The 113486-nt window shown below is 67.0% G+C and carries 104 protein-coding genes and 6 tRNA genes (2 of these 110 running past the window's edge); 56 read left to right on the top strand and 54 right to left on the bottom strand.

Features of this window, described 5'->3' with window-relative positions; genetic code table 11:
• Positions 1-865, bottom strand: partial view of a phosphoribosylformylglycinamidine cyclo-ligase gene (gene purM / locus ACW178_RS12335; RefSeq protein ID WP_152950614.1) — the 5' portion only. Its footprint begins 173 nt before the window's first position; 865 of the gene's 1038 nt are visible here — the first part of the coding sequence; it begins with the start codon at positions 863-865; its stop codon lies beyond the left edge, outside the window.
• 79 nt (positions 866-944) lie between these two features.
• Between purM and rnd the strand changes: the two genes are divergently transcribed.
• Complete coding sequence (gene rnd, locus ACW178_RS12330; RefSeq protein WP_152950613.1) at positions 945-2096, top strand: ribonuclease D; 1152 nt, start codon at positions 945-947, stop codon at positions 2094-2096.
• A 29-nt stretch (positions 2097-2125) separates the two neighbouring features.
• Here rnd and ACW178_RS12325 read toward each other — a convergent pair whose 3' ends face one another.
• From ACW178_RS12325 to ACW178_RS12310, 4 genes are all read right to left on the bottom strand, one after another.
• A complete protein-coding gene (locus tag ACW178_RS12325) occupies positions 2126-3634 on the bottom strand; it encodes a Ppx/GppA phosphatase family protein (protein ID WP_191558664.1) in 1509 nt (502 codons plus the stop codon).
• Positions 3634-5850 (bottom strand): RNA degradosome polyphosphate kinase, encoded by a 2217-nt coding sequence (locus tag ACW178_RS12320; RefSeq protein ID WP_492024614.1) that lies wholly within the window; start codon positions 5848-5850, stop codon positions 3634-3636. Before ACW178_RS12320 ends, ACW178_RS12325 begins: the two co-directional genes overlap by 1 nt.
• A gap of 88 nt (positions 5851-5938) precedes the next feature.
• On the bottom strand, positions 5939-6619 hold the full coding sequence (locus ACW178_RS12315; RefSeq protein ID WP_191558666.1) for a P-loop NTPase family protein: 681 nt from the start codon (positions 6617-6619) through the stop codon (positions 5939-5941).
• Between the two features lie 86 nt (positions 6620-6705).
• Positions 6706-6993, bottom strand: coding sequence for a YciI family protein (locus ACW178_RS12310; protein ID WP_152950610.1), 288 nt, complete (start codon positions 6991-6993; stop codon positions 6706-6708).
• Between the two features lie 160 nt (positions 6994-7153).
• Between ACW178_RS12310 and aspS the strand changes: the two genes are divergently transcribed.
• Positions 7154-8986, top strand: coding sequence for an aspartate--tRNA ligase (aspS, locus tag ACW178_RS12305; RefSeq protein ID WP_492024613.1), 1833 nt, complete (start codon positions 7154-7156; stop codon positions 8984-8986).
• A gap of 74 nt (positions 8987-9060) precedes the next feature.
• On the opposite strand, the gene ACW178_RS12300 is transcribed toward aspS, so the two are convergent.
• The 3 genes from ACW178_RS12300 to ACW178_RS12290 all read right to left on the bottom strand — a co-directional run bounded on the left by ACW178_RS12300 (position 9061) and on the right by ACW178_RS12290 (position 13241).
• Positions 9061-9954 (bottom strand): pentapeptide repeat-containing protein, encoded by an 894-nt coding sequence (locus ACW178_RS12300; protein ID WP_191558667.1) that lies wholly within the window; start codon positions 9952-9954, stop codon positions 9061-9063.
• A gap of 81 nt (positions 9955-10035) precedes the next feature.
• A complete protein-coding gene (locus tag ACW178_RS12295) occupies positions 10036-10530 on the bottom strand; it encodes a pentapeptide repeat-containing protein (RefSeq protein WP_152950607.1) in 495 nt (164 codons plus the stop codon).
• Positions 10531-10586: 56 nt separating this feature from the next.
• Positions 10587-13241, bottom strand: a complete 2655-nt coding sequence (locus tag ACW178_RS12290; protein WP_492024612.1) for a TSCPD domain-containing protein — start codon at positions 13239-13241, stop codon at positions 10587-10589.
• Positions 13242-13546: 305 nt separating this feature from the next.
• On the opposite strand from ACW178_RS12290, the gene ACW178_RS12285 reads away from it, so the two are divergent.
• From ACW178_RS12285 to ACW178_RS12255, 7 genes are all read left to right on the top strand, one after another.
• Positions 13547-14632, top strand: coding sequence for a LacI family DNA-binding transcriptional regulator (locus ACW178_RS12285; protein ID WP_197273308.1), 1086 nt, complete (start codon positions 13547-13549; stop codon positions 14630-14632).
• Between the two features lie 28 nt (positions 14633-14660).
• Positions 14661-17708: a TonB-dependent receptor gene (locus ACW178_RS12280; RefSeq protein WP_492024611.1), complete on the top strand. Its 3048-nt coding sequence runs from the start codon at positions 14661-14663 to the stop codon at positions 17706-17708.
• A gap of 74 nt (positions 17709-17782) precedes the next feature.
• Entirely contained in the window at positions 17783-19252 is a 1470-nt protein-coding gene (locus ACW178_RS12275; RefSeq protein WP_492024610.1) for a glucoamylase family protein, read from the top strand.
• Positions 19249-20517 (top strand): sugar ABC transporter substrate-binding protein, encoded by a 1269-nt coding sequence (locus ACW178_RS12270; protein ID WP_054766121.1) that lies wholly within the window; start codon positions 19249-19251, stop codon positions 20515-20517. The genes ACW178_RS12275 and ACW178_RS12270 overlap by 4 nt, the downstream gene beginning before the upstream one ends.
• Entirely contained in the window at positions 20514-21446 is a 933-nt protein-coding gene (locus ACW178_RS12265; RefSeq protein ID WP_287104477.1) for a carbohydrate ABC transporter permease, read from the top strand. Before ACW178_RS12270 ends, ACW178_RS12265 begins: the two co-directional genes overlap by 4 nt.
• Complete coding sequence (locus ACW178_RS12260) at positions 21443-22258, top strand: carbohydrate ABC transporter permease (protein ID WP_287104476.1); 816 nt, start codon at positions 21443-21445, stop codon at positions 22256-22258. The genes ACW178_RS12265 and ACW178_RS12260 overlap by 4 nt, the downstream gene beginning before the upstream one ends.
• Before the next feature lie 152 nt (positions 22259-22410).
• On the top strand, positions 22411-25626 hold the full coding sequence (locus tag ACW178_RS12255) for a discoidin domain-containing protein (RefSeq protein WP_492024609.1): 3216 nt from the start codon (positions 22411-22413) through the stop codon (positions 25624-25626).
• A 165-nt stretch (positions 25627-25791) separates the two neighbouring features.
• On the opposite strand, the gene topA is transcribed toward ACW178_RS12255, so the two are convergent.
• The 3 genes from topA to plsY all read right to left on the bottom strand — a co-directional run bounded on the left by topA (position 25792) and on the right by plsY (position 30263).
• On the bottom strand, positions 25792-28419 hold the full coding sequence (gene topA / locus ACW178_RS12250) for a type I DNA topoisomerase (protein WP_492024608.1): 2628 nt from the start codon (positions 28417-28419) through the stop codon (positions 25792-25794).
• A 138-nt stretch (positions 28420-28557) separates the two neighbouring features.
• On the bottom strand, positions 28558-29628 hold the full coding sequence (gene dprA, locus ACW178_RS12245; RefSeq protein WP_182713506.1) for a DNA-processing protein DprA: 1071 nt from the start codon (positions 29626-29628) through the stop codon (positions 28558-28560).
• On the bottom strand, positions 29625-30263 hold the full coding sequence (gene plsY / locus ACW178_RS12240; RefSeq protein ID WP_152950601.1) for a glycerol-3-phosphate 1-O-acyltransferase PlsY: 639 nt from the start codon (positions 30261-30263) through the stop codon (positions 29625-29627). The genes dprA and plsY overlap by 4 nt, the downstream gene beginning before the upstream one ends.
• 127 nt (positions 30264-30390) lie before the next feature.
• On the opposite strand from plsY, the gene ACW178_RS12235 reads away from it, so the two are divergent.
• Complete coding sequence (locus tag ACW178_RS12235; protein WP_182713505.1) at positions 30391-31326, top strand: glycerophosphodiester phosphodiesterase family protein; 936 nt, start codon at positions 30391-30393, stop codon at positions 31324-31326.
• Positions 31327-31394: 68 nt separating this feature from the next.
• The gene (gene ubiM / locus ACW178_RS12230) at positions 31395-32576 is read left to right on the top strand and encodes a 5-demethoxyubiquinol-8 5-hydroxylase UbiM (protein ID WP_191559018.1); all 1182 of its coding nucleotides are present in this window, start codon (positions 31395-31397) and stop codon (positions 32574-32576) included.
• A 182-nt stretch (positions 32577-32758) separates the two neighbouring features.
• Here the strand turns inward: ubiM and pyrC are convergent, their stop codons facing one another.
• The 4 genes from pyrC to ruvX all read right to left on the bottom strand — a co-directional run bounded on the left by pyrC (position 32759) and on the right by ruvX (position 36473).
• On the bottom strand, positions 32759-34030 hold the full coding sequence (pyrC, locus tag ACW178_RS12225; protein WP_191559019.1) for a dihydroorotase: 1272 nt from the start codon (positions 34028-34030) through the stop codon (positions 32759-32761).
• A complete protein-coding gene (locus ACW178_RS12220; RefSeq protein ID WP_191559020.1) occupies positions 34030-35010 on the bottom strand; it encodes an aspartate carbamoyltransferase catalytic subunit in 981 nt (326 codons plus the stop codon). The genes pyrC and ACW178_RS12220 overlap by 1 nt, the downstream gene beginning before the upstream one ends.
• Before the next feature lie 63 nt (positions 35011-35073).
• Positions 35074-35997, bottom strand: coding sequence for an AEC family transporter (locus ACW178_RS12215; protein WP_287397842.1), 924 nt, complete (start codon positions 35995-35997; stop codon positions 35074-35076).
• Positions 35994-36473, bottom strand: a complete 480-nt coding sequence (gene ruvX / locus ACW178_RS12210) for a Holliday junction resolvase RuvX (protein ID WP_182713500.1) — start codon at positions 36471-36473, stop codon at positions 35994-35996. The genes ACW178_RS12215 and ruvX overlap by 4 nt, the downstream gene beginning before the upstream one ends.
• A gap of 113 nt (positions 36474-36586) precedes the next feature.
• On the opposite strand from ruvX, the gene gatC reads away from it, so the two are divergent.
• Entirely contained in the window at positions 36587-36874 is a 288-nt protein-coding gene (gene gatC, locus ACW178_RS12205; protein ID WP_008261275.1) for an Asp-tRNA(Asn)/Glu-tRNA(Gln) amidotransferase subunit GatC, read from the top strand.
• 2 nt (positions 36875-36876) lie between these two features.
• Positions 36877-38355 (top strand): Asp-tRNA(Asn)/Glu-tRNA(Gln) amidotransferase subunit GatA, encoded by a 1479-nt coding sequence (gene gatA / locus ACW178_RS12200; protein ID WP_287104289.1) that lies wholly within the window; start codon positions 36877-36879, stop codon positions 38353-38355.
• A 41-nt stretch (positions 38356-38396) separates the two neighbouring features.
• Here the strand turns inward: gatA and ACW178_RS12195 are convergent, their stop codons facing one another.
• Positions 38397-38780: an endonuclease domain-containing protein gene (locus tag ACW178_RS12195; RefSeq protein WP_287104287.1), complete on the bottom strand. Its 384-nt coding sequence runs from the start codon at positions 38778-38780 to the stop codon at positions 38397-38399.
• A 144-nt stretch (positions 38781-38924) separates the two neighbouring features.
• On the bottom strand, positions 38925-39272 hold the full coding sequence (locus ACW178_RS12190) for a hypothetical protein (protein WP_287104285.1): 348 nt from the start codon (positions 39270-39272) through the stop codon (positions 38925-38927).
• 97 nt (positions 39273-39369) lie between these two features.
• Between ACW178_RS12190 and gatB the strand changes: the two genes are divergently transcribed.
• Positions 39370-40872 (top strand): Asp-tRNA(Asn)/Glu-tRNA(Gln) amidotransferase subunit GatB, encoded by a 1503-nt coding sequence (gene gatB, locus ACW178_RS12185; RefSeq protein ID WP_191554201.1) that lies wholly within the window; start codon positions 39370-39372, stop codon positions 40870-40872.
• Positions 40873-41063: 191 nt separating this feature from the next.
• Here gatB and ACW178_RS12180 read toward each other — a convergent pair.
• Positions 41064-42229 (bottom strand): IS3 family transposase gene (locus tag ACW178_RS12180; RefSeq protein WP_191559183.1). Its coding sequence is split into 2 segments (ribosomal slippage): positions 41064-41971 and positions 41971-42229, totalling 1167 coding nucleotides; the frame shifts between segments, so codons are not numbered across the junction.
• A gap of 76 nt (positions 42230-42305) precedes the next feature.
• Between ACW178_RS12180 and ACW178_RS12175 the strand changes: the two genes are divergently transcribed.
• Together ACW178_RS12175 and ACW178_RS12170 are read left to right on the top strand one after the other, a co-directional pair.
• Positions 42306-42653, top strand: a complete 348-nt coding sequence (locus ACW178_RS12175; protein WP_492024607.1) for a glutathione binding-like protein — start codon at positions 42306-42308, stop codon at positions 42651-42653.
• A 172-nt stretch (positions 42654-42825) separates the two neighbouring features.
• Positions 42826-43137: a sel1 repeat family protein gene (locus tag ACW178_RS12170; RefSeq protein WP_152950594.1), complete on the top strand. Its 312-nt coding sequence runs from the start codon at positions 42826-42828 to the stop codon at positions 43135-43137.
• A gap of 19 nt (positions 43138-43156) precedes the next feature.
• On the opposite strand, the gene ACW178_RS12165 is transcribed toward ACW178_RS12170, so the two are convergent.
• Entirely contained in the window at positions 43157-43918 is a 762-nt protein-coding gene (locus tag ACW178_RS12165) for a polysaccharide biosynthesis/export family protein (RefSeq protein ID WP_201462812.1), read from the bottom strand.
• 121 nt (positions 43919-44039) lie between these two features.
• On the opposite strand from ACW178_RS12165, the gene ACW178_RS12160 reads away from it, so the two are divergent.
• Both ACW178_RS12160 and ACW178_RS12155 read left to right on the top strand, forming a co-directional pair.
• Positions 44040-45479, top strand: a complete 1440-nt coding sequence (locus tag ACW178_RS12160; RefSeq protein WP_287103448.1) for a GumC family protein — start codon at positions 44040-44042, stop codon at positions 45477-45479.
• A 65-nt stretch (positions 45480-45544) separates the two neighbouring features.
• Entirely contained in the window at positions 45545-46246 is a 702-nt protein-coding gene (locus ACW178_RS12155; protein ID WP_191559029.1) for a P-loop NTPase family protein, read from the top strand.
• On the opposite strand, the gene ACW178_RS12150 is transcribed toward ACW178_RS12155, so the two are convergent.
• Genes ACW178_RS12150 through ACW178_RS12135 form a run of 4 tightly spaced genes read right to left on the bottom strand, consistent with a single transcriptional unit; the run spans position 46243 to position 51072 of the window.
• Complete coding sequence (locus ACW178_RS12150) at positions 46243-47172, bottom strand: glycosyltransferase family 2 protein (RefSeq protein ID WP_191559028.1); 930 nt, start codon at positions 47170-47172, stop codon at positions 46243-46245. The genes ACW178_RS12155 and ACW178_RS12150 overlap by 4 nt on opposite strands.
• Positions 47172-48113, bottom strand: coding sequence for a glycosyltransferase family A protein (locus ACW178_RS12145; RefSeq protein ID WP_191559027.1), 942 nt, complete (start codon positions 48111-48113; stop codon positions 47172-47174). The genes ACW178_RS12150 and ACW178_RS12145 overlap by 1 nt, the downstream gene beginning before the upstream one ends.
• A complete protein-coding gene (locus ACW178_RS12140; protein ID WP_191559031.1) occupies positions 48110-49555 on the bottom strand; it encodes a lipopolysaccharide biosynthesis protein in 1446 nt (481 codons plus the stop codon). The genes ACW178_RS12145 and ACW178_RS12140 overlap by 4 nt, the downstream gene beginning before the upstream one ends.
• Positions 49556-49566: 11 nt before the next feature.
• Entirely contained in the window at positions 49567-51072 is a 1506-nt protein-coding gene (locus ACW178_RS12135) for an exopolysaccharide biosynthesis polyprenyl glycosylphosphotransferase (RefSeq protein ID WP_191559026.1), read from the bottom strand.
• 123 nt (positions 51073-51195) lie between these two features.
• Between ACW178_RS12135 and ACW178_RS12130 the strand changes: the two genes are divergently transcribed.
• Both ACW178_RS12130 and ACW178_RS12125 read left to right on the top strand, forming a co-directional pair.
• Positions 51196-51287: transfer RNA gene (locus ACW178_RS12130), tRNA-Ser, on the top strand.
• 279 nt (positions 51288-51566) lie between these two features.
• Positions 51567-52271 (top strand): hypothetical protein, encoded by a 705-nt coding sequence (locus ACW178_RS12125; RefSeq protein ID WP_492024606.1) that lies wholly within the window; start codon positions 51567-51569, stop codon positions 52269-52271.
• A 6-nt stretch (positions 52272-52277) separates the two neighbouring features.
• On the opposite strand, the gene ACW178_RS12120 is transcribed toward ACW178_RS12125, so the two are convergent.
• The 5 genes from ACW178_RS12120 to ACW178_RS12100 all read right to left on the bottom strand — a co-directional run bounded on the left by ACW178_RS12120 (position 52278) and on the right by ACW178_RS12100 (position 56743).
• Complete coding sequence (locus tag ACW178_RS12120; RefSeq protein ID WP_492024605.1) at positions 52278-52505, bottom strand: hypothetical protein; 228 nt, start codon at positions 52503-52505, stop codon at positions 52278-52280.
• The gene (locus ACW178_RS12115; RefSeq protein WP_492024604.1) at positions 52502-52810 is read right to left on the bottom strand and encodes a hypothetical protein; all 309 of its coding nucleotides are present in this window, start codon (positions 52808-52810) and stop codon (positions 52502-52504) included. Before ACW178_RS12115 ends, ACW178_RS12120 begins: the two co-directional genes overlap by 4 nt.
• A gap of 17 nt (positions 52811-52827) precedes the next feature.
• A protein-coding gene (locus ACW178_RS12110) for an IS3 family transposase (RefSeq protein ID WP_433935296.1) occupies positions 52828-54014 on the bottom strand; the annotation gives its coding sequence in 2 pieces (ribosomal slippage) (positions 52828-53753 and positions 53753-54014; 1188 coding nt in all).
• Between the two features lie 50 nt (positions 54015-54064).
• Entirely contained in the window at positions 54065-54286 is a 222-nt protein-coding gene (locus ACW178_RS12105; protein ID WP_492024603.1) for a hypothetical protein, read from the bottom strand.
• A gap of 36 nt (positions 54287-54322) precedes the next feature.
• A complete protein-coding gene (locus ACW178_RS12100; protein ID WP_492024602.1) occupies positions 54323-56743 on the bottom strand; it encodes a DNA-directed RNA polymerase in 2421 nt (806 codons plus the stop codon).
• Between the two features lie 217 nt (positions 56744-56960).
• On the opposite strand from ACW178_RS12100, the gene ACW178_RS12095 reads away from it, so the two are divergent.
• From ACW178_RS12095 to ACW178_RS12085, 3 genes are all read left to right on the top strand, one after another.
• Positions 56961-57446, top strand: coding sequence for a hypothetical protein (locus ACW178_RS12095; protein ID WP_492024601.1), 486 nt, complete (start codon positions 56961-56963; stop codon positions 57444-57446).
• Between the two features lie 59 nt (positions 57447-57505).
• Positions 57506-58263, top strand: a protein-coding gene (locus tag ACW178_RS12090) for an IS5 family transposase (RefSeq protein WP_112862666.1) whose coding sequence is annotated in 2 segments (ribosomal slippage) — positions 57506-57827 and positions 57827-58263 — 759 coding nt in all. Because the reading frame shifts where the segments join, the coding sequence is not laid out codon by codon here.
• 32 nt (positions 58264-58295) lie between these two features.
• On the top strand, positions 58296-59453 hold the full coding sequence (locus ACW178_RS12085) for a tyrosine-type recombinase/integrase (RefSeq protein WP_492024600.1): 1158 nt from the start codon (positions 58296-58298) through the stop codon (positions 59451-59453).
• A 169-nt stretch (positions 59454-59622) separates the two neighbouring features.
• Here the strand turns inward: ACW178_RS12085 and ACW178_RS12080 are convergent, their stop codons facing one another.
• From ACW178_RS12080 to ACW178_RS12060, 5 genes are all read right to left on the bottom strand, one after another.
• Positions 59623-60411 (bottom strand): acid phosphatase, encoded by a 789-nt coding sequence (locus ACW178_RS12080; protein ID WP_492024599.1) that lies wholly within the window; start codon positions 60409-60411, stop codon positions 59623-59625.
• A gap of 20 nt (positions 60412-60431) precedes the next feature.
• Entirely contained in the window at positions 60432-62000 is a 1569-nt protein-coding gene (locus ACW178_RS12075) for an alkaline phosphatase D family protein (protein ID WP_492024598.1), read from the bottom strand.
• A complete protein-coding gene (locus ACW178_RS12070) occupies positions 61997-63307 on the bottom strand; it encodes a metallophosphoesterase family protein (RefSeq protein ID WP_287103715.1) in 1311 nt (436 codons plus the stop codon). The genes ACW178_RS12075 and ACW178_RS12070 overlap by 4 nt, the downstream gene beginning before the upstream one ends.
• Before the next feature lie 61 nt (positions 63308-63368).
• A complete protein-coding gene (locus tag ACW178_RS12065) occupies positions 63369-65594 on the bottom strand; it encodes a TonB-dependent receptor (protein ID WP_287103716.1) in 2226 nt (741 codons plus the stop codon).
• Positions 65595-65862: 268 nt separating this feature from the next.
• Positions 65863-67113 carry a TetR/AcrR family transcriptional regulator gene (locus ACW178_RS12060; RefSeq protein WP_492024597.1) on the bottom strand — a complete coding sequence of 417 codons (1251 nt, stop codon included), beginning with the start codon at positions 67111-67113 and terminating at the stop codon, positions 65863-65865.
• Positions 67114-67378: 265 nt separating this feature from the next.
• Between ACW178_RS12060 and ACW178_RS12055 the strand changes: the two genes are divergently transcribed.
• Positions 67379-67816 (top strand): DUF2231 domain-containing protein, encoded by a 438-nt coding sequence (locus ACW178_RS12055; protein ID WP_183217041.1) that lies wholly within the window; start codon positions 67379-67381, stop codon positions 67814-67816.
• Positions 67813-69102: a PQQ-dependent sugar dehydrogenase gene (locus ACW178_RS12050; protein ID WP_287104897.1), complete on the top strand. Its 1290-nt coding sequence runs from the start codon at positions 67813-67815 to the stop codon at positions 69100-69102. The genes ACW178_RS12055 and ACW178_RS12050 overlap by 4 nt, the downstream gene beginning before the upstream one ends.
• Positions 69103-69123: 21 nt before the next feature.
• On the opposite strand, the gene ACW178_RS12045 is transcribed toward ACW178_RS12050, so the two are convergent.
• From ACW178_RS12045 to ACW178_RS12030, 4 genes are all read right to left on the bottom strand, one after another.
• Entirely contained in the window at positions 69124-69729 is a 606-nt protein-coding gene (locus ACW178_RS12045) for a biliverdin-producing heme oxygenase (RefSeq protein ID WP_287104895.1), read from the bottom strand.
• A gap of 68 nt (positions 69730-69797) precedes the next feature.
• Positions 69798-70964 (bottom strand): glutathionylspermidine synthase family protein, encoded by a 1167-nt coding sequence (locus ACW178_RS12040; RefSeq protein WP_287104892.1) that lies wholly within the window; start codon positions 70962-70964, stop codon positions 69798-69800.
• A gap of 3 nt (positions 70965-70967) precedes the next feature.
• Positions 70968-71723: a PspA/IM30 family protein gene (locus ACW178_RS12035; RefSeq protein WP_287104890.1), complete on the bottom strand. Its 756-nt coding sequence runs from the start codon at positions 71721-71723 to the stop codon at positions 70968-70970.
• 15 nt (positions 71724-71738) lie between these two features.
• On the bottom strand, positions 71739-72419 hold the full coding sequence (locus ACW178_RS12030) for a YjfI family protein (protein WP_182713481.1): 681 nt from the start codon (positions 72417-72419) through the stop codon (positions 71739-71741).
• A gap of 137 nt (positions 72420-72556) precedes the next feature.
• On the opposite strand from ACW178_RS12030, the gene ACW178_RS12025 reads away from it, so the two are divergent.
• The 8 genes from ACW178_RS12025 to ACW178_RS11990 all read left to right on the top strand — a co-directional run bounded on the left by ACW178_RS12025 (position 72557) and on the right by ACW178_RS11990 (position 83903).
• The gene (locus ACW178_RS12025; RefSeq protein ID WP_287104887.1) at positions 72557-73204 is read left to right on the top strand and encodes a DUF2491 family protein; all 648 of its coding nucleotides are present in this window, start codon (positions 72557-72559) and stop codon (positions 73202-73204) included.
• 27 nt (positions 73205-73231) lie between these two features.
• A complete protein-coding gene (locus ACW178_RS12020) occupies positions 73232-73645 on the top strand; it encodes a DUF350 domain-containing protein (protein WP_182713479.1) in 414 nt (137 codons plus the stop codon).
• Between the two features lie 5 nt (positions 73646-73650).
• Positions 73651-74280, top strand: a complete 630-nt coding sequence (locus ACW178_RS12015) for a DUF1190 domain-containing protein (protein WP_224764384.1) — start codon at positions 73651-73653, stop codon at positions 74278-74280.
• A gap of 179 nt (positions 74281-74459) precedes the next feature.
• On the top strand, positions 74460-77219 hold the full coding sequence (locus ACW178_RS12010) for a TonB-dependent receptor (RefSeq protein WP_287104884.1): 2760 nt from the start codon (positions 74460-74462) through the stop codon (positions 77217-77219).
• A 151-nt stretch (positions 77220-77370) separates the two neighbouring features.
• A complete protein-coding gene (locus tag ACW178_RS12005) occupies positions 77371-77889 on the top strand; it encodes an RNA polymerase sigma factor (RefSeq protein WP_224760962.1) in 519 nt (172 codons plus the stop codon).
• 84 nt (positions 77890-77973) lie between these two features.
• Positions 77974-78981, top strand: a complete 1008-nt coding sequence (locus tag ACW178_RS12000; protein WP_287104881.1) for a FecR family protein — start codon at positions 77974-77976, stop codon at positions 78979-78981.
• Between the two features lie 80 nt (positions 78982-79061).
• Positions 79062-82037, top strand: coding sequence for a TonB-dependent receptor (locus ACW178_RS11995; protein WP_492024596.1), 2976 nt, complete (start codon positions 79062-79064; stop codon positions 82035-82037).
• Between the two features lie 39 nt (positions 82038-82076).
• Positions 82077-83903 (top strand): Ca2+-dependent phosphoinositide-specific phospholipase C, encoded by a 1827-nt coding sequence (locus ACW178_RS11990; protein WP_287106086.1) that lies wholly within the window; start codon positions 82077-82079, stop codon positions 83901-83903.
• Between the two features lie 125 nt (positions 83904-84028).
• On the opposite strand, the gene ACW178_RS11985 is transcribed toward ACW178_RS11990, so the two are convergent.
• From ACW178_RS11985 to ACW178_RS11955, 7 genes are all read right to left on the bottom strand, one after another.
• Positions 84029-84118: transfer RNA gene (locus tag ACW178_RS11985), tRNA-Ser, on the bottom strand.
• An 87-nt stretch (positions 84119-84205) separates the two neighbouring features.
• On the bottom strand, positions 84206-85102 hold the full coding sequence (locus tag ACW178_RS11980) for an NUDIX hydrolase (protein ID WP_492025057.1): 897 nt from the start codon (positions 85100-85102) through the stop codon (positions 84206-84208).
• Positions 85103-85157: 55 nt separating this feature from the next.
• Entirely contained in the window at positions 85158-85751 is a 594-nt protein-coding gene (locus tag ACW178_RS11975) for a YfbR-like 5'-deoxynucleotidase (protein ID WP_054766983.1), read from the bottom strand.
• 144 nt (positions 85752-85895) lie between these two features.
• Positions 85896-86708 carry a methyltransferase type 11 gene (locus tag ACW178_RS11970; RefSeq protein ID WP_228184367.1) on the bottom strand — a complete coding sequence of 271 codons (813 nt, stop codon included), beginning with the start codon at positions 86706-86708 and terminating at the stop codon, positions 85896-85898.
• Positions 86709-86764: 56 nt separating this feature from the next.
• The gene (locus ACW178_RS11965; RefSeq protein WP_287106089.1) at positions 86765-87625 is read right to left on the bottom strand and encodes an AAA family ATPase; all 861 of its coding nucleotides are present in this window, start codon (positions 87623-87625) and stop codon (positions 86765-86767) included.
• 64 nt (positions 87626-87689) lie between these two features.
• The gene (locus tag ACW178_RS11960; RefSeq protein WP_054766076.1) at positions 87690-87887 is read right to left on the bottom strand and encodes a hypothetical protein; all 198 of its coding nucleotides are present in this window, start codon (positions 87885-87887) and stop codon (positions 87690-87692) included.
• Between the two features lie 11 nt (positions 87888-87898).
• Positions 87899-88336 (bottom strand): hypothetical protein, encoded by a 438-nt coding sequence (locus ACW178_RS11955; RefSeq protein WP_054766075.1) that lies wholly within the window; start codon positions 88334-88336, stop codon positions 87899-87901.
• 157 nt (positions 88337-88493) lie between these two features.
• Between ACW178_RS11955 and flbT the strand changes: the two genes are divergently transcribed.
• Entirely contained in the window at positions 88494-88916 is a 423-nt protein-coding gene (gene flbT / locus ACW178_RS11950; RefSeq protein WP_228184365.1) for a flagellar biosynthesis repressor FlbT, read from the top strand.
• A complete protein-coding gene (flaF, locus tag ACW178_RS11945; RefSeq protein WP_054766073.1) occupies positions 88876-89241 on the top strand; it encodes a flagellar biosynthesis regulator FlaF in 366 nt (121 codons plus the stop codon). The genes flbT and flaF overlap by 41 nt, the downstream gene beginning before the upstream one ends.
• 245 nt (positions 89242-89486) lie before the next feature.
• On the opposite strand, the gene ACW178_RS11940 is transcribed toward flaF, so the two are convergent.
• The 7 genes from ACW178_RS11940 to ACW178_RS11910 form a co-directional block, all read right to left on the bottom strand.
• Complete coding sequence (locus ACW178_RS11940; protein WP_228184364.1) at positions 89487-90125, bottom strand: exopolysaccharide biosynthesis protein; 639 nt, start codon at positions 90123-90125, stop codon at positions 89487-89489.
• Positions 90126-90224: 99 nt separating this feature from the next.
• Positions 90225-90413 carry a DUF3008 family protein gene (locus tag ACW178_RS11935; protein ID WP_201462795.1) on the bottom strand — a complete coding sequence of 63 codons (189 nt, stop codon included), beginning with the start codon at positions 90411-90413 and terminating at the stop codon, positions 90225-90227.
• Positions 90414-90442: 29 nt separating this feature from the next.
• The gene (locus ACW178_RS11930; protein ID WP_201462794.1) at positions 90443-91606 is read right to left on the bottom strand and encodes an isovaleryl-CoA dehydrogenase; all 1164 of its coding nucleotides are present in this window, start codon (positions 91604-91606) and stop codon (positions 90443-90445) included.
• Between the two features lie 81 nt (positions 91607-91687).
• On the bottom strand, positions 91688-93532 hold the full coding sequence (locus ACW178_RS11925; RefSeq protein ID WP_492024595.1) for a lysozyme: 1845 nt from the start codon (positions 93530-93532) through the stop codon (positions 91688-91690).
• Between the two features lie 69 nt (positions 93533-93601).
• Positions 93602-95020 carry a magnesium transporter gene (gene mgtE / locus ACW178_RS11920; RefSeq protein ID WP_054766068.1) on the bottom strand — a complete coding sequence of 473 codons (1419 nt, stop codon included), beginning with the start codon at positions 95018-95020 and terminating at the stop codon, positions 93602-93604.
• A gap of 65 nt (positions 95021-95085) precedes the next feature.
• Positions 95086-95170, bottom strand: a tRNA-Leu gene (locus ACW178_RS11915).
• A 96-nt stretch (positions 95171-95266) separates the two neighbouring features.
• The gene (locus tag ACW178_RS11910; protein ID WP_231681486.1) at positions 95267-95467 is read right to left on the bottom strand and encodes a FliM/FliN family flagellar motor switch protein; all 201 of its coding nucleotides are present in this window, start codon (positions 95465-95467) and stop codon (positions 95267-95269) included.
• A gap of 116 nt (positions 95468-95583) precedes the next feature.
• Between ACW178_RS11910 and lipB the strand changes: the two genes are divergently transcribed.
• The 4 genes from lipB to ACW178_RS11890 all read left to right on the top strand — a co-directional run bounded on the left by lipB (position 95584) and on the right by ACW178_RS11890 (position 99130).
• The gene (lipB, locus tag ACW178_RS11905) at positions 95584-96300 is read left to right on the top strand and encodes a lipoyl(octanoyl) transferase LipB (protein WP_492024594.1); all 717 of its coding nucleotides are present in this window, start codon (positions 95584-95586) and stop codon (positions 96298-96300) included.
• A 126-nt stretch (positions 96301-96426) separates the two neighbouring features.
• Complete coding sequence (locus tag ACW178_RS11900; RefSeq protein ID WP_191557970.1) at positions 96427-97911, top strand: hypothetical protein; 1485 nt, start codon at positions 96427-96429, stop codon at positions 97909-97911.
• 74 nt (positions 97912-97985) lie between these two features.
• Entirely contained in the window at positions 97986-98486 is a 501-nt protein-coding gene (gene msrB, locus ACW178_RS11895) for a peptide-methionine (R)-S-oxide reductase MsrB (protein ID WP_287106097.1), read from the top strand.
• 47 nt (positions 98487-98533) lie between these two features.
• Positions 98534-99130, top strand: coding sequence for a hypothetical protein (locus ACW178_RS11890; RefSeq protein ID WP_224760960.1), 597 nt, complete (start codon positions 98534-98536; stop codon positions 99128-99130).
• Between the two features lie 61 nt (positions 99131-99191).
• Here the strand turns inward: ACW178_RS11890 and ACW178_RS11885 are convergent.
• Positions 99192-99266 (bottom strand) — tRNA-Thr (locus ACW178_RS11885).
• 110 nt (positions 99267-99376) lie between these two features.
• Here ACW178_RS11885 and ACW178_RS11880 point away from each other — a divergent pair.
• From ACW178_RS11880 to ACW178_RS11815, 14 genes are all read left to right on the top strand, one after another.
• On the top strand, positions 99377-99574 hold the full coding sequence (locus tag ACW178_RS11880; RefSeq protein ID WP_182715012.1) for a hypothetical protein: 198 nt from the start codon (positions 99377-99379) through the stop codon (positions 99572-99574).
• Positions 99575-99677: 103 nt separating this feature from the next.
• Positions 99678-100970 carry a UDP-N-acetylglucosamine 1-carboxyvinyltransferase gene (gene murA, locus ACW178_RS11875; RefSeq protein ID WP_191554118.1) on the top strand — a complete coding sequence of 431 codons (1293 nt, stop codon included), beginning with the start codon at positions 99678-99680 and terminating at the stop codon, positions 100968-100970.
• Positions 100970-101455: a DUF2948 family protein gene (locus ACW178_RS11870; RefSeq protein ID WP_054766061.1), complete on the top strand. Its 486-nt coding sequence runs from the start codon at positions 100970-100972 to the stop codon at positions 101453-101455. Before murA ends, ACW178_RS11870 begins: the two co-directional genes overlap by 1 nt.
• Positions 101452-101919, top strand: a complete 468-nt coding sequence (locus ACW178_RS11865; protein ID WP_054766060.1) for a UPF0262 family protein — start codon at positions 101452-101454, stop codon at positions 101917-101919. Before ACW178_RS11870 ends, ACW178_RS11865 begins: the two co-directional genes overlap by 4 nt.
• A gap of 103 nt (positions 101920-102022) precedes the next feature.
• Positions 102023-102241, top strand: a complete 219-nt coding sequence (gene infA / locus ACW178_RS11860) for a translation initiation factor IF-1 (RefSeq protein ID WP_008261544.1) — start codon at positions 102023-102025, stop codon at positions 102239-102241.
• A gap of 44 nt (positions 102242-102285) precedes the next feature.
• Positions 102286-102840 (top strand): Maf family protein, encoded by a 555-nt coding sequence (locus tag ACW178_RS11855; protein ID WP_492024593.1) that lies wholly within the window; start codon positions 102286-102288, stop codon positions 102838-102840.
• Positions 102837-103868, top strand: a complete 1032-nt coding sequence (locus tag ACW178_RS11850) for a ribonuclease E/G (protein ID WP_191558950.1) — start codon at positions 102837-102839, stop codon at positions 103866-103868. The genes ACW178_RS11855 and ACW178_RS11850 overlap by 4 nt, the downstream gene beginning before the upstream one ends.
• Positions 103869-103871: 3 nt before the next feature.
• Positions 103872-104036 carry a DNA gyrase inhibitor YacG gene (locus ACW178_RS11845; protein ID WP_082382714.1) on the top strand — a complete coding sequence of 55 codons (165 nt, stop codon included), beginning with the start codon at positions 103872-103874 and terminating at the stop codon, positions 104034-104036.
• A 63-nt stretch (positions 104037-104099) separates the two neighbouring features.
• A tRNA-Phe gene (locus ACW178_RS11840) sits at positions 104100-104175 on the top strand.
• Between the two features lie 537 nt (positions 104176-104712).
• The gene (gene exbB / locus ACW178_RS11835; RefSeq protein WP_054766057.1) at positions 104713-105600 is read left to right on the top strand and encodes a tonB-system energizer ExbB; all 888 of its coding nucleotides are present in this window, start codon (positions 104713-104715) and stop codon (positions 105598-105600) included.
• A gap of 5 nt (positions 105601-105605) precedes the next feature.
• On the top strand, positions 105606-106040 hold the full coding sequence (locus tag ACW178_RS11830; protein ID WP_054766056.1) for a biopolymer transporter ExbD: 435 nt from the start codon (positions 105606-105608) through the stop codon (positions 106038-106040).
• A gap of 14 nt (positions 106041-106054) precedes the next feature.
• Entirely contained in the window at positions 106055-106774 is a 720-nt protein-coding gene (locus ACW178_RS11825) for an energy transducer TonB (RefSeq protein WP_182715004.1), read from the top strand.
• Positions 106775-106913: 139 nt separating this feature from the next.
• Positions 106914-106990 (top strand) — tRNA-His (locus ACW178_RS11820).
• A 110-nt stretch (positions 106991-107100) separates the two neighbouring features.
• On the top strand, positions 107101-108087 hold the full coding sequence (locus ACW178_RS11815; protein WP_287104296.1) for an aldo/keto reductase: 987 nt from the start codon (positions 107101-107103) through the stop codon (positions 108085-108087).
• Positions 108088-108165: 78 nt separating this feature from the next.
• Here the strand turns inward: ACW178_RS11815 and ACW178_RS11810 are convergent, their stop codons facing one another.
• Together ACW178_RS11810 and ligA are read right to left on the bottom strand one after the other, a co-directional pair.
• Positions 108166-108588 (bottom strand): DUF2147 domain-containing protein, encoded by a 423-nt coding sequence (locus ACW178_RS11810; RefSeq protein WP_054766053.1) that lies wholly within the window; start codon positions 108586-108588, stop codon positions 108166-108168.
• Between the two features lie 175 nt (positions 108589-108763).
• Positions 108764-111097, bottom strand: a complete 2334-nt coding sequence (gene ligA, locus ACW178_RS11805) for an NAD-dependent DNA ligase LigA (protein ID WP_287104148.1) — start codon at positions 111095-111097, stop codon at positions 108764-108766.
• Between the two features lie 117 nt (positions 111098-111214).
• Between ligA and ACW178_RS11800 the strand changes: the two genes are divergently transcribed.
• From ACW178_RS11800 to ACW178_RS11790, 3 genes are all read left to right on the top strand, one after another.
• Positions 111215-112183 carry a M20/M25/M40 family metallo-hydrolase gene (locus ACW178_RS11800; protein WP_492024592.1) on the top strand — a complete coding sequence of 323 codons (969 nt, stop codon included), beginning with the start codon at positions 111215-111217 and terminating at the stop codon, positions 112181-112183.
• The gene (locus tag ACW178_RS11795) at positions 112183-112698 is read left to right on the top strand and encodes a hypothetical protein (RefSeq protein ID WP_287104152.1); all 516 of its coding nucleotides are present in this window, start codon (positions 112183-112185) and stop codon (positions 112696-112698) included. The genes ACW178_RS11800 and ACW178_RS11795 overlap by 1 nt, the downstream gene beginning before the upstream one ends.
• Before the next feature lie 475 nt (positions 112699-113173).
• Positions 113174-113486, top strand: the 5' portion of a protein-coding gene (locus ACW178_RS11790) for a beta-helix domain-containing protein (protein WP_492024591.1). Its footprint extends 1205 nt past the window's final position; 313 of the gene's 1518 nt are visible here — the first part of the coding sequence; the start codon lies at positions 113174-113176; its stop codon lies beyond the right edge, outside the window.

Below are 113486 nucleotides of genomic sequence, written 5' to 3'. Positions count from 1 at the left end.
AGACCTGGGGCATGGGCCAGGCGTCCCAGTCGAACGAGGCTTTCAGCCCCTCGGCGATGCACCGCGGCGGGTTTTCGATCAGGCCGCCGCCGGTGATGTGGGCCGCGCCCTTGACCAGGCCCGCCTTCATCAGCGGCAGGACCGGCTTCACATAGATGCGGGTCGGCTCCATCAGGGCCTGGGCCAAGGAGCGGTCCTTGGCGAAGGGGGCGTCGTCGCCCCAGGCCAGGCCGGACTTCTCGACCACCTTGCGGACCAGCGAATAGCCGTTCGAGTGCGGACCGGTGGAGCCCAGGCCGATGATGATGTCGCCGGCGGTCTGACGGTCTAGATAGGGCAGGGCGTGGCCGCGCTCGACCGCGCCCAGGCTAAAGCCGGCCAGGTCATAGTCGCCCTCGGTGTACATGCCGGGCATTTCCGCCGTCTCGCCGCCCACCAGGGCGCAGCCCGCCTGGCGGCAGCCCTCGGCGATGCCGGCGACCACGCGGCGGGCGGCGTCGATCTCCAGGCGGCCGGTGGCGTAATAGTCGAGGAACAGCAGCGGCTCGGCGCCCTGGGCCAGGAGGTCGTTGACGCACATGGCGACCAGGTCGACGCCCACGCCGTCATGACGCCCGGTTTCGATGGCGATCTTCAGCTTGGTGCCCACGCCGTCGGTGGTGGTGACGATCAGCGGGTCCTCAAACCCGGCGGCCTTCAGGTCGAACAGGGCCCCGAATCCGCCCAGCGAGGGCTCGGAACCGGGCCGCGCCGTGGACTTGGCCAGGGGCTTGATATGTTCGACCAACATCTCGCCTGCGTCGATGTCCACGCCGGCGTCGGCGTAGGTCAGGCCGTTTTCGAGAGGTTTTTGGGTGTCGCTCATGGGTCTCGGGCCTGGAATCGGGGCGGAAATGCAGCGCGGCTCTTGCCACAGGTGGGTTGCGGGGGGCTATAGCATCGGAATGACGCCGATCACCACCAATGAGGCGCTGGCCGATTTCTGCGCCCGCCTCGCCGCCGCCCCGTTCATCACGGTCGACACCGAGTTCATGCGGGAAACGACCTACTGGCCCAGGCTGTGCCTGATCCAGGCCGCGTCCGCCGATCACGCCGGCATCATCGATCCGATGGCGGAAGGCCTGGACCTGGAGCCCTTCCTGGATCTGCTGCGCGACCCGAAGATCATCAAGGTCTTCCACGCCTGTCGACAGGACGTAGAAATCTTCGTGCGCCTAGGCGCCATGCCCAAGCCGATGTTCGACACCCAGGTGGCGGCCATGGCGGCCGGGTTCGGCGAACAGGTCGCCTATGATTCCCTGGTGCGGCAGATGCTGCGCGTCGAACTGGACAAGGGCAGCCGCTTCACCGACTGGGCGCGACGCCCCCTGTCGGACAGCCAACTGGTCTACGCCCTGGGCGACGTGACCCATCTGGCGGCCCTGTATCCGAAGCTGCGCGACCGGCTGAAGAAGGAAGGTCGGCTGGACTGGGTGATGGCGGAGATGGAGAGCCTGGTCGATCCGGCCCTTTACGACACCAATCCCGAGAACGCCTGGAAGCGGCTGAAGCCCAAGAAATTCTCGGCCAAATATCTGGCGGCCTTCAAGGCCGTGGCCGTCTGGCGCGAGCGGGCGGCCCAGGAGCGCGACCAGCCGCGCGGCCGCATCCTCAAGGACGAGGGGATCGACGAGGTCGCGCAACAGGCGCCGACCGACCCCGACGCCTTCAACCGGCTGCGCTCGGTGCCCAAGGGGTTCGGCGGATCGCGGTTGGGGCTGGAACTGGCCGAGGAGCTGAAACGCGTTCTGGCCGATCCGGAATCCCATGCGCCCGAGATGGAGCGCCCTGCCCATCGCCAGCCGGCGCCTCCGTCGGTGGTCGAGCTGCTTAAGGTGCTGCTGAAGGCCAAGAGCGACAACGCCGGCGTCGCGCCCAAGCTGATCGCCACGGTTTCCGACCTTGAGAAGATCGCCGTTACGGACGACGCCGACGTGGATGCGCTGAAGGGCTGGCGGCGTCAGATCTTCGGCGAGGACGCGCTGAAGCTGAAACGGGGCGAGATCGCCCTGGTGCTGAGCGGCGCCCGGGTCGAGGTGGTCGAGATCGAAGGCTAGAGGCCGGGGCTCGACGCGCCGTCGATCCTCTAGCTCTGGATCTTCAGGCCCAGGTCCATCGCCTCGGCCAGAGCCTTGGCGCGTTTGCGCGTCTGTTCGCCCAGCAGAACGTCGGCATAACCTTCCGTCGCCGTCAGCCGAAGCTCTCCGCCCTTCACACGCGCCGTGGCGTTGGCGAGAAGTTGCGGCGAGCGGCCGGACAGATCGCAGGCCAGGCGGATGGCCAGCCCCAGGGCGCGGGCGCGTCTGGCGGCGACGGCGTCCAGCAGCCGGTCGATGACCTCGGGCTGGGGCGTGGCTGCACCGCCGCCGTAGCGGGCGTTCAGGGCGCTGGCCAGAAAGGCGCGTTCGTCGTGGCTGATCCCCGCCACGGGCGCGCGCAGCACCTGGTCGAACACCAGTTCCAAGCGGTGATCCGGGTGCAGCCGCGCGCCCAGGTCCGCCAGACGGCAGGCGGCGGCGACCAGCACGTCGTCACGCTTGGCGCCGAAGACGGAGGGAAGCGCCGCGACGATCTCGGCGATCCATCCCTTCAGAGCGCCCGGCAGGGCGGGCGCCACCCCTTGACGGCCGCCCAGGGCCGCACAGCCGGCAAGAAGAGGATCAGCCGTCCGAGTGGCCTTGTCCAGGGTTTCGAACAGGAGGCCCTCACGCACGCCCCAGGCCGACATTTCAATGTGTTTGAGGCCCAGATGATTGATCAACCCCTCCAGCACCAGTCCGGCGTAGGGCAGGGTTTCTGCGCGGGTTTTCGAGACGCCGGGCAGTTTGGCCAGGCTGACGGCGGATTGTCGGGACACCAGCCGCGCGGTCTCCAACGCCTCGTTCGCCGACATCTGATATTGATGCACCACCTTCAGCGGATAGGATTTCAGCCCCATGTGAACCTGGGCCAGGGTGCGCCAAGCGCCGCCGACGGCGTAGAGCCGGTCCGTTCGGAACCGTGAAGCGACCGGCTTCAGCTTCTGGTCGATGCGGCCCCTGATCCGTTCAGCGTCAAAACCGCTTCCCTCGGCCAGGGCGAAGGGCCCGAGCGGCAGGGTCAGGCCCTGTCCTCGAGTCCATTTCAGAGCCTTCAGACCCTTCAACTGAGTCAGCTCCAGGCTGGAGCCGCCCATGTCGGCCGAAACGCCCTGGGCCGTCGGGGCGCCCGCCAACACGCCCATGGCGGCGTACTTCGCCTCTTCCTCGCCGCTCAATACGCGGATGTTCAGCCCGGTCTCCGCCGCCACCCTCTGGCAGAAGTCAGGCCCGTCTTCGGCTTCTCGCACCGCAGCTGTGGCGGCGATCAGGGTCGCGTCCGGGCGCACGCCTTCCAGGACGGCGGCGAAGCGGCGAAGCGCCGTCAGGGCCATGGCGACCCCCTCGGGCGACAGCCGGCCCGTCGCGGGCAGATCGCGGCCCAGGCCCGCCAAGACCTTTTCATTGAACACCGTCCAAACGGCGCGGCCTTCCAGATGGTACAGGACCAGGCGAACCGAGTTGGAGCCGATGTCGATGGCGGCGATGTCGCGGCCGGCTGGGGCGATGTCACCCATCAACGGCCGGGGCGCTCGTAGCGGAGGACGGCCGGCAAGGTCTTCACCTTGCGCCCGCGGCCCGACAGGCTGGGATTGGTCATGAAGTAATCATGGGCGGAGAAGGGGCGTTCCGGATCGGCGGGGGAAACGCGCGTATAGCGTCCTTCGGCGTCCAAGACCCAGCTCTGCGCATCATCCTTCAGATTGGCGACCATGATTTGATCCAGCACCTGATCATGGACGGTGGCGTTGAGGATGGGGGTCATCACCTCGACCCGCCGGTTCAGGTTCCGGGTCATCCAGTCGGCTGACGAGATGAAGACCTTGGCCTTGTCGTGCGGCAGATCCTTGCCGTTGGCGAAACAGACGATCCGGCTGTGTTCCAGGAAGCGGCCGACGATGGATTTGACCCGGATGTTCTCCGACAGGCCCGGCACCCCGGGGCGCAGGCAGCAGATGCCGCGCACCACCAGGTCGATTCGCACGCCCCATTGGCTGGCCCGGTACAGGGCGTCGATGATCTCGGGATCGACCAGGGCGTTCAGCTTCACCCAGATGGCCGCCGGCTTGCCCATGGCGGCGGCCGACATCTCCTTGCCGATCAGTTCGATCAGCTTGGCCTTCATGTTGAGCGGGGAGACGATCAACGCCTCCAACTCGTCCGGGGTGGCGTAGCCGGTGATGTAGTTGAACACCCGGCTGGCGTCGCGCGCCAGAGCCGGATCACAGCTGAAAAGGGACAGGTCGGTGTAAACCTTGGCCGTGACCGGGTGATAGTTGCCGGTGCCGTAGTGGCAATAGGTTCGCAGGCCGTCCCCTTCACGTCGCACCACGACGCTCAGCTTGGCGTGGGTCTTGTATTCGACAAAGCCGAAGACGACGTGGACGCCGGCCCGCTCCATCGCTCGCGCCCAGCGCAGGTTGGCTTCTTCGTCGAAACGGGCCTTCAGCTCGACCAGGGCGGTGACGTTCTTGCCGTTCTCGGCCGCCTCGATCAGGGCGGCGACGATGGGGCTGTCCTTGGAGGTGCGGTACAGGGTCTGTTTGATGGCGATGACGTTCGGGTCACGCGCCGCCTGACGCAGGAACTGCACCACCACGTCGAAGCTCTCGAACGGGTGGTGAATCAGCATGTCCTTTTCTCGGACGGCGGCGAAGATGTCGCCCCCATTGTCCCGAACCCGTTCCGGATAGCGGGGCTCATAGCCCTTGAACTTCAGATCGGGATGGCCGCCGGGTATCAGGTCCGACAGCTGAGCCAGGCCCAGCATGCCGTCCACCAGCACCACGTCCTGGGGCGTCGCCTCCAACTCGCCGATGATGAAGTCGCGCAGATCGGCGGGCATGGAGGCCTCGATCTTTACGCGCACCACCGAGCCGAGGCGCCGCTGCTTCAAGGCCTCCTCGAACTCCAGCACCAGGTCTTCAGCCTCTTCCTCGATCTCGATGTCGCTGTCGCGGATCAGACGGAGCAGGCCCTTTTCCAGGACCTCACAGCCGGGGAAGAGGTGGTTGATGAACAGCAGAAGCACGTTCTCGAGGGTGATGAACCGCTTGCGACCCGGCGCCGAGCGACCGTCTGTCGGCAACTCCCAGAAGCGGCGCACCTGGGTCGGCACCGGCACCAGGGCGTAGAAGGTCTTGGTCTCGCCCTTGCGCTTCAGCTTCAGCGCCAGGGAAAAGCCGAGGTTGGGCAGGAAGGGGAAGGGGTGGGCCGGATCAATGGCGAGAGGCGTCAGAACGGCGAACAGCTGGTTCAGGAACTCGGGCTCCAGCCGCTCCCTTTCGGTCTTGGTCAGGCGGTTGCGATCGACCACCTCGATCCCCGCCGCAGCCAACTCCTTCTTCAGCTGACGCCAGCGGACCTGTTGTTCGGCCATCAACTGGCCCGCTGCGATATTGATGCGCTCCAGCTGTTCGGCCGGGGTCAGACCGTCCGCGGACAGGATTCTGCGTCGCTCGCGCAACTGGCCCTTCAGGCCTGCGACGCGCGTCATGAAGAACTCGTCGAGATTGTTCGCCGAGATCGAGACGAACCGCAGCCGCTCCAGCAGCGGATGGTTCGGATTGGCCGCCTCTTCCAACACGCGCTCGTTGAAGGCCAGCCAGGAAATCTCGCGATTGAAGAAGCGCGACGGCGAGATCATCAGATCTTCGTTCAGGGCCAGCTGAGGCGCGCGGGAGGCTGGAACTTCCTCGCCCCGGGTGTCGTCTTGAATCGCAGCGTCGGTCATGCGCCGGTTGTCGCGCGCGACTGTGACGGCCGCAAGCGGACGAGCCGGAAATTTGCAGGGGCGGGTAAGATCGTAGGGAGGGGGCGCTTCAGGCGGCGTCTGCGTCGCCGAGCTGGTCCAGAACCTCGCGGGCCAGGGGGCGGGTCACCGGGCGATGCAGGGCGTCCAGCCGATCCACCACCTGCACGGCCATGTCCGCTGAACGGTCCAGGCGTCGCACCAGATAGTCGATGACGTCGTCTGCGGGGGCGATGCTGCGCTCTGCGAAGCGGGCGCGAAGAATGGCCGACAGCACCTTATCATCCGGCGCCTCGACGGCCACGGCCCGCACCGCATCCAGACGCGAGCGCAGGTCGGGCAGGGCTGCTCGCCATTGCCGCGGGGCCGCCCGATCCACCAGCAGAAGGGCGCCGCCGGAGACGTTCGCCAGATTGATCAGATGAAACAGGCTTTCATCATCCGCATCAGAGGCCGAATCCAGCAGGACGGGGCGGCCTTCCAGCTCCAGGGGGTCGATCAGAGCCGCTTCCACGCCGTGCAGGGGCAGGGCGCCGACCCGTTCGGCCCAGTCGGCGGCCAAACGGCTCTTGCCGGCTCCCGCCGGTCCATAGAGCGCCAGGACAGAACCCACGCCGTCCGGCCAGGCCGCCAGCACCCGCGCGGCCTCGGCGTTGCTGTCTGAGACCACGAAGGCGTCGCCTACGGGGCGTTCCAGCGGCAGACGCAGCTGTTCGGCGGGCTTTGGGCTCAGGGCGCTCGGCGCGGACATGGTTCTGTCATAGCAGAGGCCCGGTCGGCCTGTGTCAGAGCGGGCCTGTTGGTAATGGGGAGGGACGTTAGACCCTGTGGAGCGTTTCAGGCGAAATCGGCCAGGGCGGGGTTCAGCTTGCCCGCCTTGAACTCGGTCACCTTGTAATCGGCCAGGCCGTGGACCTGGAAAGGATCGTCCTTCAGCAAGGTTTCCAGCGCCTCCTTCGTTCCGCCGCCACGGACGACCAGAATGCCGCCGGTGCGAGGAACCATCGGGCCGGCGGCGAGGATCAGGCCGCTGGCGACGTGTTGGTCCAGCCAGGCGCGGTGCTCGACCGTCTTTTGCTCAATGGCCTCGATCGGCTGGGTATAGGTGATGGTGACGATGAACATGGGCGCCTTCAGCTTTGACTGGAACCGCTATTGCGCGCCGCAGCGGGGTTTGCAACGGCTGAAACCTTGACTTTCCGGGGCGATGATGCGCCCTACGCCGCTTCGATTTCAGGCGCCGAAGGCGTCAGATTCCACCGCCAGATTTCCAGACGGTCTGTTCATGCACGCCTACCGCTCCCATACCTGCGGCGCCCTGCGCGCCTCCGACGCCGGTTCCGCCGTCCGCCTGTCCGGCTGGGTTCACCGGAAGCGCGACCACGGCGGCCTGCTGTTCATCGACCTGCGGGATCACTACGGCCTGACCCAACTGGTGCTGCACCCCGAGACGCCCGGCTTCGCGGCCGTCGAGCGCCTGCGCGCCGAGAGCGTGATCAAGGTGGACGGCGAAGTGATCGCCCGCGACGCCGCCGTGGTGAACCCCAATCTGCCGACCGGCGAGATCGAGGTGCGGGTCCAGGGCGTCGAAGTCCTGTCGGAAGCCGCCGAACTGCCGCTGCCGGTCTTCGGCGAGCCGGAGTATCCTGAGGAGATCCGTCTCAAGCACCGCTACCTCGATCTGCGCCGGGAGACCCTGCACAAGAACATCGTGCTGCGCTCGCGCGTGATCCAGTCGATCCGCAACCGCATGTTCGACCAGGGCTTCCTGGAATACCAGACGCCGATCCTGACGGCCTCGTCGCCCGAGGGCGCGCGCGACTTCCTGGTGCCCAGCCGCCTGCACCCCGAGAAGTTCTACGCCCTGCCGCAGGCCCCCCAGCAGTTCAAACAGCTGCTGATGGTCTCGGGCTTCGACCGCTATTTCCAGATCGCGCCCTGCTTCCGCGATGAAGACCTGCGCGCCGACCGGTCGCTGGAGTTCTACCAGCTCGACGTCGAGATGAGCTTCGTGACCCAGGAAGACGTCTTCGCCGCCATCGAACCCGTCATGCACGGCGTCTTCGAAGAGTTCGGCGAGGGCAAGCCGGTCTCGCCCATCGACCAGACCCACACCTTCACCAACGACTTCGGTCAGAGCTTCGAACACAAGGGCTTCGAACGCCTGACCTACGCCCAGTCGATGGCCTGGTACGGCTCCGACAAGCCGGATCTGCGCAACCCGATCAAGATGCAGGTCGTGTCCGACCACTTCCGCGACGGCGGTTTCGGCCTTTTCGCCAAGATCCTGGGCGCCGACGAGAAGAACGCCGTCTGGGCCATTCCGGCGCCGACCGGCGGCAGCCGCGCCTTCTGCGATCGCATGAACTCGTGGGCGCAGGGCGAGGGCCAGCCGGGTCTGGGCTATATCTTCTGGTCCGACGACCAGGGCGCCTGGGGCGGCCCCATCGCCAAGAACCTGGGCCAGGAGCCGACCGAGGCCCTGATGCAGTCCCTGGGCCTGGGCCAGGGCGACGCCGCCTTCTTCGTCGCCGGCCTGCCGTCGACCTTCGCCAAATTCGCCGGTCTTGCCCGCACCCGCGTGGGGACGGAGCTGAAGCTGGTGGACGAGAACCAGTTCAAATTCTGCTGGATCGTCGACTTCCCCATGTTCGAATGGTCGGAAGAAGAGAAGAAGGTCGACTTCAGCCACAACCCCTTCTCCATGCCTCAGGGCGGGCTGGAGGCCCTGGAGGCCCAGGATCCGCTGACCATCCGCGCCTATCAGTACGACATCGTCTGCAACGGCTATGAGCTGTGCTCGGGCGCGATCCGGAACCACAAGGCCGAGATCATGCTGAAGGCCTTCGAAATCGCGGGCTACGACGCCTCGGTGGTCGAAGAGCAGTTCGGCGGCATGCTGAACGCCTTCCGCTTCGGCGCCCCGCCGCACGGCGGCCTGGCGCCCGGCATCGACCGGATCGTCATGCTGCTGGCCGGTCAGCAGGCCATCCGCGAGGTAATCGCCTTCCCGCTGAACCAGCAGGGCGAGGACCTGCTGATGAGCGCCCCGGCCCCGGTGCAGGAGCGCCAGCTGAAGGAGCTGCACATCCGCACGGCCCCGCCGATCAAGGTCTGATCGGCCTGACTGAACGAAAGAAAGGGCGCGCCGAAAGGCGCGCCCTTTTCGATTCGACCGCATTCAGCAGGGCGTCAGCGCTCTGCAGTCACGAAGTTGCGGACGCGCGGCGGCGCGGGCGGCGTCGGCGGCGCGGGAACGGCGCGGATGACGCGGATTGCGCCGCGGCAGGCCTGGGCCGTCAGCCGGCCGGGAAGGCGGGTCGATCCATCGCCGCAGGCTTCCCGCACCTGATCCTGGGTCAGATTGCGCGCGCCGGACAAATCTGTGCCTCGAATATCGGTGCGCCGCAGGGAGGCGTCTTTGAAGTCGGCCCGGCTAAAGACACCGCCGGTCAGCCGCGCGCCGTCCAGGCTGGAATCCCGGAAGGAGGCGCCGGTGAAATCCCCGTTGGTCAGGTTGGAGGCGTTGATCTCAGCATCGCTGAAATCCGCCCCGGCGGCGCGGACATTGGCCAGGGTCGCGCCGAACAGCTCGCTGCCCGAAAAGTCGGCCTCGATCAGGGTGGCGCCGTTGAAATTGACGCCGTGCAACTCGCCTCCGGAAAGGTTGGCGCGGGACAGGTTGGCGCGCACGAAGGAGGCGCCCTGGGCCTCTGCTCCGGTCAGGACGGCGTTGGTGAAGCTGGTTGAGGTGAAATTGGCGCCGACGATCTGGACGCCGCTGAGATTGGCGCGGCTGAAATCACTGCCGGTGAAGTTCGACCCCACCATTTCCGCGCCGCGAAGATTGGCGCCGACCAGGGTGGCGTTCATGAAGCTGGCGCCGGTGAAGGTCGCACCGGAAAGATTGCGCCCCGACAGCTCGCAGCGATTGCAGGAGCCGCCGAGCGAGACCGACCGGGCCACGTCGCGATCTTGCAACGTCATCTCGACGCCGGCGAAGGCGGACGGCGCCAGCAGAAGGCCGCTCGCCGCAGCCAGGGCGGGCAAAAGGGCCGAAAGGGTGGGGCGGATGATCTGTTTCACACCGCCTGAATGCCCTGAAACCGTGACGGGACCTACTTAAATCGAGGTAATTTCGTTAAATGCCGGCAAGATTGGCGGCCTTCAGCAGGCCGGAATACGCAGCCCGTGAGGCAGGACGGTGGAGCCGTCGCCGCAGGCTCGGTTGAGCTGGCTCTGCGTCAGACCGGAGGCGCGCGACAGATCGGCGCCGGAGAGATTGGTTCCCTGGAGCGTGGCCCCCGCGAAGTTCGCCCCTTGCAGATAGGCGCCGACGAAACTGGCGTTGGTCAGGTCCGCGCCTGAAAAGCTGGAACCGGAAAAGACCCCGCCATAGGCCTCCACGTCGCGCAGATCGGCGTTGGAGAAGCGGGTGCGGTTCATCACGCTCAGGCTCAGGTCCGCCTGGCGCAGACGGGATCGCGACAGATTCAGACCCCGCGCCTCAAGCCCGGAAAAGTCGCCCTGAAACAGGTTGCAGCCCGCGCAGGACGCGCCCCGACGCACCGAGGCGATCTGACCGGCGTTCTGGGCCGAGGCGGGGACGGCCAGGGTCGCGAGAAGGACGGCGGCGAGGGATAGGGCGGTCAGGCGGGACATGGGGTCGCTCCGGCGAAGGCGTCGCATTGATCCAAGCCTAGGGTCGACCCGTTAACTTAGCCCTGATCCCCGCCTTGCAAGGCCGGCGCCGCGCCGCAGGTGTCGCAGGTCCAGCCGGCGCCGCGTTGTTGCAGGCTGAAGTCCCCGCAGGAGGGACAGGCCGCCGCCTCCGCCTCGCCGCCCGGCCGGGGCTCCGTCTCCAGCTTGCGGCCGAAGGGCACGACGACCAGATTGTCCGGCGCCGAGCCGCGCGCGAACCCCTTGGATATAAAGCGTGCGGCGGGCACGGCCTCGCCGTCCTTGGGCTTTCCATCGCCCAGTTCGCCCCAGTTTTGGCCCTCGGCCTGGGTGTGATCCGCCTGGGCGTTGGCCAGTTCCTGGCGGCTCAGATAGGAGACGCCCAGTTCGCGGAAGATGTAGTCGAGGATCGAGGTCGCCGAACGGATGGAATCATTGCCGGTGACCCGTCCCGCCGGCTCGAAGCGGGTGAAGACGAAGGCGTCCACGAACTCGTCCAGCGGCACGCCGTATTGGAGGCCGATGGAGATGGCGATGGCGAAGTTGTTCATCAGGCTGCGGAAGGCGGCGCCTTCCTTGTGCATGTCGATGAAGATCTCGCCCAGTTCGCCGTCTTCATATTCTCCGGTGTGGATATAGACCTTGTGGCCGCCAACGGCCGCCTTCTGGATATAGCCCTTGCGACGGTCGGGCAGTTTGCGGCGGGCGCGTTCGCGTTCCACCACCCGTTCGACGATCCTTTCCTTGGGGGCGGGTGCGGCGGCGGCGGTCTGGGGCGCGGCTTCGAAGCGCGGCGCCGGGTCGGTCTTGGGCAGGGTCAGCAGAGGGCCGGGGGGAGGTGCGGCGCGGTTCAGCCGGATGGCGCGCCGTCCGTAATCCGCCGCCTGGCTGAGCGTGCGCGCGGCCTGGGCGGCGGTGGCGCGCCAGTCGAGGGTTTCAAGGGCGATGTCCGGGGCGTCGCTGAAGGGTTCGAGCGCCAGACGCAGGCGACCCTCGAAGCCGGCGGGATCGGCGAGAAGGGCTGCGAGGTCGGTCGGCGCGCCCTCCCAATCCCTCAGATGACCATGGCCGAACACCCATTGAGCCGCAGCGGCCTCAGCCTCTTCGGGCACCCCCAGCAGGTTCAACAAGGGGCCGTCGCCGTCTTCCAGTCCCAGAACGTCGCGGATGAAGCCGGGGTCGAGGACGGGTGCGGTGAAGACGGCGTCGAAGCTTTCCGCAGCACCCAGAGCCTGTTCCACGGCGGCCAGTTCCACATCGGTGAAGCCGAAGGCGCGAAGCGCGGAATGATCCACGCCAGGCGCCTCGACCAGGGTGCGTCGGCCGAACAGGCGACGCTCGGCCGCCTGGACGTCCCCTCCGCTGCGGACCAGGGCGGCGGCCAGGGCCGGGGCCAGGCGGCGACCGATTCCACCGTCTGCGGTCTCGAATAGATCGACGACGGCGGGCGCGCCCCGGCCGAGACGCAGGCGGGCCTCGGCGTCATCGACGAACAGACCCAAGGCGATGTGGCGGCGGGGACCGGACGTCCGATCCAGAATCTCGATCGCCTGGGCGGCGAGGGGGAAGGAATTGGCGGACAGCCGGTCGCGGCGCGCCTTTTCGACGTCGATGATTTGGGCCTTCAAACCCTCCCACTCGCCACAGGGACTGCGCAGCCGCGCCAGCTCGACCGAGGTTTGGGCTGCGACCGACGCCGTCAGGGCGCCCAAGGCCTCGGCGCGGGCGGCGGGATCGCCGTCGAGCGGCGCCAGGGCGTCCAAAAGCCCCTCCAGTCCCAGGGCGAGCACGGCGTCGTCCGATTGGAGGTCCAGGGCCGTCACCCACAGACGAACCAGATCGGGCAGAAGATCGAACGTTCCATCGCTAAGGGCCGCGACCGCAGCCAGGTCGATCAGCACCCGATTGGCGGCGGGTTCGGCCAGAACCTCAGCGTCCCTCGGGTCGAAGGCGACGACCAGGCCGCCGTCCAGGGCGGCCTCTGCAGCGGCCAGAACTTCAGGGGAGCCGGCGGCGGTCTGGGTCCGATCGGCCAGGACCACCAGCTGGGCGCCGTCCGCCAAGGGGCGAAGCGTCAGGCTGGGACGCTCACCGTCGACGGCGCGCAGGATGTCGGCGTCGGTCGCCCCGCGGCCCCGGGCTGCGGCGGCGGCGCGGCCCAGCGCGGGATTTCGCATCGGGTCGGCGCAATCCCCCCGGGCCCCCTCGCAACGATCGACCGCGTCGGCGACGGCGCAGAGGGCGTCGGTCAGGGCCTCCGCTGATTGTCGCGCCAGCCGCTGGGTCGTCCGATCGGCCCTGTGGGCGAAAAGCCGGGCGGCGGCGGATGGATCGGCGAGGTCGACGACGCCGGCCGTTGCCGCGTGTCCCACCGGGGTCGCCAGGCCGAGCTGCATCGTAGCCGCCAGCTCCGCCGCAAAGGCGCCCGCCGCCTTGGTGTCGGCAAAGACGCCCTCGGCCAATCCCTTGGCCGCCAAACGCCCAGCCCAGGCGTCCGGCGCGCCGTTCAGCCAGCCGCCTGCGACGGACGGCGGGGGCGAGAGCGAATCGCCCCAGTCCAGCCAGGCTTCGATCCGGGCGTCGGACCAGCCGGCGGGCGCCAGAACCTCCTGGACCAGGAAGGGGCGCTCTATGGCGCGGGTCTCCATCGCGACTCGCACGGCGCGAGCGACGAAGCCGGATTGAAAGCGCATAAACCGCATCTCCCCTTAGAGCTGGCGCCAGATTACGGTGTCGCGACGGCCCGCGCTACTAGATGTAGTCGTTATCAACCGCTGAATTCGCGGTGGATCATGCCGCCCGTCCCCAGGGCTCGCACCCAGGGGCGGTGGCGGCCGAAGCCTGGACGGGAACACCCGTCGGGGGAGGAGAAATCGAGAAGGGGCGACATCTCGCCGCTTGCGGTGACTGAGCCTCCTGTGTCATGTAACCGATTACATTTGCTATCGACGGACCTTCGATAAGTGGGCCGGCACGATGAACGCTCAGAGAGGAAACCGTGGACGTCTCCACCCCGTCAGCCGTTAACGGACATGCGCCGGCCGCCAAGGCCGCCACGATCCGTGACGTGGCGGAGCGGGCTCAGGTGTCCGTGGCCTCGGTGTCGCGCGTGCTGAACGGCTCTGACGCCATCACGGAATCGACCCGGCGTCGGGTGCTCGATGCGGTCGAATATCTTCGGTATGTGCCCCACGTCGGCGCCCGCAGCTTGTCGACCAGCCGGACCGACACGATCGGCGTCATCCTGCCTGATCTCTACGGCGAGTTCTTCTCCGAGCTGATCCGCGGCATGGATTTGGCCGCGCGCGCCCACGGCAAACATCTGATCGTATCCAGCTCCCACGGCGATACCGAGGAGACCTTGGCCGCTCTGCGATCGATGCGCGGTCGGGTCGATGGAATGATCGTCCTGTCGCCCCATCTGCGCGCCGCCAACCTGGCCGCCGACGTGGCGGGCCGCATGCCGGTGGTGTTGATGAACGGCGGCCTGGACGAGGCGGGCCGCCCCTCCATCGCGATCGACAATCACGGGGCGGCCGTCACGGCGGTCGAGCATCTGCGCGCGACGGGCCGGCGCCGCATCGCCCACATTCGGGGCGCGGCCGGAAACCTGGAGGCGGACATCCGCGCCGAAGGCTACGCCAGCGCCCTGGTCGACCAAGAACCGATCATCGTCGAGGGCGATTTCACCCAGGCGGCCGGGCATCGCGCCGCCACCCGGTTGCTGGCTCTGGACCAGCGCCCCGACGCGGTGTTCGCGGCCAACGACATGATGGCCCTGGGCGCCATGCTGGCCTTCCAGGAGGCGGGCGTGCGCTGCCCTGAGGACGTGGCCGTGATCGGATTCGACGACGTGCCGCTGGCGGCCCTGGTCCGGCCGACCCTGACCACGTTGAGAGTGAATATTGCGGAAATGGGCCGAAGGGGCGTGGAGCGCCTGATCGGCCTGGTCCAGGCCGGCCCGAACGGGGCGCCGGATTCCGCCTGCGAAATCGTTCGGCCGCTCCTGGTCGAACGACAATCCACCGCGGCGGCTGAAACCGCCGGGTCGACCACCGTCAATCCAACCGCACAGCCGTTGTGAAACGGGCCCATCAGGAGGGGAAAACAGGATGAGAAAGTTCAATACACGCAGCACCGCCTTGGCGGCCGCGTCGGCTCTGGCCATCGCGGCCGGTTTCGCTGGGGCGGCCAGCGCCCAAAACGCAACGACTACGCTCCGCGGCGCCGTTTACGACGGCTCGACCGCTGAAGCCGGCGCGCAAGTCACAGCCACGGAAGTGGCGACCGGCTATGTGGCGCGCGCCCGCGTCGGCGCCGACGGCCGCTACGTCTTTTCCGGTCTCCGTCCCGGCACTTATCGCGTTCAAGTGACCAGCGCGGACGGCCAGACGGCTGAAGAAACCGTCACCCTGGCCCTGGGCCAGGTCGGCACGCTGAATCTGGACGTCGCCGCCGCTTCGACCGCGCCTGCGACCAGCGGCGCGACCGAACTGGGCGACATCGTCGTGACCGGCCGTCGCGTGTTTGAAGTCCGCACACCGGAAGTCGCCACCAATGTGACCCAGCAGCAGATCAACAACCTGCCGCAGATCAGCCGCAACTTCCTGAACTTCGCCGCCCTGGCCCCCGGCTTGCGTGTTCGCGAAGACGATACGGAGCGGACCATTTCGGCCGGTGGTCAGACGGCTCAGGCCATCAACGTCTTCATCGACGGTCAGAACCGAAAGTCCCTGATCAACGACGGCGGCGTGGCTGGTCAGGACGACAGCCGCGGCACCCCTTTCCCGCAGGGCGCGGTTCAGGAGTTCCGCGTCATCAGCCAAAACTTCAAGGCTGAGTATGAACAGGCCGGTTCGGCCATCATTACGGCCGTGACCCGCTCTGGCACGAACGAGTTCCACGGTGACGCCTTCGTCTTCTATCAGGATCCCGACTGGATCGCTCAGGATGAGATTTCGGAACGTCGTGGAGCCGAGAAGGCGCCACTGAAGCGACTGCAATACGGCGCCAGCCTGGGTGGCCCGATCATCCAGGATCGTCTGCACTTCTTCGGCGCCTACGAGCGCAAGGATGAGGACCGGATTTCGCAGTCCTTCCTGAACCGCACGGAATACAATGACTTCTTCGCCGCCGATCTGGGCACAACCTCGACGCCGTATGAACAGGACATCTTCTTCGGCAAGCTGTCGTGGCAGATCAACGACCGGCAGCGTCTGGAACTCAGCGCCGAGTACAAGACCGAAGAGGATATCCGTGGGGCCAGCGGCCAGAACGCCCCCAGCCGCGCGGCGCGCAACAGCGGTGAGAACAAGGCGTTCAACCTGCGTCACCAATACCAGGGCGATCGCTTCCTGAATGAGTTCGCGATCGATTACCTGCAGTCCAGCTATGAGCAGTCGGTGATCAACGGCGGCGACTACGGCCGCCGGTATGTCATCTTCCGGGACAACGTCCCGAACGACCCCGCTATCCCGAGCACCCTTGGCTTCCAGTACAACATCAACAACCGCGATTCGACGATCTTCACGGCGGGCGGCCGGGCGGACGCTCAGTTCCTGGAGCAGAAGAGCACCACGATCCGCAACGATCTGACCATCCCCGACCTGTCATGGATGGGCACGCACACCATCAAGATGGGTGCGAAGTATTCGATGCAGAACTATTTCGTGCAGAAGGACTTCGGGCGCAATCCGACCTTCACCTACGACATCGAGGCGCGTCCTGAGATCAACGGAAGCCGGACGATTCCCGTCGCGGTGGACCTCGGCGTGGCGGTTCCGCCCGCAGACGCCGACAACAATGTCATCGGCCTGTACATCCAGGACGACTGGCAGATCACCGACAAGCTGGAACTGAACCTAGGCATCCGGTGGGACTACGAAGACAACGCGGTCAACAACGACTACCGCACGCCGGACTCCATCCGGAACATGCTGGCCGCAATCCAGAACCTGCCGAATTACGATTTCCCGTCCTACTTCAACCCGGCGGATTATATCTCCGACGGTAACCGTCCCGCGTTCAAGGAAGCATTCCAGCCGCGTTTCGGCTTCTCCTATGACGTTTTCGGCGACGAGCGGACGGTGCTGTTCGGCGGCGCCGGCCGGTACTATGACCGCATCGGTTTCAACTTCGCGTTCGACGAGCGCTTCAAGCCGTTCCAGTACAATAAGACCATCTACTTCACTGTTGACGGCCGTCCCATTCAGACGGGCGGCAGCGCCGCAAGCCCGATCTTTTCGCCGACCGTCGCTTGGAACCCGGCCTATCTGACCCCTGCCGGTCTGGATCCTCTGCTGGCGGCGTCTCCCGGCGCTGGCGAAGTCTTCCTGGTGAAGAACAACTTCGAACCGCCGCGCACCGATCAGTTCAACATCGGCGTTCGTCAGAAGTTCGGTCAGTGGCAGACAGCCCTGACCTTCGCCGCCGGTCACACCGAGGGTGAATCGGCCTGGTACGTCGCCAACGCCCTGAACGAGACCGGCGGTCGCTTCAGCGGCCCCACGCCAGGGTCGGTGGGCTTCACGCAGTTCCGGAACTCCATCTTCTTCCAGAACACCGACAAGGAGCGCGACTACAAGGCGATCTACTTCACCGCCGACAAGCCTTATAACGCTCAGGACAACTGGGGCTTCAACCTGGCGTATACCTATATGGATGCGACCCAGAACGGCAGCCGTGACAATGGCTACGCGGCCTTCGACTTCGACTATAATGTCCCGGCTCTGTCGCCGACGTACCGGTCGGCTACGGACGAAAGGCACCGTATCGTGGCGTCCGGGACTCTGGGGCTGCCTGCGGACTTCCTGCTCTCAGGCATTGTGACGCTGGGCTCGGGGCTGCCGTACAATATCAGTAACTGCCCGGATGCGCCCGCCGGCGGCCCCAACATCTGTTGGAACGCTGGGGAGCCGGAGAAGCGCGCCTTCCTGCCGGGCCTGAACTTCGCCTACCGTCAGGTCGATCTGCGTCTGACCAAGGGCTTCGACGTGTTCGGCGGACAGCGCGTGGAGTTCATCGCGGACGCCATCAACCTGTTCAACTTCACGAACTACAGCTCCTTCGAAAACAGCTACACCAACCCGCGTTTCGGCGCCGGCACCGGAGTTTTCATGCCGACCCGCAGCTTCCAGGTTGGTCTGCGCTACTCCTTCTAACCACCCTGAGCCTGGGCCGCCTTCCGCTTGCGCGGAAGGCGGCCTTCTTTTTCAAGTATTCAGTGAGCGTGCCTATGAACCGCCGAAACTTCCTGATGCGAACCACGGCAGGTGCGGCGGCCCTGGCGGTCGGCGGCATGGTCGCGGGCCAGGCGGCGGCGCAGCAGCCGGTCACAGGCGCGGTCAACGGCACGCAGCGCCGGCCTCTGCGGCTGGACCGCGAGGTCGATGAGCTTCAGGAACGCACCTTCCGCTGGTTCGAAAAGGTCACGGACCGGGCCACCGGCCTGACGCCGGATCGCTGGCCCAGCAAATCCTTCTGCTCTATTGCGGCGGTCGGTTTCGCCCTGACCTGCTGGCCCATCGGCGTCGAGCGCCGCTGGATGAGCCGGGACGAGGCGCGCGAGCGGACCCTGATCACCGTCCGCTATTTCCACAGCCTGCCCCAGGGGCCGGAGCCGACCGGCACGGCGGGGCACAAGGGCTTCTTCTATCATTTCCTCGATATGGAGACCGGTCTTCGTTACCGGACCAATGAGCTGTCGACCGTGGACACGGCCCTGCTGATGGCCGGCATGTTGTTCGCCGCCCGCTATTTCGACGGCGACCACCCGGACGAGGTCGAGATCCGCAGCCGGGTCCAGGCCCTGTATGAACGGATCGAATGGGACTGGGCCGTCGTGCGCGACAATCGGATCACCATGGGCTGGCACCCCGAGACCGGCTTCATCCCGTCGGACTGGCACGTCTATAACGAGGGCATGCTGGTGCTGCTGCTGGCCATCGGCAGCCCGACCCATCCGGTCTCGGTCAATGTCTGGCACGAATGGGCCGCCAGCTATGACGAGAGCTGGACCGACCGCTGGGGCAGTTGGCACCTGAATTTCGCGCCGATCTTCGGCCACCAGTACAGCCATATGTACGTCGACTTCCGCGGAATTCAGGACGCTTGGATGCGCGGTCAGACGGCTCAGCTGGGCGAACATCTCGACTATTTCGAAAACAGCCGCCGCGCCGTCTACGCCCAGCAGAAATACGGCCACGACAACCCGGGCCAGTGGGTCGGCTATTCGTCCGAGACCTGGGGCCTGACGGCCTGCGACGGGCCGGGCGATTTCAAACAGACGATCAACGGCGTCGAGCGCGAGTTCTTCAGCTATTCAGCGCGCGGCCCCGGCGACCGCGACGACGGCACCATCGCTCCCACGGCGGCGGCCAGCTCCATCGCCTTCGCGCCCGAGATCGTCGTGCCCTGCATCAAGGCGATGAAGAGCCGGTTCGGCGCGGGCATCTATACCGAATGGGGCTTCCTCGACAGCTTCAACCCGACCCTGACCCAGCGCGACGGGCCCTTGCAGCACGGCAAGATCATTGACGGCGTGGGCTGGGTCGCCGACGACTATCTGGGCATCGACCAGGGGCCCATCGTCGGCATGACCGAGAACCATCGTTCCGACTTCATCTGGCGCTACATGCGCGGCGAGCCGCACATCCGTAAGGCTCTGGAGACAGCGGGCTTCACCGGCGGCTGGCTGAACGCATGACCTCTGGCCCGCACAGACGCGGGGCCCTGGCGCTGCTGGCGGGCGGGGCGGCGGCGGCCTGCACGCCGCGTCGTGACGGCGAGACCGTGCTGCGCTTCTGGGCCATGGGCAATGAGGGCGGGACGGTGGGCCAGCTGATGCCCGAGTTCGAGCGGCGCAATCCCGGCGTCCGCGTCGCGGTCCAGCCCCTGCCTTGGACGGCGGCGCATGAGAAGCTGCTGACAGCCTATGCTGGCGGCTCCCTGCCGGACGTCAGCCAGATCGGCAATACCTGGGTGTCGGAACTGACCGCCATCGGCGCCCTGTCGCCGACCCCGCCGGCCGCCGCTGACCTGCTGACCGATCAGTTCAACGCGGTGCTGGAGACCAATGAGGTGGCCGGCCGGGCCATGACCACGCCCTGGTACGTCGATACGCGTCTGCTGTTTTATCGCACCGACCTTCTGGCCCGCGCGGGCTTCGGCGCGCCGCCTCGGACCTGGGCCGAGTGGAAGCGGGCCATGCACGGGATCAAGCGCGTGGCGGGCGGCGACAACTACGCCATCCTGCTTCCGTTGAACGAGTTCGAGCAGCTTCTGACCTTCGGCCTTCAGACCGAGGAGCCCTTGCTGCGGGACAGGAATACGCGCGGCAACTTCTCCAACCCTGGCTTCATCGCGGCCCTGGCCTTCTATCGCAGCCTGTTCGCCGAGGGCCTGGCGCCCCTGGCGTCGGCGGCGCAGATCTCCAACGTCTGGACCGAGTTCGCGCGCGGCTATTTCAGCTTCTACTTCTCCGGCCCGTGGAGCGTGGGCGATTTCCGCAGCCGTCTGCCGACGTCGTTTCAGTCCAGCTGGGCCACGGCGGGCGTGCCGGGGCCGAACGGCCTGGGCGCCTCGGCGCCGGGCGGCTCCAGCCTGGCGGTCTTCCAATCCTCGCCGCATCAGGAGGCGGCCTGGGCCCTGGTCCGCTACCTGTCCGAGCCGGCGGTCCAGGCCCGGTTCAACACCATCGTCGGCGACCTGCCGGCGCGGAAAAGCGCCTGGGACATCGCCCAGGTCGAGCGCGACCCTATGCTGGCGCCCTTCCGGGGCCAATTGGAACGGGCCAAGGCCGTGCCCAAGGTTCCGGAATGGGAACGGATCGTCACCGAGATGCAGATCGTCGCCGAACGGATGGTGCGCGGCGAATATACGCCCGAGACTGCGGCCGCCGAGATCGATCGCCGGGCCGACCGGCTGCTGGAGAAGCGCCGCTGGATGATGGAGCAGGGCAGGGCCGTATGACCGTCGCCGATCCGACATTGGTTCAGCCGAGACCGTCGCGTGGGCGCGGCGCCCGCGAACGCGCCGCCTGGGGCTTCGTCGCCCCGGCCATGATCGCCATCGGCCTGTTCTTCGCCCTTCCGGTGATCGCGGCCCTCCTGCTCAGCCTGACCGACTTCGACATCTACGCCCTGGCGGACCTCGATAATCTGCGCTTCGTCGGTCTGCAGAACTACGAGCGGCTGATGACCAATCCGCTGTTCTGGGGGGCGATGAAGAACACCCTGACCTTCGCGGTCCTAGGCGTGCCCCTGTCCATTGCGGCCTCCCTGGCGGCGGCGGTGATCCTGAACGCGCGGGTGGTGAAGTGGCGGCCGATCTGGCGGGTCATGTTCTTCGCCCCCTATGTCACCACCCTGGTCGCGACGGCGGTGGTCTGGCGCTATCTGCTGCACACCCGCTATGGCGTCATCAACTGGGGGCTGGAAAGCATCGGCCTGCCCGCCGTCGACTGGCTGGGCCAGCCTTCGACCTCCATCCCCGCCATCCTGATGTTCGTGGTCTGGAAGATCTTCGGCTACAATATGCTGATCTTCCTCGCCGTGCTTCAGACCGTGCCGGACGACCTGTACGAGGCCGCCCGCATCGACGGCGCCGGGCCGTGGAAACAGTTCCGCCATGTCACCCTGCCGGCCATCGCCCCGACGATGTTGCTGGTCTCGATCATCTCGGTCGCCAGCTTCTTCCAGCTGTTCGCCGAACCCTATGTGATGACGCAAGGGGGCCCGGCCCAGAGTACGGTGACGGTGCTCTACTTCATGTACGAAGAGGGCTTCAAATGGTGGAACCTGGGCTCCGCCAGCGCGGTCGCCTTCGTCCTGTTCCTGTGCATCCTGGCCATCACCCTGGTGCAACTGGCCGTGGCCAAGCGGGTGGGGGCGTATCAGTGAAACTCCGCTCCATCTTCCTCAACCTCGCCGTCGCCCTCATCGCGTTCATCGTCCTGTTTCCTCTGGTCTGGATGGCGTCGGTCAGCTTCATGCCCACCGGCGAGGCGGCGACCTTCCCGCCGCCGCTGGCCCCGTCGCGCTGGACGCTGGAGCATTATCAGGACCTGTTTCTGAACCAGGGCATGGGCCGCTATCTGTGGAACAGTTTCGCCCTGGCGACCCTGGCGACGATCCTGGCGCTCAGCTTCACCGTCCCGGCCGGCTACGCCTTCGCCAAGCTGAAGTTCACGGGGCGCGAACGCCTGTTCCAGTTCCTGGTCGCCGCCCTGGTGGTGCCGGCCCAGATCGGCACCCTGCCGCTGTTTCTGATGCTGAAGGGGATGGGGCTGGTGAACACCTACGCCGGCGCCCTGGTGCCCTGGCTGGCCTCGATCTTCGGCCTGTTCCTGGTGCGCCAGTATGCGCTGAGCATTCCCGACGAAATGCTGGAGGCGGCCCGCATCGACGGGGCCAGCGAAGGCCAGATCTTCCGCCGCATCGTCCTGCCGACGCTGCAGCCGATCATCGTTACCCTGGGCCTGTTCGTCTTCCTGGGCAGCTGGAACGACTTCCTGTGGCCGTTGATCATCCTGACGGACCAGTCGAACTACACCCTGCCTGTCGCCCTGGCGGCGCTCTCTCGCGAACATGTGCAGGATGTCGAACTGATGATGGCCGGCGCCGTCGTCACGGTCGCGCCTGTGCTGATCCTCTTCCTCGCCCTGCAACGCTACTACATCCGCGGCATGCTCGCGGGCAGCGTGAAGGGGTAAGTTTCTCGTCTCTCGACGCCGTCATCCTCGCCCTTGTGGCGAGGATCCAGACTCCCGGTGCGGTCGCCCATGCACCCCGTCGAACACCGGGAGTCTGGATCCTCGGGACAAGCCCGAGGATGACGCGGAGAGGGAAAGCTGGAGTAAGCTGAATGCGTATCCCGACCTCCGCCGTGACCTCCACCCTCGCGCTCAGCGCCGCCCTGATGGCCGCCCCCGCCGTCGCCCAGGACACGCGCGTTCTCGACAGCATGGACGACGCCTCGCGGTGGCAGGCCAACGCCTCGACCGACGTCCACGCCGCCGTCTCCGCCGTGGCGGGGCATGACGGCCGCGCCGTGCGGCTCGATTATGATTTCGACGGCAAGGCCGGTTACGCCGTGCTCAGCCGGCCGCTGCCGTTCGACCTGCCCGACAATTACGAGATCAGCTTCTGGGTGCGGGGCGCCGGGCCGACCAACACCTTCGAGGTCAAGCTGACCGACGCCTCGGCCGAGAACGTCTGGTGGAAACAGACGGCGCGCTACGACTTCCCTGACGGCTGGACGAAGTTCGTCATCAAGCGCCGCCAAGTGTCCAAGGCCTGGGGCCCCAGCCCGGAGACGGTGCTGCGCCGCGCCGAACGGGTCGAGTTCGTCGTGGTGGCGGCGGAGGGCGGCAAGGGCGCCGTCGAGATCGATCAACTGAGCCTTCGCGCCCTGCCGGTCGAGCCCCTTGTGCCGCCCCCGCCGATCGCCGCCGACGGCCGGGCGCAGACGACCGCCGCCAACGCCGTCGATCTGGACCCGAAGACCGCCTGGACCCCGCCGGTGGGCGAACCGTCGGCCCTGACTCTCGACCTGGGCTATGAGCGCGAATTCGGCGGCCTGACCCTGCGCTGGGGCGAGCGGGGCGCGGCGGCGGACTATAGGATTTCAGCGTCTCTCGACGGACGCGACTGGCGTGAGCTGACATCCGTGAAGGGCGGCAACGGCGGCGTCGACTGGCTGCGCACGCCCGAGACGAGCGCCCGCTGGCTGCGGCTGGAGCCGCTGAAGCCGGTCCCCGCCTCGGACGTCGTCGGCTCGTCCGGCGCCGGCCAGCGGCTGGGCGCGGGGCAGGCGACGACCTATGCGCTGAACGAGATCGAGGTCGAACCCCTGGCCTTCGGCGAGGACGCCACGGCCTTCGTCGAGGCGGTGGCCAAGGAGAACCTGCGCGGCCTCTATCCGCGCGGCTTCTTCGGCGAACAGCCCTACTGGACCCTGGTCGGCGTGGACGGCGGCGGCGAGAGCGGCCTGATCGGCGAGGACGGCGCCATTGAACTGCGCCGCGCGGGCCCCAGCATCGAACCCTTCGTCGTCGATAACGGCCGGCTGATCACCTGGGCCGACGTCAATATCGAACAGGGGCTGAAGGACGGCGATCTGCCCATTCCCTCGGTGACCTGGACCGCCGACGACTGGACGCTGAAGATCACCAGCTTCGCCGACGGCGCGCCGGATCAGGCGCGGCTGTGGGGCCGCTATGACCTGACCAACACCTCCAACCGGCCGCGCAGCCTGACCCTGGCCCTGACGGCGCGGCCGTTCCAGGTGAATGGGCCGGTGCAATTCCTGGCCATTCCGGGCGGGGTGGCGCCGGTCGAGCGGATCGCCTGGGACGGCGCGAGCCTGACGCTGAACGACGACGTCCGGGTCCAGCCCCTGACCGCGCCGGACGCTGTGGCGGCTTCGAGCTTCGACGCCGGGGCCGATCCTCAATCATTGATTTTGCCTACGGCGCGACGCCCAGTGGGTGAGCCGGTCGCCGTCTCCGACGCCACGGACCTGCCGGCCGGCGCCCTGCTGTACGAGGTGACGCTTCAGCCCGGTGAGACGCGCACCTTCGGCTTCCTGTCGCCGCTGGCGGGCGATCCGTCGCAGGCCGGGCAGGGCGTCGCCGCCCTGGATCAGGCCGAGCAGGCGCTGGCGGCGCAGTGGCGTGAGAAGCTGGACCGGGTGGACTTGACCCTCCCGCCCGCCGCCCAAAGGATCGAGGATGCTTTGAAATCCTCACTGGCCCATATGTTGATGTCGCGTCAGGGGCCGATCCTCCAGCCCGGCACCCGCAGCTACAACCGTTCCTGGATCCGCGACGGGGCCATGATGGCCGAGGGGCTGAACCGGCTGGGCATGGCCGAGCACTCTGCCGACTATCTGCGCTGGTACGCCCCCTACGTCTTTGAAAACGGCAAGGTTCCCTGCTGCGTCGACGCGCGGGGCGCCGATCCGGTGCCCGAGAACGACAGCCACGGCGAGTTCATCTTCCTGGCCGCCGAGACCTATCGCTACACCGGCGACGAGGCTCTGCTGCGTCAGGTCTGGCCCCAGGTCCAGAAGGCGATCGCCTATATGGACGAACTGCGCGCCTCCACCCGCACCGCCGCCTTCCAGGCCCCAGACCAGCGCCACCTGTACGGTCTGCTGCCCCCGACGATCAGCCACGAGGGCTATTCGGACAAGGCGGCCTATTCCTACTGGGACGATTTCTGGGGCCTGCTGGGCTACAAGGACGCCGTCTTCATCGCCCAGACCCTGGGCGACGCCGAGGCCGCCGCCCGCTATGCTGCGGCGCGCGATCAGTTCGCCGCCGACATCCGCGCCTCCATTGTCGCCACAGCCGCACACCACGACATCGACTGGATCGCCGGCGCCGCGGACCGGGGCGATTTCGACGCCACCTCGACCACCATCGCCCTGTCTCCGGCGGGCGAGCAGGATAATCTTCCGCCCGAACTGATGGCGCGAACCTTCGACCTCTATTGGGAAAACTTCCAGAACCGGCTGACCAATCGCACGGGGTGGAAGGACTACACCCCCTACGAATGGCGGCTGGTCGGCGCCTATGTGCGGCTGGGCCAGAAGGACCGCGCCCTGGCGGTGCTGGACTTCCTGATGGCCGACCGCCGGCCCGAGGCCTGGAACGGCTGGGCCGAGGTGGTGGGGCGCGACAAGCGCGAGCCGCGCTTCATCGGTGACATGCCCCACGCCTGGATCAGCTCCGACTATATCCGCTCGGCTCTGGACCTGTTCGCCTACGAGCGGGACCGCGACCACGCCCTGGTGCTGGCGGCGGGCGTGCCTCAGGTTTGGCTGGATACGGCCCAGGGCGTGGGGGTCAAGGATCTGCGCACTGCCTATGGGGCGCTGACCTACGCCTATCGCAAACAGGGGGCGGCCTATGTGCTGACCTTGGGCGAGGGCGCGACGCCGCCGGGGGGCTATGTGCTGCAATGGCCGGCGGGCGAGGGGCGGCCGGAGCGGGTGCGCATCGACGGGCGGGCCGCGCAATGGACCGATGACGAGCTGGCGATCCCGGCAGGCGCGCGACGGGTGGAGATGCGCTGACGAAAGGTCTTCCTTCTCCCATTGGGAGAAGGTGGCCCGGAGGGCCGGATGAGGGCCGGCCGGTGGGCCGGTTCGCACCGCCGAACCCTCACCCTTTCGCGCCAGAACGATCGCTTCGCTCTCGTGCGCTCAAGCCCTCTCCCGGCGGGAGAGGGGCCTTATGAGTCAGTCTTCCGCCTTCGCCTTGGCCTTCTTCGCCGGCGCCTTCTTGGCGGCGGGCTTCTTCGCAGCCGCAGCCTTCTTCGACGCAGCCGTTTTCTTCGCCGGCGCCTTCTTCTTCGGCGCCGCGCCGGCCTTGGCGGCGAGCAGGGGCAGGGCGGCTTCCAAGGTCAGGTCTTCGGGCGCCGTGCCTTTCGGCAGGGTGGCGTTGATCTTGCCCGATTTGACATAGGGGCCGAAGCGGCCGGCCATGACGTGGATCGGCTCGCCCGTCTCCGGGTGTGCGCCCAGGTCCTTCAGCGGGGCCGCAGCCGCCCCGCGGCCGGGACGACCGGCGCGCTTCTCGGCCAGCAGGGCGACGGCGCGGTTCAGACCGACCTCGAACACCTCGTCGATGTCCGAGACATTGGCGTAGGTGCCGGCGTGCAGGACGAAGGGACCGTAACGGCCCAGGCCCGCCGTGATCATCTTGCCGTCCTCGGGGTGAACCCCGACCTCGCGCGGCAGGGCCAGCAAGCGCAGAGCCTGGTCCAGCGTCAGGGACGCGGGCGACCAGCCCTTGGGCAGGGACGAGCGTTTTGGCTTCTCGCCGTCCGGCGGCGCGATTTCGACATAGGGGCCGAAGCGGCCGATCTTCAGCTGCACGGGGTGTCCGGTCGCCGGATCGACCCCCAGTTCGCGATCGCCGCTCTCGGCCGACCCGTCCTCGGCCGAAGGACTGGCGACGGGACGGGTGTATTTGCAGTCAGGATAGCGCGAGCAGCCGATGAAGGCGCCGAACCGGCTGGTCTTCAGGCTCAGTTGGCCCTGGTGGCACAGGGGGCATTCGCGCGGGTCGGACCCGTCGCCCTTGTCGGGGAAGATATGGGCGCCCAGGCTCTCGTTCAGGGCGTCCAGAATGGCCGTGGTGCGCAGCTCGCCCGCGGCTTGGGTCGCGGCGTGGAAGTCTTGCCAGAACTCGCGCAGCAGCACCTTCCAGTTCAGATCGCCGGCCGAAACCTCGTCAAGCCGGGTCTCAAGCGCGGCGGTGAAGTCGTACTCGACCCATTTGCTGAAGAACTGCTCCAGGAAGGCCGTGACCAGCCGCCCCTTGTCTTCGGGATAGAAGCGGTTCTTGTCCACCCGCACGTATTCCCGGTCGCGCAGGGTCGACAGGGTAGAGGCGTAGGTCGACGGGCGGCCGATGCCCAGTTCTTCCAGCTTCTTGACCAGGGTGGCTTCCGAATAGCGCGGGGGCGGTTCGGTGAAATGCTGATCGGTGCGGATGGCGTCGACCTTGGCCTTGGCGCCCTCCTTCAGGGCGGGCAGGCGGCTGGTGTCGTCTTCGCCCTCGTCGCCTTCCGCGCCCTTCTGCTTCTCGTCGCGGCCTTCCTCATAGACGGCCAGGAAGCCGTCGAAGGTCACCACTTGGCCGGTGGCGCGCAGGCCGGTCTGGCCGTCGGAGGTCTCGATCTCGACCGTGGTGCGGTCCAGGCGCGCGGCCTCCATCTGCGAGGCGACCATCCTTTTCCAGATCAGCTCATAGAGGCGCTGAAGATCGGAATCGAGGCGCAGGCTGTCGGGATGGCGGGCGATGTTGGTCGGCCGGATCGCTTCGTGCGCTTCCTGAGCATTCTTCGCCTTCACCTTGTAATGGCGAGGTTCGGCCGGGACATAGGCGGGGCCGTACTCCTTGCCGATCACCTCGCGCGCCTGGGCCAGACCCTCGGGGCTGACCGAGACGCCGTCGGTCCGCATATAGGTGATCAGGCCGCCGGTCTCGTCCACGCCCTCATACAGTTTCTGCGCCGCCTGCATGGTGCGCTGGGCGGTGAAGCCCAGCTTGCGCGCGGCCTCCTGCTGCAAGGTGGAGGTGGTGAAGGGCGGCGCCGGGTTGCGACGGACCGGCTTCTTCTCGACCGAATTGATGGTGAAGTCCCCGGCCTGGATGGCGGCGCGGGCGGCTGCGGCGGTCGCCTCGTCCTTGATGTCCAGACGCTGCACCCGCTTGCCGGCGTGTTTGACCAGACGGGCGGTGAAGGGCGGGCTGTCGGCGTTCAGGTCGGCCTCGATGGACCAGTATTCCTGAGGCTTGAACTTCTCGATCTCCATCTCGCGATCGACGACGATACGCAGCGCCACCGACTGCACCCGCCCGGCCGAGCGCGCGCCCGGCAGCTTGCGCCATAGCACGGGCGACAGGGTGAAGCCGACCAGATAGTCCAGGGCGCGGCGCGCCAGATAGGCCTCGACCAGCTCCATGTCGATCTGGCGCGGATTGGCCATCGCCTCCAGAACGGCGGACTTGGTGATGGCGTTGAAGGTGACGCGTTCGACGTGGGTGTCCTTCAGCGCCTTCTTCTTGTTCAGCACCTCCAGCACGTGCCAGCTGATCGCTTCCCCTTCGCGGTCGGGGTCGGTCGCCAGGATGATGCGGTCGGCGCGCTTGGCGGCCTCGGCGATTTCGGACAGGCGCTTGGCGCCCTTGGCGTCGGCCTCCCAGTGCATGGAGAAGTCGTCGTCGGGCAGGACCGAGCCGTCCTTGGACGGCAGGTCCCGGACGTGGCCGTATGAGGCCAGGACCTCGTAGTCCGAACCCAGATACTTATTGATGGTCTTGGCCTTTGCGGGGCTCTCGACGATGACGAGGTTCATGCGTGTTCGGTCTCGGGAAGGGGCGCGAACGTGGTTGGAGCGGAGCCATGTGTCAATGCACCGGCCGCCGGGCGCCCGTAAACTTGCGGAATATCGGGTGACTATCACGGATCGAAGACGAATCCGGAAGAGACTTCACTATATCGACGCCAGACCGCCCGGCAGCAGCTCGGCTCGGCCGGCCAGGCTCAGCTCCAGCAGGGCGGCGGCGACCTGGCCCATGGGGGCGTTCAGGGCGCGAGCGATCTCGTCGCGCGGCGTCGGGGTGGGCGAGAGCAGGGCGGCGACCCGGTCCAGGAAGGCGTCGTCCACCTCGCCATAATCCATCGGCTCCGACGGCGGCGCGCGCAGGCTGCGCAGGGTGTTGAAGGCGCGCTCGATGTCCTCGATCCCCTCGCAGAGGATGGCGCCCTGGCGCAGCAGTTCGTTCGGCCCCTTGGCGCGCGGGTCCAGCGGCGAGCCCGGCACGGCGAAGACGTCGCGCCCCTGTTCGGCCGCCAGTCGGGCGGTGATCAGGGATCCCGACTTGATCTCCGCCTCCACCACCACGACGCCGCGCGACAGGCCCGAGATGATGCGGTTGCGGCGGGGGAAGTCCCGCGCCTGGGCCCGCGCGCCGACGGGGCTTTCCGACACGACGCAGCCCTGGTCGATCAGCCGCGCGTAAAGATCCGCGTGTTCGGGCGGATAGACGTCGTCCACCCCGCCGCCCAGGACCGCGACGGTCCCCGTCGCCAGGGCGCCTTCGTGGGCGGCGGCGTCGATGCCGCGCGCCATGCCCGAGACGACGACATGCCCCGCCTGACCCAGTTGCAGCGCCAGGCCGCGCGCGATCCTCTGCCCGCCCGCCGAGGCGATGCGGGCGCCGACGATGGCGATGCTGGGCATGTTCAACAGATCGACCCGACCCCGCGCCCACAGAATCGGCGGCGGCGGGTCCAGGTTCGCCAACATCTCAGGATAGTCAGGATCGCCCAGCACCAGCAGGCGCGCGCCGATCCGCTCGCCGTCAGCCAGTTCGCGCTCAATGCCTGCGACGGGCGGCGGAATGGAGGCCGCGCCGGACTTGCGGACCAGGTCGGGCAGGACCTCCAGCACGCGGACAGCTGACCCATAACGGCCCAGCAACTGGGAAAAGGCGACGGGACCGATGCGGTCGGTGCGGGCGAGCCGCAGCCGGGCGAACCGTTCGTCCGCCGCCGGGGTCACGCCTTCTTGGCCCCGATGCGCGGCTCCTCGCCCTTCAGCAGCCGGGCGATGTTCTCGTGGTGGCGGATCCAGATCAGCACGGCGGCGAAGACGGTCAGGGCCAGGATCGGCATGTCCACCGGCAGGCCGACGGCGGCCAGCGGCAACAGGGCCAGAAGGGGCGCAGTCGCCGAGGAGATCAGGGCCGCCAGCGACGAATAGCGGAAGGCGAAGGCGCTGATCAGCCAGACGGCGCCGGCCATCAGGCCCAGGGGCCAGGCGGCGGCCAGCAGCAGGCCATAGAAGGTCGCCACCCCCTTGCCGCCCTTGAACTTCAGCCAGACGGGAAACAGGTGGCCCAGGAAGGCCGCGCCGCCGGCGATGGCGCCCGCAGCCTGGCTGTCGAACAGGGCGCGGGCGATCAACAGGGCGACGGCCCCCTTGCCGGCGTCCAGCAGCAAGGTGGCCAGGGCCAGGTCCTTGCGCCCGGTGCGCAGCACATTGGTCGCGCCGATATTGCCGGAGCCGATGTTGCGCACGTCGCCGGCGCCGGCGGCGCGGGTGATCACCACGCCGAACGGGATCGAGCCGAGCAGATATCCGCCCAGCGCGACCAGCGCCAAGGTCCCGACCGCGGGCCCCACCAGATCCTGCACTTTGATTCTCTCCCCGGGAAATGCGGCGGCAAAATGCGTCGGCGCGCCTTACGGAGCAAGGGCGATCCGGCCTCTTGACCCGATGAATGACGCAGGGTCAGGTCCGCCCGCCTTTCCGGAGACTCTCATGAGCCGATATTCCACCGCCGTCGCCGTCTCGATCCTGCTGATGTCGGCTTCGGCCTGCGTCGGCGCTCCGACCGGCGGGGAGGGGGCCGTGTCCCGCCCGGCCATGGCCGCCTATTTCGACTGTGTCCGCGACGGCGGCGTGGCCATCTCTGCCCATAGGGCGGTCTCGGCGCCGGATCAGCCTGAGAACTCCATCGCCGCCATCGAGGCGACCGGACGGGCCATTCCGGGCGCCGTCCTCGAACTGGACGCGGTCCTGACCAGGGACGGCCATTTGGTGCTGATGCACGACGAGACGATGAACCGGACCACGACCGGCCGGGGCCGCGTCGCCGACCTGACCCTGGCCCAGGTCAAGGCCGCCCGGCTGAAGGCGTCGAACGGCGCCTTGACCGAGGCCGCGCCCCCGACCCTGGCCGAAGCCCTGGACGCCGCCGGCCGCGTCGGCGCCATCGCCAGCCTGGACCTGAAACCGGCCGAAGGTGCGACCACGGTCGATCTGGCGAAAGCCATCATCGCCCAGGTGCGGCGCTCGGGCGCGCAGAACCGGGTCATCCTGATCACCTATAATGACGCCGACGCCCGCGCCGTGGCGGCCCTGGCGCCGGAGATGATGATTTCGGCCGGTCTGGACGGCGTCGAGGATCTGGACGGTCTGAATCCGGCCCAGATCCTGGCCTGGACCGGCACGCGCGAGGAGCGGCCCGCCCTATGGTCGGCCCTGCGTCAGGCGGGGATCGAGGTCCAGTTCGGCACCCTGGGGGCGGAGGGGCGCCGCCGCGACGACCGCTACGCCGCCGACGGCGACGTCTCCGAATACCGCGACCTTTTCCGCCAGGGCGTGACCGTCATCGCCACCGACACCCCTCTGGCGGTCCAGTCGGTGCTGGGCGCCGAAGTCGCCAAGGCTGCTGCCTGCCGCCGCCCGCGCTGACGCGACGATTTGCGCTCGATCAAGGAGCGGACGAACCGGCTAGGGCAGGGGAAGATCAGGAGTTCAGCATGCGCGATGATCTGATGTTCGACGTGGCCGTGGTCGGGGCCGGACCGGCGGGCCTGGCCTTCACCCGGTCCCTGGCTGGAACCGGACTGAGCGTCGCTCTGATCGAGGGCCAGGGTCAGGCCGCCCTGCGCGACCCGGCCTTCGACGGGCGCGAGATCGCCCTGACCCACAACTCCATCCGCCTGTTGAAGTCCCTCGGCGCCTGGGACCGGGTTCCGGCCGAAGAGATTTCGGACCTGCGCGAGGCGCGGGTGCTGGACGGCGGCTCGCCCTTCGCCCTGACCTTCGACGTCGGCGGCGCCGACCGGCTGGGCGTCCTGATCCCCAACCACCTGATCCGCCGCGCCCTGTTCGACGTTGTCGAAGGCCAGGCGGGCGTGATCCTGATGGCGGGGCGGCGAGTGGCCAGCTGCGCCGTCCAGGGCGCCGCCCCGCGCGGCCGGGTCGTGCTGGACGATGGGACGACGATCCGGGCCAGGCTGATCGTGGCGGCGGATTCCCGCTTTTCCGGCGTGCGCGACCAACTGGGCGTCGGGGTCGAGATGAACCGGCTGGGCCGGTCGATGATGGTCTGCCGGATGCGCCACGACCAGGCGCACGGCCATGTCGCGACCGAATGGTTCGACCATCGCCAGACCGTCGCCCTGCTGCCGGTCGCGGACGCCCAGGAGCGGGTCTCCTCCGTCGTCCTCACCCTGGCCGCCCCCGCCATCGCCGACCTGATGCGCCTGTCGCCCGACGCCTTCGCGGTCGAGATGGAACGGCGGCTGAAGGGCCGGCTGACCGGGCTGGAACTGGTCAGCGAACGCTGCGCCTATCCGCTGGCCACCACCTGGAGCCGCCGGTTCGCGGGCGAGGGTTTCGCCCTGATCGGCGACGCCGCGGTGGGCATGCACCCGGTCACCGCCCACGGCTTCAACCTGGGTCTGCGCGGACAGGACGTCTTGGCCAAGGTGTTGAAGTCGGCGCGGGGCGGGGACATCGGGTCGGAACGTCTGCTGGCCCGCTATGAACGCGACCACCGCCTCGCCAGCTGGCCCCTGTACCAGGGCACCAACGCCCTGGTCCGCCTGTTCACCCAGGAAACGCCCCCGGCCCGTCTGGCGCGCGGCGCCGCCCTGCGCGCCGGCCAGGCCACGGCGCCGTTCAAACGGGTGGTGAAGCGAATGCTGACGGTGTGATCGATCCTTCTCCCGTTGGGAGAAGGTGGCCCGAAGGGCCGGATGAGGGACCGGCGGCGGGCCAGTTCGCACCACGTACCCCTCACCTTTGGCTGCTTCGCGCCGCCCTTCGGGTCGCGCCAGGACGATCGCTTCGCTCTCGTGCGCTCAAGCCCTCTCCCAGCGGGAGAGGGAAGGGTGGGTCAGAAAACCTTGCGGCCGCCCACCCAGGTCCCGATCACCTTGCCCTGCAGTCTGCGTCCGTCGAACGGCGAGTTCTTCGACTTGGAGCGCAGCGTATCCGCATCCACGATCACCGGCGCCCCGGGGTCGAACAGCACCAGGTCGGCGGGTGCGCCTTCCGCCAGCACCCCGGCGTCGAGGCCCAGCAGCGCCGCCGGTCCCTGGGTCAGGGGCCGCAGCACGTCCAGCAGGTCCAGACCGTCCTCGTGGTGCAGGCTCAGGGCGGCGGGCAGCAGGGTCTCCAGGCCCACGGCGCCGGGCGCGGCCTCGGCGAAGGGGCGGCGCTTGTCCTCGGCCGGGGCGGGGGCGTGGGCCGAGGTGATCACGTCGATCAGCCCCTCGCGCACCGCCTCGATCAGGGCCTGACGATCGGCCTCGGACCGCAGCGGCGGGTCCAGCCGGTAGAAGGTGCGATAGTCGCCGATGTCCACCTCGTTGAAGCACAGGTGGTTGATCGAGACGCTGACCGCGACCTCCAGCCCCTTGGCCCGCGCCCGCGCCAGGGTCTCCAGCGCCCCCTCGGTCGAGATCTGATCCACCAGGAACCGGGCGCCCGTCTGTTCGACCAGGGCCAGGTCGCGCTCCAGCCCGATGCGCTCGGCGATGGCCGGGCTGCCGGACAGGCCCAGGCGCGTGGCCAGTTCGCCCGAGGCCGCGACAGACCCTTCCGTCAGCCAGGGGTCGGACGGACGACAGGCGATCAGGGCGTTGAAGGCGGCGGCGTAGCTCATCACCCGCTGCAGGGTGCGGCTGTTGACGATGACCTTGTCGCCGTCGGTGAAATACAGGGCGCCGGCCTCGTCCATCAGGCCGATCTCGGCCATCCGCTGGCCGTCCAGGGCCTTGGTCGCGGCGCCGGCGGCGCGAACATTGACCAGGTTCAGGGCTGCGCCGCGACGCTGGATGAAGTCGACCATGGCCGGGTCGTCGACGGCGGGATCGGTGTCGGGCTGGACCACGATGGTCGTCACGCCCCCGGCCGCGGCGGCCAGGCTGGCGGACTTCAGCGTCTCTTTCGGTTCAGCGCCGGGTTCGCCGGTCTTGACCCGAATGTCGATCAGGCCGGGCGACAGGCAAAGGCCATCGGCGTCGATCACCTGATCGGCGTCGATCTGAGCCGCACCGTGAACGACGCGCACGATGCGGCCATTCTCGATCAGGACGCCGCCGGGGCCGTCATAGTCGCTGGCGGGGTCCAGCAGCCGGGCGTTGAGGATGGCGAGGGTGGTCATCACTTGTCCCCCCAGCGGGCCGACAGGGAGGCCAGCACGGCCATGCGGGCGGCGACGCCCATCTCGACCTGATCCTGGATCAGGGAGACGTCCAGATCGTCGGCCGCGTCGGAATCGATCTCGACCCCCCGGTTCATCGGCCCGGGGTGCATGACCTTTGCGCCGGGCTTGGCCCAGGCCAGCTTCTCGCGGTCCAGGCCCCAGAAGCGGAAATATTCGCGGGTCGAGGGCACAAGGGCGCCGGCCATCCGCTCCAGCTGAAGCCGCAGCATCATCACCACGTCGCAGCCGGCCAATCCCTCGCGCATGTCATGGAAGACCTCGCAGCCCCAGCGGTCGGCGTCGCCCGGCACCAGGGTCGGCGGCCCGATCAGGCGCACCCGCGCCCCCATCATCTGCAACATCGCGACGTTCGAGCGCGCCACCCGGCTGTGGGTGATGTCGCCGCAGATGGCGACCGTCAGGCTGGTCACATCGCCGAAGGCCCGCCGCATCGACAGCAGGTCCAGCAGGGCCTGGGTCGGGTGCTCATGCCGGCCGTCCCCGGCGTTGACGACCGCGCAGCCGACCTTCTGGCTCAGCAACTCCGCCGCGCCCGAGGCCGAGTGGCGGATCACCAGAATGTCCGGCTTCATCGCATTCAGCGTCACCGCGGTATCGATCAGGGTCTCGCCCTTCTTCACCGAGGAGGAGGCCACCGGCATGGTGACGACGTCTGCGCCCAGCCGCTTGGCGGCGATCTCGAACGAGGAGCTGGTGCGGGTCGAGTTCTCGAAGAACAGGTTCACGACCGTGCGCCCGTGCAGCAGATCCAGGGCCTTGGACGACTGGCGATTGAAGTCGACGAAGGCGTCGCCCAGGTCCAGCAGCTGCGGGGTGACGAAGGGGTTCAGATCCGAGGCGGCCAGGAAATGGGCCTTGGGGAACGGAATCAGCCGCTCTCGAATGGTCTGGTCGGTGACGTCGTGGGGCTGGGTCATCGAGACGCGCCTATAGGCGGGAGTCGCCGCAAACGCCAGACCGGGGGCCGGCCGGGCCGCGGATCAAACGAAGTGGAACAGGGCCAGAAGCACCGGAATCACCACCGCGCTGCCGACGGTGGTCGAGGCGATGATCCCCGCGATCAGGGGCGCATCCCCGCCCATCTGCCGCGCCAGCATATAGGAGGCGGCCGATCCCGGCGCCGCCCCGCAGATCAGGGCCACCCCCTGGGTCAGGCTGTCGCCGCCGAGCGCCCAGGCGATCAGCCACATCAGGGGCGGCATGACCCCCAGCTTGACCAGGGTCACGGCGGCGATGGTCCCCTGGCGGCGCCTGACCTCGGCGAAGGACAGACCGGCTCCGGCGACGATCAGACCCAAGGGCAGGGCGGCCGCGCCCAGCAGGTCCATCGCATCCGACAGGCCGGGGATCAGCGGGACCCGCAGCAGGTTCAGCCCCAGACCGATCAGACAGGCCAGCAGGATCGGATTGGCGATCATCGACTTCGCCAGACCCGGCACCGAGGGCTCGCGCTTCAGCGCTCCCCATTTGGCCAGAACCGCCACACAGGTGATATTGGTCACCGGAATGATGAAGGCGATGGCCACCGCCGCCATGGCCGTCCCGGTCGAGCCATAGACCGACTGGATCACCGGCACGAAGACGAAACTGTTCCAGCGGATCACCCCCTGGAACACGCTGGTGTAGGCCGGCCCGTCCAGCGGGATCAGGGGCTTGGCCGCATAGGTGGCCGCCGCCACGATCAGGGTCGCCCCGACCGCCGCCGCCCCCGCCACCGTCGCCCCGCCGCCGGCAAGGTCCGCGTGCCAGATCGCCGGGATCAGGAAGCTGGGGTAGAAGATATTGATCGACAGCTTCTCGATCGGCCGCCAGGCCTCATCGGGCAGGAAGCCGGACTTTCGCAGCCCATAGCCCAGGGCGATCATCAGAAAGACCGGCAGGACGCCGGCGATCAGCCCGGTCAAATCCAGCTCGCCTGATCCCGCACCCGGTCCAGCGCCCCCTGCAGGATCCAGGCGGCGGCGGTGCGGTCCACGACCTCGGCCCGGCGCTTGCGGTTCAGGTCCAGGTCCTCGATCAGGAACCGCTCGACCGCGCTGGTGGACAGCCGCTCGTCCCAGAAGGCGACGTTGATGGGCCGCAGCCGCTCCAGATTGCGGGCGAAGGCGCGGCACGACTGGGCGCGCGGCCCTTCAGTCCCGTCCATATTGACCGGCAGGCCGATCACCAGGGCCGAGACCTTGCGATGGGCCATCAGCTTGAACAGATGTTCGGCTTCATGCGTGAACTTGGACTTGCGGATCAGCTCCAGCGGCGAGGCGATCAGGCGGGTGGCGTCCGACACGGCCACCCCGATCGTCTTCTCGCCCAAATCCAGCCCCATCCACGGGGTGTCGGGCGGGCAGGCGGCGGGCAGGTCGAGGAGGTCGAGAACAGGCACGGCCGGGCGGTAGGCCGCAATCCTGCGGAAGTCAAAGGCGTCACCTTGTGAATCCGAGGTCGGAAGGCTAATCCCGCCGATACATTCCCTATCGACGTGCATTGGAGGGCCGCATGGCCATCGACGCTGCGACGGTGCGCAAGGTTGCGCATCTCGCCCGCATCAAGACCCCCGAGGATCGGCTGGAGCCGCTGGCCCAGGAGCTGAACGGCATCCTGCAGTGGATCGAGCAGCTGAACGAGGTCGATGTCGACGGCGTCGAGCCCATGACCTCGAATGTCGCCCAGCCCCTGCGCCTGCGCGAGGACGTGGTCACCGACGGCGGCAAGATCGACGCCGTCCTGTCCAACGCCCCGAAGTCGGCCGACGGCTTCTTCGTCGTGCCCAAGGTGGTCGAATAATCATGAGCGACCTGACCAAACTGACCCTGAAGGCCGCCGTCGACGGCCTGAAGGCCAAGGAATTCTCCTCGGCCGAGATCACCCAGGCCTTTTTGACCGCCATCGAGGCCGCCAATCCGACCCTGAACGCCTATGTCGAGGTGACCGCGGACAAGGCCATGGACATGGCTCGCGCCTCCGACGCCCGCATCGCCTCGGGCGAGGCTGGCGTGCTGGAAGGCGCCCCCCTGGGCGTCAAGGACCTGTTCTGCACCGAGGGCGTCCAGACCACGGCCGGCTCCAACATGCTGCGCGGCTTCGTGCCGCCCTATGAATCGACCGTCACCGCCAATCTGTGGCGCGACGGGGCGGTCATGCTGGGCAAGCTGAACATGGACGAGTTCGCCATGGGTTCGTCCAACGAGACCTCGGCCTTCGGTCCGGTCAAGAACCCGTGGAAATCGACCGGCTCCAACGCCGATCTGACGCCGGGCGGATCCTCGGGCGGTTCGGCCTCGGCCGTCGCCGCCGACCTGTGCCTGGCCGCCACCGCGTCCGACACCGGCGGTTCGATCCGCCAGCCTGCAGCCTTCACCGGCACGGTCGGGATCAAGCCCACCTATGGCCGCGCCAGCCGCTTCGGCATGGTGGCCTTCGCCAGTTCGCTGGACCAGGCCGGCCCGATCACCAAGACGGTCGAGGACGCGGCCCTGCTGCTGCAGTCCATGTGCTCGTTTGACGCCAAGGACTCCACCAGCCTCGACATCCCGACCCCCGACTGGACCCAGTCGGTCGGCCAGTCGGTCAAGGGCCTGCGCATCGGCGTGCCGCGCGAATATGTCGTGGACGGCATGCCCGCCGAGATCCAGGCCCTGTGGGATCAGGGCGTGGCTTGGCTGAAGGACGCCGGCTGCGAGATCGTGGACATCAGCCTGCCGCACACGAAGTACGCCCTGCCGACCTATTATATCGTGGCGCCGGCCGAGGCCTCGTCCAACCTGGCCCGTTATGACGGCATGCGGTTCGGGCACCGGGCGGATGACTTCAAGTCCCTGGACGACCTCTACGCCGCCTCGCGCGCCGAGGGCTTCGGCAAGGAGGTCCAGCGTCGCCTGACCATCGGCGCCTATGTGCTGTCGGCCGGCTTCTACGACGCCTACTACGTCAAGGCGCTGAAGGTCCGTCGCCGCATAGCCGAGGACTTCGACAATGTCTGGGGCCGGGTGGACGCCATCCTGACCCCCTCGACCCCGTCGGCCGCCTTCGCCCTGGGGGACAAGCAGATCGATCCCCTGACCATGTATCTGAACGACGTCTTCACGGTGACGACCAACCTGGCCGGCCTGCCGGGCCTCTCGGTCCCCGCCGGCGTCGATTCCAACGGCCTCCCGCTGGGCCTCCAGGTCATCGGCAAGGCCCTGGACGAGGCGACCGTCTTCCAGGTCGGCGCGGCGCTGGAACGGGCGGCGGGCTTCACGGCCAAGCCGGGCCAGTGGTGGTGAACTGATCTTCCCCTCTCCCGGAGGGAGAGGGAGGGGCCCGCTCAACGCAGTTGAGTGGGAGGGTGAGGGACCGACCTCACCCGTCTCGAATGATCGCGGACCGCATCGGTGATCTGATGCGGCTCCCCCAGGGCCTGAGCATTGGTGAACCTTATGACGACCCACCCCAGCGCTTCGATGTCCAGCTGGCGATAATGGTCGTTCAGCACTACCTCGTCCCGCTCATGGACCGGGCCATCCAGTTCGATGACCAGCCTCAACGCCTCGCAGGCGAAGTCCGCATAGTAGCGATCAATCGGATGCTGCCGACGGAACTTGAACCCATCGCACCGCCCGCCGCGCAACAGAGACCAGGCACGCCGTTCCGCCAGACCGGACGTCTGTCTCAGCGTCCGCGCCCGATCCGTTCGCTCTTGTCTCGTCATGGTTGCGGCCCCATCTCCCGGCGGGAGAAGGCGGCCGAAAGGCTTAGGTGAGGGAAGACCATGCTATTGACGGCCGACGTCTGTCCCTCACCCTCCCACGCCTGCGGCGCGGGCCCCTCCCTCTCCCTCCGGGAGAGGGGAAGATTAGGCTTCCGGCAGCGCCTTCAGGTCGGCGTCAATGGCCGCGATCTTCTCGTCGGTGATGGCTCCCTGGGAGTAGGGGGCGACCTGGCGCAGGGTCATGCCCTTGAACTGGCCGTAGGCGGGATGCTTATCCATGCCGGGCAGGTGCTTCTCCAGCACGGCCTTGGTCGCCGGATCGTTCACCAGGGCCTCGATCGGGCTGTCGATGGTCGGATGGGCGTGATGCTCGGCATGAGCATGGTCTTGGGCCGGGGCCGGGGCCGGAGCCGGAGCCGGGGCGGTCTGGGCCGAGGCGGCGCCGACCAGCAGCAGGGAGGCCGCTGCGGCGGCGAAAAGGGTCTTGGACATGGGATTCTCCATTGAGGCGACCGAAGTTGAGCGCGATTTCGCGACACCCTCAAGACAGCCTCTTTCTCGCCGCCGCCTAGGGCGCTAGGACGACCCCATGACCGACACTGTTCCGAACCCGAAAACCATCAAGGGCCGCACCGGCGATTGGGAAATCGTCATGGGGCTGGAGATCCACGCCCAGGTGGCCTCCAAGGCCAAGCTCTTCTCCGGCGCCGCCGTCGGCTTCGGCGCGGGGCCGAACGAACAGGTCTCGCTGGTGGACGCCGGCTTCCCCGGCATGCTGCCGACCCTGAACAAGCACTGCGTCGAACAGGCGGTGAAGACCGGTCTGGGCCTGCGTGCGCAGATCAACAAGCGCAGCCAGTTCGACCGCAAGAACTACTTCTACCCCGACCTGCCGACGGGCTATCAGATCAGCCAGCTCTATTACCCCATCGTCGGCGAAGGCGTGGTCGAGGTGGAGGCCGAGGACGGCAGCTTCTTCAACGTCGGCATCGAGCGGCTGCACCTTGAGCAGGATGCGGGCAAGCTGATCCACGACCTGTCGCCGACCGAGAGCTATGTCGACCTGAACCGGGCCGGCACGGCCCTGATGGAGATCGTCTCGCGGCCTGACCTGCGCACGCCGGAAGAGGCGGTCGCCTACGTCAAGAAGATCCGGACCATTCTGGTCTATCTAGGCACCTGCGACGGCGACATGGAGAAGGGCAACCTCCGCGCCGACGTGAACGTCTCGGTCTGCCGCGCCGGCAACTATGAGAAGTTCAAGGCCACGGGCGACTTCAGCTTCCTGGGCACGCGCTGCGAGATCAAGAACGTCAACTCGTTCCGCTTCATCTCCCAGGCGATCCAGTACGAGGCGCGCCGCCAGATCGAGATCCTCGAGGACGGCGGTTCGATCATTCAGGAAACCCGCCTGTTCGATCCGGTGAAGGGCGAAACGCGGTCGATGCGCTCCAAGGAAGAGGCGCAGGACTACCGCTACTTCCCCGACCCCGACCTGCTGCCGCTGGACCTGGAAGAGGCCTGGATCGCCGAGATCAAGGCGTCTCTGCCCGAACTGCCGGACGACAAGCGCAAACGTCTGATGAGCCAGTACGGCCTGTCCCAGTACGACGCCATCGTGCTGATCTCGGAACAGGCCAAGGCCGACTATTTCGAGGCCGCCGCGAAGGGTCGCGACGCCAAGCTGGTCGCCAACTGGGTGACGAACGAGGTGTCGGCGCGTCTGGCCGCCGACGGCAAGGACTTCAGCGAGAACCCGCTGCCGGCCGCCCATGTGGCCCAGCTGGTCGAACTGATCGAGACCAACGTCATCTCCTCCAAGATCGCCAAGGAGGTGTTCGACCACGTCTGGAACGGCGAAGGCTCGCCGGCCGAGGTGGTGGAGAAGCACGGCCTGAAGCAGGTGACCGACACCGGCGCCATCGAGAAGGCGATCGACGAGATCATCGCCGCCAATCCGGACAAGGCCGCCGCCGTCGCCGAGAAGCCTCAGGCTCTCGGCTGGTTCGTCGGCCAGGTCATGAAGGCCACCGGCGGCAAGGCCAATCCGGCCGCCGTCAACGACATACTGAAGGCCAAGCTGGGGCTTTGACCTCCGGCCCCGCCCTCGTCTGACGAAACCTCTGAAAAAGGCCCGGAGATCGCTCTCCGGGCCTTCTTCATTCGGACGGCGTCTTCAGGCCCGTGTCGGATCAATAGACGTTCGAAAGGACGCTGGCGATCAGACCCGTCGCGACGGCGACCAGCAGAATGTTGAGGCGCCCCCCTCTGGTCCCTCGATCATTATGAGAGTCCAGGGGGTTGATAGCCGATCTGCTTCGCCGACGGGAGCGGCCGTGCGGCGGAGCTGATCAAGTTGCGCAGCCGAACGGCCGCGGGGTTCAGGCGCACCGCCTCCGGGGTCAGTCCCCCGTGCGCCGAGTGCGGCCTGACGTGGTTGTAGTCGATGCGCCAGCGCTCGATGACGGCGCGGGCCTCGGCCAGGGTGGCGAAGACCTCCTCGTTCAGACACTCGTCGCGGAGCCTGCCGTTGAAGCTTTCGACGAAGCCATTCTGCTGCGGCTTGCCCGGCGCGATGTAATGCCAGGCCACGCCGGTGCGGTTGGTCCATTCCAGGATGGCCCGGCTGGTCATCTCGGTCCCGTTGTCGCTGACGATCATGGCCGGACGCCCGCGTCGGGCGATCAGCCGGTCCAACTCGCGCGCCATGCGTGAGCCGCCGATCGAGGTGTCGACCACCAGAGCCAGGGCCTCGCGCGTGAAGTCGTCCACGATGCACAGGATGCGGAAGCGTCGGCCCCACGACAGACTGTCGGCCACGAAGTCCAGCGACCAGCGCTGGTTTGGGCCGTCCGGCAGGGCCATGGGCGCACGGGTTCCGGTGGCCCGCTTGCGGCCCCGTCGCCGTCGCACCGCCAAGCCTTCCTCCCGATAGAGCCGGAACAGCCGCTTCTTGTTCATGCTGAGGCCCTCCCGTTGCAACAGAATGCCCAAGCGCCGGTAGCCGAACCGGCGGCGCTCAGCCGCCAGGCTGCGCAGGCGCTCGCGCACCTCCACATCGCCCTGTTCAGGCTCGCGACGCACCGTCTTCGGATCGATCTGAACCAGCCCGCAGGCGCGCTTCTGGGAGAAGCCGCGCTCCGCCATCAGACGAAGCACGGCCGCTCTGCGCGCTGCAGGCCCGATCAGTTTTTTCCCAGAAGATCCTTCAGCGCCGACACGTCCAGCATCGACTCCGCCAGCAGCTTCTTCAGCCGCCGGTTCTCGTCTTCCAGCGCCTTCAGCTTCGTGGCGTCCGACACGCTCATGCCGCTGTACTTCGCCTTCCACCGATAGAAGGTCTGCTCGCTGATCCCGTGCCTTCGGCATACCTCCGCCGTCGGGCTTCCGGCCTCCTGCTCGCGCAGCACGCCTATGATCTGCGCTTCGTTGAACCTGCTCTTCTTCACGTCCGTCTCCTTGATGAAACGGACTCTCACTCAAAACGAGGGATCAGGAAGGGGGCGCCTCAAATATGCTCCGGCCATGATCAAGGATCAGCGCCAGATCGCCTACGGCGTCCGGCGCTATACGAACGAGACCCATCGTCTCTATGGCGTCATGGATCGCCGCCTGCGGGATCGAGACTATCTCGCCGGAGACTATTCCATCGCCGACATGGCCGCCTGGCCCTGGATACTGCCCAGTCTGCAAGGTCAGGATCTGGCCGAGTTCCCCCGTCTGGCGGCGTGGCTTGAGCGGGTCGGCGCCCGGCCGGCTGTCAGGGCGGGCCGAGCGCTTCTGGAAGACCGGCGCGGAAACGCCGGCGGGTCAGGAAAAGCGGCCGAAGCGGCGCGGGCCATCCTCTTCGGCCAGCGGGCGCGCACCGCGTAAACGACAGGTTTCCGAACGATTTCGGATTTATGAATCGAATCTGGAGTATTCATTCTCGCTTTACTGAAAAGTCCTGCGTGGGCTTTCGGCGTTAACTTTAACTTCAAACCAGCGGTATTTGATGCGTCATCAGAGACGGACCCAGAAGGGCGTTCGTTCAGGAGATGTGGTGATGCAAGCGCAAGAAATGGCGCACGACCTGGCGGCCGGCGCGCAGACGGATGAACTGCCCCTGCCGACCGCCGACATGTCGGGCGACGAGCTGTTCAAGCTGGGCATGATGTATTCGGCCGGATCGGGCGGCTGTCCGATGGACCGGGTCTCGGCCCATATGATCTTCAACCTGGCGGCCATGAAGGGTTCGATCGAGGCGCGCGTTTACCGCCGCGAGATGAGCCAGGAGATGGATCGCGAAGAGATCGCCGAGGCCCAGAAGGCGGCGCGCCGTTACATCGACACCGGCGTGGTTCGTCTGGTCGCCTGATGGCAGAGACGGTTACGCCTCAGAAGCTGGCGTAACCCGCGCCGTTCGAGCCGTTGATCGAATAGCTGAAGCCGATCGGCATGGCGGCGCGCACCTGGGTGAAGAAGGCGGCGAGTTCGCCAAGGGTCGAACGCGGCACGAAGATGATGTCGCCGCGCCTCAGGGCGACGACCTCGCCCCGCCGGGGACGCAGATCGATCACCCGCATCATGCGCGCGCCGCCAGGGCCGCGCCGGATCAGGGCCGCCCGTTCCGCCTTGCCTGTGGGCAGCAGGCCGCCTGCCTGAATGACGGCCTGGTGCGCGTCCAGGTCTCCGACCATTTCGATCACGCCCGGCGTGCGGACCTCGCCATCCACCCAGACCCGAATGGGCCCGGCCTGGCGCAGGGTCACCTCCACCGTCGGGCGCAGCAGTTGCGACCCATAGGCCGCAGACACCGCCTGTTCCAGCTCAGAGAGACTCCGATCCGCCGCCATGACCTGACCGATCAGGGGCAGGGCGACGCGGCCGTCCGGTCCGACCTTCAGCGTTCGCGTCAGTTCGGCGGCGGTGGGCAGGGCCACCTCGATCTCATCGCCGGGATAAAGCAGATATTCTGGCTCTTCGTCGGTCCAGTCGGCGAAGGGGATGTTGGGAAAATCCCCGCGGCTGGAAGGCTGGATCCTTTGCGCGCGGTCGCTGGGGCGGGGCATTCGGCCCGCAGCCCCGCCGCCGCATGCCGCCAGGGTGGCGGCGGCCGATCCGAGGGCCAGCAGGAACAGTCGGCGATCTGACGTCATGGAATCGGTTGGTCCGCCGGGAAAGAGGATGGATCACAGCCTCGCCCCTTATGGGTAACCGATGGTTAACGCCGGTCAGCGAAAGGTTGCGTCGATCAAGAGTTTCCTGGATTCGCTCGCCATGCGTTCGACGGCCTATGTCACGACCCGACCGCGCTACGGCGTGCTGGACGTCGTCGGACTGCTGTTCCGCGAACTGCTCTTGATGGTCGTCGTCTTCCTGCTGATCTTCGCCTTGGGAGCCGCCGCCGTCTTCACCTTGAAGAAGACCTATACGGCCCAGGGCGCCGTCTTCGCAGGCGTCGGCCAGGAATATGTCTATCAACCCCGTGTGGGCACGGCCGAACGGGGGCAGGCGCCGCAGGGCGACGAGGTGGCGAACTCCGAAGCGGCCATCCTCAGTTCGGGCCAGGTGCGCCAGCGCGTCATCGACGCCTTGGGCTCCCAGGTCATTTTGGGCAGGGCGCCCAAGGGCGCGCCGGAAAAGTCGAAGGCGGCGGCCAGCAAGGTGCTGGGCTCCAGCCTGCACGTCGCGACGGCGCCGGGCAGCGCGGTCATCCGCGTCAGCTACAAGGCGGATGATCCTCAGCAGGCGGCTCGCATCCTGAACAGCGTTATCGATCAGTATCTGGCCTATCGTCGCGAAGTCTTTCAGGACAAGACCCCGGCCATCGCCAGCCAGCGCCTTGCGTTTGAAGAGGATTTGAACGCTGCGGACCGGGCCTATGAGCAGTTTCTGACGTCGAACGACATCGGCGACTTCGCCGCCGCAAAGGCCACCTTGGCGGCGACCTATCAGACCACCTTCGCCGACCGGATGGCGACGCAGAGCCAGTTGAACCAGACCAGCCAGAGGCTGAGCACCTTGGTGGCGCAGCAGGCCAATACGCCGGCCGAGGTCGCCCTGCAGCAGGATCTGAACATCTCGGCCCAGGATCAGGTGCTGCAACTGCGCACAGAACGTCAGCAGCTGCTGTCGCGCTATCAACCCGACGCCCAGCCGGTGAAGGACATCGAGGCGCGGATCGCCCAGCTGCAAGCCTATGTCGCCAGCGGGACGGCGGTCGGGCCTAAGGAGGTTCGCACTGGACCCAACCCGGTCTGGACCGAGCTGGAGACGACCCGAATCAACACCCAGGCCGACCGTGACGCCCTGGCGGCCCGGTTGGCGGCGCTGGATCGGCAGCTCTCGGACATCCGGTCGCGGCAGGCGCGGCTGACGGCTCTGGAGTCCGAGAATGCGACCCTGGCGGGCAATCGCGAGGTCCTGACCGCCAATATCCGCGAGTTCCAGCAGCGCGAAAGCCAGAGCCGAGCGGACAACGCCCTGGTGGCGGCCGGCGCCGACAACGTCACCGTCATCGAGCGGGCCCAGCCGCCGGCGACCGGCAAGAGCCTGAAGGCGCCGGCCCTGGCCGCCGTTTTCCTGTTCGCCGCCTTCACCGCCCTGTGCATCGGCCTGCTGAGGATTTTCACGCGGCGGGGATTTTCGACGCCCGACTCGGTGCGCCGTACTCTGGACGTGCCGGTCCTGGCGGTCGCCCCCGCCAAGGCGCACTAGGTCGGTGGGGCTTGGGCGGGCGGCCATGATACTGTGGCGCGTGGTGGAGCGCGCGTAGCGATTCGATGGTCGATCTGACGTCCGAAATGGCCGGTCTGTGGGCGGCGCTGGGGCCGGCCCCGGCGCATCGCGCCCGGGTGATCCAGTTCGCCGCCGCCACGACCGGCGAAGGCGTCTCGACGGTCACGCGCGAATACGCCCGGCTGGCCGCCGTGCGGGCGCGAAAGCCGGTCTGGTTGGTGGACGGCGATCTGGCGCAGCAAGGGCAGCTTGAAGCCATCGCCGCCGAACCGGACCGGTTCGGGCAGCTGGGCAAGCCGGCCCAGGCCTCGCCCGATGGCTCCAGCTTCTTCGCGGTCACGCCGGCGCCGACGGGGCGGGACGGCAAGCCGGTTCCGCCGGCGCGCCTGCTGACCGCGCGGCCCTGCCTGGGCGGACGGCTGTGGACGACGCGGTTTCACATGGAGGCCCTGCGCTCGGGACACCGCGTCGAGGCGGTGGGAGAGCCGCGCTACTGGGACGCCCTGAGGCCGCACGCCGACACCATCGTCATCGACAGCCCGGCGGCGGACCGCAACGACATGGCGATCATTCTGGCGCCCTTCGTCGATATGACGGTTCTGGTGGTCGCGGCCGGCGGGGCGAGCGCGAGCGCCCCGGTCATCCTGCGCGACGAGATCGAGGCTGTCGGCGGTCGTATCGCCGGGGTGGTCATGAACCGTTCGACCTATAAGCCGCCCAAATTCCTGTCCCGGCTGGCGGGTTAAGCGGCTTTGCGAAGCATGGCCGCGCCGTAGAGCTTCGGCTCGAACCCCTTTGTCCAGAAGACCTTGCCCAAGCCGCGCGCCATGCGGTCCAAGGTTTCGGCGCGGGCGGGGCGGCGGAGCAGGGCGAGGGTCAGGGACGCAAGTCCCCAGACGGCGGCCTGGGCGGCGCCGATCAGCATCCAGCGGGAGACGCCAGGCCAGTCGCGGCGGGCGGCGGCCATCTGGCTGGGGCTCTGGCCATAGGCGAAGGCGCGCAGCAGGGCGTAGTTCAGGGTGGCGCGGTCGGGGGGCGCGAACTCGTCCACCCAGGCGTCGGCGGCCCAGCCGAAGCGGCCGCCGCGCGCCTGCAGGGCGGTGAACAGGCGGTCGTCCTCGCCTCCGGTCTCGTTCATGGCCGTGTCGAAAGGGGCGTCGCCGGGCAGGGCCGTGGCGCGGACCATCAGACTGTTGCCGCAGCCGTGGATCTGGTCGGTCAGGCCGGTCTGGGTCGGGCCGTCGCGGCCGAAGAAGCGCTCCAGATAGGCGGTGGTCCAGCCCGTGCCCTCGGGCACGCGGCCCCGGATCGGGCCGAACAGGACGTCGGCGCCGGTCTGGGCCTGGGCCTGCAACAGGGCGGCCAGCCAGCCGGGGGAGGCGGCCTCGTCGTCATCCAGGAAGGCGATCAAGGGGGCGTCCGTGGCGGCCAGGCCGACATTGCGGGCGGTGGCGACGCCGGGGACGGGGGCGTGGGCGTAGGTCAGGGAAACCGGCGCCTCGGCCCGCAGGCGGTCTATCAGGGCGGCGGCCGAACCGTCGGGGTCATTGTCGGCGACGACCACGGCGGCGATCCGGTCCAGCGACCCGACCTGAGCAAAGACCGAGCGCAGGGCCCGCTCCAGCATGACCGGCCGACGCAGGGTGGGAATGACGACGGCGACATTCCGCATCAGATCGCGTCCGCATAGACGGCCGCGCGGTACAGGCGAAGGGCGAAGGCGCGGGTGCGGGTCGGCAACAGGGGCGACAGGGCGGCGCCCCTAGCTAGGCGACGGATCAGGGGCAGGGACGGCAGGCGCTTCAGGGCGCGGGCGGCCTTGTAGCTGGGGTAGGTCTGGACGATCTCGGGGTGCAGGGCGACGACGCGGGCGAAGTTGCCGGCGCCCTGGTCGAACTTGCGCGCCAGGTCCGGCACCGTGTCCAGGCCCATATGGGTGGCGGGATTGTCGATGTGGACCACCTGGAACCGGCGGGCGACCCGCATGGCCCATTCGACGTCCTCCCACCCCCAGCCGGTGAAGCCGGGGTCAAAGGATTCGACGGCGAAGACGTCGCGACGCACCAAAAGATTGGAGGTGTAGACGTATTTCTCGGGCGTCCTGGCGCGCTGGGCGGCGCGAACGCACTCGCTGGCGCCGGACAGGGCGCGGTGGACGGCGAAGCGACGGTCGCGCGGCGCCTGCTTCAGCGAAAAGCCGCCGAAGGCCACGGCCGGATCGTCGCGCGCGATCAGCTCGATCCAGGTCTGGAGAAAGTGGGGGCTGTCAGGCTTCATGTCGCTGTCGAGGAACAGCCAGGAGCCGGCGCGGGCGGCGATGGTCAGCCGGTTGCGCCCCCGCGCCCGGCCTTCGTTGGCGGACAGGGTGACGAGGCGGGCGGGCAGGGCCAGGGCGTCCAGCGCCGCCTTCAGCCGGGCGGTCAGGGCGGCGTCGCCCGTGCCGTCGTCCAGCAGGATCAGCTCGACCCGGCCGGCGACGGCGGCGCCTTCCGTATCCAGCCGGCGCAGCAGGGGTTCGGGATCGTCGCGCAGGAAGGGGATCAGGACCGACAGCTCGGGCCGGGCGCCGACCCAGCCGGAGTTGTCGTGGATATCGGCGCGGGAGCCGCTCATGCCGTCGCGCTCCGTCGGGCCTTGATCAGTCGGTTCAGCACGTCGCGCACCCCTGCGGCGTTCAGCGTCAGCGCCAGGGCCGCATAGACCAGTCCGCCGACGCTCGCGTCCAGCATCAGTTCGATGAAACCGCCCAGCGGCGGAAGGCGCCAGACCACCAGGGCCATGCCTGTCGAGGCCAGGCCGCAACGGACCAGGGCCTCCCACGGAATGGGCAGGGCGATGGCGCGGCGGCTTATGAGCAGACAGGCGACCAGGCCTATGGCGAAACTGAGGGCCGTGGCGACGGCGGCGCCCAGCACGCCCAGCCGGGGGATCAGCACGAGGTTCAGGACGACGTTGGCGACGGCGGGGACGGCCATGGTGACCAGCAGCAGGCCGGTCTTCTTGCCCAGGGTGAAGCCGAAGCCGAAATAATAGGTGACAATGCCGGACAGAAAGGCCGAGGCCGCAATCCAGGGGGTGACCAGGGCGGCGGCGACGCGCAGCTCGGGCCCGATCATCAGCTCGGCCAGGGGGCGGGCTACCAAGGCCAGGCCGACGGCGGCGGGCAGGCCGATCAGGATCAGGGTCGAACCCTGTTCCAGGGCCGTCTGGCGCAGGGCCTCGCGACCGCCGCGCTCCAGGGCCATGACCATGGCCGGGGCGCCGGCCGCGCCCAGCCAGATGAACATCACGTCCAGGGTGCGGTTCGCCAGGCTGTAGCTGGCGTGATAGGCGCCGACCGCCGCCGCATCCAGGAAGGCCGCCAACAGGAACCGGTCGGTTGAGGCCAGGACCAGGGCCAGGGTCAGCGACGCCGCGATGGGATAGCCGTAGGCGGCGTAGGCCTTCAGCCGCGCACGATCCACGGTTCCGCCGGCCGACTGGCGCAGTTCGCCCGGCAGGATGAAGGGCAGGGCGAACAGGGGGGCGATCATCAGCCCCAGCATGGGAGAAGCGGCGCCCGCGCCGGCCAGGGCGAACCCGGCCCCGACCAGAAAGCCCAGGACGGCGACGGCCATATCCACCGTGGCGGCCTTGGACACCTCGCCGGCCGCGCGATACCGCTCCTGCGCCAGCTTGGCCAGGTTGCGGATGGGCGCTCCGGCCAAGCCGAAGGCCAGGGCCAGTTTGAAGGCCGGGCTTAGGGGCAGAAGCCAGACGGCGAGGGCGGCGACCGGCGTGAAGACGGCGATGACGGCGAAGGAGGTGCGGTACAGGCTGGCGAAATGGGTCGCCAGGCCGCCCGGCGTGCGCTCAGCCGCCCAGAAGCGGGCCATGGCCGCCTCCAGCCAGCTGAAGCTGACGGTATGGGCCAAACTGGTGACAGAGAAGGCCAGGGCGTAGCGGCCGAAATCCTCGGGGCTGAGCAGGCGGGTGAAGACGACGATGGTCAGGAAGCCGACCACGCCCTGAACGATCTGGGCCGGCAGATAGCCCCAGACGCCGCGCCAGAACATGCGTTTCTCGCTCACCTGACGGCGGTCCGGTCGCCCAGCAGAACGGGCACGGTGATAAGCAGGATCCACAGGTCCAGCCAGAAGGACTGGCGCTGGATATAGTCGATGTCCAGCTCGACTCTGCGGCGCACCTCGGCCTCGGTGTGGACCGGGCCGCGCGAGCCCTTGACGGCGGCCCAGCCGGTAATGCCGGGCTTGATGCGGTGACGGTGGGCGTATTCGGCCACCATAAGGGCGGATTCGGTCTCGCCGGTCTTCATGCCGATGGCGTGGGGCCGGGGACCGACCAGAGACATTTCGCCGGACAGAACATTGAAGATCTGGGGCAGCTCATCCAGGCTGGTGGCGCGGATGAAGCGGCCGACGCGGGTGACGCGGTCGTCGTCGACGGCCACCTGGCGGCTTGCGGTGGCGTCGGCGGCGGCATGGCGCATCGAGCGGAACTTCCACACTATGATGGCCTCCTGGTTGAAGCCGTGTCGCCGCTGGCGGAAGAAGATCGGCCCAGGACTGTCCAGACGCACCGCCAGGGCGATCAGAATCATCAGAGGCGCCGAGGCGATCAGGGCCAGGCCGCCGATCACCAGATCCTGAAGCCGTTTGACGAAGGCCCGGCGCTCGTCGCTGGGCGTGTTGCCGAGCGGCGCCAGGCGGCCACCGGCCAGCCGCTTGAGCGCATCGTCGCGGCCGGCTTCGGAATCGACCAGGATGGCCACGGGCGTGGGCAGGGTCTCCAGCCGACGGGCCAAGTCGCGCCCGCGCGGCCCGGCCTCAGGGTCGATGGCCAATACGATATGATCGACATAGGGCAGCATCCGGTGGCTCAGCAGGGCGTCGGCCCGGCCCAGCACGGGCACTCCGGCCAGCCGGCTGGGCGAACGCGCCAGCCGATCGTCGAACACGCCCAGGACGTTCAGGTCCCGCCGCTCCAGCGCGCGTTCGATCAGGGCCTGGGCGTTTCGGGTGGCTCCCACGATGACGATGTTGGGCGACAGGGCGCCCTGGCGGCGCCAACGCCCGACCAGGATCAGCCACAGACCGTGGAGACCGGTCAGGGCCGCCGCCGCCGTCAGGCCCCAGGGGAGGACCGGACCCAGCCCGTCGCCTTGCAGCGCCCAGCCCACAGTCACGGCGGCCGCGATCGCCAGCGCCAGGGCCGCGAGCACCGCCGCCAGATGGACCAGGGGCGACCGCTCCGGCTCGAATCGATACAGGTCCAGGCCCCGCAGCAGGGCCAGAACCGTCGTCACTCCGACGGCCAGGGGCAGGACGGCGCCGACCGGCAGGATGCGGAGATCAATCGACTCCAGCGCCCACAGGACGAGCGCCGCCAGGCCGACGGCGATCGTCACGTCGAGGGCGCGAAACCAGTGGGCGGCCAGGCGCACGCTGGAGCGACGGCGCGCGTTCAGCCAGACCTCGGGCCGGAACGGACCCCGCTGGGCGCGCGCCTCGCCCGCGTCGCCCGGCGGCGTCGCGGCGGCGGTCGCGGCGAGAGAGGAGGCGCAGTCAGGCATGGATATCCGTGGCGTCGTACAGCCGCCACCCTGCACGCTCGGCCCTCTATGTGACGTTAACATCGTCGTTTCGCGCGAAGCGGATTGCACGACGCATCAGGCTCCGCTATCGAGCCCTTCGCTGGAGACGTGGCCGAGTGGCTGAAGGCAACGGTTTGCTAAATCGTCGTACCCCGTAAGGGGTACCGAGGGTTCGAATCCCTCCGTCTCCGCCATTCATTCCCCGAAAAATCAGTAAGTTACGGCCATCTGGCCGGATCGTGCCGTGCCAAGCGGGTCAAATGGCCCGGTTTTGGCACGGTTGGCACGGTTTCAGCGGGGGAATCTGCCCCTTTGGCACGGTTTCCCCGCTTCTTATTTTCGTAAACGAAATCAATCTCGTGCCCGACGTTTTGGCACGGTTGGCACGATTTTCAGTCCCGTGCCGAAGGGCTTGGCACGGTCTGGCACGGTTGGACCTTGCGAAATCAGGATCGAAACACGAACATTGACCAATGTTCGATACGATCCACGTCACCGACGAAGAAATGGACGCCCTACCTGATGGCGTCGCCGGGTTCTTGGCCTTCGAGTCGATAGTCCGAAACCGCTTGAACGAGATCGGGAAGTCCGAGCAGGACGGTCTACCGTCGCTCGATCAACGATACTCGTATTTCAGCCACATCGCAGAGGCGGCCGACCACTTCGGCATCGACAGCATCAAAGATTTGCGTATCGCCCCCGGCAACTCGTGGGGCTACGACGAAAGCAAGAAGACAGCGCAGCAGATCGACTCGGAGGTCATGAAGCTGCGGTTCAAGGCCCGCCGTCAGCGACAGGAAACGCACGTTGAGCTTTCCCCTGCCCGGAGAGAGACGATCCAGCATCACATCGCGCAGCTTCGCGTGAGGATTGCTGACAGCGACCTTGATACGAAGAAGCAGGAAGCCTTGAACAAGAAGCTCGACGAGCTTCTTGCCGAACTCAATGGGACCAAAAAGGTGGACCTCGCCAAGGTAATGGTGATCCTCGGCTCTATCGCGACGTTCACGGCTGCGATGCAGCAGAACATCATCAAGTTTCCCGAGACGATGGCCACCATCGCGTCGCTGCTGGATCAAGAGAAGGAAGAGGCTGATGCCAAGCGGCTGACGCACACGCCGACCCGCCTTATCGAAGACAAAACCTCAACCCCTGCCGACGACGACATTCCGTTTTGATCTCGCCTAATCCATTCGGCCGTGCCGCAGGAAGTAGGCTTCGGCGTAGTCCGCCGCCTCGGTGATCTCGTTCTCCAAAACGATCAGGGCATTCTCCAACTCGTATAGCCGGGTCCGGGTCTTGCTGATCTCGGAGCGGGTGTTCTGGGCGTTCATGTCCGCCCGAGTGAACAGGGCCATCTTCTGCGCCAGCATCCGGGGCGTCAGTTCGGCGTCGGTGTAGCGGCCCGTCATGCGCCTTCCTCCCAGAACATCTTGAAGAGGATCGCGTCACGGTCGCTGGCGAACTTGAACCGCGCGATAGCAGTCGGCGACGCCGACGATCCAACCACCCGAGACGTGAACTTAAAGCGGTCATTGCAGTTCGCGAGGCACCACTTCTCATGCTCTCTGAACTTGAGAAAATGACGCTCATAGCCTGACACCATTGCAGTGACGGGCACCTCGTGGGGGAAGTCGGCGGCCTCCTTTGCGGCGGCCGCATCCATACGGGCCTTGAACCGATCAAGGTAGGCGTTGATGTCGATGGTGTTGGTCATGACGTGCCTCTGAATTTTCATCCAGCGGCGACCAGAGTCCTTGGGTTAGTTACGCCTCGCAGCGTGGGATGAGCAACAGGCCGGACCGCGCAGCTTTCATCCTGCGCAGCGGGTCGGCCTGTTGCGGTCAGACTGGCGGCAAAAGCCTCCGGGGTGAGGTAGCCGATAGACGAGTGCGGCCGGCGGGTATTGTAGTCCAGCGCCCAGGCAGCGACCTTCTGGCGGGCGTGATCCAGACTGAAAAACAGGCTCTCGTTGAGCAGTTCGTCGCGCATCCGGCCGTTGAAGGATTCCACAAACCCGTTCTGGGTCGGCTTGCCCGGCGCGATGTAGTGCCAGTCGACGCCATGATCCTGCGCCCAGGCCAGGATGGCCGTGGACGTGAACTCCGTGCCGTTGTCGCTGACGATCATGGCAGGACAGCCCCGCCGAGCGATCAGCGCTGTCAGCTCACGCGCGACCCGGCGTCCCGAGATCGAGGTGTCGGGGATCGCCGCCAGGCACTCGCGGGTGACGTCGTCGACCACGTTGAGAATGCGGAAGCGGCGGCCCGTGGCGAACTGGTCGTGCACAAAGTCCAGCGACCAGCGGGCGTTCGGCCTGGCCTCGACCAGGATCGGCGCCCGCGTGCCGATGGCCCGACGGCGTGAGCGGCGCTTGCGCACCGTCAGGCCTTCCTCGCGATAGAGCCGGTAAATCCGGTTCTTGCCCGAAGGCTCGCCTTCACGTCGCAGCAGCACGAACAGCCGGCGATAACCGAACCGTCGCCGCTCGACAGCCAGGGCGCGCAGCCGCTCCCGCAGCGCCGTGTCTGGCGGGCGGCAAGAGCGATAGCGCACCGATTTGCGGTCGGCCTTGATGATGGAGCAGGCCCGCCGCTCGCTGACGCCGAACGTCGCCTTCACATGGGCGACGGCCTGGCGCATCGCCGCGGGCCCTACCACTTTTTTGAGAGCAGATCGTTCAGCGCCGCCTTGTCGAGCATGGCGTCGGCCAGCAGGCGCTTCAGCTTTCCGTTCTCATCTTCCAGGGCGCGCAGGCGCTGGGCGTCCGACACGCTCATCCCGCCGAACTTGGCTTTCCAGGCGTAGATCGTGCCTTCCGACACGCCGTGCTTGCGCGCCAGCTCGCCCGCTTTGGCGCCGGCCTCGTTCTCCCGCAGGATCCCGATGATCTGCTCTTCCGTGAATCTCGCTCGTTTCATTCCGTCCGTCCTTTCAAGGGCCGGACTCTAGCTCCACGTGGAGGAAATTCTCAGGGGCACGTCAACAGCATTCGCTTCGCGCTGTTCAGGGCGTCGTGGCCGTCGATGCCAATGGCGTCGGAGATCACGGCGGCGACCAGAAACAGAGCGCGGACCTGATCGGACGGGTTGGCGTCTTGGATGCGAGACAGCAGTGCGAAGGCTGGCTCGCGCAGGAGGGCGACCGTCGAATCCGTGCGGACGCGATCACCGATGGAGGGCAATGGGTTCATGGGATTGGTTCGAGTGTTCAATAGCTGGCCCATGGATCACGCGAACAGGTAGGGGCTGCGTCGAACCTGCTGGATGTCGAAGTCGCCAAGGGCCGGGACCGGCGGGATTTTGTCGGCCCATTCCGGCGGAAGCTGCGCGATGAACTCTTCTCGAAACACCTCAAGCCAGTTGGTCTCGTAGAGTTCGGCGAAGGTGTCGCGGAGGATGTTTTGGAGGTCCGACACGCGGGCGGCGTGGACGCCGAAGCTGTCATGGACCACGGCCAGCGAGCGGATGTCGTGGTCGTAGCAACGGTTCGCCACGCCCATCAAATGCGAGGCGTCCATGCTGTGGATCAGGTTCGGACTGATGCCGTTCGCCTGACGCTTGCTGTCCAGTTTGGACAGTTCGTTCCTGACCTGTAGCCGGATGCGCTGGCCCTTGTAGACGACGCGGATCAGGTCGGCCTTGCGGCTCTTGTAGACTTGGAGGACGGGCAGTCCCGTGGGGGCCGTCCAGCGGATCGGGACACCGGCCTTGGTCATGATCGACGCGACGGATCGCAGCCACGCCATGGCCTCTGCGGCGGCGACGACCGTGCCTTGCACCCCGTCCCAGATTTCGGCCGCCATGTAGCGGGCGGCCAGATAGTTGTCGGCGTCGAGGTAGGGCTGACCGGCGCCGTCGATCTCTCGGAGCGTCTGGAGAATCTGATCGCAGTAGCCGTATTTCGTGGCCGAGTAGGTGAAGGTCATGACCGGCCGTTTGGTGATCTTGCGCGTGACCTTGTTGCCCTTCCACGCCGTGGCGGCGGGATCGTAGCTGTCGTTCACTGTGGCCTGAACCAGACGCGCCACGTCGCTGTAGATGTCTTGCGGTCTGTCCCCCGGTTCGAGGTTGACCGCCTTGGCCCCGATGGGGTCGCGGAGCATGGCCGAGAAATGCTGCAAGCCGGAGTTCGACCCGTCGAGGCTGACCGGCAGATGACTGATGAAGTCGGGGCCTTCGCTGATGTAGCCCGCCCATTCCAGACAGGCGGCGAGAGCCATGAAGGGGCTGTCAGCCGTCGCCCAGAACCTTTGACCGTCGAGAGGGTCGGCCGCGCTGTCGAGGATGGCGGCCTGATGATCGCGGACCCATTGCACCCGCTCGTCGAACGGCACCTTGTCGATGCCGAACAGGCCCGCGATGTGGATGGCGAGCCAGCGGGCGCCGTCCTCGGTGATGGGGTGGCCGTGGGCGAAGGTCAGCAGACCCTTGGCGACATCATCGCCCTGTGGGTGAGGTCCGCCGGTCGCCAGCGGATAGATGCGGCCTCGGAAGTCGAGACTGTGGGGGAAGTAGATTTCCTCTTCGGCCGCGAACTTGGTCGCCACCCAAAGACGCTGCGACAGGGCCAGACGTTTGCTGACATTCTTCGCGTTCAAGTCATGAATGTCCGAAGCCTCGCGTTTCCAGCGGTTCGCGGCTTCTTCGTTTTCTGCGTAGTCGGCTGGGCGGGGCGGGACCGGGATGGGGTTGCGCGCGGGCAGGTCGCCAAGCTCGCCGCCGCTGTCCCAGATTTCGCGCATGATCGCGAGGACCGGGCCGTTGATCTTCCACGCCGTCTCTTGAACCGCGTTCACCGCGTCGTAGACGCCGGGCATCATCTGATCGCGAAGCTGCTCGTGGTAGGCGGCGTTCGCTTGTTTCACGAGGCGGTTGCCCGGCTGCTTGGTGACATAGCCGCCCTTGAACGGCGACGACCAACGGCGCGGGCGCACGATCATCGGGAGGCTGATCGGCTCCAGAAGTTCGCAGCGGGCGTGTTGCTGCTCCAGCCACTTGTGAACCGCCTCGGTCGGGCGGACATACTTGGTGCGCTGGCCTTGGCTCTCGATGGCGAACAGGCCGGTCGCGTCGCAGAACAGTTCGATAGCTTTGACGCCGGTGCGGATTCGCATCGCGAGCGGGAACGCCTGATCGACGCCATGTTCGGTCATGACGTTCTGGATTTTCCGCTTCATCTTCGCCGAGCGGACGCCGTGCGCCTGAACACGCAGCACGCCCTTGAAGACATCGGCGCGGGCGCGGCGAAGGCTCTCCATCTGGCCGTGCTCGATGATGGCGTCGGCGACGGCGATGGCGGTCGCGGTCAGCTTCTTGCCCTCGGCTGCGGCCGACAGGATCACGCGGCCGGTCAGATAGGCGGCCTCTTCGGGGCCGACACTGGAGAGGATCAGAGCGGCTTCCGGGGTCCGGGCGCCGCCGCCGTGGTTCACAACATCGCAGAACGACCGGATCGCATCGGCGGTCGGGTGGATCGCCAGCCGCAATAGCTGACGGCCGGGCGGCAGATCGCCTTCCTCGTCAGTGCTGGATGGTTCATGTCGCCACGGCAGGGGGCGACGCGCGCGGTATCGGCTTGCACCAAGCGCACGGCTCTCATCTTCCAGCGCGATTTGACGCGCCAGTCTGTCTTTGAAGGTTTCTCGCACCTCATATTTAGCGAGGCGCGGCGGGCCTTAAAGGCGGCGAGAAAGCCGACGAAACATCAAGTGCCACTCTTTGCGTTGACAACATCTAATGGGGCGTGGCACACAGGCTTTCCCGTGAACTCACACATAGGAGGCCACCATCCTGACCCTGTTCTCTATTGAGGAAATGGGTGACTCAAGGCAATCGTTTGGCAAACCCGTTCAAGGATCGCCACCGATGCCGCGTCGCCGCAAATCTCCCGAAGAAATCCAAGGCTCCGTCGTGGAGGGCGTGGACCTCATCGAGCCGAGCCGTCTCAAGGAAGGCGCGGGAGAGTTCATGGCCTTGGCCAAGGCTCTCCAGATTCTGGTCCACGAAATCCCGGCTCGCACGTCGCTCCGGCAGGTCTACGCTTTCGTGCTGATCGTCGAGGCGAACAGCCTCGGCAGGTCGATCATCATCAGCGACCTCAAGGAGATCGCAGGGGCCGACAACACCGGCGAGCCGATCTTCGGCCAGTCCATCGGCCGTTCGTATCAACTGCTCATGGAGCCGACCAAGCGCGACCCGGATGGGCTGGGCTGGATCAAACTCGAAACCGACGAAGACGACCAACGCCGCAAGATCGTGCGGCTGACCGAAAAGGGGGAAGCCATCGCAAACCACCTCCGTCGAACCGTAGCAACTGCCACCAAGGTCGGAGATCATGGCGTTTCAGGCTAGGCTCAGGACCCATTGAAGTGAGGCGTGCGATCTGATTCAGGCTCCTGAGGAGTCTGGATATGAGCGACCTGTATTGGCTGACGGACGAGCAGATGGCTCGGCTGGAGCCCTTCTTCCCCAAGAGCCACGGCAAGCCGCGCGTTGACGACCGCCGGGTATTGAGCGGGATCATCTTCGTCAACCGCAACGGCCTGCGCTGGCGGGATGCGCCGTCGGCCTATGGGCCGCACAAGACGCTCTACAATCGCTGGAAGCGGTGGAGCGAGGCGGGCGTCTTCGTCCGGATGATGGAGGGCCTGTCCGGCGCCCAGACCGAACGTCGGACTGTCATGATCGACGCGACCTATCTGAAGGCGCACCGCACGGCTTCGAGCCTCGCGGTAAAAAAGGGGGCCTCGGGCGGCTGATCGGACGCACGAAAGGCGGCATGAACACCAAGCTTCACGCCGTGACAGACGTCAACGGAAGGCCCATCAGCCTCTTCATGACAGCGGGTCAGGTCAGCGACTACATCGGCGCTGCCGCTCTCGTGGACAGTCTGCCCCGCGCCCAGTGGCTGCTGGGGGACCGGGGCTACGACGCCGACTGGTTCCGGGACGCCTTGCAGGCCAGGGGGATCACGCCGTGCATCCCTGGCCGCAAATCCCGGACCGAACCCATCCGCTACGACAAGCGACGCTACAAGCGGCGAAACCGGATCGAAATCATGTTTGGCCGCCTGAAAGACTGGCGACGGGTCGCCACTCGCTACGATCGCTGCCCGACCGTCTTCCTGTCCGCCATAGCCCTCGCCGCCACAGTGCTGTTCTGGCTATGAGTCCTGAGCCTAACATCGAAACCGCATGGGACGTGAAGCAACGCCCCAACGGCATCTACATCGTCGAGTTCAAGGGCGATGACGGTCAACGTCACCGCGTCTCGACCAAGACCCGCGACAGGCGGACGGCGATCATGATGGCCCCGCAAATCGCCCTTGGCATTTCCGCCGAGCAGATGGCGAAACCCGTCGTGAAGAAGGGCGAGGACGGCAAACCCAAGGGCATGACCATCAACGACCTGTTCGACCACTGCGAAAAGACGGTCTGGAAGGCGCATCGCTCCCAAGCGACGCTGAAATCCACAGCCAGAATTCTTCGCGAGGTCTGCGGCGATGACTTGATCTGCGAGCTTCACGCTTTCCGGCTTGAAGAGATAGCAGAGGCATTGGCTTCGCGGGGCGGTCGCAAAGGGGGGCGGGCCGCTCCGGCGACTGTGAAGCGAAAGATGGAAGTCCTGTCGGGTGCGCTGGACAAGGCGACCAAGATGCAGGGACCGGACAAGAAGCCGATCCTCTTCGCCAAGCCGCCGTTCCCCTCGATCAAGGTCAACAACATTCAAGAGCGGACGCTAACCAAGGCCGAGGTCACGGCCATCTTCAAGGTGATCGGGGACTACGAGATCGAGAACCCGGCGCACGACTGGAAGCGGTTCGGCGCCTTCGTCCGGTTCCTGCTCGATACGGCTTGCCGCAAGGGGGAAGCCCTGATGCTGCGGGACGAATGGATCACCGTCGATGGGGACGGGGACACGATCATTTCTTGGCCGCGCTTCCGTGACGCCACCCCGGCGGAACTGGCGCGCACGGGCCTCGACAAGATCGAACGGCTCAAGAACGGCAAGGCCAAAACGCTCCCGGCGTCACAAGCCATCGTCGATATGCTTCCCATGCTTCGGATGCTGTCGCCGGATGGTCGCCTGTTCCCGTGGCACACATCGACGATGGACTGGAAATGGCGCCGGGTCCGTGAGGGCGTGAAGAAGCTGGGGCAGAACATCGACGACGTGAAGTTCCACACCTTGCGTCACACGACGATCACCGACATGCTTCGGAACAAGGAGAGCCTGACTCTGGTCAGCCGCTTCGCCGGGCACAGCAGCGTGAAGATCACTGCTGACCGCTACGGCCACATCATCGCCGACGACCTCAAGGGACTGGTGAAAGGTAAGCAAGAACGCGATGCCGCATAGTGCGTCAACGCAATCTTAGGAGAAGTCACGGGTAATCGTGCCGGCTTGGCACGGTCCCGTTGACCAAAAGCCCGGATTTGCTGGATTGTGTGGCACCGTCTCCGCCACCTCCTTGGAAGCATGAGTGAAACGGAAGCTCGCCCCGGAGCTGTTCGCCTGCGTCCAGTCGTCAGCGCTCAGCCTCTAGGCGCGCCGCCTCCAGTTCATTGCGGGCTATTCTGAAGTCGGCCTGGAAGGCGGGATTCGCCTTCAGGGCGGCGACCAGGGCGGCGCCGACCAGGCGGCCGGCCTCGACGTCGCTGGCGTAGTGGACGCCGCAGATCATTCGGCTGTCGCCATAGGCCAGGCCGCGGGCCAGGACGGCGTCGGCGCGGTCCGGCGCCATTTCAGCCAGGACCAGGGCCCAGGCCCAGCCCAGGGCGGCGTGGCCGGAAGGATAGGAGCCGCTGTTCGCCAGCCAGGGCTCGGGCGGGAAACAGGTTTCGGCCGGTTCCGTGACGAAGGGACGTGGGCGGAAGAAGCCGCGTTTGGCGGGGGTCTGGACGATCTCAAGGTCCCCCAGCATCCGGCCCAGGAGCCGGGTCAGGGTCGGCATGCGCGCGGGCTCGAACCGAATGCCGAGCGCCTCGTCAAAGACCCGAGGCGCGGTCGGCGTCTCGATCTCATTGTCGGCGCGGGCCTGATCCCAGCGGGGCGTGTCCTTCAAGGCGCGGGTGGCGCGGTACCGGTCGACGTCATCCTGATCGCGCAGCGACCCGGCCTCCGGCGGGGGCGGCAGGAAACGGGAGGCGTCAGGGGCCGCGCCTGCGGTCAGATAACCCTTCGGGTGATCGCGGAAGCCGGTCCAGAAGGTCGGGGCGGGAGAGGGGCTGGAGGCGCATCCGGCCAGCACGATCAACGGGGCGAGCGCCAGGGCCGCCGCGACGGCGCGGCTGCGCCGGGACAGGATTCGAATCATGAAATCAACTCTGGAAGGGATCAGGCCGGCTGGGCCCCGGGGCGGCCGTCCTCGACGACCCAGCGATTCAGGGTGGAGACCGACGCCTTGGGATCGCGCACGTCGCTGATCGCCTGGTAGCGGGCGATCATCCGCTCCGGGGTGATGTCCATCGCCATATAGCCGCGCACGCGGCTTTCGAAGAAGCGGATGTGCGGATTGGCCGGCATGGCCGCCATCAGCCCCTCATAGGGCGGGCCGCCGGAGGTGATAGAGGTGCCCACGAACTCGGTCGCCACCACCGGCGAGGTCTCGTCGCGGCTGTCCAGCAGGACGTCATTGGTCCAGAAGGAGTGATAGTCGCCGGACAGGACCACGGGATTGCGCGGCTTCAGCTGATGCAGGGCCTGGGTCATGCGGTCGCGAGCGGCGGGGAAGCCGTCCCAGGTGTCGGTCCAGTAGCGGGTCTCGCCATTGGGGTTTTCGAACCGGAGCCCGGCCATGACCAGGTCCTGGCCCAGGATGGTCCAGCGCGCGTCGCCGCCCCCGAGACCGTCGTACAGCCAGCGTTCCTGGTCGAAGCCCAGGAAGGTGCGCGACGGGTCGGTGCGGTCCAGGCACAGGCTGTCGGGCACGATCTGGCCCTTGGCCCCGCCTTCATCGACGCAGGCGCCGCGCGACCGATACTGGCGTCCGTCCAGCATGAAGAACTCGGCCAAACGGCCGTAGCGGACGCGCTTGTGAATGGGCATCTGAAGCCGGCGGTCCAGCCGCGTGCGGCGGATCGGCATGGCTTCATAGAAGGCCTGATAGCCGGCGGCGCGGCGGCGCAGGAAGTCGTCGGGCCGCCCGCCCTCGTCGGGCCAGACGCCGGAATAGTTGTTCAGCACCTCATGGTCGTCCCAGGTCACCAGACAGGGAGCGGCGGCGTGAAGACTTTGAAGGTCCGGATCGGTGCGGTGCAGGGCGTAGCGGTTGCGATAGCCGGCCAGGGTGGTGGCGTCCTCAAAGCCGTAGTGTCGCACCACATTGGCCGCTCGCGCGCCGGTGCGGGTGTATTCATAGATATAGTCGCCCAGGAACAGAGTCAGGTCGGGGGCTTCATCGGCCATATGGCCATAGGCGCTGAAATAGCCGACCTCCCAGTTCGAACAGGAGGCCACGGCCAGTTTCAGCCGATCCACCTCGGCGTAGGGCGCCGGCGCCGTGCGCGCCAGGCCGACGGGGCTGCGCTGACCGGCGGCGGTGAAACGGTACCAATAGGGGCGACCGGGACGCAGGCCCTGAACCTCGACATGGACCGAATGGGCCTCGGCGGGCTGGGCCGTGGTTCGGCCCGCAGCGACGATGCGGTTGAAACCTTCGTCGGCGGCGACCTCCCAAAGAACCTCCATCGGCTCGCCCAGACCGCCCAGGCCGTCCGGCGCTATGGGATCGGCGGCCAGGCGGGTCCACAGAACGAAGCCGTCCGGCCAAGGGTCGCCGCTGGCCACGCCGAGGGAGAAAAGATCGGCGCCCGCCTGGGCCCGGCCGAACCGGAGGACGACCGGCGCGGCGACCAGCCCCCCGATCAGGGCGCGGCGCGACAGTCGATCGTTCAGGCCGATCATCGCCCGGCCTCTTCGGCGCCGGGGCCGAAGCGGGCGCGGAAATCTTCCAGGCGGATGACGAAGTCGTCGGCGGCGACAAAGGCGTCGTCCGTCATCTGGGGCTGTTCATTGGGCTTGTAGCGACGGGCGTACTCGGCCTGGTCGGACGCATAGACCCCATAGTAGGTCGAATAGGTGCGGACCCGCACGGTCGGGACATCGCCGCCCATGTCGAAGATCATCAGCCGCAGCCAGCCGTCGCCGATCCCCGGCGCGCGGCCCGGCGCCAGGCCGGCGTCGAGCGCCGTCTGATTGCGGTCCTGATAGTCGGACAGAAGCTGATAGACGGCGCCGCCCTGTCGATTCAGGTCGGTACGGAAGGCCTGGCCGTTATGATGGCCGCTCAGCACCATGAAGATCTGCGGATTGCGGCTGATCAGCTTGTCCCACACGCCCTGGGCGCTGTTGTCGAAGGGATCGAGGGCGTTCAGATCGACGACCGGATGGGCGCGGCGCTGGCCGGTCTTGTCGATGAAGTCGTGGGTGGTGATCAGGGTCGGCAGGCCGGCGTGGGCGTGGATGACCGTCTCCGCCCATTTCAGGCTGGCGTCGGACGGCGCCATCTGCAGGCCGATGTGCAGGAAGCGATAGCCGCCCGCCTCGAAGACCTGGGCGCTGTCGGCGCCGTCGTCATGAGAGGCCACATACCAGGGCCGGTCCTTGAAATATTTCGAGGTCGCGCCGAAGGCCTGGGTGAAGGCGGTCAGGCCGCCGATGTGGATCATGCCCAGACGACGCAGGTCGCCCGGCGGCGCCGTCAGATCCTGGGGCCACTGCTCGTCCCACCATTGGCCGTCATAGTCGTGGTTGCCTGACACGACAGAGAAGGGCAGGACGCCGTCGATCCGGTCGTAGGCCGCGATGGCCGCCGGGATTTCGACATTCCGCACGCCGTCCGCCCAGGCCGCGACCCCCGCGCCTGACGGCGCAGGGCGAGGGCGGAAGCCCCGGGCCGCGTGGTCCGGGTCAATTTCGATGATCGGGTGCTGCCAGACATCGCCCACGGCGGTCGCGAAGACGATGTCGCCGCCGCGCGACACGGCGTTGTCGGCGATGAATTGAAGCTGCTGATCCATCAGGTCGCGGGCGTCGAAGGCGAAGCCCTCCGCACGCTGATGGGTGAAGTCGACGTAGTTCTGAGTGTCGGGAATGACGGCGATGGTGAACCGCTGCGGCGCCGGTTCGGCCATGACGGCTCCGGCGGTCAAGGCGGTCAAGGCGGCGAGGGCGGCGGCGGTCCCGCGCAGACGTGTCCAGGGGAATTGCAAGGCGTGTCTCTCCCAACGAAGAAGGGCGGGCTTCGGCCGACCGACCGAAGCCCGCAAGGCGTCAGTACCGATAGCTCAGGCGCACGCCCCAGGTGCGGGGCGGGTTCGGCGAACCGGTCGAGGCCGAGATGAAGCGATTGCGCGACTCCTCGGAATAGTCGTCCGTCAGATTGTTCACATAGACGCCCAGGGCGTAGTTCCCGTCCATCGGCCGCACCGTCAGGCCGGCGTTGACCAGCCAGAAGGAGTCGATGATCGAGTTGGCCGAGGTGCTGAACTTCTCGTCACGGAAGGCGTAGTTGGTCTGGGCTTCGACGCCCCAGTCGCCCATCCGCCAGTCATAGGCGATCGAACCCTTGTAGTCCCATTTGGGGAAGGGCAGACGTTCGCCTGCGCGGTCGCTGTAGACGATGGTGTTGTACTCGCCCGTCACCTTGTCGCGCGCCGCCTCCGTCGCGGCGCTGTTGACGAAGAAGAACTCGTCATACTCCCCGTACTTGTAGGCGAGGGCCTGGGTGACGGTCAGATTGGGGAGGGGACGCCAGACGGCCTCGATCTCTGCGCCCTGGATGTGGGACTTGGGCACGTTGATCATACGGCCCACGCGGCCCGTGCGGGTGTAGAGGATGCCCTGCAGCTGCTGATCGCGATAGTCGTAGTAGAAGGCGGCGGCGTTGAACTGAAGCTTGCGCTGGAAGAAGCTGGACTTCAGCCCGGTCTCATAGGCGATCAGCTCCTCGAACTTGAAGGGTTCCAACTGGTCCGGCAGGCCGCTGTTGTAAGTGGTGAAACCGCCCGACTTCACGCCACGCGAAACATTGGCGTAGGTCAGTATGTCGTCGCTAAGGGTGTATTCGACGCCCAGTTTGCCGGTCCACTCGCCCATCTCTTGCGACTTGGAGGTGGTGGCCCGGACGGACGGGGTGGGGGCCAGGACCTCGGTCTTGAAGTTGTTCAGTTCGCGGGTTTCATCCTCATAGCGCAGGCCGCCGACCAGGGTCAGGCGGTCGGTCAGGCGATAGTCCACATTGCCGAATACGCCGGTGGTCTCGACCTTCTGGCCGTAGGTGGTGCTCATCCAGAAGGCCAGGCTCTTGGCTTCGGAGAAGTCCGAATAGAAGCCGCCGTCCACGGATTCATTGGCGTGATAAACGCCGGCCAGCCACTGGACCCGACCACCGGCCGGCGAGGCCAGGCGGACCTCCTGGGACGAGGTGTCGATGTCGTTGAAGAAGAAGGTGCCCGCCTCGTTCGACGCCGTGGCGTCCCAGTCGTTGAACTCGTTGCGGTCGAACGTCTCGTAGCTGGCGATGGCGGTAAGGGTGGCCCAGTTCAGATCCTGGTTCAGTCGCAGGCTGACGCCCTTGCCCTCATTGTCCCGGAAGGGCTTGGCGTTGGGCGAGGCGCCGATCAACTGGGCGAAATAGGGCGAGATGCCCCAGCCGGTGATGCGGTGATCGGTGTCGATCGGATAGACCCGCCCGCCGCCGGCGGTGAAGGGGGTGGTGATCAGACGCAGGCCCCGCCCGTCCGACTCGTCGCGGCTGTAGTGCAGGTTCAGATCGACGTCGGTCTGGGCCGAGGGACGCCAGGTCAGGCGCAGGCGCGCGGCCTTGGTGTCCTTGTCGCCCAGGCTCTCGCCGGTGTCGCGATTGTACTGCCACGCCCCGCCCGATTCAGCCGCGACCGAAAGGCGGGCGGTCAGGGTGTCGACGACGGGGCCGGAGACATAGGCTTCCATCTTGGCCGCGTCATAGCTGCCGTAGCTCAGGTTCAGACCTGCGGCGACGTGATCGGTCGGGGCGTTGGTGATGACGCTGACCGCGCCGCCCGTCGTGTTGCGGCCGTAAAGCGTGCCCTGCGGGCCGCGCAGCACCTCGATGCGGGCGATGTCGTACAGCAGCCCTTGGGTCATCACGCCGTAGGGATAGGCGACTTCGTCCACATAGATGCCGACGGTCGAGGTGTTGTTGGCGGCGTAGTCGGTCAGGCCGACGCCGCGGATGCGGAACTGGGGCTGGCCGCCGCCCAGCTGGCTGTCGACCTCCAGGCTGGGCACGGTGTTTTCCAGATCGTTCACGGTCTGGATGTTGCGGTCGTCCAGCGTTTCGCCGGACACCACGGTCAGGGCCAGGGCGACCTTCTGCGACGATTCGGAGCGACGCTGGGCCGTGACGATGACGTCATCGACCGAGGCCGTTTGAGAGGCGGTTTGGGTTTGGGCGGAGGCGGGCAGGGCCGCCGCCGTGAGGACGGCGACCGAGGCGCCGAGAAGAAGACGTTGCATGTTGACCATCCATCGGGCGACGCGCGGGGCCCCCACCCTCGCGTGTCGATGTGTTGCTGAAGGTCGTCGAACAGCCGTTTGGTCGCCTCCTGATCGAAGCGGGCCCTGACCCTGGGGAGAAGTCCGGCCGCATCGTCGCGTGGAAAAACAGATGTTCGACAACGATGCGGCATTAGATTGCGCGCGCAATGCTTTTATGAAGCTTGTTAGAACTGTTCTTGTCAGCCGCGGCTAGGGCTGGGCAGGCACGACGATAACGTGTGTTCTGTCACGCCCGGCTTGCAACCAGCCGGGTTGCGGCGGCCTTGAGCGCCGCCTCGTCGATGGGCTCTCCGGTCGCCCGAGCGGTCAGGGCGGCGGCCTTGATCCACAGGGCGAACCGCGTCGCCGCCAGCCGATTGAGATCGAAGTCGGCGGGCCAGACGCCGGCCTGATTGTAATAGGTGCCTCCGCCTTCGGGACCGCGCAGCAACATGGCCAGGTCACGCAGCGCGGGGTCGCGCCGCGCCTCCATGCACACGCCCGCGATCAGCCTGGCGTATCGCACGTAGAAGCCCTCTGACTGTGGTGCGATGGCGACTGTCGGCGCCATCAGCCGCGCCCAACGCTCCAGGTCCGCCGACGCCGGGTCGCCTTCCGGACGCTGACCGGCCAGATACAGCGGCATGTCGCGGAAGACGCTGTGCCAGACCGCGTCCAGGACGAAGCGGCGCATGTCGGGCCAGTGATAGGCGATGGTTGAGGTCGAGGTCCCCGCCACGGCGCTGACGGACCGGTTGGTCAGGGTGCCCAGACCCCGCTCCAGTATCTGATCCGCCGCGATATGCAGAAGCTTCAGCTTCATCGAATCCGGGTCCAGCCCGGCCGCCGGCGCCTTGGGTATGATCAGGGTTTCCCTGTGCCAGAGGGTCGCCGCCGGCGGCCTTTCGGTCTCGCCGAAGGCGCGATCGACGAGGCCGCCCAGACCTTCGGACGCGATCACCTCATAGTCTGCGCGTTCGCCCAGGGCTCCGGCGTAGAACTGCTCCATAGTGGTCCAGGCCACGATGATGGAGGCGAAGTCGACCAACCGGGGATCAGCCGCCAGATAGTCGGCCCACGCCGTTTCCCGCATCGCGGCCCAGCGTCGAATGAGATCGCGACGCTCGGCGCAGGCGTCTCCGTCGATCAACAGCGCCTCCCAGATCCGCGCGAAACCGGCGCTTTCCGAAGCGCGCAGGCGCAGATAGTGCCGCAACAAGGCCAGCAGAGCGTCTCGGCTGGGCGGCAGGCCGACGACGGGGGCGAAGAAGGCGGTGTGAAAGGCCGTGTCCTGCCGCAGCGCCTCTTCTCCCACCGCCTGGATCAGCCCGGCCTTCGATCCGAAGAGGTTGACGATGACCGTCGTGCTCTTGCCGACGGCGTGGGCGAGGTCCCGCATCGTCAGGCTGTCGAGCCCGTTGGCCGCCGCCTGGGCGATGGCGGCCTTGATGATCTGAAGGGCGTCGGCGGCCCGGCTGGGCGCTTGGACTTGAGACATAGGTTTCAATGAAGTCTCGATGATGAGCTGTCGAGTGCGCGGCGCGAGGTTCGGGGAAGACGGCCCTGTCTTCAACGACGAAGCGTCGCGGACCGAGCGCGGCTTAATCTCGGATTGTGTAGCGGAGATGATGACGCCGGCGACAGCATTTCCGCCAAAGCCCGCGCTCCCCCGATGATCTGATGAAATGATCTGATGAAACCAAATCCCGCAATGGAGGATTGGGCTCGGACAGAAGAAGGCCGGACGAGGAGATTGAAGGTCGATGATCGCCGCCACAGGGTCGGAGCGCCCCGCACACAATCCACTCCACGCCATACTGTTGTGTTTTCCGATCGCCCTGTTCACCTCGGCCCTGATCAGCGACATCGCCTATCTGCGGACCGCTGAGATGCAGTGGTCCAATTTTTCGGCTTGGTTGATCGTCGGCGCCCTGGTGTTCGGCGGCGTCGCAGGACTGTGGGCGATCGTCCAACTGGTCCTGGCCTGGCGCACCCCTCAGCGGCTGGCGACCCTGATCTATGTGGTCGCCCTGGCCTTGGCTTGGCTCTGCGGCCTGATCAACGCCTTCAAGCACAGCCAGGACGCATGGAGCTCGGTCGGGACCCTGGGCCTGACCCTGTCTGTCCTGTCCACCCTCTTCGTCCTTGTCGCTGGGTGGTTCGCCTATAGCGCCGCGCCGGTTCGGGGGATTGCACGATGATCAGACACCTTCTCGGCGCGACCGCCGTGCTCCTGGCCCTGACGGCTTGCAGCCGCAGTGATCCCAACCTCAGACAGACCGGTCCCAATCCCGATCTACCGGCCCAGAACCAGACCCTGGTTCCACCGATGAAGATCGCCGAGCCGGTGGGCTGGAACGGCGACCGGCCCGCCGTGCCCGCTGGCTTCGCCATCACGCCCCTGGCGACCGACCTGAAGATTCCGCGCCAGATTCTTGTTCTGCCGAACGGGGACATTCTGGTGGCGGAAGGGTCGGGCGGCCATGCGCCCAAGCTGCGTCCCAAGGACGTCATCGCCGGCCTCATCAAGGCCAAGGGCAAGAGCAGCGTGAAGGGCGGGGATCGGATCACCCTGCTGCGCGACGCCGACGGAGACGGACAGGCCGAACTCCGCACGACCTTCATCGATAATCTGGATGCGCCCTACGGCCTGGCCTTCGTCGACGGCGCCCTATACGTCGCCGAGCAGGGCGCCTTGCTGCGCTTTCCCTATCAACCTGGACAGACGCGGATCACAGCGCCCGGCGCGGTCCTGACCGAGCTTCCCTCGGCCATCAACCACCACTGGACCAAGTCCCTGACCTCCAGCGCCGACGGCCAGACCCTTTACGTCGGCATCGGATCCAACAGCAATGTCGGCGAGCGCGGCATGGCGGTGGAGCAGGACCGCGCCGTGGTCTGGGCGGTCGACCGGCAGACCGGCGCCCACCGCATCCTCGCCAGCGGCATCCGCAATCCGACGGCCCTGGCGATCGAGCCGACCACCAGCGCTCTCTGGGCCGTGGTCAATGAGCGCGACGAATTGGGCCCGCAACTGGCTCCCGACTATCTGACCTCGGTGCGGCCCGGCGCCTTCTACGGCTGGCCCTACAGCTATTGGGGGCAGAACGTCGATCCGCGCGCCCATCCGCAGCGGCCGGACAAGGTGGCCGAGGCGGTCAAGCCCGACTACGCCCTGGGCTCCCATGTCGCGGCCCTGGGCCTGAGCTTCGCCACCAACGGTGGTTTCGGCGGCGCCTTCAGCCAGGGCGCCTTCATCGGCGAGCACGGCAGTTGGAACCGCCAGGACCTGTCCGGCTATAAGGTGAGCTGGGTGCCGTTCAACGCCGGTCGTCCGGCGGGACAGCCCGTCGATTTCGCTACGGGCTTCATCAAGGACGGCAAGGCGAGGGGACGGCCGGTCGGCGTCACCTTCGACCCTCAACGTCGCATCCTGCTGATCGCCGACGATCTGTCGAACACCGTCTGGCGGGTCGCGCCGCAATAAGGCGGAGACGGTCGGCGGGGTTCAGGCCGCCGCCGACCGATCCGGTCCGAGGTGCGCCTCCACCAGGGCGCGCACGCGGGCGAAGGCGGCCGTGGCGCCGGCCGTTGCCCGATCCTCTTGAGCCTGCGTCATCTCCGCCGCGTCCAGGGCGGCGGTGAAGCTGCGCCAGTGGTTGGCGCGACCGTCCGGAGAGGCGGCCAGATGCCGGGCGCCGAACGCCTCTGACAAGCCCAGGCCGGCCGCCGCCTTCAGCAAAAACGCTGCGCCCAGGTTCGATCCCTCCGCCACATACAGCCAGCCCAGCGCCGTGGGAATGTCGGCGATCTGATCCTCAAATACGGGGTTGTCAGACTCGACGCCGGGTTCGGCCTCCAGGTCGCCAAGGTCTGCGATCACCGCGTCATACCTTCGCCGCGCGGCCAGATCCGGGATCAGGGCCGTCAGAGCCTCGTTCTGATAGAGGGCCGCCACGTCGCGATGGAATATCTGCTGAATTCGCAGAAACTCCGCATATCGCGCGCGACTTTCGAAGGGGCGGGCGGCCATGACGGCTTCGTCCAGGCCCTGATGCACGCCTTGCGTCGCCGCCTTCAGTCTTTTGGCTCGGCTTGTCTCAGTTTCGATCATCAGCAGCTGCCATCCAGGCGTGGGTCTGAGAGTGGTTGCGCGGGCCGATCGCTGTTTTCGATTGAGCCTCAGTCACGAATGAAGTGCGGGACAAAGCGTGAGGTGTCGCGGGTGATCCGGCCCGCGTCCTCGCGCAGGCTCATGCCCGCCGGCTCGTCGCCGACCACCCAGGAGCCGACGATGACGTGGGCATCGTCGAACCGGGGGGTGTCGTGCAGGGCCTGACGGATGAAACGGCCCTGCCCGTAGCCGCCGTCCACGACTGCTTCCGCGCTGACGCCCCGGTCGATCAGTTCGACATTGGCGCCCTCGCGCGAGAACAGGGGCTTGCGGACGTAGGAATTCCCGAGAGCAGCCTGCCCCGGATCGCCCTCGAAATAGGCCTCCAGCAGATTGGGGTGGCCTTTGTGGCGTTCCCACAGCAGGGGCAGGATGGCCTTGTTGGACAGAATGCTCTTCCAGGCGGGTTCAAGCACCCGGACATCGGCGGTCGGCAGGGGGGCGGCGTAGTCGTCGCGCAGCATCTGCTCCCAGGGATAGAGCTTGAACATCGCCTGGATGATCCAGTTCTCGTGATCGACGAAACGACCGTCGGCGTTCAGGCCGATCTGGTCGATGGCGACGAACTGGGGCTCAAGCCCGGCCTGCTGGGCCAGATCTTCGAGGAAGCGCACCGTCTGGCGGTCTTCCACGAAATCGGCGTCCGATGAGAAATGGACGAAGCCGCCGTTCGGGAAGACGGCGCGGAAGCGGGCGACCAGTTTTTCGTGCAGGCTGTTGAACTGGTCGGCCTCGGCGGGCAGGACGCCGGCCCGGATCTGATCCTCCAGCCACAGCCACTGGAAGGCGGCCGTCTCGTAGACGCTCGTCGGGGTGTCGGCGTTGTATTCGTAGAGCTTGGCCGGGCTCCGACCGTCATAGGCGAAGTCGAAGCGGCCGTAGAGGGACGGATCCCCGCGCGTCCAGCTGGCGGCTACATAGTCCCGCATGGGCTCGGGGATATCCAGCTGCTCCATCAGCCGCTCGGACTGGACGGCCTCCTTCACCAGCTCCAGGCAGAGGCCGTGCAGTTCGGCGGTCGGCGCCTCGATCCCGTCCTCGACCTCTTCCAGGGAGAAGGCGTAGGCCGCCGTCTCGTCCCAATAGATCTCGCCGTTGATGTGGCGCCAGGTGAAGCCTAGGCGCTCGGCCGTGGCTTCCCAGTCGGGGCGGGGATCGAAGCGCAGACGCTCCATGGATCAGGCCGGGTCCTTGTCGGGCGTGGCCACGCCAAGGGTGGATTGGCCGATGCGGGGGGTGACCACGGTCACTTCCGGCTGGCTGAGGCGGGCCAGGACATCGTCGGCCGACGAATGACCGGGCAGGATGCCGGCCTCGCGCAGCTTGGCGTCCAGATCGGCGCCGGTGCGGCGATCTTCCAGGGCCTGGCTGGCGTTCAGCTTTTCTTCCTGGATGGCCTGGCGCTGCTTGATCCGTTGCAGGCTGTCCGCCGCCGAGCCGATGCGCGAATGGGCGCCGGCCGAGTTCAGGGCGACCGAGGTCTGGGCTCGCTGGACTGAGTCATTGACCTTGACGATGTCGATCTCGCGACGGAGCGTCTCGATCTTCTGGTCGGTGGCGGCGATGGCCGTGCGCAGACGCGTCTCTGCCGTCTTCATGTCCTCGATCAACGGGCCGCGGCTGGTGATCTCGACTTCGAGCTCGGCGATACGCGAGGCGACCTCGCGGGCCAGATCGGTCTTGCCCTGAGCCAGGGCGGTGCGGGCCGAGCTTTCGTACTTGGCGATCTGGTCGCGGAAGCTGGCCATCTCATTTTCGGCCATGCGGCGACGCGCCACCAGGCCGGCCAGGTCGTCGCGCGCCTTGCCCTGGGCGTTGTCGGCGTCACGGATTTCCTGATCGAGAATCTTCAGGGCGTTGGCGTCGACGACGCCCTGGGCCGCGTCATGGGCCGTGCCGCGGAACAGGGCGGAGAGTTTTCTGAGCATGGACATGGTCTGGCTTCCGGATCAGGCGGCGTCGGCGCCGAAGGTTTCGCGCAGTTCGGTGGCGTCGATCGCATTCTCGGCCAGGGTGCGCAGTTCGATCAGTATGGTCTGGAGCGTCGTCTTGCACGACAGTTCGCCCATCAACTCATACACGTCTTCGCCGCCGACGTTGGTGATGGCGAAGTTCGACAGGGGCACCACCCGCTGGGCCTTCAGGAGAAACTCGTTGAAGGCATGGCGATCGGTCTGTTCCGACACCGGCCACAGCAGGACCGAGCAGACGATCTGGGCGCCCCCGACGCTGAGATAGACCGGCAGGTCGCCGTATTCATGCATGGTGGCCAGCAGTACGGGGTCCGCCCCCTCCAGCACGCGCAGGGTCATTTCGCCCTCGCGCACCAGGGGGGACTGGTCCAGCGCCGCCTTGATGGCGGGCACGGTCCAGGGGGTTTCGATCACGGCGTCCATAGGGTGGTCGTCTCCAGGGGTGATGGGGTCAGAAGTGGGGATCCGGCGGCGCCCGGCAAGCTCCGGGCCGCGGGTGGAGTCCGTGACGATGGCGCGGACGGCGGCCTTGACGTCGTCGCGCGCGGCCTCCGGCACCCAGAGCTCCAGCTTGACGAGGCCCGCTTCCCGGCGCGCCTGTCGCCACGCGCGAATGCGGTCGTTGGCGGCGGAAGAGTGCGGGGCGCGGTTGGGCATGGCGTTACATGAAACGTGTAACATGAACGCTTGACATGATGCAAGATCGGGCTGAGGTTGCGCGTATGAACCGCTTCGTTCCGTCGCTCTTGCGTCCGAGGCTCGCCCTTGGCGTCCATGGGGCCTAGATAGTCGCCATGTTCAAGAAACTCTTCGGATCGTCGAACAAGGCTGAGCCCGCATCGAAGCTGGCGGCGGTGCGCAACATCACCGTGGGTCGAACCGTGTCGCTGGACCCGTTGGCCTGGCGGCGGCTGGGCGAAGAGACCCGTTTCGCACTGGATCGCGACGTGCTCGACATCTCGGCTCAGGGGCTGATCAGTCTGGAAAGCGGCCAGTTCGTCCATCGCTTCTACACCGACGACCACGTCATGCTTCAGGCCATGAGTGACGACGAGGCGGGGCTGGAGAACTATGATTTCAGCCTGTTCGTGCCCTGGACCTCGGCCTATCCGCCGGGAGAGCGGGAACGGCGGGTCTGGCGCGACCGGCTGTCGGCGCCGGTCTTCCACGGGGCGGCCGAGGACCTGCCCGACTATCCGCGGTTCTGGTTCTCCGAGAGCGACGCGATCCAGCCGCCGGTCACCCTGTGGGAGACCGTCTGGGACGACCGCGCCGCGACCAAGCCCTACGCCAAGATCTTCCAGACCTGCATGCTTTATGCACGCGAACTGGCGGGCGGGCGCGAACTGATGATCGCCCTGGAGCAGCAGCCCGAGGGCGGCGAGACGACGCACGAGATCATGATCGGCATTCCGCTGGAAATGGCCGAATTCCGCGCCTGAGGGCGTGTTTAAAGAGGGGAAGACCGAATGTTCGACTGGTTCCTGTTTCAGCAAGGTGCGATCGCCTTTCTGATCGCCTTCGCCGTAGCGGGCGGCTTCACCCTGGCGTTCAAGCTGCTCTACCAGTGGGTCACGCCGTACCACGAGCATACGCTGATCCGGCAGGGCAATACGGCCGCCGCCATTGCGTTGGGTGGCGCCCTGATCGGCTATGTCCTGCCGCTGGCCTCGGCCCTGTCCCATACGGTCAGCCTGGCCGAGTTCGCCGCCTGGGCCCTGCTGGCCGGGGTGATCCAGATCGTGGTCTTCGTCACCATCAGCCGCCTGGCCTTCCGCAATCTGGTGGCCCGGATCGAGGCGGGCGAGATCGCGGCGGCTGTCTATCTGGCCTCCATCTCGATCTGTGTCGGCCTGCTAAACGCCGCCTGCATGACCTCGTGACCGCCATGACCGACCACAACAATGGATCGGGCGATCTGCCCCAGACAAGGACGATGCGACGGCTGAAGCGGTCGCGTGTCCTGCACATCGGAAGCCTGATGGCCACGGCCGGCTTTACGCTGGCGGCCTGCGATTCTCCGGACGTTCCAGCCCCGCGGGCCGAGGCCGAGCCGGCGCTGGTCTATGCCTCGCTGGATGAGTGTCGGACCGCCGACGTCATACCCGACGCCCAGTGCGACGCTGCCCTGGCCAAGGCGCAGGAGGATGCGGCGCGGACTGCCCCACGCTACGCCACGCGCGAGGAGTGCGAGGGCCAATGGGGCCCATCGCAGTGCCAGCCGAACAATCAGGGCGGGGGATCCTTCTTCACCCCGCTGCTGGCCGGCTTCGTCATCGGCCAGATGCTGGACGGCGGGCGATACTATGGCGGGGGTCCGCTGTATCGGGATCGCGAGGACCGCTATGTGAACGGATACGGCGGCGGCTATGCCTATCGCGACTACCGGACCGGTCGGATGGTGACGACGCGCGACAACGGAGATGTCGTGAAGCAGGCGCCGACGCGGGTACAGAGCCGGACCACGGTCGTCTCGCGCGGCGGCTTCGGCGGCGGGGGGCGCAGTTTCGGCGGCTGAACTCGTCCCTTCGCCAGAATCGGACGACGGCCCGCAGGTTGCGCCTGCGGGCCGTTTTGCTTGTGTGAGAAGGTCGAACGCGACAGGGCCGTGAAGTTTGAATGAAAAGGCCTGTCACACATTGAGGGGGCCTGAGAGCCCGTCGTTGAAGCGCCTAGAACTCACTGGGGGCTACTCACATGAAGAACCGAATTCTGGGCACGACGGCCTTCGCCGTGGTCGCTGCAACGCCGTTCGTCGCCTTGGCGCAGGCCGCCGAACCGGCCGCCGTCGCGAGCCAGGCCACAGCCACTCTGGACGAGATCGTCGTCACCGGCTCCTATCGCCGCAGCCTTGAAGAGGCGGTCGACATCAAGCGCAAGACGGTCGGCTTCTCGGACTCCATCGTCGCCACCGACGTCGCCAACTTCCCCGAACAGAACCTGGCCGAGGCGCTGCAGCGCATCCCAGGTGTCACCATCGAACGCAACCGCGGCCTGGGCCAGCGCGTCAACGTGCGCGGCCTGCCCAGCGATTTCACCTTCGTCAGCATTAACGGCCTGGCCACCGCCTCGGGCAGCGGCGGTCGTGACGTCGAGTTCGACATCTTCGCCTCGGAAATCATCCAGCAGGTGACAGTCCAGAAGTCGCCGCGCGCCGCCGATGAAGAAGGCGGCATCGCCGGTTCGGTCAATATCTCGACCGCCCGTCCGTTCGATTACGCCGGTCGCCGGGTCGTCGGTTCGGTGGAGGGCGCCTACAACTCCATCTCCGAAGAGATCGATCCCAAGATCGCCTTCCTGGCCAGCGACACCTGGGGCGACTTCGGGGCCCTGGTGTCCTTCTCGACGGCCCGCCGCACCAACCGCACCGACTCGGAATCGGGCATCAACTTCCGCCCGATGTCGCGCTTCCTGGCGACCTCGACCGGCGCCCGGGGGACCCAGGCGGCGGCGGTTCTGCTGCGAGACGCCGGCATCGCCATTCCGAACCGGTCCGACACCAATGTCACCAACCGGATCATCTTCCAGGACAAGGTCGGCGACCGCGCCTATCTGAACACCCAGGACCAGTGGGGCGGCACCGTCTCTCTGCAGTATCGCCCGTCGTCGAACTTCAGCCTGGCCTTCGACGCCATGGTCGGCAGTTACGACACGACCGAGGACGAGTATGATGCGGCGGCCTATTCGGCCTCCAGCCGCTCGACCCTGGAGACCATCCACGAGTTCGACAAGACCACCCTGGCCGACTACGCCATGGTGGTGCTGCGCGACGTCTCCTACACCGCGACCCAGCACGAGATGCTCAGCAAGGAGCGTATCAACGAAACCGACTACCAGCAGTTCGGAACCGAGCTGCACTGGAGCGGCGACAGCTGGAAACTGCACGCCATCGCCGGCTATTCCGGCGCCGAGAAGACCCTGGACTACGCCAACCTGAAGCACGTGGCCTATGCGCCGTCGCGGACGCGCTGGACGGCCGAAGGCGGCGAGACGATCCAGAGCGCCAACCCGGCCTCGATCGACATGTACAACTCGCCCTCGCGCTATCTGTTCGAGGCGTATGAGACCACCTACGAAGAGATCAACGACGACAAGTACGCCGCCCAGATCGACTTCACCCAGTACCTCGACTTCAGCTTCTTCCCGGCGCTGAAGAGCGTCCAGGTCGGCGCGCGCTACACGGACAAGTCCAAGGAGCGTCAGTACGGTTCGCTGAACATCCAAGGCTCCGGCGCAGGCAAGGTCGACTATGTGGGGCGCCCGATGTCGCAGAGCGAACTGACGCCGATCGGCGATCTGGTGCCCGGCGGCGACTACAGCATCCGCGACCTGAACTGGAGCCAGGTCTCGAACGACTACGCCCGTCGCACCTTCCGCTATGACGGCTTCTTCACTCCCTTCAACGTCGGCGACTACTACGAGGTGACGGAAGAGGTTCTGGCCGCCTACGCCATGGCTGACCTGGAGTTCGACCTGGGACCGGTGCCGGTCGCCGTCAACGGCGGCGCCCGCTACATCGACACCTCGATCACCTCTTCGGGCTATCACCAGATTCAAACGCCGACCGGCGGCACCACCTATACGCCGGAGCCGGTGTCCAGCGACGGCAGCTACGACAAGGTCCTGCCCAGCCTGAACATCACTGCCGACCTGACCGACAGCCTGATCTTCCGCGCCGCAGCATCCGAGACCCTGATCCGTCCGGCCCTGACGGACCTGGCCTACAAGCGCACGGCCAGCTGGAACTCGTTCCGCTTCACCGACGGCAACCCCAACCTGAAGCCGACCTACGCCAAACAGTGGGAAGCCGGTCTGGAACAGTATCTGGGCGACGGCGGCCTGCTGGCGGTCTCCTACTTCTGGAAGGAGATCGAGGGCGTGGTGCGTCAGGCCCTGACGGGCACGGTGCCGAACGTGACCAAGTACAACGCCAACGGCACGATCGACGGCGTCTACACCTTCGACGTCTATCAGCCGATCAACGAGCCCGGCTCCTACGAGGTCAGCGGCGTGGAGCTGGTCGCCGTCGTGCCCTTCGGCCAGTTCTTCTCGCCGCTGGAAGGCTTCGGGATCAACGCCAACTACACGGTGCTGGACAGCTCGCTGACCGGCTCGTCGACCCTGGGCATCCCGACGCCGCCCATTGGTCTGGCCGACAACACCTACAACGTCACCCTGTTCTTCGAGAACGACAAGCTGCAGGCCCGCGCCTCCTACAACTACAAGGACGAGTATGTCGAAGCCATCGGCTATGAGATGTACCCGATCACGCGCGAGGGCTATGGCCAGGTCGATCTGTCGGCCAGCTATCGCGTGACCGACAGCCTCCAGCTCAATGTGGAAGGCATCAACGTCACGGACGAGGCGACCAAGGGATACACGATGGATCCCTCCTTCCCGACCATGTACGAAAAGTCGGGACGCCGTATCAACTTCGGCCTGCGGATGGAGTTCTGATCCATTCCCACAAGCGAACCTCATGTCGAAAGCGGGGGGCGACCGACGTCGTCCTTCGCCTTCCCCGGCCCAACCCGGCGGGACAGAGGCCGGCGCGACGCCCCTTCCGCGAGGAGGGGGCGTCTTCGCTTAGTCGCGTCTGAGTGTCCAGGTGAGCGGGGCGACCATGTCGCTTGATCAGGTCTTCGCCGGCCTGCGGCGCGATCTCATGGCCTATGTGCAGCGCCGGGGCCTGTCGGCCGAGGACGCGGAGGACGTGGCGCAGGAAGCCTTCACGCGTTTCCACCGCGCGGGCCACGATCTGACGGGGCCGGACGCCCGCCCCCTGTTGTTCGTCATCGCCCGGAACCTGCAGGCGGATCGTTGGAAGGCCGCCGGTCGGACGGGGGTTCGCGGCACGGACGACATCCACGCCCTCGACGCTTCGCCGCGCGCCGTGGCGAGCGAGGCGCCTGCCGCCGACCAGCAGCTGATCGGCCGAGAGAATCTGGCTGCGGCCGCCCGCGTCATCCGCGCCCTGCCGCCGCGAACCCGAGACGCCTTTCTATTGCACCGGTTCGAGGACCAGACCTACGTCCAGATCGCCAAACGTCTGGGCGTGTCGGTCAGCATGGTCGAAAAACACATTGCCGAAGCTCTCCGTCAGCTGAAGATTTCACGCGATGGCTGAGGGGTTCGCTGAAACTGTGGTTGTGAGTCTTGAAGGCGTCGGCGCCCCATCCCCCCGCCGCGTCCCGGAGCGTTCTGTTTGCGCATGATCCAGCGCCTGACATCCCTGTTTGATCGTCGGCCGCTGACCGCCGAATCCTGGCTGGCGCGCATGCGACGGCCGGACGTCTCCGCGCGCGACCAGGCGGCCTTCCTCGAATGGCTGGAGGCGGACGACGCTCATCTGGACCAGTACGAGGCTGCGAAGAGCGGTCTGGCGGAACTCTCGCCGTTGGGCGATGTCTTTGCGCCCGATCTGGCGCGTCTGCGGGGACGACGGACTGTCGTGTCCCAGAGACGTCTGCTGATCGCCGGCGGGCTGGCCACAGGCGCGGTGGCGGCGGTGGTCGCCGTCGCTCTTGTCCTGCCCGGCGCGGGGCAGGAGCCTGCCGTCGCGACCGGTCGTCTTTATGCCAGCGCGCCGGGCGAGATCACGGATGTGACGCTGGAAGACGGATCGCGCGTCACCCTGGATTCCGGCACGCGGATCCAGGTCGCCTATGGCCGCGACGCCCGCCGCCTAACCCTGATGCAGGGCGCGGCCTATTTCGACGTCGCCCACAATGCCGAACGACCCTTCCAGGTCGCGGTCGAGGATCGCTACGTCATCGTGACAGGGACGCGGTTCGCGGCGGCGTTGAGAAACGACCAGGCGGAGGTGTCGTTGCTGGAGGGACGGGTCGCCATCGGGCGGACCGACGTCGGCCGCGCCCGCGCGCTGGAGCGCGCCGTCGCCCTGGCTCCGGGGCAGCAGGCCGTCTTCAAACGGGGCGTCAACCGCGTCAGTCTTCGTCGGATCGACGTCGAGGCGGCCACCGCCTGGCGCGAGCGCAGACTGGTCTTCCACGATGCGCCCCTGTCGGTCGTGGTCGAAGAGGCCGGGCGCTACGCAGGCGCGCCCCTGGTGATCGCCGACCCCGCCCTCGCCGAGATGCGCGTGACGGCGGTTTTGCCCCTGACGGACGAGGCGAAACTGATCGACCGGCTGGACGCCCTGTTGCCGATCTCGATCGAACGCGGCGAGGACGGCCGGGTCCTGATCCGCCCCGAATAGGTCTATCGCAGAGCTGTCACGCAAGCGCGCTAAGCGTTGCGTCTTCGTTGTTCGCTACCCTGGCTCAAGGCGCCGTTCGCTTGAAACCGCCCGCACGATCGACGCCGTTCGATGCGCTACGGGGAGGCGTCGCCGCCGCCGCTCTGGCGATCGTCGCCCTCGGCGGCTGGGCCCCGGCCGCCCGGGCGCAGGATCGCGCGCAGGTTTTCGACATCCCCGCCCAGGACGCGCGTCGCGCCTTGGTGCAGCTCTGTGTTTCGGCGGGCTGTGACCTGGCCTTTCTGACGCCCATGGGCGAGGCGCGGCGCACGCGAGCGGTTCGCGGGCAAATGTCCTGGCGCGCTGCGGCAGACCAGATGCTCCAAGGCACCGGCTTGCGGCACCGTTTCATCGGCGACCGGGGGCTGCGGGTCTGGATGGAGGCTCAAAAGCCCGCCGAGATCCCGCCCATTCCCGCCGCAGAGCTGGAGTCGATCACGGTCGTGGGGCGGCTGTCGGAGCAGATCGAGGAATCCTTGCGACGCAAGGCGGCGGCGGACGTCATCCTGGACAGCGCGTCCGCGACCCAGATCGGCGAACTTCCGGCGGCGAATCTGGCTGAGGCCCTCCAGAGAGTGCCCGGCGTGGCCATCGAGCGCGAGGTGGGCGAGGGGCAGTTCGTCAGCGTCCGGGGGCTGGGGCCGCTGTTCCAGTCGGTGACCCTGAACGGAGGGCCAGTCGCCTTCAACGAGAACATCCGCAACTCGACCCAGAGCGGTCGGCAGTTCCGCTTCCGCGCCCTGTCGGCCGATCTCCTGGCGGGGGCGCAACTGACCAAGTCGGCGACGCCCGATCTGATCGAGGGCGGGATCGGCTCCAACATCGACATCGAGACGATCGGCGGCCTGGACGGGGATCCCTTCCTGAGCTTCAGGGCGGGCGCCTCCGTGGAGGCGCGAACGGGCCGGCCGGAAACAGACGTCTCCCTCGCGGGCCGGTTCGTGTCCCAAGGCGGCGCATGGGGTTTGGTCGGCGGCGTGTCCCAGGAGGGGCGGTCGGTCCTCTACGACCGTTTTCAGGTGGGACGCTATACGCCGGTCGTCGTCGAGGGGCAGCCGGCGGTCGCCCCCAGCGATGTGAGGACGACGGTCGAGCACGAGGATCGGCTGAGGCGCAGCCTCTTCCTCGGCGGAGAGTGGCGGGCGTCGCCTTCGCTCAGGCTGCGGTTCGACAGCCTCGTCTCCACCTTCGACAACACCATTCGCGAGGACCGGATCGCCTATGGGGTCGGCGCCCTTCTGGAGACGCCCGGCGCCACGGCCACGGTCACGGACGGCGTGGTCACGGCCGGCTCGATCCGGGCGGGCGTGATCGACAACAACACGGAGTTCTCCGCCCAGGCGCATCTGAACATCGTGGTGTCGGGCAGGGCGGATGTGGTGCTGGGCGATTGGAGCCTGACGCCGCGTTTCAGCCTGTCCCGCGCACGATCAAAGCTGGATACGCCGCTGGAGAGGATCTCCTTCCGTTCGTTACAGGCCCCCGCCTATGCGTTCGACGTCAACGGGGCGGCGAGCGGCCGGCAGGCGGCTCTGCTTGCGACCGATCTGGACCTGACCGACCCGGCCGGCTTCGCCTTCAAGCGTTTGGGCGTGCGCGCCATCGAATCCGTCGACGAGGACCTGACGGGCCTCCTCGATCTGCGGCGTCCCGTGTCCGTCGATCTGGGCAGGACGGTCCTGACCGAAATCGCCTTCGGCGCCCAGATCAGCGATCGGTCCCGCGATTACCAGAGACGCGACCGTGAGGCCGCGCTTCGGCCGGGCGCCGTGGTCACCCCCGAGTTTCTCGGATTTCGCGTGGCCGACGACGTGTTCGATTCCCTGATCGATCGGCATCCGGGATCCTGGACCGCCGCCGATTTCGACCGGTTTCAGCAGGCCTTTCACATCGCAGGGGAGAGCGACGTCCTGGGGATCGGGCCGGACGCCTTGGTCCCCACCGGGGCGGATCTGCAGAATTCCTATCGGGTCGGGGAGCGTGTCGGCGCCCTTTATGCGCGAATGGACTTCGACGGAGCCGCCGCAGGCGCGCCCTTTTCCGGGAACCTGGGGCTTCGCCTAGTGACGACGCGCACGGCGGTGGAGGGCGCGTTTCTGAACGCCGGAGAAAGCGGCGGCGGCGCCATTCGTCCGGTCTCCAAGGTCGGGACCGACACCGCCCTGCTGCCCAGTTTCAACATCGCCTTCGATCTTGATCAGGGCCGCCGGCTCCGGCTCGCGGCGTCGCGGACAATGACGCGGCCCTCGCTGGCGGACCTGCGTCTGGCGACGGTGCCCGCCAGCTCCCTGGTCTCCAACATCTACGAGCGCGGGCAGGCGGAGATCGACGCGCCGTCGCCCGGCTCGATCTTCACCGGGATCGGCGGTAACCCGGATCTCAGCCCCTATATGTCGACCAATCTCGACGCCTCGTATGAGTGGAGCTTTCCGCAGGGCGCGCTCAGCCTCGCCGTCTTCCACAAAAGCATCGACGACTTCATCGGCCTGGTGGAGGCGCCCGAGATGCTGGTGTTCGAGACCCGCGCCGGTCCCCTGGTGCGGGCCGAGGTGATGATGTCGCGGCCGGCCAATCTGGGGCGCGCGATCAGCCGGGGCGTGGAGGTGGGGCTCCACCGGCGGCTTCCCTCCGGCTTCGGCCTGTGGGCCAGCGGGACCTTCACCGACGGCCACGGACCGGGCGGACGCAGTCTGGCCGGAGTGTCGCGCCTGGCCTATTCGATCAATCCCTTCTTCGAACGGGGGCCGGTCGCGATCGGCCTGTCCTGGTCGTGGCGCTCCGCCTTCCGGTCCGAGGCGGACATGCAGGGGGGAGGGGTGGCCGACTTCACCGTCGGTCCCGCCGGCTATCTGGACGCTCAGGCCTCGTTCGAGATCGGGTCCGGCGGCACCCTGGTCGTCGCCGCCTCCAACCTGACCGATACGACCGACCTCGCCTACGAATACGACACGCGGCGCTTGCTCCAGCTGGGCCGCGTCGGCCCCAGCCTGACCGCCAGCCTGCGTTGGTCCCTGTGATCCCTTTTCCCTTCTGCTTGTGACTTCCGAGGATTTTCGATGCTCAATCTGATGGCGGCCCTGATGGCCGGCTCCGCTCTGGCGGGCACGGCGCCGGCCTGCGACCTGACCGCAGCCGACGTGCGCACAGCCGGCGGCGACCCCTGCGCTCCGGCCTGGATGGATCGCAATCTGGGCATGAACGATCTGACGGCGGTGGGCGCCCACAACAGCTACAAGCTGCCGATCCCGGTCGCCGAACTTCAGGCCATGATCGCCGTCAATCCCGGAGCCGTGGCTCTGGACTATTCGCATCGCCCCCTGACGGAACAGCTGGACGCCGGGGCGCGCCAGATCGAGATCGACGTGCTGAACGATCCGCAGGGCGGGCGCTACGCCCATCCCCTGTCGGCCCTGGGACGGCCGGGACAGGGCGCGCCGGTCAGCGTCGCCTTCGCGGAAGCCATGGCCCGGCCGGGCTTCAAGACCCTGCACATGCCCGACGTCGATTTCCGCAGCACCTGCCTGACCTTCGTGGCCTGTCTGGCGGAGATCCGCGATTGGTCGCGCGCCCATCCGGACCACGCGCCCATTCTGATCATGCTGAACGCCAAGACGGGCGGGCCCTCCATGCCCGGCGGAACGACGCCGTTGGATTTCGACGCCGCCGCCTGGGACGCCCTGGACGCCGAGGTGCGGTCGGTGTTCGACGCCGATCACCTGATCACGCCCGACCGGGTCCAGGGGCGGCACGCCACCCTGCGTGAAGGGGTTCTGGCCGGAGGCTGGCCGCGGCTGGGCGCGGCGCGCGGCAAGGTCTTCTTCGTCCTGGACGAAGGCCCCGAGAAGGTCGCCGCCTATCGCGGCGCGCGGCGTTCGCTGGAAGGCCGGGTCTTCTTCGTCAACACCGATGAGACCTCGCCCGCCGCCGCCTATCTGACCCTGAACGATCCAGTGGCCGAGCAGGGGCGCATCCAGACGGCCGTCCGCGCCGGCTTCATTGTCCGCACCCGCGCCGACGCCGACACTCTGGAAGCGCGAACGGGGGACGTGACTCGGCGCAGCGCCGCCTTCGCCAGCGGGGCGCAGTATGTGTCTACCGACTATATGACGGCGGATCCGCGTTTCCCTGCCTATCAGGTGCGACTGACCGGGGGTGCGGCGGCCGTCTGCAATCCGTTGCGGACCGAAAAACGGTGCGACGGGCTCGCCGTGGAGCTGACCGACGAGGGGACGCAGCGGGGCTATCTGACCCCGGCGGAACGACCGGATCTGACCCAGGTGCTGGCTCCGCCGCCCCCGCCGGGTTCGCCCCGCGCCGTCGCCGACCAGGGCGTGTTCCGTGAGACCCGCGCCCTGCAGGGCACGCCGCGTTGGGCGCTGGCGACCTCGGACGTGTCGGGCGAAATCTATGACGACTTCGCAGAGGCCCTGGGGGTGCGGCTGACGCCAGAGACCGCGCCGGTTCTGACGGCCTTGCTGGATCGGGCGGGCGAGGACCGGTCCGTGGTCGGCGACGCCAAGACTCACTGGGCGACAAAACGGCCCTACATCGGCACGGACCAACCGATCTGCGAGGCCAAGACCGCTCATCTGGCGGGCAATCCCGACTACCCGTCCGGCCATTCGGCCCACGGCGCGCACGTGGCCATGATCCTGGCGGAACTGGCGCCTCAGCGCGCCGACGCCCTTTATGCCCGCGGACGCGCTTTCGCCGAAAGCCGCTATATCTGCGGGTCTCACAGCTACAGCGCCGTCGAGGCCGGCATGTTGTCGGGCATGGTCATCTACGGCGCGGAACAACGCTCGGACATTTTCCGCCGCGACATGGAGGCCGCGCGCGCCGAGGTCCAGGCGGCGCTGGCGCGGGCCAGCCTGGCGCAATAGGGGCAGCCCCGCCGGTCGAAAGACCGGCGGCTCCCTGGGCGCAGGGCTCCGAAACATGCACTGTTCGAATGCAGTTCGTCTGTTCGGTGAGGCGGGGCCCGCCTCACCTCGGGGCGGCAGAATGATGGCGGAGAGGGTGGGATTCGAACCCACGGTACCCTTCCAGGCACGCCGCATTTCGAGTGCGGTACATTCGACCACTCTGCCACCTCTCCGCGGCGCATCAGTCGCTTGGTCGAGCGAGCGGCTTCTCTAATGGCAGAGCGGCGGCGCCGCAAGCTGTCTGTGAAAGAAATCCGAACCTATCTTTGCGCCGGCAGCGACAGTCCGGGCGCGGCGCCGGTTTCCGGGTCCAGGCCCTTGAATCGAAACAGCTCGGCGGGGCGGCCGCCCGTGGCCGACGACATCCGGCCGGTGGGCTCGACCAGGCCTGCCCGCTCCACAGCGCGGCGGAAGTTCTGCTTGTGCAGGGTGAGGCCGGAGACGGCCTCGGCGGCCGCCTGAAGCTCGGAAAGGGTGAAGGACTCAGGCGTCAGGTCGAACAGGACGGGCCGATACTTCAGCTTGCTGCGCAGCCGACCAAGGCCCGTGGCGAGAATGCGCCGGTGGTCGGAGCCCATGACGGCGCCGGGGAGGGGCGGGAGATCGTGCGGCGTCTGTCGGGCGTCGCGCCAAGCCTCCGCAACCAGGCGCGCCTCATAAAGAAGTTCATAGCGCTCCAGAACGCGCTCCTCATTCCAGCGATGATCCGGCGTCAGGGCGAAGAGGGCCCGGGCGCGGCCCAGGCGGCGTTCATCCGCCCCGGCCCAGCGAAAAAGGGCGTCGATCACCGAGCCATGCAGAGTCGATCGGCCGCAACGCCGATCCTCCCAGGGGAAGATGTCGAAGACGGGGGTCCATTGGGCGTCATGGGCCGGCGGGGTGGCGGCTTCCGAGGTCAGGGCCAGATAGCCGACCGACACCTCGCGCATCTGGTCGGGGCCGGGCGCTGCGCGGGGCGAGGCGCGGCCCGCGTCGCCGAAGGTGTAGAGCTGTTCGACGAAGCCGAGCCGGAACCCCGTCTGATCGGTCACGAAGTCGCGCAGCGCGCGCTCAAAGGTGCGGTCCCGCGCCGGGTCGAAAGGCCCGAACGGCAGGGCGCGGACGCCGTCTTCCGTCTGGGTGGTCAGGACCACGGCACGACGGTCCTTCAGCGTCATGACGACGGCCGACAGACCGATTCGCACGCCTTGATCCGTCGGCCCAGTCACAGCTCTATTCCGTGTGCCAGGCGTCGTCGGCGGGCAGAAGGCCCACGGCCTTGGCCAGCACCTGGTACCGCTCCAGATAGCGCGCCTGGGCGAGAGAGGCCGGCAGGGGCTCGATGGTCAGGCTGTATCCGGGCGGCGGCGCGCCGAAGAAGCCGAGCGATTCCTTCTCGCTGAAACCGGCCAACTGCGTCGCCTCGAAATAGGCGCAGGCCTTGTCTGCCTTCTTGATCAGGGTCTTGATCGTTTGGGGCGTCTTGGGCGGCAGGCCGTAGCGGACGTGGATGGCGGCTTCCAGCCGCGCCTCGAAGTCCTTGTAGCCGGATCCCAGGGCCGCCTTGAACGGCGAGATCATGTCGCCGATGACATATTCGGAGGCGTCGTGCAGCAGAGCGGCGAGGCGCCATTTGGGATCGAGCCCCGGCTTGATGTGGGCGGCGATCTCCTCGACCACGACGCTGTGCTGGGCCACCGAAAAGGCGTGCTCGCCGATGGTCTGGCCGTTCCACCGCGCAACCCGGGCCAGGCCGTGGGCGATGTCCTCGATCTCAATGTCAAAAGGAGAGGGGTCGAGCAAATCCAGGCGTCGGCCCGACAGCATGCGCTGCCAGGCGCGGACTTCGGTCTTTTTCTTGGGGCGCTCGGCCAAATCGTCGATCCTGCTCGCTGGTGGGCTGGTCAGGTGACGCAAAGCGCCGTCAGGATCAAGGCGTCCGGCCGTCGGCGCTTGTTTTCGGCGTGGATTTCAGTCTCCGACGTTCAGGGCGACCAGATCCTTGGCCGTTTCGAACACCCGGTCGTGCCGTGACTTGGAGCGAACCGTGGCGATGACGAGCGGGCCGCCGGCGGGCCCACGCGCCTCGAAGCCGACCTGACGCCATGCGCCCGCCGGCACGTCGTCGTCCGCCAGGATGAAGCTGGCCCGCGTGGCGTCCCCTGGCGCCTGGGTGCGAATCTGGGTGGTTTCGCCGTTAGAGTCGATCTTGACGCTGCTCTTTTCGGTGCGGACGCCTTCGCCGTCCTTGGACTGGATGTTGATGCCCGCGATGCGAACGCTCGCGCTGTCGCCCCGGGTCTCGATCTGAAGCCCCGGAAGCTTGACCGAGGCGTCATCGCCCTTGGCCTGGATGTTCACGCCGGGCGCGGCGACAGTGGCCTCTTCCGTACCGTTTTCCGTCTGGCGGGCGTCGATACGCATCGCCGCCTGGGGCATGTCCGACGAGACGCGGCGTTCATATTCGCGCAGCACGTCCTCGGCGGACCGATCTTCAAGCTTGACCAGATAGAGCACCACCTCCGCGCCGCGAGGGCCGCCGTAGGTGCAGGCGGCCCCGCCCGGGTCAGCAAAGCCCTTGCGCGTCAGCACGCCCAGCGTTTCGGGGCATTTCAGACCTTCGACGACCTTGAGCACGCCGGGCTCTACGTCGTTGGAGGCGCTGGTCGTGGTGGTCTTGGTGATCCGAACCGCGTTTTCGCCGTCACAGGCGACCAGGCCTGCACCGAGCCCGACGATCGCCACGCCGGCGATCAGCAAACGATACGGGGGTGTAACGCTCATGGTCTCTATTTTGAGCCGTCGAAGAGAGTGGTCCAGTGAAATCGCGGTAATGCCGCTCAGCCGCCCGGGCGCGCGCCGTCTCTGCGGCCCAGGAAGGCCAGACGTTCGAACAGGTGAATGTCCTGCTCGTTCTTGAGCAGGGCGCCGTGCAGGGGCGGGATCAGCTTGTTGGGCGTCTTTTCGCGCAGGGTTTCCGCGTCAATGTCTTCGACCAGCAGCAGCTTCAGCCAATCCAGCAGTTCGGAGGTGGAGGGCTTCTTCTTCAGGCCGGGCGTGTCGCGGATCTCGTAGAAGGTCTTCAACGCCTCCGAGACCAGGCGCGGTTTGATGCCCGGAAAATGGACGTCGACGATGGCCGCCAGGGTCTCGGCGTCGGGAAAGCGGATATAGTGGAAGAAGCAGCGGCGCAGGAAGGCGTCCGGCAGCTCCTTCTCATTGTTCGAGGTGATGATGACGATGGGCCGGACCTCGGCGCGGATCGTCTCGTCGATCTCCTGAACGTAGAACTCCATCCGGTCGAGTTCCTGCAACAGGTCGTTGGGGAATTCGATGTCCGCCTTGTCGATCTCATCGATCAGCAGGACCGGGCGCGTCGGGGATGTGAAAGCCTCCCACAACTTGCCCTTCTTCAGATAGTTGCGAACGTCATGAACCCGCGCCTCGCCGAGCTGGCTGTCGCGCAGCCGGCTGACGGCGTCGTACTCATAGAGTCCGTTATGGGCCTTGGTGGTCGATTTGACGTGCCAGGTGATCAGGGGCGCATCGAAGGCCTTGGCGACCTCATAGGCCAGCACGGTCTTGCCCGTTCCCGGTTCCCCCTTGATCAGCAGCGGACGTTCCAAGGCCACGGCCGCATTGACGGCGGCCTTCAGGTCGGCCGTTGCGATATAGCGATCAGTGCCTTCAAACCGGCTCATGAAAAAACCCGCCTCGTGAGTGCCACGAAGCGGGTTAGCCGATCGGCAATCGCCTGAACAGCGATCAGGTGATATGTTTTGGCGAGATGGGATCGCTGGCGGGGAAGGTCTCTTCCACGCTCTCGTCGATCAGCGCCTCCTCGCGCCCTTCTTCCGGATTTACGCGGTGTTCCAACTGGTCGGGCTTGCCTTCGCGCGGTTCGACCCTTTTGGCGTGGGGTGTGTCCGTCGAGGCGTCTTGTTTAGCGTTCGCGTCCTGCATGTGCGCTCCTTTCAGGATTCTTGCGTGCGGGCGTCGTCGGCGCCGTAGCCGAGCTGTTCGATATCGTCGTCGTCGAGGCGTCGCGCCTCCCAGTGCGCCGCACTGGCCTGGGCGCCGCGCTCATTTTCCATCAGGCCCGAGTAGACCAGTTCGACTTCGCCCTCGGCCGCCAGATCATTGCTGTCGGCGTCGGACTGATTGACCTTTTCGCCGTCCATGCCGAGCAGGGCGTCCGCCTCGCGCTCGATCCCGTCCAGGGCCAGTTGATCGTCGATGTCGAGGTCGTCCTCGTCGAAGGCGTCTTCGTCCGCATCGCCGTCGGCCTGGGTGACGTCAAGAATTTGGTCAGCCTCATCCAGCAGAAGGTCGCCTTCGCCTTCATCGTCCAGATGGGTTTCGTCAAAGACCTCGGCCTGTCCCTGATCGTCCTGATAGTCCATGTCGGGCATGGTCGCCTCCTGTCTGGTGACGAAACGTCGCCCCGAGGCAGGTGTTCCGCGCAGGCTGGGGACAAGGGATGATTAACCCTCAGCCTTTAAGGTTTCGAATCGTTAGGGGCGGTCCATCTTCGATCGGTTCCGACCTGCTGAAGGAGTTCGGTCGTCAATGGCTTTGAAACTGTCGTTGAAACCCGGCGAAAAATTCGTGTTGAACGGCGCGGTGGTTCAAAACGGCGACCGTCGCGGCGTTCTCATCCTGCAAAACCGCGCCAGTGTTTTGCGTGAAAAGGACATCATGCAGGCCGATGAGGTGACGACGCCGGCGCGTCGCATCTATTTCCCGATCATGATGATGTATCTGGACGAGGCGTCGGCGTCGAAATTCTACGACGAGATGGCCCTCCGCATCACCGAATTCATGGGGGCGACCAAGAACCCGGATGTCTTGGCCGAATGTGTCGCCGCCTCGCGCCATGTGCTGCAACGCGAATACTATAAGGCCTTGATGGCCGCCCGTAAGATTGTCGATTACGAAGAGAAGGTGCTCAATGTCGCTTCAGGCGTACACAGCGGCGGCGACGCGGGCTGAGACGCCCCGCGACCTGGAATACCGGCTGTTCGGTCAGGTCACCCGGGCCTTGGTTCAGGCTTCCAAGTCTGATGAGCGCGATCTGGCGACCCGGATCGACGCCCTGGATTGGAACCGGCGTCTGTGGTCGACCTTGGCGGCGGACTGCGGCGATTCCGCCAATGTCCTGCCGCAGGCCGTGCGCGCCCAGATCATCTCGTTGAGCCTGTTCGTCAATCGTCACTCTTCTTTGGTCATGCGCGGAGAGGAGTCGTTCGAGGACCTGATCGACATCAATCGCATGATGATGCAGGGCCTGGCGCCCGGCGCGCAGCAGGCGGCCTGACGACCGACTTCACGAAATCGCGAAGCCTATTGGCGCAAGGCCTTGAGGCGTCTTACCTTTCGAGTCCCTGTTCAACAGTCGAAAGGAGGTGATCCAGTGTCTCATTGTCATCAATCGCGTGCGGTGGCCGCGACCCTGGTCCTCGTTGGAGGCCTGGCCTGATCCTTTCGGGCTGAGTTGCGGTCCGGCCGTTCGCGGTCAGACAATGAAGGGCCGTCGCGGCGACGCGGCGGCCCTTTTGTCGTTCAGGGCAGAACGCCCGAGAACCATCCGGCCGCGTGATGGGCGATCTCTGACACCGTGTGCCAGATGAGGAACAGGTAGAGGCCGCAGGCGCCGGTCGCCAGAGCGCCTAGAAGAATGGCGATACCGTCTCTCTGCATCATGCCCAGGGCGAAGAAGACCAGGGCGATGCCCGGCAGGGCGTCTCCGAACGGAATCGGCAGGGCCATGATCAGCGCCAGCAGGACGCAGACGAGGCCGGTGACGGTATCGGCGACTTCACCGGTCAGAAGGGGAAGGCGCGGCTGGGTCAGGTTTTCGACATAGCGCACCGTCTTCATGATCCGCGACACCCCCGCGCGATAGGCGGGGCGGCTGATGGAGGTGCGCAGCGCCCAGCGCGGCAGCCAGATCGAACTGCGCTGAAAGGCCAGTTCCAGCGACATCAGAATGATGGGCACGGCGAACACCGCCTTGCCGCCCGGCGGCCACGGCAGCAGGGCCAGCATCGACAGGATCAGTATCATGGCCCCGAAGCCCCGTTCGCCGAAAGCGGCGACCAGCTCTTCCAGCTTCAGTTTGGGGTCGTCGCCTTCGCCCAGTTCCTCGATCACGTCGGAGAAGAGCCGCAGGTCGTCGTTCGGCTTGTCTTGGGCGGGCATCAGCGGCGGGCTCGGCAAAAGGAGGTCGCCATTTAGGCGCACAGAGGTTTCACCGCCACTTACGGAACGGCAACAATGCCGAAGAATCGCGCCGAACGGCTATTTCTTGGTCGCGTGTTCGGGTTTGCCCTTGCGTTTGGTGTGGGCGAAGTCTTCCAGCTGTTTTTCCGTCATGGACTCGGCCATGGACTTGGACGCGCCCTTCAGCTCCGACCTGGGCGTGTCGCCGCGCTTGGCCGACAGGGCGGCGCCGGCGGCCTTCTGCTGGGCTGCGGATTTTGCGGGCATGGGTGTCTCCTTCCGTCCGGAAGAAGCCGTCAGCCGCCCAGCAGTTCCCGACCGATGAGGAAGCGACGGATCTCGTTGGTGCCGGCGCCGATGTCATAGAGTTTGGCGTCCCGGACCAGACGTTCGACCGGCCACTCCTTGGTGTAGCCCGCGCCGCCCAGGGCCTGAACCGCCTCAAGCGTGACCTTCACGGCGTTTTCGGACGCCAGCAGAATGGCGCCCGCGGCGTCATAGCGGGTGGTCAGGCCGGCGTCGCAGGCGCGGGCGACCGAATAGACATAGGCCCGGGCGCTGTTCAGGGCGACGTACATGTCGGCCACCTTGCCCTGCATCAGCTGGAAGCTGCCGATCGGCTTGCCGAACTGTTTGCGGTCGCGGACATAGGGCAGGACCACGTCCAGGGCGGCCTGCATGATGCCCAAGGGGCCGGCGGCGAGCACCGCGCGCTCATAGTCCAGGCCGCTCATCAGGACGCCGGCGCCGCCGCCGACCGGGCCCATGACGTTCTCCTCGGGAACCTCGCAGTCCTCGAACACCAGTTCGGCGGTGTCGGAGCCGCGCATGCCCATCTTGTCCAGCTTCTTGGAGACGCTGAATCCCTTCATGCCTTTTTCGATCAGGAAGGCGGTGATCCCGCCGTTGCCGTCGCCCGTGCGGGCGTAGACCACCAGGGTCTCGGCGTGGGGGGCGTTGGTGATCCAGAACTTGGTCCCGTTCAGGACGTACCGGTCGCCCCGCTTTTCGGCCCGGGTGCGCATGGACATGACGTCCGAGCCGGAACCGGCCTCGGACATGGCGAGCGATCCGACGTGTTCGCCGCTGATCAGCTTGGGCAGATATTTCTGTTTCTGCTCAGGCGTGCCCCAGCGGCGGATCTGGTTGACGCACAGATTAGAGTGGGCGCCGTAGCTGAGGCCGATCGAGGCCGAGGCGCGCGACACCTCCTCCATCGCCACCACATGTTCCAGATAGCCCAGGCCCAGGCCGCCGAACTCTTCCTCGACCGTGATGCCGTGCAGGCCCAGTTCGCCCATCTCGGGCCAGAGTTCGCGGCGGAAGCTGTTCGTTTCGTCGATCTCGGCGGCCAGGGGCGCCAGGCGATCCGCCGCCCAACGCGCGGTGGTGTCGCGAATGGCGTCCGCGTTCTCGCCGAGGCCGAATTCCATGGATTGGGGTGCGAAGGGAATGCTCATGCCCTTGGGCGTAGCATCGCGCACGGCCTTTCGCAAAGCGCAGGACGACCTGTCCGTTTCAGCCTGTGACGATTCCGTCCGTCAGGCCGTCGGATCCGTCGGGCGGCCCCAGCGCTGAAACAGATTGTAGCCCGACACCCCGACGCAGGCCAAGGCGATGATCGCCAGAACCCAGCCGATGACGGCGGTCTCGCCCCCCCCCGTCGAATTCGACGCCTGTCGGAAGGCCGCCATGGCCGCGCCGAAGGCCAGCATGCCTATGCCGCCCATCACCAGGAAGGTCGCGGTTTCGCTCCAGTCGAACCGCTTGTCGGGCGTCGCCTCCTGGTCGATCGACGGATGCAGGCCGTCCTCCCGTTGGACCTCCGCGTCGAACAGGGCGGTCTGATCGAGGTCGGTGAATCCCGTCGCATCGGTCGCGGCGTGGGGAGGCGGAGCGGCCTCCAAACGCCCCGCCGACGCCTGCTCGCTGTCCGGCTCGGCGGGCGGCTCGGTCGGGGCGATCAAGAACATGGGCACCTGAACCGTCTGTTCCTCCACGTCGGGCGCATCGGCGGATGCCAGGGTCGGCGTGGGGCTCGGGGCGTTGGACGGCTCGAAGGCGGGCTGATCGACGGAGGCCGCTTCCGCCTCGGCGGCCGGCGCCGCCACAGCCTCCTCCGGAACGCTCACGCCGTCGTCGTTCGCCGGCTCCGCTTCTGCGGCAAGGGTCTCAAGCGGGACGGGCGTCAGGGGCGCCGGGACGGCTGAGGCGGAGGCAGCCGGGGGCGACGGGGGGGGCGAGGAGAGGAGGGCGAGCGGTCCGGTCACCCGGATCGCGTAGGGAGAATAGAAGACGGCCGCACTGGGCGCCGGGCGGGCGGCAGGGGACGCTGAAGCCGGCTCCGATGAGGCAGGCTCGGGTTCGTCCGACGCTGTGGGCTGTTCGAGGGCCGGAGCGACGAATTCTCCTGCGTCGGCCTCGACCGGGGGCTCGCTTGTTTCCGCCTCACCATCTGAAGATTCGGCAGGCCTAGGCACGGCCTTGGCCTCTTCGGGTTCCGCCTCGACGGCCGGCTCGTCCAGAAGAAGCGCAACAGAGGATTCGGCAGGGGGCGAGGCGGAGTCTGCGCACGGCTTGCCCGCATCGACCAAAGGTTCGACCGTCGTCACCGGCTCGGCTTCCACCGGTTGAGCTTCGCCGTTCGCCATGGGGGTTTCGGCGTCCTGGCTCGCAGGTGCGTCCGCGGCGTCGTCTGCAGGATGAGACGCCTGATCGGGACCTTCGTCGACCTCTTCATCCGCTTGCTTGAGATCCGACTCGTTCAGCAGGGCGGATATTGCGCTTTCCCACGTCATGGGCTCCGACGCGTCATGGGCCGGAAAAGGCGCGACATCGACCGCGTCGAAACCGGTCGAACCGGCCGCCTCCGTCGTCTCCAAGATCGTCGCCGTCGCCGGGGGCAGGGGAGCGGACAGCAGATCGGCAAGGGAGACCGGGGCGTCCGGATTGGCGACGAACAGGGCCCGTTCGGTCGCGCGGCGACGCGGGGGCGACAAGGGGCCGCCGTCGTCGATCCAGGCGGCCAGGGCTTCGGCCGCAGCCTGGGTCTCACCCGCGTTCAGTCGCCTCAAGACCTCGGAGGAGCGGAAGCGATCCACCCCGATGGAGAAGACGAAACTGGCGAGGGCGTCGTACTGGTGCTGGTTCAGCGGCGCCTGGACTTCGTCGATCGCCTTGACGACAGGCAGCAGGTCGTACTGCAACAGCAGTTCAGCATCGACTTCCGAAACGGTCAGCCCCTCGCGGGCGGACGCCGTATGGCCATAACCGATCATCCAGCGGCCGTCGTCGCGCTGGATCGCCCGAGGGCGGAAACCCTCGAAGCTCTTGATCAGAATGACACCCTCGCGGGAGATCTTGGTCGGTTTCAACGTGTCTGACACAGGTGTTGCCCCAAAGCGAGACGACGGCTCGGCCCTGAGCCGTCCCGCAGCAAGCCTAGGGCCAAGCGTTTACAACAGAACGATCGTCGCAAGACCCAGGAATATGAGGAAGCCGAAGAAATCGGTCGTGGCGGTCACGAACACCGCCGAGGAGACGGCGGGGTCGAACTTCAGCTTCGACAGGGTCAGGGGCGTCAGAACCCCGATACAGGCCGCGACCAGCAGGTTCAGGATCATGGCGGCGGCGATGACGACGCCGATCTTCCAGTCCTCATCTCGGAACCAGATCCCCGCGGCGACGCCGATCAGGGGCGCCAGGATCAGGCCGTTGGCCAGGCCCACGACCAGTTCGCGGAAAAACGTGCGGGTGGCGTTGGCGGAGTTCAGTTCGCGGGTCGCGAGGGCGCGGACAGTGACGGTCAGAGCCTGGGTGCCTGCATTGCCGCCGATGGCCGAGACGATGGGCATCAGGACCGCCAGGGCCACAATTTGTTGGATCGTGCCCTCGAACAGGCCGATCACGCTGGCGCCCAGGGCGGCGGTCGCCAGGTTGATGGCCAGCCAAGGCACGCGGCCGCGCACGATCTCGGTCACGGACGAGCCGCGATCCTCGTCGGAGACACCCGCCAGACGCAGGATGTCCTCGCGGTTCTCCTCCTGAATGATGTTGACGATGTCGTCGACAGTGATCTGGCCGACCAGCCGGCCGGCCGCGTCCACGACTGGCGCCGAGATCAGATGGTACTTTTCGAAGATGTAGGCGACCTCTTCCTGGTCCTGATCGACCGCGATCTCATTGATCGGCTCCATCAGGTCGGACAGGGCGGCGCTGCGGGGGGCGCGCAACAGGCCGCTAATCGGCACCCCGCCGACGGGGCGGTTCAGCGGATCGACCACATAGATGTCGAAGAACAGCTCCGGCAGGTCGTCGCCCTGTTTGCGGATATGGTCGATGGTGTCGCCCACGCTCCAGAACTGGGGCGCCGCCATCACCTCGCGCTGCATCAGGCGGCCGGCGGACTCTTCCTCATAGCCCAGGCTGCTCTCGATCGCGGCGCGATCGACGTCGGGCATGGCGGCCAGGACGCGTTCGCGCTGGTCGTCTTCCAGATCCTCGACCACGGCGGCGGCGTCGTCGGAATCCAGTTCCTGTAGGGCCTCGGCCAGGGTGCCGTGCGGCACCCGCTCCAGCACTTCTTCCCGAATCCCGTCGTCCAGCTCCGGCAGGGTCTCGGCCAACAGTTCCGGCGGCAGCCACAGCACCACGACCGCGCGGTGCTCAGCCGTCAGGAAGCCCATCAGATCGGCGACGTCGGCGGGGTGCAGATCCTCCAGCAGCGACCGCAGTCGCATGCCGTCGCCGTCGTCGGCGGCGTCCACGACTTTTTCGACGAATTGGGGCGTGAGGACATAGTCCTCGTCCAGGGCGGCGTGGTCTTCGGTTTCAGGCGCTTCGGCTGGAGCAAAGGCGGTGTCCGTGGTGCTCACGTGGTCGCCTCCCTTGGTAGAATGTCCAGCCGTAGTTAGCCGATGAATCGCCCTGTTTAGCCAGATGGTGCGGTCGAGAAGACTCGAACTTCCACGGGTTGCCCCACAGCGACCTCAACGCTGCGCGTCTACCAATTCCGCCACGACCGCTCGCATCGGAGCGGCGGCGAATAGACGAAGCCGCTGGAAAAGGAAAGTCTCTCTTTTGAGCCGAGCGCGCTTTGTGCGGTTGACGCCGTTCGGATGTCAGGCCGCGCCGGCCATGAAGTCATAGACGTCGGCGGGCCGGGTGACGGTGATGGCGATCCGGTCTTCGCGAATCTCGATTTCGCCGCGCGCGACGGGGTGGTTGTTCGCCAGGATCCAAACCTCGTCGCCCTCGGAGGCGTCCAGCGGAATCACCGCGCCCCGACCCATCTTCAGCAGTTGGGACATCGGCAGCACCATACGCCCCAGCACGACTGAGATTTCGACGTTTACGGCGTTGATCTGGGACACGGGCGCTCTCGTTCACTAAGAGGTCGTCCCTTGCGGAAACGCCTCCGCCTGCACATTGAAGCCTTATGCTTGCCGACCCGTTAAGTCCCGACCTTCAGAAGCTGCGTCGCGGCGACGGCCGCCCGGTCGAATGGACCGTCTCTTCGACCTGTGTCGATTACGCCGCCGCCGAGTCGTTCATGGAGGCCCGCGTCGCCGCCATCGCGGCGGGGGAGGCGGCGGAGCTGGTGTGGCTCTTGGAGCATCCGCCCCTCTATACGGCTGGTGTGTCGGCCAAGGACGAGGATCTGCTCGATGCGGCGCGCTTTCCCGTTCATCGCACGGGGCGCGGCGGGCAGTTCACCTATCACGGACCGGGTCAGCGCGTGGCCTATGTGATGCTGGACCTGAACCAGCGCGGCAAGGACGTGCACGGTTTCGTGCGCGGGCTGGAGCAATGGCTGATCGGCGCCTTGGACCGGTTCGGCGTGGAGGCCGGGGTGCGCGAGGGCCGGGTCGGGGTCTGGGTCGAGCGCAAGGGCGCCGGCTGGTCGCGCGAGGACAAGATCGCCGCCATCGGGGTCAAGGTCCGCAAATGGGTCAGCTTCCACGGGATCAGCCTGAACGTGGAGCCCGACCTGGAGCATTTCGGCGGCATCGTGCCGTGCGGCATCCAGGAGCACGGGGTGACCAGCCTGGTGGACCTGGGAATCCTGGCCACGATGGACGAGGCGGATGCGGCGTTGAAGAACAGCTTCCGACAGATATTCGGTCCGGTAACGGAAAGTTCCCCGCCACTCTGAGCCGCATCGGCGCTCGGCGAGGGATGCGACAATCGCGCCAAAGGGCGCCGATGGGGGTTGGCAAGCCCGGCGGCCATAAGGTTTAACGGCGCCACCTCGCTTTAGAATCCGAGCCCAGGAGCCTCCATGAACCGCTTGATCGCCGCCGCCTCGGCCGCCGTCATGTCCCTCAGTCTGGCGGCTGGAGCCGCATCGGCCCAGGATTTCCGCGCACTGGCCCAGCAAGACCTTCAGGCCGCCCGCGACGCCTTGGCCGCCAACCATCCGGCCGCCGTCATTCCCGGCGCGCCGGGCGAAGCCTTCCGAAACTGGATCGACGCCGGTTATCAGGACGCCCTGGGCCGCGTCGGCCGCGTCAACAGCGGGGACAGCCACGCCTATCTGTTGCGCTACTATGCGAACGGATTCCGCGATTCCAACACCGCGATCCGGCCGACCTATGAAGGGCAGGGGCCCTTCTTCGCCATCGGCTGGCCGGGCCTGACGACGGCCTGGCGCAACGGCGAATATGTGGTCTCCTACGTCAAGCCGGGCGTTCGGAACCTGCCGCCTGTCGGCTCGACCCTGGTCAAGTGCGGCGACAAGACTGCGGCTCAACTGGCCGAAGAGCGGCTGGACCGTTGGGAAGGCGATCTGACGACGGAAGCCGGGCGCGTCCGCACCGCCCCCTATCTGCTGTGGAACCGCAACAACCCCTTCACCGGCGGCGTGCCGTCGCTGTGCACCTTCAAGGTCGGGCGCCGGGACCGCGAGTTCCAGATGCAGCCCCAACCCGCCGACGCGGCGTCGCTGGAAGCCGCCTATCGCGCCACCGTCTACATGCCGCCGGCGACGCCGCTGGCCGTCGAGACCGTCAACGGTCGTCCCTGGGTCCATGTCCACAGTCTGGCCGACGACGCCGGCTGGGACGCCTTCTTCGCCGCCGTCGAGGCGCAGCTGCCGGCCATTCGCGGATCGCAGGGCCTGGTGATCGATCTGCGCGGCGCCGACGGGTCGTCGCTGAACGCCACCAGCCGCGGCTACGGCTTGGCCAATCGCATCTGGACGCCGGAGTTCACCGTCAGCCGCCAGCCGGAAGCCGGCTCCATCACCTATCGCGCCACCCCGGCCAATCGCCAGTGGTTCGTCGACACCTTGGGCCGCATGCAGGCCGATCCTCGCTTCGTGCAGGAATCCAGCGCAGTGATCGACCAGACCCAGGCCATCGTGGCGGCCTTCGATTCGGCCCTGGCGGCCAATCAGGCGACCTTCACCATGCCGGGTCGTCCGTCCGTGCCGGACACCGGCGCGGCCAATCCGGTCGCCGGACCCGTGGTCGTGCTGGTGGACGCCGGCTGCAGCGGGGGCTGCCTGGACACCCTGGACCTGCTGACCCGCCTGCCGAACGTGCGTCTGGCGGGATCGACCACGGCTGAGGACACCATCTTCATCGAGCCGACCGTGCTGCGTCTGCCGTCGAACTACGCGGAACTGACCTATGGCCATAAGGCCTGGACCACCCGCCAGCGCGGCAATGATGCGCCCTATACGCCGACGCAGGGTCTGGTTTACGCGGGTGATGCGGCCGACGAGACGGCCGTGCGCGCCTGGGTCGCCAGCCTGTTCCAATAGGACGTCCTGGCGATCGGGTTTGAAGGGGGCGGGTCGGGGTGGAACCTCGGCCCGCCCCTTCCTATTTCGGGCTCATGACCGATCTCGACCTTTCCGATTCCGTAGCCCCCCGACACTCCTCGGCCGGCTATGATCTGACGCCGCCCGATGATCAGGAACGCGCCCGGCTGGAGGCGGACCTGAACCCCGAGGAGAAGCGCGTCCTCCTGTCCCACGGCACAGAGGCGCCGTTCTGCGGAACCTTGCTGGGCGAAAAGCGCGCGGGCGTCTTCTGTTGCCGGGAATGCGGCCTGCCCCTGTTCCGCAGCCGCACCAAGTTCGAAAGCGGAACCGGCTGGCCCAGCTTCACCGAACCTGTCGATCCGGCCCACGTCCATGAGGTGCGCGACACCAGCTACGGCATGATTCGCATCGAGACCCTGTGCGCCCGCTGCGGCAGCCACCAGGGCCACGTCTTCCCCGACGGCCCGCCGCCGACGGGAAACCGCTATTGCATCAACTCGGTCGCTCTGACCTTCGTGCCCGAAGGCGAACCCTTGCCGGACCCGTTGCGACGGGGCGACGGAAACGCCTGACCATGGCCGCAATCGGCGTGCTAGGATGAGGCGGAAGGAGACGGCCCATGCTGATGGCAGGACTTGTGGCGAGCTTGGCGCTCGCAGCTTCGGGCGCAGGCGCGGACGGCGATCCTGACGGCGTCGTCGCGACCGCCCCGACCAACGCCCCGACCCTGGCCCAGGCCATGGCCGCCGCCCCGGAAGCCGCTGCGCCTGCGCCGACCGCGCAGGACGCTCAACCCCATGGGATGACGACGGAACAGCAGATCCAGGCCTGGCTCAGCAACAGAACGCCCGGCGTGGATTTTCAGGAGCCCCTCCCTGAAGGCCCCATGGACGACCGCCAGATGCACGGCATGGTCGAGGCGGGCGTCGGCACCGGCGGCTATCGCAGCTATGGCGCCGCCGTCTCGATACCGATCGGCGAAAACGGGCGTCTGGACCTGGCCTATCGCGAGGGGCGCAACGAACCCTGGGGGTACGGCTATGAGGCCTACGGCTATGGACTTCGGGGGCCTGGTTTCTATCCGCCTTACGGGCGGGTGCGCGGCTACGGCGGCGATTCGAGCCGCAAGTCCCTGTCGATGGGCTTCAGCTGGAGCAAGGACCGGGACGCTGAAGACGGCGCGGTCTGGCCGCGAGGCGCGACGGCTTCGGACTGAAGCGGCGCGGCCTTCCATCAAGCAAAAGGCCCGGCTTTCGCCGGGCCTTTTTCGTCTCAGATGGTGCCGCCGGGGGGAATCGAACCCACGACCTCAGCCTTACCAAGGATGCGCTCTACCACTGAGCTACGGCGGCCCCGACTGAGGAAGCGGCCGTATAGCCAAACCGTTCGGGGGAGGGAAGCGGCTTTTTGACGATCTGAAAGAAAGTTTGGACAAGCCCCGTTATCACGGCATTCTAAGCCCATGACTCGTCCGCCGCACGACACCGACACCCCGCCCGTCGAGACCTCGCCCAGCTTGACGCCAGAGGGCGGCGCGTCGTCCGAGGCGGCGCGGGCCAAGGCCGAACGCGCCATTCGCCTGGCGGCGGCCCTGCGCGCCAACCTGAGACGCCGCAAGGCGCCCGCCCGAACCCCGGCGGCGCCCAAGGACAGCAACTGAAAGTCATCGCCCGGCGGACGCTCCGCCCTTTGGCAAGCGCGCGCCGGCTTGCTAGAGAACCCTTCCCCCGAGGCGTTTCCTTCGGGCGCGCTTCAAGGACGTCATGGACAGTATCGCCATTCAGGGCGGCGCTCAGCTCTTCGGGGAGATCCCCGTCAGCGGCGCCAAGAACTCCGCCATCAAGCTGATGGCCGCCTCGATCCTGACGGATCAACCCCTGCTGCTGACCAATATGCCGCGGCTGGCCGACACCCGCTTCTTGGGTCAGTTGCTGCGCCAATTCGGCATTGAGGCGACCGAGCGGGACGGCGCCGACGGGCAGGAGAGCCTGTTCCACGCCAAGACCCTGACATCGACCTTCGCCCCCTATGATCTGGTGCGGCAGATGCGGGCCTCGTTCAATGTGCTGGGGCCGCTCTTGGCCCGCACCGGCGAGGCCAAGGTGTCTCTGCCCGGCGGCTGCACCATCGGCGCCCGGCCCGTGGATCTGCATCTTCAGGCGCTCACGGCCCTGGGCGCTGAGATCGAGCTGGAGGAAGGCTATGTCACCGCCAAGGCGCCGTCCGGCCTGAAGGGCGCCGAGATCGAGTTTCCGTTCGTCTCCGTCGGGGCGACCGAACACGCCCTGCTGGCCGCCGTCCTGGCCCAGGGAACGACCGTGCTGCGTCGCGCCGCGCGTGAACCCGAGATCGGCGATCTGGCGCGCTGTCTGACCGCCATGGGCGCCAAGATCGAGGGGATCGACACCGACGTCCTGACCATCACCGGCGTCTCGTCGCTGACCGGGACGACCTGGTCGGTGATTCCCGACCGTATCGAAATGGGCTCCTACGCCGTCGCCGCCGCCATGGCCGGGGGCGAAGTCCGGTTGACCAAGGCCAGGGCTGATCTGATCGGCGCCCTGACCGACAAGATGATCGAGGCCGGAGTCGAGGTGTCGCCGACGGACGACGGCGTTCTGATCAAGCGCGACCCCAAGGTCCGGCTGAAGGCGGTCGATGTCGAGACGGCGATCTATCCGGGCTTCGCCACCGACCTGCAGGCCCAGTTCATGGCCCTGATGACCACGGCAGAGGGCGTCAGCACGGTGCGGGAGACGATCTTCGAGAACCGTTTCATGCATGTGCCGGAACTGGCGCGGCTGGGCGCCGAGATCTCCGTCCATGCGGGCGAGGCCCGTGTGCACGGCGTCGAGGCGCTGCATGGCGCCCAGGTCATGGCCACCGATCTGCGCGCCTCGATGTGCCTGATCATCGCCGGCCTGGTCGCCGAAGGCGAAACGACCGTCGGTCGCGTTTATCATCTGGATCGCGGGTTCGAGCGTTTGGAACAAAAGCTCGGCGCCTGCGGCGCAGAGATTCGGCGGATCAAGGGTCACAGCGAAGGGATGGAGTGATGACAGCGGAGATCGACGGCGCCCTGTCCGAAGCCAAGACGGCGGTCGAACCGCTGCGTCTGCTGGCTGAGGACGCCGACGATCTGCAGATCATCTCGGCCGCCCTTCAGGACGCCATACTCCGGCCGATCGACATCGTCTGGGAAAAGGGCGCGCGCACCCTGACCATCGCCTTCAGCCGCTTCTGTTGGGAATGCGGCGGAACCCGCGTCATGTCCGCCATGCAGTTCGGCGATGTCATGGGGGTAAAGAGCCGGCGGTTGCCGCGCAACCCGGACGCCTCGCTGGAACTGCTGGCGCTCGACTTCATCCCGACCGAGGCGCCGAGCGGTCGGGTCATACTGATGTTCGCCGGGGGCGGTGATCTGAGAATCGACGTCGAATGCCTGGACGCCGTCGTCACTGACATATCCGAGCGCTGGCCGGCCCGAATGGCGCCGACACATTTGGACGACGCAGGGCTGGACGAAGGGAAGACGGTATGAGCGCCCCCCACAAGCTGGCGTCCGTCGAGCTGGACGCCGCCACCCTGCCGGCGGCGACGGCCGAGATCGAGCACGAGCGGCGCGTCGCCATCTTCGATCTGGTCGAACGAAACAGTTTCGAACCCGTCGGCGCAGAGGGCGGGTCCTACCGGCTGAAGCTGTCGCTTCAGGACAATCGTCTGGTGTTCGACGTCACGGGCGAGGCCTTCGCCCGCACCTACGCCATCAGCCTGACGCCGCTGAAGGGCGTCATCAAAGACTATCTACTGATCTGCGACAGCTATTATGAAGCCCTGCGCGGCTCCTCGCCCAGCCAGATCGAATCTGTCGATATGGGTCGAAGGGGACTGCATAACGAAGGGGCGGAACAGCTGATGAACCGCCTGGAAGGCAAGATCGCAGTCGACCAGGAGACGGCGCGAAGGTTGTTCACCCTGCTGTGCGCCCTCTACCGTCGCGGCTGACCTCGACTATCTTGCCGTTTTGAGGCATTAGGCCCCTCCATTCCGCCCCTCGCGCCCGCCCGGCGTGGGGCTGAACGCATATCAACCGGGCGCGAGAGGCCGCATGGCTAAGGAAGAACTGCTCGAGTTTCCCGGCACCGTCAGCGAACTGCTGCCGAACGCCACCTTCCGCGTGACGCTCGAGAACGACCACGAGATCATCGCCCACACCGCCGGCAAGATGCGCAAGAATCGCATCCGCGTGCTGGCCGGCGACAAGGTCCTGGTGGAAATGACCCCCTACGACCTGACCAAGGGTCGCATCACCTACCGCTTCAAATAAGGAGCGGCGTCGTTTTCGTGTCGGAAGGGCGTCTGGAGCTTGTGTTGGCCTCGTCCAGCCCACGCCGCATCGAACTGCTGGCGCAGGTGGGAATCAAGCCGGATCACATCGACCCCGCCGATATTGACGAAACCCCGCTGAAGGGCGAGACGCCGCCGCGTCTGGCCGAAAGGCTGGCGACCTCCAAGGCCCAGGTGGTCGCTTCGCGTCGCCCCCATTCCGTTGTGCTGGCCGCCGACACGGTGGTCGCGGTCGGTCGTCGGTTCCTCGAAAAGGCGGCGGACGAGGCCGAGGCCGCACGTTTCCTCAAACTGCTGTCCGGGCGCAATCATCGTGTCTTCACAGGGGTGGCGGTGGTGCGCGACGGCAGGACGGCCGTGCGGGTCAATGAGACCCGCGTCACCTTCAAACCGCTGTCCGATCATGAGATCGCGACCTATGTCGCGACGGGCGACTGGCGCGGCAAGGCCGGCGGCTACGGCATCCAGGGCCCGGCCGGCGCCTTCGTTCAGCGGATCGTCGGCAGCCATCCCTCGGTCATGGGGCTGCCCCTGTACGAAGCCGTCCAACTGTTGCACGGCGTCGGCTGGCGCGCATGAGCGGCGCGGTCGAGGCCTTCCTCGACGACACGCCTGGCGAAATCCGCGGCGTGGCGACCCGGAACGGCCGCTACACCCATCTGATCATCCATCGCGACGACGACGTCCCTCAGTGCCGTTTGGGCGCGCGGGCCGTTGGCCGCGTGACCGGCGTCAATCCAGGTCTTCGCGGCGCCTTCATGGACCTGGGCGCCGGCCCGCCGGCCTTCCTGCCGCTGAATCGGAAGGATCGCGTCGATCAGGGCGAGCGGTTGGAGGTGGTGGTGATCGCCGAGCCCCGCGCCGGCAAGGGGCCGGTCGTGCGTCGTCTGGGGCCGGGGGAGGGCGCGCCGCGGCTGCTGCAGGCTGCGCCCGGCGTGGCGGAGCGTCTTCAGGCCCTGGCTCCGAATTGTCCCTTGATCGAGGGCGTCGCCGCCATCGACGCCGTCGTGGAAGCGGAGGAAGAGGCCTTAGCCGGCCGCTGGGTCGGCGCGACCCATGGCGTCGATCTCGCCTTGGAAAGGACGCGCGCCCTGGTCGCCGTCGACATCGACTATGCGCCCAGTCCCGGTCGAGACGCGCGGCAGGGGCGGGCGGCGGCCAACCGAGAGGGGCTGCATCAGGCCGCGCGGCTGATCGGTCTCAGACACTGGGGCGGGCTGGTGGTCATCGACCTGGTCGGGGACGGGCAGGACGCGGAGGCTCAAGCCCGCATCGCCCGCGCCGCCTTTTCCCACGAACCGCAGGCCGTCTTCGGCCCGATCAGCCGATTCGGCCTGCTGCAGATGTCGCTGCCCTGGCGCATGACGCCGGTCGAGGAACGACTGTTCGACGGCGGCGGACCGTCGGTCGCCACGCGCGCCCTGGCCTTGGTTCGGGCGTTGCGTCGGCGGCTGCTGAGCGAAACGACGACGCCGAGGCTGAGCGTCCGCTGCGCGCCGGAGGAAGCCGCCTTGGCCGCGCCCCTGATCGCCCGGCTGGGGCCGAGGGCCGGCCTGCGGTCTGACGACGCCCTGCCGCCCGGTCGGGGCCATATAGAAGAAGGCTGACCCATGAGCGCCTGTCCCATTTGCCGCAAGGCCGAGGCCGATCCGAAATATCGGCCCTTCTGCTCGCGCCGCTGTTCAGAGGTGGATCTGCAACGCTGGTTCAGCGGGGCTTACGTCATTCCGGTTCCCTTGGAAGAGGGGCTGAAGGAGGATGACGAAAAGGACTGAAACGGCGCTGGACAGTGCGAAAAGTGTCGCCTATAGACCCGCCTCTCGCGACGCCGCGTCGGCGCCTGGATAGCTCAGTTGGTAGAGCAGCGGATTGAAAATCCGCGTGTCGGTGGTTCGAATCCGCCTCCAGGCACCATTTCCCCTTCGGGGCTTCCCAGATTCCATATCTTTTCCCGGCAAGCGCCTTCACGCGTGCGATCGTCGCGTACAATCGGCGACTCGCGGGCCGGATGACCTACGGAACGCTGCTGAAAGAGTTAAAAACTGCGCCGAGGCGCGTTTTCGAACAAGCTTCCCCTAATCGACAGATTAGCATCACAAAAATGTCGTGCTGCGCCATTCTGGGCGCGACAAAAGGGTGAGATTCCCATGAACCTTCTCCCCGAAGGCGAAATCCGGCTGTTGTCCCTTGACGCTCCGGTAAGGGTTCGTCAAAGGGGTTGGGACGCCCTCCCATTAAGGCGTCAAACGGATTCCTAGGAGGCGTGTTCTCCCGCGGTTCGAACATCGGAGGCAGTACGGGCGACCGCATATGTCTCCATCCAAGAATTCAGCGGCCGGCGATCCCGCAGGGACATGGCCTCTGAAGGAAACATTTCAGGTTGGGGGGCGGCCCTTTGACACGGCCGCACCTTTGGTTCCACGAGTCAGACCAAGCAGGAACTGGCGAACTATGCTGAACAGCAAAAAGACGAACATCCTTCTCGCCGCGGCCGGCGCGGCCGTCCTGATGGCGAGCTCGCCGGTTCTGGCCCAGGCCCCGGCCGAGCCGACCCCGGCCGCCGCGCCCGCCGAAGCCCCGACGGCCATGGCTCCGGCCGCCGATGCGGCCAACCCCTCAACCGTCGGCGAATCCGTCGGCGGCGGTCATTCGGGCGGCATCACCCCGATCTCCATGTTCATGGAAGCCACGATCATCGTTAAGGTCGTGATGATCGGCCTGCTGCTGGCCTCGATCCTGTCGTGGACCCTGCTGCTCATCAAGCTGTTCGAGTTCGGCGCCCTGAACCGCAAGACCGACAACTTCCTGGAAAACTTCCGCGGCGCCCGCACCATCGCGGACATGCGCGCCGTCGCCACCCAGGAAGAATATGACGGCAACCCGCTGGCCGACATGGCCGCCGCCGCCACCGACGAAATCGAAATGTCGCGTCAAGCCGGCCTTTCGGTCACCGGCGACCACCTGGACAACGCCATGGGCCGCGCCACCGCCGCCGTCGCCGCCGTTCAGTCGGGCCTGGCCAAGCGCCTGTCGGGCGGTCAACAGTTCCTGGCCTCGGTCGGTTCGACCGGTCCGTTCGTCGGTCTGTTCGGCACCGTTTACGGCATCATGAACTCCTTCATCGGCATCGCGGAATCCAACACGACCAATCTGGCCGTCGTTGCTCCGGGTATCGCCGAGGCCCTGCTGGCCACCGGTATCGGCCTGTTCGCCGCTATCCCGGCCGTGGTCTTCTATAACTACTTCAACACCCGCATCGCCGCCTACGGCACCCGCGCCGACGGTTTCGCCGCTGAGCTGCTGAACGGCATCTCGCGTCAACTCGACAAGGGGGCGTAAGACGGATGGCCGCCAAGATTAAATCAGGCGGCGGCGGCAGCCAGGTCGAGGCCAACAGCGATATCAACGTCACGCCTTTCGTTGATATCATGCTCGTCCTGCTCATCATCTTCATGGTTGCGGCTCCGCTCGCATCCGTGTCGGTGCCGGTAGAGTTGCCGATCGCCGTCGCCAAGGCGGCCCCGAACCCGCCCAAGCCGGTCTATATTTCGATCCAGAACGACGGCGACGTCTTTGTGGGCGACTTCCAGACCAGCATCGGAACGCTGGGAGAAGATCTGACCAAACAGATCGGCTCCCGGAACCCGGCCGATGAGCGGATTTTCATTCGGGCTGACCAAAACACCCGCTACGGCGACTTCATGCAGGTCATGAACGCCTTGCAGGATAACGGCTTCTACAGCGTTGCACTGGTCGGCGAAGACCAGGCGACGAGCTAGATGGCGGAGATAGTATGACAGACGTCACTTATCATCGCAGTCGTTACGACGTACCCAAGGCCAAGGGCTTCATGGGGGTTTCCTACCCCGTGCTGATCGTGTGCCTGCTGATCGTCACCCTCCTGTTCGCCCTGCTGATCTTCTTCCTTCAGCAGTCGAAGTTTAAGCTCAAGGAGTTCAACTACGTCGACGAGTCCGTCGAGGTCGAGTTGGTCGAGCCGGTCCCGCCGCCTCCGCCGCCTCCGCCTCCGCCGCCTCCGCCGACGGACACGCCTCCGCCGCCGAAGCTTCAGGTTCGCGTGCCCGCGCCCGTCCCGAACATCGTTCCGCCTCCGCCGGTGAACATCACGCCGACGAAGAAGGAAGATCGGGTCGAATACACCGGTCCGCCCGTCGTCGTTCCCGGCCCGCCGCCGCCTCCGGCTCCGCCGGCGCCGCCCAAGCCGTCCGTGATCACGAACGTGCAGTGGGCCCGTCAGCCGCGTCCGACCGCCGACGACTTCCCTGCCCGCGCTCTGGAACGGGAAATCAGCGGCTCGGCCACGGTCGAGTGCACGGCTCGCGCCAACGGCTCCCCGGCCAACTGTCGGGTGGTCTCGGAAGAGCCGGCCGGCATGGGCTTCGGTCGCGCCGCCATTCGGGTGGTTCAGCGTGGACAACTGTCCCCGCGGACCGTCGATGGCGCCGCCCAGGACGCCACCTTCCGCGTCCGGGTGCCCTTCACCCTCGGGTGAGGCGCAGCCTTCAAAGGACAGACGCCCCGGAGAGCCATCTCCGGGGCGTTTTCTTTTGTCCCGCGTCGCCACGAAATCGCATCAAGCCGCTTGATCCCCTGTCGCAGGACCGGTAGAGAACGCGCCTCGCGATGCGCGGGCCGCCTTAGCTCAGTTGGTTAGAGCGCCGGTTTGTGGAACCGGAGGTCCTCAGTTCAAGCCTGAGAGGCGGTACCATCGCAGAGGCCGGGCGGGCTTGATGCCCCGGCCTGTAGCTCCCATCTCCTGATCGTCGGCCTCCATTTTCCGTTTTTGGGCCGATCCCCCACATCGACAGGAGAGCGCAGATGAAGACGCGCAAACTGGGTCCAAGCGGACCCGAAGTCTCGGCCATCGGCCTGGGCTGTATGGGCATGAGCGCCTTCTACGGCGGCGCCGACGAGGCCCAGTCCACCGCCGTCATCCACCGGGCCCTGGACCTGGGCGTGACCCTGTTCGATACGGCCGAGATGTATGGGCCCCATACGAACGAGATCCTCCTCGGCAAGGCGCTGAAGGATCGGCGCAACCAAGCCTTTATCGCCACCAAGTTCGGCATCAATTACAACGCGGACCGGTCGAAGCTGATGGTGGACGGCAGCCCCGCCAACGTCCGCCGGGCCATTGAGGGCAGTCTCCAGCGGCTGGGCGTCGATCACGTCGATCTCTACTATCTCCACCGGGTCGATCCCGACACACCGATCGAAGAGACGATCGGGGCGATGGCGGAGCTGGTGACCGAAGGCAAGGTCCGCTTCCTGGGACTGTCGGAGGCGTCGCCTGAGACCCTGCGCAAGGCCCACGCCACCCATCCGATCACGGCGCTTCAGACGGAGTATTCGTTGTGGAGCCGCGAGCCCGAAGACGAGCTGTTCGCCGTCACGCGCGAGCTGGGGATCGGTTTCGTGCCCTACAGCCCGCTGGGCCGGGGCTTCTTGTCCGGTGAGATCAGGTCGGTGGACGATCTGGCCCCCGACGACTTCCGCCGCACCAATCCGCGCTTCATGGGCGAGAATTTCCAGAAGAACCTGGATCTGGTCGAGGCGGTGAAGGCGATCGCGGCCGACAGGGGCGTCACGGCCGCCCAACTGGCCCTGGCCTGGGTCCTGGCTCAGGGGGACGATCTGATCCCCATTCCCGGCACCCGCCGCGTCGCGACCCTGGAGCAGAACGTCGCCGCCGTGGACCTGGCGCTGACGCCCCAGGATCTGGCGCGAATCGACGCCGTCTTCCCCAAGGGAGCGGCGGTGGGCCATCGCTACGCCGAGTCGGCGCGGGCGGCCCTGAACCGCTGAGGTTCTGGCTCTGAACGCCATGAAAAGGCCCGGCCGGAGCGATCCGGCCGGGCCTTTGCTGTTCTGCGCCGAAGAGGATTACTGGATGCGGGTCCAGGTCTGGGTCTTGCACAGGGGAGCGACGACACAGCCACGCAGGTTCAGGCTGTTGTCCCCGTTCATGGTGATGGTGCCGCGATAGGTGCGGCCGTCAGCCGGATTATAGACCGAGCCGTTGCGCCATTCCGTGGGGCCGCCGGTAAAGCCCGAAAGCATGGGCAGATTGCGCAGGGTCCGGCCCCGCAGGCTGGCGTCGCGATTGTGCTCGTCGCGCACATTGGGGTCGGCGCGGATGTGGTTCGACGTCACCAGCGTCCCGCACAGGGCCTGGCCGCAGCGGCTGATCCGCACCTGGCCGCCATTGGTGGGGGTCTGCCACAGGCCAGTCGGATCGCCGGCCAGGGCGGGGGAGGCGAGGGCGGTCGCCAGGGCGGCGGCGGCCAGCATGATCTTGGTCTTCATCGTCGTTTCCTCTGTTCGGGTCGGCGACGCCGCCCGTTGGGCGCAAGGTGATCCCGGTTTTGGATCAAAACAAGGCTCTGCCGATCACCTTATCGCCAACAAAAACCGGACCTTAGGGAAGCTTTCGGCGGCTGGAGCAGCGGGCGTTCCGCGCGCGGACCGGCTAAGCCCCCACCTATCCCCCGATCAGAGCCAGCCACTCGTCCTCGGTCAGCACCCGAACCCCGTGCTTTTCGGCGTCCTTGAGCTTGGACCCGGCGGCGGGGCCGGCGACCAGGTAGTCGGTCTTTTTCGAGACGGAACCTGAAACCTTGGCGCCCAGGCTTTCGGCGCGGGCCTTGGCCTCGTCGCGGGTGAAGCGTTCCAGGGCGCCGGTGAAGACGACGGTCTTGCCCGCGACCGGGGTGTCGGACTTGGGCCGTTCGGCGTCGAGGATTTCGGTCAGCTCGGCCTCGAGCGCGGCGACGACCTTCAGATTGTGCGGCTCGTGGAAGAAGTGGGCCAGGGCCAGGGCGGCGACGGGGCCGACGCCGGTGACGCCGGCGATCTGGTTCAGGATTTCGGACGGGGCTTCCTCACGCGCCACGCGGGCCAGTTCGACCAGGCCGGACCAGTCCTGAACCATCGTCGCCAGCGAGCGGCGGGCCGGGGCGGCCATGCCGGGGAAGGCCTGACTGATCTTCATGTCCATCGTCGCCTCCGGCCAGGGATCGACGGCGGGGGGCGTCGCCTCGGCCATCAGGGTCAGGACGCGGGGCGATATGGCGTGGGCGGAGGCGAGCGTGGTCCAGGCGTCGGACGGCACACCCGAGGCGGCCTGGACGCAGGCGGCCTTCAGCGCGGACCAGCTTTCGAAGGCCCGAGCCAGGACGATGGAGGTCTGTTCGCCGATGTCGCGTATGCCCAGGCCGAACAGGAACCGGTCCAGCGCAATGACGCGCCGGGCGTCGATGCCGGCGACCAGGTTGCGGATGCTGGTCTCGCCATAGCCATCTTCGCGCTCCAATTCCTTCAGCCGGTCCGCATCGCGCGCCAGGCGGAAGATGTCGGCGGGCTCCTTGATCCAGCCGCGGGCGTGGAAGGCGACCAGCTGTTTCTCGCCCAGGCCTTCGATGTCGAAGGCGCGGCGGCTGACGAAATGCTTCAGCCGCTCGACGATCTGGGCGTCGCAGATCAGGCCGCCGGTGCAGCGGCGCTTGACCTCGTCGCCCTCCCGCACGGCCTCCGAGCCGCAGACCGGGCATTTGTCGGGGAAGACATAGGGGACGGCGTCGGCGGGCCGCAGGTCCGGGACCACGCCCAGAATCTGAGGAATGACGTCTCCGGCGCGTTGCAGGCGGACGGTGTCGCCGATGCGGACGTCCAGACGTTCGATCTCGTCTTCATTGTGCAGGGTGGCGTTCCTGACCACGACCCCGCCGACGGTGACGGGGTGGAGCCGGGCCACGGGGGTCAGGGAGCCGGTGCGGCCGACCTGGATGTCGATCCCCTCCAGCACCGTGGTCGCCTGTTGCGCCGGGAACTTGTGGGCGATGGCCCAGCGGGGGCTGCGGGCGACGAAGCCCAGCCGGCGTTGCCAGTCGATGCGGTCGACCTTGTAGACCACGCCGTCGATGTCATAGCCCAGGGTCGCGCGGTCGCGTTCCAGCTCGCGATAGACGGCGATCAGGCCCTCGGCGCCCTCGACCCGGCGCGAGCGGGCGTTGACGGGAAAGCCCCAGGCCTTGAGCTTTTGCAGGGCCTCCCACTGGGTCTCGGCGAAATCGCTGGAGTGTTCGCCCCAGGCGTAGGCGAAGAAGTTCAGCGGCCTTTTGCCCGTGATCCGGGCGTCCTTCTGGCGAAGGGAGCCCGCAGCGAAGTTGCGGGGGTTGGCGTAGGTGCGGCGGCCCTCGGCCTCGGCGGCGGCGTTGAAGGCGGCGAAGGCGTCATTGGGGGCGTAAACCTCGCCCCGGATCTCGATCCGGTCGGGCCAGTCGTCGCCGGCCAGGGCCTGTTTCACATCGGCGATGGTGTTCAGATTGGCGGTCACGTCCTCGCCCGTGCGCCCGTCGCCGCGCGTGGCGCCGAGGGTCAGCCGGCCGTCCACATAGAGGAGGTTGGCGGACAGGCCGTCGATCTTGGGCTCGGCGACGAAGGCGATGGGTTCGTCGGCCGGCAGTTTCAGGAAGCGGGCGATGCGGGCGACGAAGTCGCGCACCTCCCCCTCGTCGAAGGCGTTGTCCAGCGACAGCATGGGCACGCCGTGCCGCACCTCGGCAAACTGGCTGGAGGCGACGGCGCCGACCTTGTTCGACGGAGAGTCGGGGCGGACCAGATCGGGAAAGGCGGCCTCGACCGCCAGATTCCGGGCGCGCAGGGCGTCGTAGTCCGCGTCGGAAATCTCGGGCGCCGCTTCATTATAGAGGGCGTCGTGGCGAGCCATTTCGGCGGCCAGCCAGGCCAGCTCCTCAGCCGCCGTCTCGGCGGTCAGGTCTTCGACGGGCGGAAAGGCGGGAATCGCGCTGGACATGTCGAACTCCCTATCATCTGTTTCAATGCATGCGCAGCGTCAGGATCATCCCGTCAACGCGGCTGACGGCGCCGCAGCGCCGCGCTAAGTTGCCGTATCGACCCCGTGGAGCCGCCCATGCCGACCGTCCGTTCTTTCGTCAGCGCCGTCATGACGGCGGGCCTCGCGCTCGGGGCGGCCGGCTGTGTCACGCCGACCGCGACGCCGGCCGGCCAGCCGGTCGCCGCGGTCGCCTCCGTCTATGATCAGCTGTTGGCGGACGCGCGGATCCTGTCGTCGGACGAAATGGAGGGGCGCGACACCGGCTCGACTGGCGGAGAGCGGGCCAGGGCCTATCTCGTGTCGCGGCTGGAGGCCCTGGACGTGGCGCCGGCGCCGTTCGGGCGGCTGCAGCCGTTCGAAGCCATGGGCGATTCGCCCAACGGGCCGACGACCTATCGCGGCGTCAATATTCTGGGGCTGATCCCCGGCCGCCGGGTCAGCGACCGCTATATCGTCGTGTCGGCCCACTATGATCACGTCGGCGTCCACGGCGGTCGAATCTACAACGGCGCCGACGACAACGCCTCCGGCGTCGCGACCGCCCTGGAGCTGGCCAAGCGGCTGAAGGCCGAGGCGCCGGAGCACAGCGTTCTGCTCGTCTTCTTCGACGGGGAAGAGCGCGGGCTTCTGGGGGCGAAAGAGTTCGTCAAGGCCCCGCCCATGCCCCTGTCCGCCGTCGCCCTGAACCTGAACTTCGACATGACGGCGCGGGCCGAGACCGATGGGCGGCTATGGGTCACGGGAACCTATCAAAATCCGAGTCTACGCCCGATCCTGCAGCCGATCGCCCCGGTAGGGCCGGTCCGCCTCGCCTTCGGCAAGGACACGCCGCAGGATGAGGGAGAGGACAATTGGGTGGACGCCTCCGATCACGCCCCCTTCCATGAGGCCGGGGTTCCCTTCCTCTATATGGGCGTCAATTATCACCCCGACTATCATCGCCCCAGCGACGACTTCGAGCGGATCAAGCCGGAGGTCTTCGCCGCCTCGACCGAACTGGCCATCGCCGGATTCCGGGCTCTGGACCGGTCGTTGGATCGCTGATGCGGCGCCTGGGCGGGATTCTTCTCTGTATTGCAGCCCTGGCGGCGTGCGAAGGCCGGGAGGGCGGAGTGCGCCGGGGGACGGAGACCGCAGAGCGGGCGCCGGTTGAGGCGGCCTTCCGTCACCAGCTGAGCGGCGACGTCTCGGGCCAGTATCGGCCGGTTGGGAGCGGGGCTGCACCGGGGGACTTGGCCGGGCTGTTCGTCGGCCAGATCGCGGCTTTTGAAGCGTGGGAGCGGGGATCGCGGGCGGGCGCGCCTTTGATCCTGACCCTCGCCGGCTCGGACGGCTCGCCGCCGGTGTCGCTGCAGGCCTATGAGATCACGGACGATAGGCTGCGGATGACGGGAACCGCTGCGCGCGGAGAGGCGGTGCGTCTGGATCTGCGGATCGACCAGGGCGCCCTGGCGACCGCCAGACGCAATCTGGGCGACCAGACGCCGGTTATGAGCGGGGCCGTTCAGGTGGGCGATCGCCGGTTCCCCGTCAGCCTGACGTGGTGGAACGGCGACTGATCAACCGAGGGCCCGTGCCGCCAGCCAGGCCGCGCCGGCGATCGTCAGCCAGATGAAGGCGCCGACGGCGCCAGCCAAGATGATCGACCCGCGTCGCCGCCCTGGGTCGGCGGCGCGCCGGTCTTGCGCGGGACGTGGAGGTCCGGATTTTATTTCGGGATCGCGCGACACGTTGCAACCTAAGATAGATTTCCAGATTGGGTCAAGGCCAGACCGAAGAAGGCGCGCCGCCGCAGAGCCTTGGACGAGAGCCAGTGATCCGAAGGCAGATCGTTTGTCGTAAAATGGATCGCAATCCGCAGCAAAAGCTCCGCTGAAACTTCACGCAACAGCGCATGCGCCTTCACACAGCATCCCTAATGACTCCACTCGGGCAGGAGGGGCGATCACGTCTTTGCGGCCGGGCATGGGCTCGGGCGCCCCCTGTCATAGCTCTTTGACCAGACACGGTGGACTGACGATGACCGGCCTTCAGATGAAAACCCTGCTCGTGACGGCGGCCAGCGCCCTCGCGCTCGCCGCCTGCGGCTCGGCGGAAGTGGCTTCGCCCGGCGAAGGCAACTTCGGCAACGGCGGCAACAACGGCGGCAACAACGGTGGCGGCAACACGCCGGCCCCCGGCACGCCCGCTGCGGATTGCCCGACCGGCCTGGCCAATGTCGGCACCATCGCCAACGGCTCGCTGCGCGTTTGCCAACTGCCGCAGCAGATTCTGGGCAACCTCAGCCTGGCCGTCCGCGCCGGCACCATCTATTCGATCAGCGGCCGCACCGAGGTGGGCACCGACC

This window comes from Brevundimonas sp. AVps4, assembly GCF_058681525.1.
This window is presented reverse-complemented; position numbering and strand designations above follow the sequence as displayed.

Excerpts from the sequence above, each read along its gene's own strand:
- rnd (WP_152950613.1), top strand. The coding sequence starts at position 945 with ATGACGCCGATCACCACCAATGAGGCGCTGGCCGATTTCTGCGCCCGC.
- ACW178_RS12325 (WP_191558664.1), bottom strand. The coding sequence starts at position 3,634 with ATGGGTGACATCGCCCCAGCCGGCCGCGACATCGCCGCCATCGACATC.
- ACW178_RS12320 (WP_492024614.1), bottom strand. The coding sequence starts at position 5,850 with ATGACCGACGCTGCGATTCAAGACGACACCCGGGGCGAGGAAGTTCCA.
- ACW178_RS12315 (WP_191558666.1), bottom strand. The coding sequence starts at position 6,619 with ATGTCCGCGCCGAGCGCCCTGAGCCCAAAGCCCGCCGAACAGCTGCGT.
- ACW178_RS12310 (WP_152950610.1), bottom strand. The coding sequence starts at position 6,993 with ATGTTCATCGTCACCATCACCTATACCCAGCCGATCGAGGCCATTGAG.
- aspS (WP_492024613.1), top strand. The coding sequence starts at position 7,154 with ATGCACGCCTACCGCTCCCATACCTGCGGCGCCCTGCGCGCCTCCGAC.
- ACW178_RS12295 (WP_152950607.1), bottom strand. The coding sequence starts at position 10,530 with ATGTCCCGCCTGACCGCCCTATCCCTCGCCGCCGTCCTTCTCGCGACC.
- ACW178_RS12290 (WP_492024612.1), bottom strand. The coding sequence starts at position 13,241 with ATGCGCTTTCAATCCGGCTTCGTCGCTCGCGCCGTGCGAGTCGCGATG.
- ACW178_RS12280 (WP_492024611.1), top strand. The coding sequence starts at position 14,661 with ATGAGAAAGTTCAATACACGCAGCACCGCCTTGGCGGCCGCGTCGGCT.
- ACW178_RS12275 (WP_492024610.1), top strand. The coding sequence starts at position 17,783 with ATGAACCGCCGAAACTTCCTGATGCGAACCACGGCAGGTGCGGCGGCC.
- ACW178_RS12270 (WP_054766121.1), top strand. The coding sequence starts at position 19,249 with ATGACCTCTGGCCCGCACAGACGCGGGGCCCTGGCGCTGCTGGCGGGC.
- ACW178_RS12265 (WP_287104477.1), top strand. The coding sequence starts at position 20,514 with ATGACCGTCGCCGATCCGACATTGGTTCAGCCGAGACCGTCGCGTGGG.
- ACW178_RS12255 (WP_492024609.1), top strand. The coding sequence starts at position 22,411 with ATGCGTATCCCGACCTCCGCCGTGACCTCCACCCTCGCGCTCAGCGCC.
- topA (WP_492024608.1), bottom strand. The coding sequence starts at position 28,419 with ATGAACCTCGTCATCGTCGAGAGCCCCGCAAAGGCCAAGACCATCAAT.
- ACW178_RS12235 (WP_182713505.1), top strand. The coding sequence starts at position 30,391 with ATGAGCCGATATTCCACCGCCGTCGCCGTCTCGATCCTGCTGATGTCG.
- ubiM (WP_191559018.1), top strand. The coding sequence starts at position 31,395 with ATGCGCGATGATCTGATGTTCGACGTGGCCGTGGTCGGGGCCGGACCG.
- pyrC (WP_191559019.1), bottom strand. The coding sequence starts at position 34,030 with ATGACCACCCTCGCCATCCTCAACGCCCGGCTGCTGGACCCCGCCAGC.
- ACW178_RS12220 (WP_191559020.1), bottom strand. The coding sequence starts at position 35,010 with ATGACCCAGCCCCACGACGTCACCGACCAGACCATTCGAGAGCGGCTG.
- gatC (WP_008261275.1), top strand. The coding sequence starts at position 36,587 with ATGGCCATCGACGCTGCGACGGTGCGCAAGGTTGCGCATCTCGCCCGC.
- gatA (WP_287104289.1), top strand. The coding sequence starts at position 36,877 with ATGAGCGACCTGACCAAACTGACCCTGAAGGCCGCCGTCGACGGCCTG.
- ACW178_RS12195 (WP_287104287.1), bottom strand. The coding sequence starts at position 38,780 with ATGACGAGACAAGAGCGAACGGATCGGGCGCGGACGCTGAGACAGACG.
- ACW178_RS12190 (WP_287104285.1), bottom strand. The coding sequence starts at position 39,272 with ATGTCCAAGACCCTTTTCGCCGCCGCAGCGGCCTCCCTGCTGCTGGTC.
- gatB (WP_191554201.1), top strand. The coding sequence starts at position 39,370 with ATGACCGACACTGTTCCGAACCCGAAAACCATCAAGGGCCGCACCGGC.
- ACW178_RS12175 (WP_492024607.1), top strand. The coding sequence starts at position 42,306 with ATGATCAAGGATCAGCGCCAGATCGCCTACGGCGTCCGGCGCTATACG.
- ACW178_RS12170 (WP_152950594.1), top strand. The coding sequence starts at position 42,826 with ATGCAAGCGCAAGAAATGGCGCACGACCTGGCGGCCGGCGCGCAGACG.
- ACW178_RS12165 (WP_201462812.1), bottom strand. The coding sequence starts at position 43,918 with ATGACGTCAGATCGCCGACTGTTCCTGCTGGCCCTCGGATCGGCCGCC.
- ACW178_RS12160 (WP_287103448.1), top strand. The coding sequence starts at position 44,040 with ATGCGTTCGACGGCCTATGTCACGACCCGACCGCGCTACGGCGTGCTG.
- ACW178_RS12155 (WP_191559029.1), top strand. The coding sequence starts at position 45,545 with ATGGTCGATCTGACGTCCGAAATGGCCGGTCTGTGGGCGGCGCTGGGG.
- ACW178_RS12150 (WP_191559028.1), bottom strand. The coding sequence starts at position 47,172 with ATGCGGAATGTCGCCGTCGTCATTCCCACCCTGCGTCGGCCGGTCATG.
- ACW178_RS12145 (WP_191559027.1), bottom strand. The coding sequence starts at position 48,113 with ATGAGCGGCTCCCGCGCCGATATCCACGACAACTCCGGCTGGGTCGGC.
- ACW178_RS12140 (WP_191559031.1), bottom strand. The coding sequence starts at position 49,555 with ATGTTCTGGCGCGGCGTCTGGGGCTATCTGCCGGCCCAGATCGTTCAG.
- ACW178_RS12135 (WP_191559026.1), bottom strand. The coding sequence starts at position 51,072 with ATGCCTGACTGCGCCTCCTCTCTCGCCGCGACCGCCGCCGCGACGCCG.
- ACW178_RS12125 (WP_492024606.1), top strand. The coding sequence starts at position 51,567 with ATGTTCGATACGATCCACGTCACCGACGAAGAAATGGACGCCCTACCT.
- ACW178_RS12120 (WP_492024605.1), bottom strand. The coding sequence starts at position 52,505 with ATGACGGGCCGCTACACCGACGCCGAACTGACGCCCCGGATGCTGGCG.
- ACW178_RS12115 (WP_492024604.1), bottom strand. The coding sequence starts at position 52,810 with ATGACCAACACCATCGACATCAACGCCTACCTTGATCGGTTCAAGGCC.
- ACW178_RS12105 (WP_492024603.1), bottom strand. The coding sequence starts at position 54,286 with ATGAACCCATTGCCCTCCATCGGTGATCGCGTCCGCACGGATTCGACG.
- ACW178_RS12095 (WP_492024601.1), top strand. The coding sequence starts at position 56,961 with ATGCCGCGTCGCCGCAAATCTCCCGAAGAAATCCAAGGCTCCGTCGTG.
- ACW178_RS12080 (WP_492024599.1), bottom strand. The coding sequence starts at position 60,411 with ATGATTCGAATCCTGTCCCGGCGCAGCCGCGCCGTCGCGGCGGCCCTG.
- ACW178_RS12075 (WP_492024598.1), bottom strand. The coding sequence starts at position 62,000 with ATGATCGGCCTGAACGATCGACTGTCGCGCCGCGCCCTGATCGGGGGG.
- ACW178_RS12065 (WP_287103716.1), bottom strand. The coding sequence starts at position 65,594 with ATGCAACGTCTTCTTCTCGGCGCCTCGGTCGCCGTCCTCACGGCGGCG.
- ACW178_RS12060 (WP_492024597.1), bottom strand. The coding sequence starts at position 67,113 with ATGTCTCAAGTCCAAGCGCCCAGCCGGGCCGCCGACGCCCTTCAGATC.
- ACW178_RS12055 (WP_183217041.1), top strand. The coding sequence starts at position 67,379 with ATGATCGCCGCCACAGGGTCGGAGCGCCCCGCACACAATCCACTCCAC.
- ACW178_RS12050 (WP_287104897.1), top strand. The coding sequence starts at position 67,813 with ATGATCAGACACCTTCTCGGCGCGACCGCCGTGCTCCTGGCCCTGACG.
- ACW178_RS12045 (WP_287104895.1), bottom strand. The coding sequence starts at position 69,729 with ATGATCGAAACTGAGACAAGCCGAGCCAAAAGACTGAAGGCGGCGACG.
- ACW178_RS12040 (WP_287104892.1), bottom strand. The coding sequence starts at position 70,964 with ATGGAGCGTCTGCGCTTCGATCCCCGCCCCGACTGGGAAGCCACGGCC.
- ACW178_RS12035 (WP_287104890.1), bottom strand. The coding sequence starts at position 71,723 with ATGTCCATGCTCAGAAAACTCTCCGCCCTGTTCCGCGGCACGGCCCAT.
- ACW178_RS12030 (WP_182713481.1), bottom strand. The coding sequence starts at position 72,419 with ATGCCCAACCGCGCCCCGCACTCTTCCGCCGCCAACGACCGCATTCGC.
- ACW178_RS12025 (WP_287104887.1), top strand. The coding sequence starts at position 72,557 with ATGTTCAAGAAACTCTTCGGATCGTCGAACAAGGCTGAGCCCGCATCG.
- ACW178_RS12020 (WP_182713479.1), top strand. The coding sequence starts at position 73,232 with ATGTTCGACTGGTTCCTGTTTCAGCAAGGTGCGATCGCCTTTCTGATC.
- ACW178_RS12015 (WP_224764384.1), top strand. The coding sequence starts at position 73,651 with ATGACCGACCACAACAATGGATCGGGCGATCTGCCCCAGACAAGGACG.
- ACW178_RS12010 (WP_287104884.1), top strand. The coding sequence starts at position 74,460 with ATGAAGAACCGAATTCTGGGCACGACGGCCTTCGCCGTGGTCGCTGCA.
- ACW178_RS12000 (WP_287104881.1), top strand. The coding sequence starts at position 77,974 with ATGATCCAGCGCCTGACATCCCTGTTTGATCGTCGGCCGCTGACCGCC.
- ACW178_RS11990 (WP_287106086.1), top strand. The coding sequence starts at position 82,077 with ATGCTCAATCTGATGGCGGCCCTGATGGCCGGCTCCGCTCTGGCGGGC.
- ACW178_RS11980 (WP_492025057.1), bottom strand. The coding sequence starts at position 85,102 with ATGACGCTGAAGGACCGTCGTGCCGTGGTCCTGACCACCCAGACGGAA.
- ACW178_RS11975 (WP_054766983.1), bottom strand. The coding sequence starts at position 85,751 with ATGCTGTCGGGCCGACGCCTGGATTTGCTCGACCCCTCTCCTTTTGAC.
- ACW178_RS11970 (WP_228184367.1), bottom strand. The coding sequence starts at position 86,708 with ATGAGCGTTACACCCCCGTATCGTTTGCTGATCGCCGGCGTGGCGATC.
- ACW178_RS11965 (WP_287106089.1), bottom strand. The coding sequence starts at position 87,625 with ATGAGCCGGTTTGAAGGCACTGATCGCTATATCGCAACGGCCGACCTG.
- ACW178_RS11960 (WP_054766076.1), bottom strand. The coding sequence starts at position 87,887 with ATGCAGGACGCGAACGCTAAACAAGACGCCTCGACGGACACACCCCAC.
- ACW178_RS11955 (WP_054766075.1), bottom strand. The coding sequence starts at position 88,336 with ATGCCCGACATGGACTATCAGGACGATCAGGGACAGGCCGAGGTCTTT.
- flbT (WP_228184365.1), top strand. The coding sequence starts at position 88,494 with ATGGCTTTGAAACTGTCGTTGAAACCCGGCGAAAAATTCGTGTTGAAC.
- flaF (WP_054766073.1), top strand. The coding sequence starts at position 88,876 with ATGTCGCTTCAGGCGTACACAGCGGCGGCGACGCGGGCTGAGACGCCC.
- ACW178_RS11940 (WP_228184364.1), bottom strand. The coding sequence starts at position 90,125 with ATGCCCGCCCAAGACAAGCCGAACGACGACCTGCGGCTCTTCTCCGAC.
- ACW178_RS11935 (WP_201462795.1), bottom strand. The coding sequence starts at position 90,413 with ATGCCCGCAAAATCCGCAGCCCAGCAGAAGGCCGCCGGCGCCGCCCTG.
- ACW178_RS11930 (WP_201462794.1), bottom strand. The coding sequence starts at position 91,606 with ATGAGCATTCCCTTCGCACCCCAATCCATGGAATTCGGCCTCGGCGAG.
- ACW178_RS11910 (WP_231681486.1), bottom strand. The coding sequence starts at position 95,467 with ATGGTGCTGCCGATGTCCCAACTGCTGAAGATGGGTCGGGGCGCGGTG.
- lipB (WP_492024594.1), top strand. The coding sequence starts at position 95,584 with ATGCTTGCCGACCCGTTAAGTCCCGACCTTCAGAAGCTGCGTCGCGGC.
- ACW178_RS11900 (WP_191557970.1), top strand. The coding sequence starts at position 96,427 with ATGAACCGCTTGATCGCCGCCGCCTCGGCCGCCGTCATGTCCCTCAGT.
- msrB (WP_287106097.1), top strand. The coding sequence starts at position 97,986 with ATGACCGATCTCGACCTTTCCGATTCCGTAGCCCCCCGACACTCCTCG.
- ACW178_RS11890 (WP_224760960.1), top strand. The coding sequence starts at position 98,534 with ATGCTGATGGCAGGACTTGTGGCGAGCTTGGCGCTCGCAGCTTCGGGC.
- ACW178_RS11880 (WP_182715012.1), top strand. The coding sequence starts at position 99,377 with ATGACTCGTCCGCCGCACGACACCGACACCCCGCCCGTCGAGACCTCG.
- murA (WP_191554118.1), top strand. The coding sequence starts at position 99,678 with ATGGACAGTATCGCCATTCAGGGCGGCGCTCAGCTCTTCGGGGAGATC.
- ACW178_RS11870 (WP_054766061.1), top strand. The coding sequence starts at position 100,970 with ATGACAGCGGAGATCGACGGCGCCCTGTCCGAAGCCAAGACGGCGGTC.
- ACW178_RS11865 (WP_054766060.1), top strand. The coding sequence starts at position 101,452 with ATGAGCGCCCCCCACAAGCTGGCGTCCGTCGAGCTGGACGCCGCCACC.
- infA (WP_008261544.1), top strand. The coding sequence starts at position 102,023 with ATGGCTAAGGAAGAACTGCTCGAGTTTCCCGGCACCGTCAGCGAACTG.
- ACW178_RS11850 (WP_191558950.1), top strand. The coding sequence starts at position 102,837 with ATGAGCGGCGCGGTCGAGGCCTTCCTCGACGACACGCCTGGCGAAATC.
- ACW178_RS11845 (WP_082382714.1), top strand. The coding sequence starts at position 103,872 with ATGAGCGCCTGTCCCATTTGCCGCAAGGCCGAGGCCGATCCGAAATAT.
- exbB (WP_054766057.1), top strand. The coding sequence starts at position 104,713 with ATGCTGAACAGCAAAAAGACGAACATCCTTCTCGCCGCGGCCGGCGCG.
- ACW178_RS11830 (WP_054766056.1), top strand. The coding sequence starts at position 105,606 with ATGGCCGCCAAGATTAAATCAGGCGGCGGCGGCAGCCAGGTCGAGGCC.
- ACW178_RS11825 (WP_182715004.1), top strand. The coding sequence starts at position 106,055 with ATGACAGACGTCACTTATCATCGCAGTCGTTACGACGTACCCAAGGCC.
- ACW178_RS11815 (WP_287104296.1), top strand. The coding sequence starts at position 107,101 with ATGAAGACGCGCAAACTGGGTCCAAGCGGACCCGAAGTCTCGGCCATC.
- ACW178_RS11810 (WP_054766053.1), bottom strand. The coding sequence starts at position 108,588 with ATGAAGACCAAGATCATGCTGGCCGCCGCCGCCCTGGCGACCGCCCTC.
- ligA (WP_287104148.1), bottom strand. The coding sequence starts at position 111,097 with ATGTCCAGCGCGATTCCCGCCTTTCCGCCCGTCGAAGACCTGACCGCC.
- ACW178_RS11800 (WP_492024592.1), top strand. The coding sequence starts at position 111,215 with ATGCCGACCGTCCGTTCTTTCGTCAGCGCCGTCATGACGGCGGGCCTC.
- ACW178_RS11795 (WP_287104152.1), top strand. The coding sequence starts at position 112,183 with ATGCGGCGCCTGGGCGGGATTCTTCTCTGTATTGCAGCCCTGGCGGCG.